Below are 115,343 nucleotides of genomic sequence, written 5' to 3'. Positions count from 1 at the left end.
GACCCGGCCTGCGGGTCGGGCCACATGCTCACTTACGCCTTCGACCTCCTGTACGCCATCTACGAGGAAGAGGGCTATGGCCTGGCCGAGATTCCCGGCCTGATCCTCACCCACAACCTGTTCGGCACCGAGATCGACCCTCGTGCTGGGGCACTCGCCGCATTCGCGCTGACGATGAAAGCGCGTGACAAGCAGCGGACCTTCTTTGCCAAGCAGGTCGAGCCGAACATCTGCGTGATTGACCCGATCTCGTTCAGTCCGGACGAGCTGGACTTCCTGGTGACCAAGGACGGCGACAAGCACGCCGAGGAAGCCTTCTGGAACCAGTTCTCCGAGGCAGACACTGTCGGGTCGCTCATCAAGCCTGACCCCAATCTGACCCGCCGACTCGCTGGTCACCTTGAATCGCTTGATGACGGCGGAGACATGCTTCGGTCCGACACCCTCGACTGGGCCGTCAAGGTCGTTCGCCAGGCAGAGTTCCTCAGCCGCAAGCACGCTGTTGCCGTCGCGAACCCTCCATACATGGGGACGAAGAACATGGCTGCTCTGCCGGCTGACTTTGCCCAGGTGCAGTATCCAGATTCCAAGGCAGACCTCTTCGCGATGTTCATAGAGAGGTGTCGAGGTCTGGTTGATTCGCGCGGTGGCTTGGTGGCAATGATCACCATGCACTCGTGGATGTTCCTGGCATCCTTCGAGCGGCTACGGTCCAAGCTTCTGAAGTCCGCGCCTCCAGTCACGATGGCGCACCTTGGTGAACGCGCCTTCGACACCATCGGCGGGTCAGTCGTCTCCACGACTGCGTTTGTCCTCGAGGAGGGTCGACCGGGGACACGGGCAGGCATATATATTCGGCTGCTCGACGGACGGAACGAGGCTGAGAAGGCGTCGTTGGCCCGCACTGCCGTTCAGACGCCAGGTGATCCTCGTGTCTACCGTGTTGAACCCGCATCGTTCGTTGCAGTACCTGCTTCTCCGTTGGCGTACTGGTTCCCTAGCACCCTCCTCGATGCGTTCAAGAGCTCTCCCTCGCTGGAGAAATCAGCGCGGGCGGCCAAGGGGTTGGTGACCGCTGACAACGCGAGCTTCGTTCGACAGTGGTGGGAGGTCTCACGGTCGAAGATTGGTTTCGGTTGCCCCGACAGGGTGAGCGCAAAGGCGTCCGGAGCTCGCTGGTTTCCGTACGCCAAGGGCGGGGACTTCCGCAGATGGGCCGGCAACCTGGAGGCAGTCGTGAACTGGGAGAACGACGGCCACCTGATCCAGACAACATTGACGGATGATGGCTCCCGGGTGCGGGCAACCAACTTCAATCTCGACAGAATCTTCAAGCCCGGAATCGCGTGGACGGTGGTTACCACCAACGAGCCGTCTTTCCGCAAGGTTGAGGCGGGCTACTTGTTCGATGCAGCGGCCGGACTCTGCCAATCCGCCGACGACGAGTACACTCTCGCGCTGCTGAACTCCACGTCAGTGAAGCAGGTCCTCGCTGGCCTCAACCCAACGATGAATCTGCATCCCGGCTACCTGGGTGCTGTCCCTGCTCCCGAAGACAGTGGGCGCGACTCTGCACGGATCTCGGCGGCCCGTGCAGTCGAGTTATCTCAGGCTGATTGGGACAGCCAAGAACGATCGTGGGACTTTCAGGGCAGCCCGCTGGTCAAGACGAGCAATTCTCTCGCGGCTGCTGTCCAAGGAGCGCAGGAGACGTGGGCGGCGTGGGTTGAGGAACTTCACGAGATTGAGCAACAGAACGACCTTCACTTTGCGAAGCTCTTCGGTTTCGATGGTGAGGCTGAAGAATCGTCGCTGGACCGCGTCTCACTGACTGTCAACCCTGCCTTCACCTACCGGGGGGCATCGGCTGACGACGCGTTCAAGGCGCAGCAAGGCGACGCCCTACGTGACCTCGTCTCCTACGCCGTTGGCTGCATGTTCGGTCGCTACAGCCTCGACGAGCCAGGGCTGATCCTCGCCGACCAGGGCGCGACGTTGAATGACTACCTCGCGAGGGTCCCGTCACCCACCTTCACGCCGGATGCCGACAACGTCATCCCGATTGTCGACGGCGACTGGTTCGAGGACGACATCGTTGAGAGGTTCCGCCAGTTCCTTCGCACAGCGTTCGGTGAACAGCACTTCGAGGAGAACCTACGCTTCGTCACCGAGTCGCTCGGCGTGAAGAACTTTCGCGACTACTTCGTGAAGTCCTTCTACAGGGACCATGTGCAGCGATACAAGAAGCGGCCGATCTACTGGCTCTTCTCCAGCTCCAAGGGGTCGTTCAACGCGCTCATCTATATGCATCGCTACGCGCCGTCGACCATCTCGACGGTGCTGAACGAGTACCTTCGCGAGTTCCAGGCCAAGCTCAAGGCGAGCCTTGACCATGCCGAACGTTCGAACAATGCGAGGGAAGCCGATCGGCTCCGCAAGGTCCTTCTGGAGCTCGACGAGTACGAGCACGACGTGCTCTACCCCCTGGCCTCGCAGAACATCGCCATCGACCTCGACGACGGTGTGAAGGTCAACTACCCGAAGTTCGGCGATGCCCTGAAGAAGATCGTGGGCTTGGAGGCGACTGTATGAGCGAAGTCTCCGCTGTCCGTCCGCACCTGGAGCGCCGATTCGCGGACCAGCGAGTCGTGTTCTGGCTCGACCCTCATGGTCAGTACGCCGACGCCCTCGAGGGCCTCGACTTGCCAGGGGTCACGACCCTGCGCGTCGCCAATGACGAGTACAGCATCAAGCACCGGTTGCTCCATCAGCAGCCTGACGACAAGTTCCTCGTTTACCACACCGGTCAGCCGCCCTCCGGCACACGCAACTGGCTCTTCGACCTCGAGCTGGCCTACGGCGTATTCACCGCCGACAGAAGCTCGCTTGTGTCGCAAGACCTCGGGCTAAGCGCAGACGGCATCGACGAAGTCGTGCAGGCTCACGAGAAGTTCTTCAACGCGAGCAAGCGCGTCCAGAGCCTCAAGGCACTGCTGACACCTGACGATGACGCGGCCCGGCTTCGAGCCAAGATGTCCGCCGTTGTGCTCGGTCAAAAGGAGCACAGTCTTCTTGAGATCACCCGGACACTGCTCATCGAAAACGCCAAGGGCGGGCGCACCAAGTACGACGCGCTCGTGGACTATGGCCTGGACGATTTCTACTGGCGAGGCGTCGCGTCGATCTACGGCTACGAGGCGACCTCGCCGAGCATTGACGACTTCATTCTCTGGATCTTCCGCAAGGCCATCGATGGCTTTAGGTCCGACCGCCCCGGCGGACTCCAGAACATCCAGTTGGACTTTGCGAGCTTCCGCAACGACCGACGCAGCCAGCAGGCACTCTCGACCCTGGCTAGGCGCGCGTCTGCCGACCTCGACTACAAGGCGAGTATCGAGGAAGTCGGATTCCGCGAGCTGGTGGCCGTTGACCTGTTCGAGGAGACCGATCGCAAAATCATCGCGGACCTCGCGCGCGCTGTAACAGAGCAGACGGTCACCGCCCGTGAGGTAGCCGAAGTGGTCCGTGCCCGCCAGAGCAGCGTGTGGATCGACGGCTATCGCCAGCTATACACAGCGATCGCGGCAGCAGCAGACCTCCTGTCGAAGCTGAGCGCGATTGACTTCACGTTCTCGACGTTCGACGAGGCATTGGAGCGCTACCGCAGCGAGTGGTTCCGCATCGACCAGCTCTATCGTCAGTTCACCTACGCCCGCCGAACCTTCGAGGGACCGCACCCACTCGACCCACTGCGAGAGCAGGTCGAGAAGCGCTACACCAACAAGTTCGTCTACGAGCTGGGCAACGCCTGGCAAAAGCAGGTAGACGAAGCCCAGTCATGGCGCTCCGCCACGGTCAGGTCTCAGAGATCCTTCTATGGCGACTACGTCGAGCAGCTCGTCCGCGAGGACAAGAAGGCGGTCGTCATCGTCTCCGACGCGCTCCGCTACGAGGCCGCCGAGGAGTTGGGCTCGCGCATCCGGCAGGAGGACCGGTTCGAGGCAGAACTCGAGGCTGTTCTCGGTGTCCTGCCCAGCTACACCCAGTTGGGGATGGCGGCCCTCTTGCCGCATCGGACGCTCAAGCACTCGCCGGACGGCAAGACTGTCCTCGCTGACGACCAGCCGACCAACGGGACCGCATTCCGCAAGAAGATCCTGGAGACGGTCGGCGGCACAGCGATCCAGGCCGAGGACTTCAAGGCGCTGAGCCCGGAGGAGCGGCGTGAGCTCTTCAGGAACAACCGCGTTTTGTACATCTACCACGACGTCATCGACGCCACCGGTGACAAGCAGGGCACCGAGCGTCGCGTGTTTGAGGCGGCCGAGCAGGCGCTCGGCGAGCTGGTCGACCTCGTGAAGAAGGCAGCGAACGCCAACGCCACCAACATCTTCGTCACCGCCGACCACGGGTTCCTGTTTCAAGACGAAGAGCTGCCCCAGCAGTTCTTCCTCTCGGAGGCGCCCCACGGGGACAAGATTCTGGCCAAGAACAAGCGCTACGTCCTTGGTCACGGACTCAAGGTCGACTTCGCGTTCACCACGTTCAGTGCAGTCCAGCTCGAACTCGACAGCGACATCGAGGTGCAGATCCCCAAGTCGATCCACCGGCTGCGCCTGCCGGGCGGGGGTACACGCTTCGTGCACGGGGGAGCGACCTTGCAGGAGGTCGTCGTCCCGGTGCTCGCGGTGAACAAGAAGCGCAAGAGCGACACCCGTCTGGTGAACGTCAAGGTTCTGCCCGACACCGACAAGATCACGACCGGTCAGCTCGTCGTGAAGCTGTTCCAGTCAGAGCCCGTGAGCGACAAGGTGCAGGCGCGGACCCTGCGGGCGGGCCTGTATGTCGGGGAGACGCTCATCTCCAATGACCCGCAGCCTGAGCTGACCTTCGACTCGACGTCGTCCGAGCAGAGGGATCGGTACCAGAGCATCCAGCTGCTGCTGAACAAGGACGCCAACGAGTACAACAACCGTGCGGTGGAGTTCCGCCTCGAGGAGTGCATCCCCAACACGAACCACTGGCGCGTTTTCGAGAAGGCGATGTACACGCTCAAGCGCTCGTTCACTTCGGACTTCGACTTCTAAGGCGGCTGAGATGACTGAAGACACCGATCTGCACGTGATCGACGACGACTTCCCCGAAGGAGTCGCCACCGAGGAGACAGCCGACCAGACGCCGGAGCAGAGCGCACTCGACAAGAAGATCAACCAGTACTTCGCGGGCCTGGTGGTTCGGAAGGACCTGGTCAAGGCCGTCAAGGGCAACGCGATCGTGCCGTCGTACGTTCTCGAGTACCTTCTCGGCCAGTACGCCGCCTCTGACGACGAGGCCACCATCCAGGCTGGCATCGGGTCAGTCCGGCAGATCCTCGCCGACCACTACGTCCAGCGGAACCAGTCCGAGCTCGTGAAGTCGATGATCCGCGAGCGCGGTCGCTACAAGATCATTGACAAGGTCGCCGTCTCTCTCAACGACAAGGAGGACCGGTACGAGGCTGAGTTCTCCAACCTCGGCATCAAGGGAGTGATCGTCGAGGCGCCCACGGTGAACGCCCACCCAAAGCTCCTTGTGGGCGGCGTGTGGTGCATCTGCGACATCGACTACTTCCACTTCGACGACGCGCGCGTCACCCCGTGGCAGCTTGGTTCGCTGAAGCCGATCCAGCTCTCCAACTTCGACTTCGACAGCTACACGACTTCTCGTCGGGAGTTTACCACCGATGAGTGGATCGACCTGTTGATCCAGTCGATCGGCTTCAACCCGGACCTGTTCGGGCGCCGGGCCAAACTCATTCAACTTGCGCGCCTGATCCCGTTCGTGGAGCGCAACTACAACCTTGTCGAGCTCGGCCCAAAGGGCACCGGAAAGTCGCACATCTTCTCGGAGTTCTCGCCCCACGGCATGCTCATCTCGGGCGGTGAGGTCACCGTTCCGAAGCTCTTCGTCAACAACTCCAACGGTCGCATTGGTTTGGTCGGCTTCTGGGACGTCGTCGCCTTCGATGAGTTTGCGGGCAAGAAGAAGCGCACCGACAAGGCGCTCGTCGACATCATGAAGAACTACATGGCGAACAAGTCGTTCTCCCGTGGTGTCGAGACACTGGGTGCCGAGGCGTCGATGGTCTTCGTCGGCAACACGTCCCACAACGTGGCATACATGCTCAAGCACTCCGACCTGTTCGACGAACTTCCGGAGAACTACCACGACCCCGCGTACCTCGACCGCCTCCACCACTACATCCCGGGCTGGGAAGTCGACACGATCCGCGGTGAGATGTTCTCCGACGGCTACGGGTTCGTCGTCGACTACATTGCCGAGGTTCTCAAGTCGATGCGCAACGCGGACTACTCCGACCGCTACCAGGAGCACTTTACGCTGGGCTCGGACATCTCTACCCGCGACCGCGACGGCATCCACAAGACCTTCTCCGGGCTGATGAAGATTCTTCATCCGCATGGGGAAGCGACCAAGGAGGAGATCGCCGAGATTCTCCGGTTCGCCATCGAGGGCCGTAAGCGCGTGAAGGACCAGATCCTGCGGATCGACTCGACGATGGCCGACGTGAAGTTCGGCTTTCTCGATAAGGCTGGCGAGTGGACTGCCGTCACGACCCTGGAGGAGGACGAGTACCCGACGTACTACCACCAGACACGCCACCACGAGGGTGAGGACGAAGACTTCCCTGCCGACCTGCCCGGCGCGGCTGAAGCTGGGCCGATGGCCCCCGAGATCGCTGCGCCCAAGGCGGCGCCGCTGTTCGAGGGACACCGCGAGTTCCAGGAGAACCAGCGGGGGGTCTCCTACGATGCGCTGCTTCTTCCGTATCTGCGCGGAGCCACCGAAATCGCGATCACCGACCCGTACATACGGCAGTTCCACCAGGCCCGGAACCTGATGGAACTGATCGAAGCGCTAGCCGTCGTTAAGGATCCGGCAGACGAGGTGAGGGTCTTCCTCGTCACGAGCGAGAACACTGACGGTCCCGAGAAGCTTCAGAAGCAGATGGAGTTCCTGCTCCGTGTCAAGCAAGCGGCAGCGGTGGCCGGCATCACCCTCGACGTGCAGTTCGATAACACCATCCACGACCGCTCGATCGTCGCTAACTCTGGCTGGCGCATCAATCTCGGCCGCGGGCTCGACATCTTCCAGTACGTCGCCAACGACGCCTTCGACCTCGCCGTGAAGCTCCAGCAGTACCGCCAGGTCAAGTCCTTCAGCGTCACCTACTTACGTGAAGGCGAAAGCATCTAATGACTGACGTCAGTATCAACGGCGTCCCACACAAACCCGTGATGGGCACCTCCGTCGATGGAATCAGTCCTGATCGCCTTCGCATTATCGTCCAGGACTCCCACCTGAACTTTCTCATCGGCGCGGGCACTCCTTCGGCGTTCTTCGGCCTTCTGGGCAACGTGGAGGACACCCTGACGGAGGTCGCTGAGTCGAACGCTGACGACGACGTGAAGGCCGTCGTCAGGGCGTCCATCCAGGCGTACTTCTTCGACTCGGTTCTTATGCCGAACGTGAAGGTGGTGAATCGCCACGCTGACGCCGAGGAGGTACTCACCTCTTACGCAAGGTTCCTCCGTACGATCAACCGCATCCTCCTGAAGCGTCACAGTTCGATCCTCGCCAAGCAGGCGAACGTCTTCACAACCAACGTCGACATGGTCTTCGAGGTCGCCTTCGAGCAGATGGCCATCGACTTCAGCGACGGTTTCAGCGGCAAGATCCGCCCGCGCTTCGACCTCGGCGACTTCAACACGATCCGCCTGCGGATGGCCAGCAGGTTTGAACAGCGCTCCGAGGTTCCCGTGTTCAACCTGGTCAAGATCCACGGGTCGGCAGGCTGGCTGCAAGAGAAGCGCTCGGCGGAGAAGACCGAGATTGTGTTCGACCACGGTCTCTCGCTGGTAGTTGAGACGCAGACCGCGCTGGATTCTGCGCGAGGCGACCTCATCGCCATCGACGATAGTAAGGAGGTCGACGCTGCTGCCCTGATCGCGAGGGCGTCATCTGGTGCGGTGCCACCGACCGTCACAGCCTTTACCGAGGCGTACGAGAAGTTGGGCATCGTCAATCCTGACAAGCAGAAGTTCGCCACCACGGTCCTCCACGAGACCTACTACGAGTTAATCCGCCGGTTCGCGAACGAACTGGAGAAGGAGAACAGCGTCCTCTTCGTCCACGGGTTCTCGTTCCGCGACGAGCACCTCCGGGACGTGGTCGTCAGGGCTGCAAGGTCCAATCCGACTCTGCAGGTGATCGTCTTCTCCTACTCGCGCGGCGACCTCGCGGACTACCAGAAGCTGATCCCGGAGACGGACGTCAAGAACAGCAACGTTCTCTTCCTCCTCCCGCCCGAGCCCGAGGACGGGGAGGACGAGCGAGTGGCAAAGCTGGATGTCGTGACCACCGACTACTTTGCGCCCATCGTCGCGGACAAGTTCCCCGTGCCAGATCAGCGCATCGAGTTGGACATCCGGCTCGCCAGCGAAGAGGGGACCCGTGTTTGAGCGCGAGGTCCTGGAGCAGGACACAGTCTTCCGGGTAGGCCGAGTCGTATCGGTCGAGGGCCGGCAAGTTCGTGTGGCCGTCGACAAGCTCAAGAACAGCTCACATTTGCTCTTCCAGGGCGGCATCGTCCGCAACGTCTCGGTCGGCGGCTATCTGAAGATCGTCAAGGGCTTCTCAGAGCTGATCGCCAAGGTGGACGGTGAAGTTGTCGAGGAAGACCGAGCGGCGTCGGCCATCTATCGGCGCGGCGTCGATCCGATGTCGCGCCAGCTCCAGGTGAGCCTCATTGGGTATGTCGAGGGCGGACGCTTCGAGCGCGGCGTCCGCGAGATGCCCTTGCTCGATAACGAGTGCTTCATCCTCACCGAAGGTGAGTTCGGCCTCATCCACACGTTCGTCGAGGACTCCGATACCCCAGTCCAGATCGGCGTGCTCGCGATGGAGCCGACTCAGGCCGTCTCGGTTGGGGTCAACGCCATCTTCGCAAGCCACGTCGGGATCTTCGGCAACACTGGCAGCGGCAAGTCGTACACGCTGGCCAAGCTGTATCACGAGTTGTTCGAACGCTACGGCGCAGTTGAGGGTTTCCGTCAGCGGTCACAGTTCGTGTTGGTCGACTTCAACGGCGAATACCTAGACCGCGACGGCTCCAAGGGGGACCTTCGATCTACCGAGGTCGTCACCGGCGTTACCAACAAGCGCGAGTACGCCCTCAGCACGCGCTCCGCGACCGGACCGCGTTTACCGCTTCCGTCGAGCGCCGTCAGCGACCTTGCTTTCTGGACCGTTCTCCTAGACGCCACCGAGAAGACCCAGGCGCCGTTCCTCGGACGCGTACTCAACAATGACTATTGGGACCGGCGACTTGCCGACCCCGATGACATCCTCTCGGTCCTTGCTGACATGGTTCTCCGCGCGACCAAGAGCAACGACAAGTCGCTAGACCGTCAAACGGTGCTCAACCTGCTCGCAGAGGTTCAGACCTGCTTGGGGTCGGCGGCGCCGCAAGAGTTGACCGATCTGATCGACGACTTCCAGCGGAACCTGCACTACAACGCCACGCAGGGGAAGTTCTATTGGGGCGAGTGGACGAACTACATCGACTCAGACCACCGCACTTGGGAGGCTCTGACGAAGGACAAGGTCGCTGCGCTTCCGATCGACTTCTCGACGATCGAGCCGGGCATCGACCTGATTCGCTTCAAGATCGTTCTTCAGTACTACAACGATATCATCAGCGGCTTCTCAAACCGGGAGCATCTCTCACCGCTGATTAAGCGCCTCGAAACCCGGGTCCCTGACATCAAGAAGCTCATCGTCGCTGATGACCGCGAGTCCTACAACGAACCGCTGATCGTCGTCTCGCTCCGCGACGTCAATCTGTCGATGCGCAAGGTCATCCCGATGCTGCTGTGCAAGCATCTGTATGACCAGAAGAAGGAGAAGGACCCTGCGAACGAGCGTTACCTGAACCTGATCATCGACGAGGCACACAACATTCTTTCGTTGGAGTCGTCACGCGAGAGTGAGGCGTGGCGGGACTACCGCCTGGAGACCTTCGAGGAGATCGTCAAGGAGGGGCGCAAATTCGGCGTCTTCCTTACCCTGGCAAGCCAGCGGCCCCACGACATCTCACCGACGATCATTTCTCAGCTACACAACTACTTCCTCCACCGGCTCGTGAACAACCTGGACGTGCAGGCCATCGAAAAGGCCGTCGCCTATCTCGATCGGGTCTCCTTCGAGCAACTGCCGATCCTGCCGACGGGTGTTTGCGTAGTGGCCGGCGTCTCTGCGCAGGTGCCGGTGATCGTAAAGATAAGCCCGCTCCCGGCTGAGTCAGAGCCGAACAGCCGGACGATGTCCGTGACCTCAGAGTGGCTCAAGCCGCTGCCGCCAGATCAGAAGGGCGAAGACCCATTCCCTGATGACGACGACGATCAGGGAACCGGACCCTCATCCCCGTGGGACGACGATGAACCGCCATTCTGATCAGGACGGGGCGCGTGCGGGCTCAGCAACTTGCAGGGCGCCCCGCGAGGAGAAGTGCTCGAAGAGGCACGATTAGAGTCCTGCCGCTCGGAACCAGTTCGTCGGTCCCGAAGGAGAAGCCGAAGACCTCCTGCCTGTGCACACGAAGGCGGTGGTGTCGTGCCGCGCAACCCTGACTGAAGCTTACCGACTGTCACTGAGCGCGGTCTCCCGAGACGAGACGGCTAGGGAGCTTCTCGACACCATCGTGGCTGCGGAGGTAGTCGAGGCGCCGCCGAGTGCTCGACCTATGCGAGTCGTTCTGAGGGGGCGCACGATCAAGAGCACGATTCTCGCGGCGCTCACCGGTGGCTCTCTTGAGCGGATCGAGGTCGGCGCTCAGCGGACTACGCGCGACGTCTTCGCTGCCCCTGCAGCGGACCTGCGCGACGTCGAGATCGTCGACACCCCGGCGTTGGTGCCAAGGACGGTGCGAAGGACGTTGCTCTAGCGATGGCCGAGGTCCCGGGTGCCGACCTCGTGCTGTGGGTTGCAAGCAACGACTCCTTCCAGGAGGAGACTGCACACCTGAAGATCTCGGATAGATGGCGAGGCGCCGCAAGGGTGCGGCCCGCACAACCGTGGGTGGTCGCCGTGCGGGAACTATTCGAGCGGCGGGCGCTCATTGTTCCGCCCGTGCCGAAATACGTAGATATCGAGAGCCGCCGAGCGTCGAGGAATGCGCGGCATGTCGGCTTTCACGGGCGGGTGGAGCGTGAGTCTCACATTAGCGGCAGTGGTCACAGTTATGTGTTTCGCCCACTGTCAACTTTGCGGCGCGCCTCACGAGGTGTTTCGATCCAATTTGTCAGGACTTGTGAAACTTCCTGCGCAATCGCGGATGTTTTCGGTCCTGGAATGCCGAACTCGGCACGATTGGCGATGTCGTCAATCCACCGGCCAACCGTCCTTCTATCCCGCCGTCGCATGGCTGCGTGCAGTCTAAGCCTCGACAGACTCAACTGAGCGCTTTCTTGCTCTATAGTCGAGGTAGCGCCAGTATTGCGCGCGACTGTGACGGCGACGATATCGTCCATGAATTGACTCGCGGCGCTTGTCCGCTGCGCATTCTTGCGACCACCTCGATCGCTAAATACTGCGTAGGCGACCGAAGCAAGTGCCGCTATTATCCCGAAATCGCCCAGTGTTTCTACCGCTCCGAGTAGTATGTCACCCACTATACGCTCGGACCTCGCTCAGGATCTCGCGGAGAGCGAGTGACCGCGCGACCGACTCCCAAATAAGGCGGTTGGTCACACTGCTGAAAAAGGTGGAAAGAGGATGGTCGATCCAGCGACTCAGCGTGGGGTTTTGTTCCCAGGTCTTGCGGGAATACCCTCTCCTGCCAGCGTCGAGGAGGACTTGCTGGAAGACAGTTCCGACTTCGAGGAGCAACAACGCTTTCTCGAATCGGTTACCATACGGCGATGTGGTGCCTCGCGTCTCGTAGTGGCTTACACCCTGCCTATTAAGGAGTAATAGCTGAGCCTCGTCTTTGATGTTGACGTTGTCAGAGTTCTCGAGAACGCGCGCCGCCAGTCTGGGGTCCGAGGGTGTGGCGGACTGGGAGCCGATGTGGAGCTCGACCAGAGCGTGACGATTGCTGCGGAGAAATCGTGCCATCGCGGTGGGATCAGTTGGGAACGTCGCGTGGATGCTCCGAAGCGATCGGCGAGAGAGAGTCTCGCCCACGAGTGTGTCACCTAGGGCAAGATCGGCGATTCGGTTCTCTAGGTGTTTGACGCTCGAATGGTCTTGAAAGGCACGGTGAGCAATCTCAAACTCTTCGAAATCAATGTCGGTAGATTGCTCATCTAACGCGTACTTCGTGCGAAGTAGGTAAGCGCCCCCACCGAAATGATCGAGCTTGGCGCTTTTTAGGATAAGATATCGCGAACCGACGGCGACGGCGATATTGCCCCCAATGTCGGCGCAGTCGAGCTCCCTCCTCAGCCGCTTCCAAGCCTGACTCCCGGCTGTGTACCGGCGGGTTGCAACAGTTGCTCGTACTGGGAGGGTGAACTCGCTCGATAGCGCATGGCTAACCCCCCGGTCACTGAAGAAACGGGGTATTCGCGCGCGCTCCTGCTGATCCTCATCGAGGGTGATGGAAATCGAACTCACCAGAGTTAGAGTCCTCGACATCCCAGGGTGTGAGGGAGGTAGCGCGTCGGGGAGTTGCACCCCGTCCAATGGCCGGCCTGTCTGCCGGACGCGCTCCGATCCCACGCCTGCACTCTAGCGGGTAGTCCATCGATGGTGGATCTGGACAGCGCCCGAAATTGTGCTGACGGGATCCTCGTCGCGGTGAGGCAAGTTGGACGCCGACTCTTCAAGCCCGTCCCTACTCTCGGCGGCTGGCCAACCCGGTCACCGATGTCAGGAGGCTGCCGCGCGGCCGAGGTAGAGATGAGCCGGAGAAGGTCGGCGGGATCATCCTGGTGCACGCGGAGACGCAGCAGAAGCACGCGGAGACCGCCACCACGTTCCTCGACGAGCTGCTCGACACCCCGCTGCGCAGCCCCGAGTTCCAGACCAAGCTCGCGCAGCTGACCCGCCTCGGCGCGGACACCATGAACCAGGCCGCCGACTCCTCCAACCGCATGCTCCAGCGCCCCGCCGCCGCCCTCGCCGCCACGGGTGAGGACCCCGCCTCCCGCACGGGCAGCAGCCTGGCGGAGCTGCGGCAGATCGTCTCCGAGCTCGACCCGAACCGTCACGACCTCACCGGCGGCAAGCGCCTGCTGAAGTTCCTGCCCCGCGGCAACGCGATCGAGCGGTACTTCCGCAAGTACGAGTCCGCCCAGGACCAGCTCGACACCATCACCAAGGCGACGCTCAAGGGCGGCCAGGACGAGCTGCTCATGGACAACGCCGCCATCCAGACCGAGCGTGACCACCTCTGGGCGACTCTCGGGCAGCTCGCGAACTACGCCGTCCTTGCCCGCTACCTCGGTGACGGGCTGGAGCAGCGAATCGCGGCCCTGCGCACCGAGGGCAAGGCCGACGACGCCACCGCCCTGGAGACCGACGCCCTCTTCTACGTCCGCCAGCGCCACCAGGACCTCATGACCCAGATGGCCGTCTCCGTCCAGGGCTACCGGGCACACGACGTCGTAAACCGGCAGTGGTCTCAGCGGCTCCGCGTCCGTGGAAGTCACTGATGGTGGGTGCGGTCGTGGCGGTGACGACGACGTGACGCGGCGTGGGTGAGCGAGACCGGCTCGTGCCGGCCGCTGACGGGCTGCGCCGCGTGCCGTTCCTTTCCGCGGCCGGTGCGGCCGCGCCAATGTGACTACCGAATGACGCCGGCCGACGTGCTTCGCGCAGCGTCGGCCGACCAGCGCGATCGCATGTCCTGGGCGATGCAACGGACTGGGCCGAAACGGCGGCGAGCGCGATCCCTTGCACAACCCTCACATCGGCCCGACCAGCACCTCACCCGGCCGCTTCTAGGCTCGCCTCATGACAACAGAACCGGGCACTGCGGGCGGGACGCTGCTCATCGTCGAGGACGACCGCGTCATCAACGACGGCCTCGCCGCACGCCTCCGTGCCGAGGGCTTCGCGGTCGCCCAGGCCTGCGACGGTCCCGGGGGAGTAGCGGTCTTCGAGCAAGAGCAGCCCGATCTCGTGGTCCTCGACGTGATGCTCCCGGGCTTCGACGGCAACGAGGTCTGCCGCCGCATCCAGGCGCTCCGGCCGGTGCCGGTCCTTATGCTCACCGCCCGCGACGACGAGTCCGACATCCTCGTCGGCCTCACCGCGGGCGCTGACGACTACGTGACCAAGCCCTTCCGCGTCCGTGAGGTCGTCGCCCGGATCCGTGCGTTGCTCCGTCGCGTCGAGCGCGCCCGGGAGCTGGCCCAGGAGGTCCCGGCTCGGATCGAGCTCGGCGCCCTCGCCGTCGACGCGTCGGCCCGCCGTGTCTGGGTCGAGGACGCCGAGGTGCACCTCTCGCCCCTCGAGTTTGACCTCCTCCTCACCCTCGCCGCCGCCCCCGGCAGTGTCCGCACCCGCGAGGACCTCATGCGCGAGGTGTGGGGCTGGGCCGACGCGCGCGGCACCCGCACGCTCGACACCCACGTCCGCACCCTGCGGGCGAAGATCGGCGCCTCCCGCGTCCGCACCGTGCACGGCGTCGGGTACGCGGTGGAGCTGGCATGACCGCGCCGCCGCCCAGCGCCCCGCTCGACGGCGTCGGCTCGATCAAGCTGAAGATCGGCCTGCTCGTCGGGCTGAGCGTCGTCACCGCCGCGCTCGTCTCCGAGGTCGGCAGCAGCGCCGGCGTCCCCGTCTGGCTCACCCTGCCCGTCACGCTCGGCATCGCGCTGGCCGTCACGCAGTGGCTCGCCCGCGGGATGACTGCCCCGCTGCGTGAGATGACCGCGGCCGCCACTCGGATGGCCACCGGCGACTACGCCCAGCGCGTCACCGCGACCTCCGCCGACGAGGTCGGCCGCCTCGCCCGCGCGTTCAACACCATGGCCGTCGACCTCGCCACTGCCGACCAGCAGCGCCGCCACCTCGTCGCCACCGTCTCCCACGAGCTGCGCACCCCGCTCGCCGGCCAGCGGCTGCTGCTCGAGAACCTCGTCGACGGTGTCGTCCACCCGGGCGACGACTCCCTCGCCACCGCCCTCGCCCAGGCCGAACGCCTCAGCGACCTCGTCGCCGACCTGCTCGACCTCGCCCGGATCGACGGCGGCGCCGCCCCGCTGAACCTCGTCCCCATCAACGTCGGCGATCTCGTCGAACGCGCGGTGGCCGAGGCCGAGCTCGGCGCCCGCCCCGTCAGCTACGACGTCGTGGTCACCCCCGCGGACCTCACCGTCATGGCCGACGGCGCCCGCCTCACCCAGGTGGTCGCCAACCTGCTCGACAACGCCGCCCGCCACTCACCGGCCGGCGGCACCGTCACCGTCCACGCCGCCGCCGACGACGGCGACCTGTGGACTCTCACGGTCACCGACGAGGGGCCGGGCATCCCCGCTGGCCAGGAGCAGCACGTCTTCACCCGCTTCGGCTCCGCAGGCCCCGACGACGGCGGGGGAGGGACCGGCCTCGGCCTCGCCATCGCGAGCTGGGTGTGCGAGATGCACGGCGGAGCCATCGCCGCCTTGCCCGCCGCACCGGGGACCACCGGCGCCCGGATCCGCGCCGTGCTCCCGCGCATCCCCGCCGTCCGGGCGGCGCAGCCCAGCCCGCCCCGGCCACCGCTCCAGGAGGAGAACGCCATGTCCACCACCCCAGCCCCGTCCCCGTCACCCGGTGCCACGCCGTCGTCGCGCTCCGCCGGCCCGGTGCCCACCGAAGCCGTCCCGGCACGCCCCGCCTCCGCCGTCGCCAACCTGATCGACGACGTGTGGCCGGAGCGCGGGCTCACCACGGCACCGGTCCCGCTGTTCGCATCGGCGGTTATCGGCGCCCTCGCGGCCACGGTGCTGCCATTCCGAAACATCGGCTCGGGAGCTCTGTTCGTGCTGCTCCTCGGCGGCGGGTTGGTGCTCAGCATGTCGAAGCGCCGCACCCGGCCGTGGACGGTGCTCTCCACCGTGCTGTGCCTCGGGCTCGGCTCGTTCCTCGTGCTGCGCGATGCCGGCTGGCTGACGGTCCTCGCGCTCGTCGTCGTCGGCGTGCTCGTGACGACGGCGCTCACCGATGCGCGGCGCATCGTCTCCATGGTCGCGGGCGCGGCGTCATGGGTGCTCTCTGCCGTGCGGGGGCTGCCCCTGCTCGGCCGGACGATCTCGGCGTTGAGCAGCCACCGGCTGCTGTGGCCGGTGCTGCGCACGGCGGCGATCTCGCTCGTGGCGCTCGTCGTCTTCGGTGGCCTGTTCGCCTCGGGCGACGCCGTCTTCGGGACGTGGGTGGGCCACCTCGTGCCGGACCTCGCGTGGGACAACCTCATCTTCCGCGCGTTCGTGCTCGTCGCCGTCGGCGGCTCGATTCTCGCGGCGTGCTACCTCGCCCTCAACCCGCCGCGGGTGGAGCGCATCGGCCTGCCGGAGGCGCGCCCGGTGGTGCGGACGTGGGAGTGGCTGGTACCGCTGGGCCTGGTGATCGCGGTGTTCGTCGGGTTTCTCGTCGCGCAGGCTTCGGCGATGTGGGGCGGGCACCTGTACCTGGCGGAGGTTGCCGGCCTCACGTACGCCGAGTACGTCCACCACGGCTTCGCCCAGCTCACCATCGTCACCGTCCTCACGCTCGCCACCATCGCGCTCACCGTGCGCAAGGCGCCGCAACGGACCGCGCGGGACCGGATGCTGCTCCGGGTGGTGCTTGGGATGTTGTGTCTGCTCACCCTCGCGGTCGTCGCCTCCGCGCTGTTCCGCATGTCCGTCTACCAGCAGGCGTACGGGTTCACGGTGCTGCGCGTGCTGGTGGACGCCTTCGAGCTGTGGCTCGGGATCGTCGTCGTGCTCGTCATCGTCGCCGGGATCCGCTGGTCTGCGTGGTGGCTGCCGCGCGCCGCGCTCGTCTCGGGCGCGGTGATGCTCCTGGTTCTCGGGTTCGCCAACACCGAGGCGTGGGTGGCGCAGCGCAACATCGAGCGGTACCACGAGACGGGGAAGATCGACACGTACTACCTGTCCAGCCTGAGCGCCGACGCCGTGCCGACGATCGTCGCCGGCCTGCCGGAGGACCTCGCTCGGTGCGCCACCTGGGACGGGGGGTACGAGAGCACTCCGGATGACCTGCTGTCGTGGAACCTTGGGCGGGCGCGGGCTGCCGAGGTGGAGGGTGCGGGCTTGGGGGACGTGCCGCCCGTCGGGTGTCCGTGAGTCGGTGTTGCGTGGGTGGCCACGTTCGCGGGGCAGCAGTTCACGGCGAAGAGCGAGGTACGGCCGAGCTGAGGCGGTGGCCGTTCAGGCCAACTCCTCAGGCCGCTCGTCCGAACCAGTCGAGCGCGAGATCCGCGACCGCCTCGGGTGCGTCGTCCGTGATGAAGTGCGAGGCGCCGTCCACGTAGGCGAAGTCGACACGCTCGGCGTACCTCTCCGGATGGCGGCAGACGAGCCCCATGACCTGCTCGTTCCAGTAGCGGTCCTGGCGGCCGAACACGAAGCGGGTCGGCACGGTGAGCCGCTGCCGGCGGTAGTGTCCCGCGGTCATCCGCATGGCCTCGGGCAGCAGGTGCTTGCGGGTGAGCGGGCGCACCGCGGCGTCGACCTCCGGCCGGTGCAGCTGCGCCAGATGGGCCGCGACGGTCTCCGGAGGCATGGGCCGGGCCAGGTAGCCCTCAGAGAAGACCCGGTGCAGCGAGGCGCCAGGGCGGTGCCAGATGAACTGCGGCAGGTGCCGGAAGCCAGGAGCGACCTTCGGGTGGAACGTCATGAACGCCGGTGGGACGGCGAGCTGCACGGCCGCCCGGACCCGTGCGGGATGGTCGTAGGACAGCTGCATCGCCGTTACCGACCCGAGGTCATGGGAGACCACGTGAACGCGGTCGAGGTGGAGGGCGTCGAGCAGGGTGAGCACGTCGTGGAGCCGGCTCTCCCGCTCGACCCGCGGGTTCGCCGCCGCCGTCCAGCCTTGACCGCGCAGGTCCGGGCACAGTGCCCGGTACCCGGCGGCCGCGATCGCGGGCGCGACGGTGCGCCACTGCCACCAGTGCTGGGGCATCCCGTGGAGGAAGAGGACGGGCTCGCCCTCGCCGACGGCGGCGAGGTGGGTCCGTAGCCCCGGCGTCTCGACGACGAGGTGCTCGAAGCCGGCCGCCTCGGGCAGCGGCGGGGACCACACCACCTCGTCCGCAGAACCGCTGATACCGAGCTCGGACGCGTTCATGGCGACCTTCTTCATCCGGAGGACTACTATGGGCATAGTAGACCCGATCCAGAGGGGAGTCCATGCCCCCAGCAACTCGTGACCGTGCGCTCGAGGCGGCCGTCCGGGTGCTCGGCACGCGAGGCGTCCGCGCCCTGAGCCACGCCCGGGTCGACGACGAGGCCGGCCTGCCGCCCGGGTCCACGTCCAACTGGTTCCGGACCCGCCGTGCGCTCCTCGGCGGCGTGGTCGACCACATGGCCGAGCTGGAGCGAGCCGACTTCGACCCCGCCGCGCTTCCGGCCGTCACCGACCCGGACGCCCTGGCGCAGGGCCTGACCGCGATGATGGAGCTGCTGACCGGGCCGCACGCCACGCGCACCCGCGCCCGCTATGCCCTGTTCCTCGAGGTCGCCGATGACCCGGAGCTGGCCGAGCCGCTGCGTCACCAGCGCCGCGAGTTCGAACGGTGGACCGAACGCCTCGTCGAGGCCGTCGGCATCGCGGATCCGAAGTCTGCCACCCGGGCTCTCATGGCCCTCGCCGACGGCCTGCTCCTTCACCGCCTCACCGTCGACCCGGAGCTCGACATCCGGCCTGCGATCAGCCGCGCCGTACGCGCGCTGGCGAGGTTCTGACCGGAGCTTCGGGCGAGTCGGGCAAGCGGGGAGTGGAGTGGCACCGACGTCGTGCCGCAGGTGACCTACGAACCGTGCCGACGGGAGACCGGCTCAGGCTCGGAGGACCTCGACCGCTACATCGGTGCCGCCCGCCCGCTCAAGGATGCCGCCGTCGAAGGTGACCAGCCCGCCACCATGGTCGGCGCACAGCGCGACGAGGTGTGCGTCGGTGACCTTCCGATGGCCGGACGGCATCGACGCGTCGACCGTCTCACCGACCACCAGGCGGGTCGTGTCCGGCCAGAAGTGGTGATCGGCGAGAGACGTCATCCTCCGGAGCAGCTCGATCGCCACGCCGGGTGTGGTGGCTGTAGGCAGCGCCCGCCGATTGCTCGATACACGCACGCCTCGGTGATCGGCGTCGTGGCCCAGCCGGTCTCCGCCGCGTGGGCGTGGAACTCCTCCCGTGCCGCGTGGTGCCCGACGTGGTTCGGCCAGGCGAGTGCGACCAGGACGTTGACGTCCAGCAGGGCGGCGCGTGCGGCCGGCTCCTTCACTCGTCGTCCAGGGCTCGCGCGACGTCCTCGGAGGTGAGGGTCGGGGCCCCGTCCGGGACGTCGAACACCGGGAACCCGGAGTCGTCCCCGGTGATCGGGATCGGTGCCAGCGCACGACGGGCGAGGGACGAGAGGACGGCACCGACCGAGCGCCCCTCGGCGGCCGCGATCTGCCTCGCGTGCTCGAGGACGTCGTCGTCGATGTTCACCGTGGTGCGTACAGCATCACTGTATCGACGCATCACGCCCCTCACGCCGTAGGCATCACGGTGTCCAGACCCGCCGCCGCCGCAGCGTTGGTGAGTCGGTGGTCGTAGACGACGAACGAGGTGAGGGCGGAACCGATCGAGGACGCACTGGCGAGGTGGATGGCATCGAGGCTGCGCAGCCCCGGGCCTCCGATGGCGCCCGCGGCATTGAGCAGTTCGGTCGTCATCGGGACGAGGTCGAGTGCGGCGAGGACGGCGACCGCCGTGGGAAGCGCTGCCTCGTTGATACGTCGGGTCGCGCGAATCACCTCCACTCTGGCCAGCTCGCTGCTCACCAAGGGAGCGCCCGGGCGGGCGTCGAGCCATGCCCGGAGGGCCAGCGTCTCTTGCTCGATGTGAACCAGCTTGAGGAGTGCGGAGGAGTCCAGGTAGATCACAAGCGCTCCGCGCGTAGGTCATCCAGGGCCTCGGCTGCGGACGGCGCCTCGGCGGGCAGGTCGACCGGTGGGGGGAGAGTGTGCCGGGACCGGGTGGCCGGGAGGAGTCGCCCCTCGGCGATGAGCTGGTCGCGGGCCGTCTCCGCCGGCTCCGGCGGAACGAGCTTGGCGATGAGTCGACCACGCTCGGTCACCTCCACCGTCTCACCCGCCTTGACCTGCGCGAGGTACCTGCTGGCGTGTTGACGGAGCTCACGGACGCCGATGCGGCTCATGGGGCCAACGGTAGCACTCGTGATGCTACTTTCGACTCAGTTGCCCCACAGTCCCACCGCCGGCCCAATCGTCCCCACCCTCAGACCCGACCAGGCACGGGAACTCGCGTGATGTGGAGGATGAACCCATGGGAATCCGCTACTACGCGTATCCGCTCGCCCCGGAGCACGTCGACCGGGCACGGATCGACCCGTACCCGTTCCTCTCGGACGACCCGCTCGCCGACGCCTGGGAACTCAACGGAAGACGGCGGCCGGACATGCTCTACCTCGACACGTGCTGGGGCGAGCTGCAGCGGCTCACCTGCCCGGACCCGGGCGGGCCGCGCCCCGCCTACGCACTCGTCCGAGGCGCGGTCACCCGTACCGGCATGGGCTGGATCCCGTGGGTCGACGTCCTGCCACCCTCCGATGTCGACGACGTCGCCCGCGACCTCGCGCTGATCGACGAGGACGACGTCGCGACGTGTGTCGGTCGTGACGGCGAACCGCTGTCCAGCAGTGAGAGGGGGTACGTCACCTACTACCTGCGTCACGCTCAGGACTTCACCGCTCGCCTGCAGCGTCGTGGCTGGGGCCTCGTCTACATGATCGGCTGACGGCCGCGGTTTGCCGTCGGTTTCCGCCGAAGCGTCCACTCGGCGCCGGAACGGCGTGACGCCCGAGCTCAGGTGCGGTCCGCCGCCGCCCACGACCGCCGCACCGAGCCCATCCGTCGCCGGCGGGCATGGCGCACCTGCACCACGACGCCGACGACGGCGAGCGCGAGCTGGCCCACGAACCACGCGGGCTGGTCGGCGATAGGGACACGGGCCGCGGTGACGTCGTCGAGGTCGACGGCGTCTAGCAGCACCATCAGGCCTGCCACGGCGACGCTCGCGCCGGCGAAGGCACTGACCACGATGAGCACGAGCTCGGGGAGGTTGGTGACGATCGCGAGCACACCGAGCAGGACGCCGCCGGCCACTCCGGCGGCGGTGAGCACCCAGGGCTCGGCGGCACCCAGGGCCGACGCGGCGGTCTGGCCGAGCACGAAGCCCATCGATGCGAACGCGAGTACGACGGCGAGGGCGAAGAAGAAGTAGGCGAGCGCGGCCAGCACCAGCGCCAGCACCACCGCGACCAGCCAGCCGGTCACCGACTCGAGGTACCCCTCGTCGGTGAGGGCGGCGACGAGCGCGGCGCCGAGGGTGAAGCCGACGAAGGCTCCCCACAGCGCGAGCAGCACCCGCATCGCGCCGCTGCCGCGGAAGCACAGCAGCAGGCCCACGAGCAGGGCCAGGACACCCAGGACGACGTCGGTCATCGGAAACCACCTCCGGTACGGCCGGCCTTTCCCATCATCGCGGATCCAGCTCGGGGGGCGCAGCGGCGCGCGTGACCCGCTCCACCCTTGGTCCGGGCACCGTGGCATACTGGTACAAGAACTCGTACGAGTCGAGAGCGAGGATGCCATGGCCACGACCGCTAGTGAGGCGCGCAAGAACCTCTTCGCCTTGATCGAGCAGGTCAACAACGACCGGGCGCCGGTGTCGATCACCTCGCGCCGCGGGGATGCTGTCCTGCTCTCGCGAGCCGAGTTCGACGCGCTCGAGGAGACCGCGCACCTGCTCAGGGTGCCGGCCAACGCACGTCACCTGCTCGAAAGTCTCGGGCAGGCCAGAGCGGGTGAACGCCTCGAGCACGATCTCGACCGGTGAGGCTCGTCTTCACGCCGAACGGGTGGGCGGACTACACGTTCTGGCAGCAGGCCGATCGTCGGGTCCTCACGCGCATCAACCGGCTCATCGATGACAGTGTGCGTGACCCGACTGCCGGCATCGGCAAACCCGAGCCGCTGAGGCACGTGCTGGCGGGGGCGTGGTCGCGTCGAATCACCGAGGAGCACCGGCTCGTCTACCTGGTCGACGGCGACGACCTCATCATCCTGCAAGCACGCTTCCACTACGACTAGGTCGGACGTTGTCCAGTCGGACTCCGGCAGTGGCGAGCGCGGGCTGATCTCAGTCGTTGCGCCGCTCGAAGGCGGCCAGCACGTCGGCGCGGATCCGGCCACGGTCGGGGACCTCGTAGCCGTTGGTGCGCGCCCACGCGCGGATCTCCGCCGCGGACGGCGCGGTGGCCGCAGGAAGGGCGGCGACCCGGCCGGCGGCTCCCGACTCCGCGGCCGCCTCCTGCAGCGCGGCGCCGAAGAACCGGTACGTCCACTCCTGCGCGAGCGCCCTGGTCTCGCAGAACAGGATGGGCACCTGGGGAAAGCGGGCGGCGCACTCGGCCACGGCGTCGGCCACCACCGCGGGCCGCACGCGGTCCAGGGCGAAGATCTGGGAGTACCTCTCCTCGACGACGACGGCTGCGCGGGGCAGCTCGGCGAGGTGCGCCAGGAGGTAACGCATCTTCCCGCTGGTCAGCGTCGCGACGAGGTCCGGGAGGCTCTTGCGCTCGACCGCCGCGACCACCCGACCGTCCAGCTCGACGGCGTAGTCACCGGCCGGCAGCGCCCGCCGCGTGGTGGTGGCCTGCTGGTGCCTGAACGTCCACGCGTAGCGCTCATGGCTGTCGACGACGATCCCCAGCTCCCGCACTCCCGCCGCGCGGGCGGTGGGCAGCTCGACGGCGGGCCGGGCCTGCTTGGCGGTGCGGGCGGTCTGCCAGAAGATCGCCTCCCGGCCGCCCCTGATGCGGGTGAGGACGAACTGCGACCGGTTCTCCCGGCCACGGTCCAGCACAAGGTCGATGGCCGCGCCGCGCCGGACGCAGGAGCGCACCGGGACCCGCTCGACAATGTCCGGCTCCCGTGGCCAGCCCACCGCCCGGTGGCAGTAGACCTTGCCCGTGCGCGGCCAGGTCTCCTTCGCCTTGAGCACGATGCCGTCCGGACCGAGCGGGACGCGCAGCAGGAATGGCAGCGTGCTGCCCTCCTCCGGGTTGCGCGCGATGAGGAACTCGGTCACGGCAGCACGGTAGCCCGCTCGTACCGGATGTGGAGGCGGTCTCCCCGCGGATCCTGCGGGCCCCCGACGTCGTCGGGGCGGTCACGGCGTTCGCGACGGCGTAGCGGGACAGGATCTCGGCACTTGCGGAGCGGACTCTGAGAGAATGAGGGCAGCCCCGACGCGTGGAGGAGTGCACGGCATGTCGAACCCGCTCGACCTTGGCCAGAACCAGACCCCGGCCGTGGAGAACCCGCTGCACCTGGAGCCGCCCGAGCCGGCGGCCGAGGTCGCGGTCCACGAGCCGGAGAAGGTCGGCGGCATCATCCTCGTGGACGCGGAGACTCAGCAGCAGCACGCGGAGACCGCCACGAAGTTCCTCGACGAGCTGCTGGACACCCCGCTGCGCAGCCCCGAGTTCCAGACCAAGCTCGCGCAGCTGACCCGCCTCGGCGCGGACACGATGAACCAGGCTGCCGACTCCTCCAACCGCATGCTCCAGCGGCCCGCCGCCGCCCTCGCGGCCACCGGTGAGGACCCCGCCTCCCGCACCGGCAGCAGCCTGGAGGAGCTGCGGCAGATCGTCTCCGAGCTCGACCCGAACCGTCACGACCTCACCGGCGGCAAGCGCCTGCTGAAGTTCCTGCCCCGCGGCAACGCGATCGAGCGGTACTTCCGCAAGTACGAGTCCGCGCAGGACCAGCTCGACGCCATCACCAAGGCGCTCAAGGGCGGCCAGGACGAGCTGCGCATGGACAACGCCGCCATCCAGACCGAGCGCGACCACCTCTGGGCGGCCCTCGGGCAGCTCGCGAACTACGCCGTCCTCGCCCGATCCCTGGGCGACGGCCTGGAGCAGCGAATCGCCGCCCTGCGCACCGACGGCAAGACCGACGACGCCACCGCTCTGGAGACCGACGCTCTCTTCTACGTCCGCCAGCGCCACCAGGATCTCATGACCCAGATGGCGGTCTCGGTCCAGGGCTACCTGGCGCTCGACGTCGTGAAGAAGAACAACACCGAGCTCATCAAGGGCGTGGACCGCGCCCTCGACACCACCCTCGCCGCGCTGCGGGTCGCGGTGATCGTGTCCCAGGCCCTCGCCCAGCAGCAGATCGTGCTGTCCCAGATCGACGCCCTGAACGCGACGACGTCGGACATGATCGTCTCGACGTCGGAGCTGCTCCGGTCCCAGGGCGCCGCCATCCAGCAGCACGCCTCTCAGGCCACGGTCGACCCGGCCAAGCTGCAGCAGGCCTTCGACAACGTCTTCCAGGCGATGGACGAGATCGACCGGTACAAGGTCGAGGCCACCCGCTCGATGAAGCAGACCGTCGAGGTGCTCGAGGGCCAGGTGGGCCGCGCCCGGCTCCAGCTCGAACGCAGCCACTCCACCGACGCCCCACCCACCGACGAACTCCCGAGGAGCTGACGATGTCACGACTGACACTGGGCAACGTCGTCAAGGTCGGCCTCGTTGTCATCTTCCTGCCGCTGCTGGCCTACCTCGTGCTGCTCATCGGCGGGGTAAAGGAGAGGGCACGGGTGATCCTTGAGGGTCTCCTCTACGCGGCCGGGTTCACGGTGGGGATCTTCGCGCTCGATGTCATTGGCGTCGGCGGTCTGCTCGCGCTGGCGTCGATGGGCGCCTCGGGTGTGCGCGCCTGGCACCTGCGCGACCTCTGGCTCCCGGCGCGCCGCCGGTGGTGGCATCGCTTCACCGGGGCCGAGTCGACCGAGCTCGTCCCGACGTCGCCGCCGCCGGAGGCCGCGCTCGAGGGCGCGGACGGGCGGGCTGCTGCGCTGGGCTGGGTCGGCGCCCTCGGCAAGCAGAGCCGGATGCGGATCCCCTCGAACGCCTACGTCACCTTCGAGCGGACGCACCGGATGCTGGGCGCCGTCGTCGAGGCGGAGCGTCGTGAGCCGTCCCGCGACGCTCGCTTCGAGTACGAGCTGGACGCCATGGTGCGTGAGTACCTGCCCGGGGTCCTGCGCGGCTACCTGGCGATTCCGCCGAACATGGTGGACACTCGCCAGCCCAACGGACGCACCCCGAACGAGGAGCTCACCGAGCAGCTCCAGCTCCTCGCCGGGCAGGCCGAGGCCCTGCACAGGAGCCGGCACAACCGGATCCCGGCGCAGCTGACCACCACGGGCAACTTCCTCCGGGAGAAGTACGGGGACCTCCACAAGGAAGCGTTCGACTTCGGGGTCAAGTAGCCCCGCCCCGCGCGGGACGGACGGTCAGGGGCGGTCGCGCCGTCGTCGTCCACGACGACGACGGCGCGTGGCCACCTTCCAGCGTGGGCGGGCTCGAGCCGTTGTGCCGTGCCGGACCCGGACCGGGTATTGACCGGTGTGCCACGCTGCTCGCACGGGAGTGATGTCCAACGAGGGGGATCCGAGATGACCATCGACGTCCAGCAACCGCGGCCGAACGACATCGTCGGCGACGAGGTGCAGATCGCCGGAATGGCCGGCGGCGGCTTCGAGGCCACGTACCTCTACCGCATCAGCGAGGGGCACGACGAGGTCACCGGGCACTTCATGGCCGGTGACGGCGTCGGTGGGCACGGGCAGTTCCAGGTGAGTGTGGACGTCTCGGGCGCCGCGTTCACCCGGGAGCGGCTGCAGGTGGAGGTCTTCCACGAGTCGCCCAAGGACGGCTCGGAGCAGGAGAAGGTGATCGTCCCCGTCATCCTCGGCTCGCAGATCGTGCCCGGCTACACCACGTACCTGGAGTACGAGGTGCAGGCGGGGGACACGCTGTGGGGGATTGCTCAGCAGCACTACGGCGACGGCAGCCTCTACCACCGGCTGGTCACCGCTAACCCGGACATCACCGACCCTGACGTCATCCACACCGGTGACATCGTGCGGGTGCCGCAGGGGTCGTAGCGTCCACGCGACGCTACATGGCAGTCTTGCCGTACCTGCGGGGTGAGGAGACGCGATGGCGCGTACGAAAGCCAACGTGAAGTACGTCGAGCTCGAGAGAGTCCAGATCTGGGCGGACGCCAACGGTGACATTCACCTGTCGAGCGATGACCCGGACGCGAAGGACTTCCTACACACCACTATCAACAACAAGCCGACGTCCAAGCGGTACCACCCGACGATGTACCGGCAGTTCGCCCGTTTGTTGACGATGCACGGAAAGGTGATTCCGGGTTGGGACGCAGGAGTTGACGGTGGAGGAGAGTAGTTCCTGTGCCACCAATGTCGCCGGTGTGAAGGTCCGACGTCGCCTGCGTTCGTGCTACGACCATCTCCGACGGTTGAACACAAGGTCTCGCTCGGATGGCGCATCACCATCGAAGTCGTTACCGACCTCAAGGGTCGCAGCGTTGACGACGATGCTCGCCAACGAGGGTTCGCCGCGGCGGAAGCAGTCCTCCGAGATGAGGTCGAGGAGCCTGCCCATACCCTGCGGGAGGTAGGGCAGGTCGAGCTCGTTTCGGAGCTCGCCATACGTCATGGTCTCGCGAGCAAGAGCCGCCTCGATCAGCCGATCGCGCACCCGGGGAAGGCACTCGAATGCCGTGTCCGTCACGGTGATCGTTCGACCCTTTATCGGCACCTTCTCGCCCTTGCGAAGCATCAAACTCATGCTGGTAATCATGCTGTGGTGCTCGGCGGATCAACAATTCGACCGGGCGCCCACACAGAGGCCGCACTGGCCAGCGCGGCCGTACCTCGCGGTGAAACGTGCCACGTCACGTCACCGGATCGCGTCTCCGCGGGCAGCGCCGCTGTCGCGGTCGTTCGTGACGGGCAGTTCGGTCGCAACAGGTTTGTCAGTGCTCGTCGAGCTGGAAGTGGTGGGCCAGTCGCTCGAGCGTGAACTCCTGGCGAAGCTTGCAGGCGCTGTTCTGGTTGGCGAACATGCCCTTCTCCCAGTACGCCTCCGACTTTGGGGTTGCGACCAGCCAGCGAACCGGGACGGCGTACTCTGCGTTGTCGTCGGTGACGGCCTCGTCCGCGTGGCCGTGCCGGTAGCGACCCGCCAGCTCCTGGTCCGCGAGCCGCACCCACTGGCCATCGACGAGGACATTCGTCGAGTCGAAACGCTCGGCCTCCGCCAGAGTCTCGCCGACTGCAACGTAGCCCAGCTTGGGGATGTGGACGTTGACGCGCGCCCCCACCGGGAGGCCACGAAGTGTGCGGGAGTACCACGGGTCACCGCCGGCAGAGACGAAGCCATAGCGGCGTCCGTCTTCCCAGGACCGACCGAGGTCGTCATCGCCGAATGAGACGAACCAGTCGAGGCCGTTCCAGTCGGCCCGCTTGCTCGTTCGGCCTCGCGCCGACGACGTGCCGCCTCCGTCGTCAGGGGGGATGAACCAGGAGCGAGCGAGGTAGCGACGCGACTCGTCCTCGAGATAGGCGAAGAAGACGGCATTGATGGGAACACCGAACGCGCGCAGGTAGGTGACGATACGTTCCGAACTGGCGTCCAGGTCGGTGGCCACGATGGTCAGCTCGAGCTCAGCATTGAGTTCATCCGGCGGGGACCCACCGAAAGTCTCGACGAACGCGGTCTCGAACGGAACACTCAGGTGGTCATTGGCGAGCTCGAGGACCGTCTCCCGGTCCAGCGCTGACACCCAGGATCCGTAGTCCAATAGCTGCGCCACGACATCACGGGGCGTGCGATCGCGCTTGAGCTCCAAGATGTGCAGGTTGCCTTCGCTGTCCATCGCGAGCAGATCGATGAACTTCCCATACGCCGTCGGCACCTGCCGGCCGATGATGAGTAGCCGCTCACCCAGCAGCGAGGGATCACGCTCCAGGTAGTCCTCGAGGCTCGCCTCCGACGGCAGTACCGACGTGCCGAGGCGGCGCGGAGCGGCACCGTCGATCCTCCAGAGCCCCATCTCGACCGGCATGACATGAGCATGCCTGAGAGGGCGGTGGTGAGGGGGTGTTTCGGTACCTGGATTGCGTGGCGCCGGACCACCTGCCATGCGTCACAGGACCTACGTTCCGACCCCAGACGGGCACGGGAGCTCATCGCCCGACGGCGGACACGCGCACCCTCCGTCGTCCTCGGCTCGGGCAGGCAGTCGGCTTGCCAGAGCAGCGGTAATCACTCACGCGTCACACTAGGCGCGCTCAGTCCTCCGCCGGCTCGGGTGGCGATGACGATCCCCGCCTCGCGGAGACCGTCTCGGACCTCGGCCAGGGTGAGGAGGCGGTGCGCGGCGTAGACCCCCGGTTCAGCACGCCGGAGAGGCTCGAGGGACAGCGCGGCGACAGCCGCGGTGGCGTGCACCTCCTCGATGCCGCTCGCCCACGCGAGCGTGCCGGTCTCGTCCGCGACCACGACCTGCCAACGCTGGTAGCGGCCCAGCCGCGCGGTCATCGGACCGCTGAGGCGGTCGAGGTAGGCCCCGACTCGCGGGGCAAGGCCGGCAAGCGCAAGGAGCGACGTCGCCCACGGCGGGTCGAGCCCCAGCCACGTCGACACCGGCCGGGCGAGGTCGGCGGCCAGCTGGTCCTGCTCGCCGAACGCGGCGCGGAGCAGGGTGCGGTGGCCCATCCTTGGCAGGTGGAACCGGCGCGCCGCCCGGTAGACGCGCTGCCGGGTGCCGCCGGACGTGACCACCTTTCCGGCCGTCTGCCAGACCCACCGGCGGCCGGCGTCGCCGTGCCGTTCACCGACGCCTCCCACGATGCCGATGTGCAGCGGCCCGGTGCCGGTCACGCCGGCGGCGAGCAGGTTCGTCAGGCCAGGGGCGAGCCCCACGCCCGCCACCACGGGCCGCGACGCGTGGGGGAGCCGGGCAAGCCGCTCCAGGTACGCGCCCTCGGCGCTGATGTCCATGAACGCGGCCCCGGCGGCCGTCGTCGTCAGCACGAGGGCCGGATCCTCCACCCCCGTGGCGTTGACGACGACGTCCTCGCTCTCCGCCACCCGCCGTAGCTCGTCGGCATCCCCGGCCGCGAGTGTCACATGGTGGTGGGCTCGGATACGGGAGAGTCGGTCCGGGTCGCGCCCCGCGGCGGTGACCTCGTGTCCCTGTGCAGCGGCCGTGGCAACGAGGCGGCTGCCGACGGCGCCGTAGGCACCCAGCACGGCGACTCTCATGGCTCCTCCTTCAGTTCTGGGCCGGTGGCCCCATCTCAGTGGACCGGGTGGAGCGGCGTCGTGCCGACGTCGGTGCGTCGCAGCAGCAGAGCGGCCACGCCAGCTCCGGCGAGTGCGATGAGGGCCGCCGCGAGGAACGCGTCGGCGATGCCGCGTGTCAGCGCATCCATGTCGACCTCCGCCCCGAGCGAGGCCCAGCCGCTCGACCGGGCAGCGACGGTCGCCAGTACGGGCAGGGTGAGCGCGATGGCGAGCTCGTGCGCGGTGTTGGCCAGGCCGGAGGCGATCCCGGCGTGCTCGTCGTCGACGCCGGACAGCGCGGCGATCATCACGCCCGCGGCGGCGGTGCCGCCGCCGATGCCGAGCAGGAGGAAGCCGGGCATGACGCCGACGAGGTAGCTGCTCTCCGTCGTGAGCTGGCTCAGCGTGACGGCGCCGACCGCACCGACCGTCAGCCCGGTCGCGATGACCGACCGCACGCCGAACCGGGACACCAGACGGCCACCGGCGTGCGTGGCGGCCACGATCGCGACGGCGATCGGCAGGAACTCCACCCCCGTGCGCAGCGCCGAGTGCCCGAGTACCTGCTGGAGGTACAGCGAGGATAAGAAGAAGCCGGAGAATACCGGCCCCATCCCCAGCACCATGAGCACCAGCGCGGCCACCAGCGACCGTCGCCGAAACACGGTCAACGGGACGAGTGGCTCACGCACCACCCGCTGCGTCACGACGAATGCGGCGAGCCCCACGGCGGCCACGCCCAGCAGGGTGCGGGTCTGCATGGAGCTCCACCCGGTTGCTCCGGCCGTGGTCAGCCCGTAGGTCAGCGCGACGAGGCTGCCGGTGGCGAGCAGTGCACCGACGACGTCGAACCGTCGCCTGGTCAGCGCGGACAGCGCCGGCACCGTCCGCAGCACGCCGACGGCGAGCGTCACCCCGACCGGCACGTTGATGACGAAGATCGCCCGCCAGCCGAACGCCGCCGTCAGGGCGCCACCGAGCAGCACGCCGACGGCGCCGCCTCCCGCCGCCACTGCCGCCCAGGCCGCGAGCGCGCGGTGCCGAGCTCCGCCGTCGGGCACGACCATCGTGACGAGGGCGAGCGCGGACGGGGCGATGAGCGCCGCCCCGACGCCCTGGCCGGCGCGTGCGGCGACGAGCACCCCGGCGCTCGAGGCGAGTGCCGCGGCCAGCGAGGCGGCGCTGAACAGCACGAGGCCGGCCAGGAGCGCCCGCCGTCGGCCGACCACGTCACCCACGCGCCCACCGAGGATGATGAGCCCGCCGAACGCCAGGGTGTAGGCCGTGACGACCCATTGCAGGTCGCCGACCGGCATTCCCAGGTCCTCCCCGATGGAGGGCAGCGCGACGTTCACCACCGTGATGTCGAGGATGAGCATCGCCTGCGCAGTGCACAGCAGCGCCACCACGGCCCAGGTGCGGCGAGCGGTGCGGATCGTCGTGTCCATGGATTCTCTCCCCGATCTGGCTTCACCGGACATCTGTTCGTTTCCGGATCTTGTGCGGTAAGTTTCGGGGGAGCCCCTGGGCTGTGGGCAAGGGGCAGATCGAGGGGCGCGTCCAGTACTGGACATCGACGGCGACCTGTCCCGAAAGGCGGTGGCGCAGCTGGCAACGGGGAAGGTGGACCGGCGGGTCCGACGCACGAGGGAGCTGCTACGCCGCGCACTGCTCGAGCTCATCCTCGAGAAGGGGTACGCGCGCGTCACCGTGCAAGACATCATCGACCGTGCGGACGTCGGGCGGTCGACCTTCTACGCGCACTTCCGCGACAAGGACGACCTCCTCGCCTACGGGCTCGAGGCGCTTCGCAGCGCGTTCGTCCCGGCCGGGTCTGAGGGCTCGCCGTCGCTCGCGGTCTTCGAGCACTTCCGGGAGTCTCAGGAGGTGTGGCAGGCGATGGCCGGCCGTCGCGGCGCCGACGCGTTCGCCCGCCAACTGCACGAGTTCCTCACCGAGCTGGTCGGCGAGCAGCTCCGCGCGCGGGCACCTCACGGCCCCACCCGGGTGCCGGTCGACGCGCTCGTGGAGTTTGCGGTGAGCACGATGATCGGGCTCGGCATGCGGTGGTGGCGCATGGGGGAGGAGCCCTACCCGGCGCAGGAGGTGGACCGCCTCTACCTCCAGCTCACCGAACCGGCCATCGAGGCGGGGCTGCGTCCGGCGGAGCGCTGAGTCGCAGCGCCATGAACGTGCTCAAAGGACCTGACGCATAGTCGCCGAAGTGGTCGGTCTCGACGAACCCGTGGCGGGCATAGAGCCGGCGGCGCGCGGGCGGCCTACCACCTCCACGACCCTGATCTCGCGGGCGCCTGAGCCCCGCCGCCCTGCTATCCCGGCACCGTGCCGCGCCGGTGTTCGACCACAGGCGCGAGAAACACGAGGGCGCCGGCGGCGAGCACGTGCCAGGCGGCGTGGCCTTGCCACAGGCTCTCGGGCCGGCACAGCGGCCCACCGGCCCGCGACAGCGTCCCGACGAGACCGCCGACGGCGAGCAGTGCCACCGCCCAGCCGATCGCCCGACGTGCCGCCGGCTGAGCGCGGGCGCGGAGCACGGTCGAGGCGACGGCCACCACCGCGACGGCCACCTGGGCAAGGTCCCCCGCACGTGGTGCCGCGACGATGAGTGGCACGGCGGCGATCGTCGGCACCGCCCACCACCGCCACACGCGACGGCGACGGGTGAGCCCGGCCAGGGAGTCGGCCGCGACGAAGGCCAGGGTGGCGAGCAGCGGGAGGTCGTGGACGAGGTCGGAGTACGCGGGCTTCGGTCCGTGCTGGACGAACGACCCGACGCCGATGCCGGCCACGAGGGTGGGGTAGCCGAGCGGTGCGATCCGGTCGCCGGCAGTGCGGAGAGGCGTCAGCCCTGGGTCACGGAGGTAGCGCACCGCGATGACCACCCCGGCGACGACGAAGGCCAGGCTGGTGACCGCCGCTACCGGCTCGTTCAGGAGGCCGACGGCCAGCGGCTCGCAGTGCGGTCCGGCGACCGACTCCCGCATGGTGCTGCCCACGAGTGGACCTTCTCACGCCGAGCGGTCCTCACTCGCGCGCGTCGACCACCCACTCGATGTCGAGGGCGAGAAGGAGCCGGTCAGAGGTGAGCAGGAGAAGGTGCTCACGTGCCGCCTGGGAGAGCAGCATCCGGTCGAACGGGTCATGCCTGGCGAGCGCGGAAAACTCGGTCAGACCCGACGCATGGCCGGCGCGGAACGGTAGCTCGACGAGCCCAGCGCGCTGAGCACCGGCGGACACGTCACCAGGGACCTCGAGGCGACCCAGCATCTCCTTGATCGTGATCTCGAGAACGGACACCGCCGAGAAGTGCACCGGTCCTGATGTCGCCAGTCGCTCCCGTGCCGTAGGTCCGAGGGCCTCATCGCCGGCCAGCACCCACAGCAGCGCGTTCGTGTCGAGCAGGATGCCGCTCACGGCGTGGGCTCGTCGTAGAACAGATCCGCCACCTCGTCGTCCGGGCCGTCGAAGACAGCGGGGTCGACCCGGAAGTGCCTCCAGCCGTCCACGCCGATGGTCACCTCAGGGCCGCGATGCGGGACGAGGTCGACGACCGGCCTGCCGGCTCGCGCGATCGTCACCGACTCCCCGGCAAGCACGGCTTCGATCAGGCGGGAGAGCTGGCTCTTCGCCTCGTGCACGTTCATCTGGACCATGGACCCAGCGTAGGTGGCTTGGCTAAGTCTGGCTAGGTGCGACGCCGCCCCCGGCTCGTCGGCCCGCTTCGGGGACCGAGCACCCGTGGGCCCCGGTCCCGTCGCGGCGCGACCGGGGCCCCGTCGCCGCGTCAGTCCGTGACCCGGCGCATCCGCACCGCTCCAGCGCCGGCTCCCAGCAGGAGCAGCACGACGACGGCGAGGAGACCCAGGTCCGCACCGGTGCTGGGAAGGTGACCGCCTCCGGGCCGGCTCGGGGGGCCGGACGGTGTGGGGCCGTCGGAGGGCTCGTCGGTGGGTCCCGCCGTTGGCTCCTCGGTCGGCGTCTCCGTCGGCTCCTCAGTGGGCTGCTCGACGACACCCTCGATCGTCACGCCCACTCCGACGGTCACCGGCCGGGCGCCGGGGTTGTCGGTGACGTGGGTGGCCTCGTTGGTGAGGACGTCGCCGTTGCTCAGGCCCTCGTCGTCGATCGTCACCTCGTACCGGATCGTGACGGGGTCGAACGAGGCACCCGTGTAGTCGAAGCAGACGACGTTCCCGTCCGCGACGATGCCCTCGCCGGAGTCGTGGTTGACGAGCGCCTGGCCGGACGTGCCGTCGACGTTCTCCGTGCCGACCGTCAACGGACCGTCGACCGGCCCGATGATGTTGTCGTACGCGACGTAGAACTCGTAGTTGCCCTCCGCGTCGTCCTGCCCGCGGAATGCGATGAGCTGCACGTCGTACGTGCTCCCCGGGACCTCGTACAGCTGGACGTCGTCGTACTCGATGACGAGCGCGCTGCCGGCCTCGGTGCCGCCCGCCTCGACGATGGTGACGCCCCTGTTCGTCGCCTCGTCGTGGACGATCTCCATGTCCTGCCACAGCATGGCCAGCACGTTGTTCGGTGGCTGCGGGTCGGGCAGGGTCTGGGGCGCCCAGGGTTCGCCGTCGTAGTTCGTCGCGGCGTCGAAGACGACGAACCCGTCGTCGGTCAGCCAGATCTCGTCGTAGTCCACGCCGTAGAAGCTGAACGGCGCCCCCGCGCCGACGCCGTAGGCCACCGTGTCCCCGACGATCTCGGGGTCGGTCATGAAGCCGAGGTCCGCGAGGTCGAGATACCCGGTCCCGCCCAGCGGGTTCGCGCAGAACGGGTCCGCGCCGCTGCGCGTGATGACGTACTCGCCCTGGACGCCGACGGACGTCGGCACGATGCCCTCCCACGACAGGACGCCGTCCGTGACGGTCGCTCCTTCCGTGGCGGAACCCTCGACGTACGTCATCCCCTCCGGGATGGCGTCGGTGATGGCGTAGGTCAGGTCCTCGTCGGTGACGTTGGGCTGCACGGTGATCTCGTAGCTCACGGTGTCGCCCGGTGCGGCCGTCCCGACGTCGGCGGTCTTGGCGACGTCGTCGGCGAACCGGTTGAGGGTCACCGGGACGATGCCGATGTCCCCAGGAGACTGCGCCGAGGAGCCAAGACTGAGCGCACCGAACCAGCGCTGACCGGCCTCCATCGCCGGCTCATCGTAGAACACGCGCAAGTCGAACGGCTCGTTGGTCGGCTGTGTCTGCGGGCCCTCGGCCCTGAGGTTCCCGGCATCACCGGCGACGACGGCGGTTCCCAGGGTGAGGGTGTCGGTCGCGTCCTCGCCCGAGGACTCCCAGTTCTGCACGAGCACCCACCACGTGCCCGCCTCGGGCGCGCCGATGTCGCAGCTCTCGCCGGACCCGGACGAGGCGCTCATGCAGACCTCGGTCTCGAGGCTCGGAGTGTCTCCCTGCCCGACGAAGAGGTCGACGTCCGGGGAGGTCGCGTCGGTGACCTCCACGACGAGGCGGCTCGCACCATCGGGAACCTCGACGTGGACGACTGCCGTGCCCTCCGGGGCGTCGTACGGGTCGGTGTTCGTCGGGTCCTGCACGAGGGCGAGCTCCCGGGTCTCTGCAGGCGTCAGGCCCGCGACGTCGATGGTCAGGTCGGTGATCTCGATGGCCCGCAGGCCCTCGACGAGCTCCGACCCGGCGTCGCGCCTGGTGTCGATGACGACCTCGGCCGGCAGCACACCGGTCGAGGGGCGTGCGGCGACCGGCAGGGTGGCCGTCGAGACGTCCTCGGCCGCCGGCGTGAGGGTCACCCGGCCGAACCGCCAGGTGCCGGTGCTCGCGCCGCGGACGTCGGCCGTGACGGTGATCTCCTGGGTCTCGCCGTCGGCGAGGGCGAAGGTCGCCGGCTCGACGGTGAGCGTGACGTCCTGCGACGACTCCACACTCGCCGTCCACTCGACGGTGCCGTCGGCGACGCCGGTGAGCGTGCGGGTCCACGTGCAGTGCTGGAGGCACTGGCTGTTGGCCATGCTCGCCAGGTTCAGCGCGGCGGGGTCGCCACCGAGCTGCGGGTCGGCGGCCTGATAGTTGGCGAGCGTCTCGTCGAGCACGAAGCCGGCGTTCGCCGCGGCCGCGAGGTCGATACGGCCGGATCCCATGTCGAAGGGGTCGGCCGGGGTGACGCCGTCCTCCTTCGTCACGGCCGTCGTCGCGGTCGTCATGAGCGCCGACTGCATCTCGGCCGGCGTCCATTCCGGCTCGAGGACCCGGAGCAGCGCGCCGGCTCCGGCCACGTGCGGGCTCGCCATCGAGGTCCCGGAGACGAAGGTCCACTCCGGGGAGACCTCGGCCTCGGTGGTCGAGGCGCCGTAGGCGGCGAGGATGTCGACTCCGGGTGCGGTGACGCTCGGGGAGATGATGTCCATCGCGCGGTTCGGGCCGCGGCTGGAGAAGTCCGCCGTGGCGTCCCCGTCCGCCGGGTCCTCGGACAGGGTGGCGCCGGTGATGGTGCCGGTGTGGCCGGTCCCGTCGGCGAGCCAGGCCTTCAGCGCCACGCCGTCGTCGTAGGTGATGTGGACGGCGGGCAGCACGTGGGCGTCCCCGGTGAGCGAGTCCCCGCTCGCCTCGTCGTTGGCGAGGACCATGCCCCCGGCGCCCGCGTCGGAGACGACCTGGCCCTTCTCGACCCGGCCGGTGATCCCGCGGTCGCAGACGACGATCTCGCCGTCGAAGGTGCCCTCCGGGAAGTTCTCCGCCTGGCACAGCGGGTCGCCGTAGTCCCCGCCGTAGACGATCGGAGCGGGGCCGTGTCCGGTGGTGAAGCCCAGGCCCTCGATGTCGGCGAGCCCGACGCCGTCCTCCCGGGTGAGGTCGGTGACCGTGTTCGGGAAGGTGCGGTCGTGCGTCGACGCCGCAGCGGTGGTGAGCCACGGGACGTCACCGACCGAGCCGAGCGTCTCCGACCCCGGGCCGTCGTTGCCGGCGGAGGTGGCGACGAAGATGCCGGCCGCGCGAGCGGCGAGGAAGCCGACGGCGTCCGGGTCCGCCCAGGCGGCGGAGGGTGCGGACGAGCCGATCGAGTAGTTGATGACGTCGACGCCGTCGGCGATCGCCTGGTCGATGGCCGCGGAGATGGCAGCGGTGGCGCAGCCGTCGACGTCGCAGACGTCGTAGGCGATGAGGTTCGCGTGCGGGGCGACGCCCGAGATCGTCCGGGTCTGGCTGATGCCCGACGGGCCGTTGACGACCGCGTCGACCTGGTTGCCCGCGACCGTGCTGGCGGTGTGGCTGCCGTGCCCGTCCGTGTCGAACGGGCCGTCCCCGGCGAAGTCCCAGGCGCCGATGAGCTTGTCGTTGCAGGCGAACCGCTCGTCGTACTGGTCGGTGCTGGCCGGGTCGCAGATGCCGAGGTGCACCCCGGTGCCCAGCGGGTTCGTGTGGTCGTACCCGTCGCCGCCGTCGGCCACGGGGACGGTGTCCGCGAAGGAGGGGTTGGACGGGTTGATGCCGGAGTCGATGATGCCCGCGAGGATCCCCTCGCCCCTCGTGCCCTCGACCCCGGTGGCGGTCCCGTCCCAGAGGGCCGGCGCACCGATCCACGTGGGGCCGTTGTCGGTGTGGAGCTCCCGCCGGGCGTCGACGACGACGGAGGTCACCTCGGGGAGCCGCGCGACGGCTGCGGCCTCGTCGGCCGTCAGACGGACCGCGATGCCGTTGAGCGCGTAGGCGTAGGTGAAGTCGACGGACGGCGCGTGGCCGACCTCGTCGGCGATCCGGTCGCGGAGGTCGTCCTGCTCGGCGTCGAGGTGGGCGACGTACTCGCGCACCGGCGCGGCGGTGGCGTCGAGTCGGTTCCCCGCCCCGGGCCGGGTAGCCCGCAGCCGCTCGATGCCACCGGAGTAGGCGGCGACCGCGGGGTCGGTGAGCTGGACGATGTACCGCTCGGCGGTCGGCGCCGAACCGAGGCGCATGACCGTGCCCTTGGGGGTTCCCCGCGGGACGGCCGTGGAGCCGGAGACCTCCGCGGCCTCGAGGCCGGCGCCGGGCTCACGGGCGCCCACGCCGTCGGAGGGAGTGGCGCTCGCCGCTGGGGTCAGGCCCAGCGCGAGCGCGCACGTGGAGACGAGTACAAGAAGCCGAGGTCGCAGTGCGGACACGGGCCCACCCACCCTTGGGAGACGTCACCCCGGTTTACCCGAGTGAGCCATGTGTAGTGGGTCGGCGTGGTCCGGTCAACGGCCACCGGCGGATTCGGCCGCGTCGTGATCCGATCGCGACCCGGGCCGCCCGCGCAGCGCGCGCGCAGTCTGGGGTACGAAGCCCTCGGTTCGGCGAGGTTTCACGCGGAGGGTCGGGCGGATCGTCACTCGAACCGCTGGGTACGAACGCGATGGTAGTGCGGGCGGTAGATTCGTGGCATGAGGACGGCCATCGACGCGGCCGGTCGGATCGTCGTCCCCAAGGCCGTACGTGACGCGATGGGGCTCGCCGCTGGGAGGGCAATCGACGTGGTCTGCACCGATGGGCGGATCGAGATCGAGCCGGCGCCGGCGGACGTCGTGACCGAGGTCGAGGACGGTCTGCCGCGCCTGCGTCCGCGGGACCGGCTGGAGCAGCTGACCGACGAGCGGGTGCGCGCCGTTCTCGAGGCCACCCGCAGGTGACCGGGGGACTCACCTGTGACACGAGTGTCCTGGTGCCCGTCCCGCTCTCCTGGCACGAGAACCACCTCGCCGCGCGGCATGCTGTCCTCGGCGAGGTACAGCATGTCCCGGCCCACGTCCTGCTCGAGTGCTACAGCGTCCTCACCCGTCTTCCAGCGCCCCTTCGGGTCTCAGCCGAGAGCGCCGCCGACGTCGTGGCCCGACTGCCGATGGCGGCCCTCGTCCTTCCCGCTGACGTCCATCGTGGGCTCGTGGCCGACCTCGGGCGAGCGCGCATCGGGGGCGGCGCGCTGTACGACGCGCTGGTGGCGGCCACCGCGCGCCACCACGGCCTTCGTCTCCTCACGCGCGACCGGCGAGCGCGGACGACCTACGACGTGGTGGGTATGGAGTACACGGTGCTGTAGAGCCGGGACGGGCGGCGCCGGTGGACGTCCGCCACGAGCCGAGGTCGGCTCGCAGCAGGGCACGCTGCGTCGCCCTCAGGCCGTGCGGCCGACCGGCACGTCGGGGAGCGGCTCGAAGCCCGGCACCTCGACCGTCAGCGCCTCCGGTTGCGCACCGTCACCGAGGGGGCCGAAGACGGCGCTGAGGAGCTGACCACCGGCGGGTACCTGGGACACGAGGTCGGTACACAGGCACCGGAAGCGTTCGGTGCCGTCGATCTGCTCCTCATCGCGCGGGGCGTAGACGGTCGGCAGCGTGAACCGTTCGGCCGCGTCGTCCACCAGGCGAATGCCGTCGACCATGGTGGCGTCGCCGTCGAGGGACAGCGAGCGGTGCTCCGCAGGGGAGAGGGACACGGGCTCGGCCCAGCCCAAGCGCACGCGCAGGAGGTATCCGCCACCGTCGGTGCGGTCGAGCTGCAGCACGTCGAGCGTCGCACCGTCGGGCAGTCCCTCGGTCTGGGCCGACGTGGAAGCGATCGGCTCGGCCTCGGCGGCGACCGCTGCGTCCAGGTCGGCCACCACCTCGTCCGGGATGATCGGGGTGGGGGCGGCCGGCTCGGTCGTCGGCTCGGGCGACGCCGACTCGGTGGCGGTCGGCGACGGAGCGGCGTCGGTCTCCTCGGTGCTGGTGCACGCGGAGACCGCCAGGAGCGCGACAACGGCCATGGCGGCGACTCGCGCGGCGGTGCGGGTGCCGGTCCTCATGAGCCCACCTCCGCGTCGGCGACGCCCTCGAGGGTGATCGTCACGCGCCGGTTGAGGGCCTTGCCCTCGTCGGTCTGGTTGGAGGCGATCGGCTCGTGCCAGCCCCGGCCCTCCACGCTGAACGCGACCTCGGGCAGCCGCTCGGCGAGCGCGCTCTCCACCGACCGCGCGCGGTTCTCCGACAGCGTCTCGTTGTGCTCCTCGGTGCCGTCCCCGTCGGTGTGGCCGACGATCGCCGCGCGCGTCACCTGAGCTCCCTCGATCTGCGCCGCGACGTCGTCGAGGACGGCGCCGGCGTCGTCGTCGATGGCGTACTCGTTGGGTGCGAACAGGACGTCGGCCGCCAGGTCGATCTCGCGCACGTCCCCGGACTCACGCTGCGCCCACGAGCCGTCGGCGGAACCGGAGCGCTCCGCGAGCACCCACACCGCCCCCAGCGTGCGGGCCTCGGCAGCGCGGGCGATCTCCTCGGCGGACGGCGGCGCCGGCCAGCCCTGACCGGAGGCGACCCAGTGGTCGGCCGAGACCTGCGGCGTCGGGAGCGGACCGTCCTGCACCGGGACGTCGGGCAGGATCGCGCCGAACCCGTCCACGTGCACGTCCACCGAGGTGACCTCGGCCGGCAGCTCCGGGAACACGGCGTACACGAGCTGCCAGCCGTCGGAGACCTCCTCGGCTACCCCGTCGTTGAGCCCCATCTCCGTGACGTTGGTGCACAGGCAGGTCTCGGTGGTCTCGTCGAGCAGGACCGGGTAGAGCTCGCCGGTCTCGCGCGCCGCGAGCGACGTCTCGGTGAAGCCCGGAGGTGTGGTGAGGTTCGCGGATCCGCCGCGCAGCTTGTGCGCCGTACTCGTCAGGCTGCTCTCGTCGCCCTCGCTCGGCCGGTGCCGCACCGACCAGTAGGCGATCGTGCCGCCGTCGGTCCGCCACACCCCGTGCAGCACCTCGTCGAACCGGCTCAGCTTCCCGCCCCACGCCGACTGCGCGGCCACGGCACCGACCACCGGAAGTGGCGTGTCCGTGAGCGGCTCGGTGTCGCTGGTGTCGGTCTGTGCGGCCGACGACGTCGACAGCAGGAGCGTCGCGACGACCGCCAGTGCGGCCCACACCTTTGCCATGGAAACTCCGCGTCTTGAGGGCAACGAAGCCGGCCTGGGCCGACGTGGCGAGGCTACCAGCGGGGTCCGGCGCGATGCTCCGACAGCCGCGCGCGCGGGCCTCCGTCCGGCCGCGGCGGGACGCCCTTGTCGAGGACGCCTCCCCGCACGTCACGGGGCGTTGAGTCGCAGCACCATGAAGGTGCTCAGGGCATCTGACGCGTAGTCGCCGAAGGGGCCGGTCTCGATGAAGCCGTGGCGGGCGTAGAGCCGACGGGCGGCGGCGAAGTAGTCCATCGAGCCGGTCTCGAGGTGCACGCTCGTGCAGCCGCGATCGCGTGCGACGCCGAGCACGTGCGCCAGCATCGCGGAACCGACGCCGCGCCCGCGCGCCGCCGCGACGGTGCGCATGGTCTTCAGCTCGGCGGCTCCGTCGCCGAGCTGCCTGATCGCGCCGCAGCCGAGCAGGGCGCCGTCGTCGGTGCGCGCCGTGAAGAAGGTGACGTCCGGGTGCCGGAGCCCCTCGTCGCTCAGCGCGTGGACACTCTCCGACGGCGAGGTGGCGTACATGTCGTCGAGGTGCTCGCGGAGCAGCGCCGCGACGTCCGTCGCGTCCAGGTCACCGGGTTCGATCAGCACCGGAGGACCGTACGACGCCCTCGTTTCGGGCAGGTTTCGCGCGGGCGTGCTGCGCTGCGGGCAGCCAGACCCCCCATCCGGGGGGTAGTGCCGCCCACGCCGGAGCGAGAACCTGGCAGCGCCGGCCTCCTCCGGGCCGGGAACTGACGGGAGGTCGTCATGACACACGCAGAGGTCGTCGTCGTCGGCAGCGGGCCGTCCGGGCTCGCGACGGCTGCCGCACTCACCGAGCTCGGAATTCCCACCACCGTCCTGGAACGCGGCCCACGCGTCGGGGCCGTGTGGGCGGGGCGCTACGACGGGCTGCGGTTCAACACGAGCCGCCGGGCCTCGGCACTGCGCGGCGCACCGTTCCCGCGCGAGTTCGGGATGTTCCCCACCCGTGACCAGTACGTGTCCTACCTCGAGGACTACGCCACCCGGCACCACGTGGCGGTGGAGCTCGGCGTCACGGTCACCCGACTCGACCAGGACGACGAGGGCTGGCTCGTGAGCACCACCGCCGGTGAGCGCGGCTGTCGCCACGTCGTCGTCGCCACCGGCATCTACCACTCCCCGAAGCTGCCCGGGTGGGCGACGGGCTCGCCGTTCGCCGGCCGGCTGCTCCACGCCGCCGACTACCGCAACGCCGCGCCGTTCGTGGGGCAGGACGTCCTCGTCGTCGGCGCGGGCTCGACCGGGATGGAGATCGCCCACCAGCTCAGCGTCGGTGGTGCCCGGCGCGTGCGGCTCGCGATCCGACGCCCGCCCGCGCTGCTGCTGCGCACCACCGGGGGACTCCCGGCGGACCTCCCGGTGCCGCTGTTCCTCCACCTGCCGACGCGGATGGTCGACACGATGCTGCGCGGAATGCAACGGGCCACGGTCGGGGACCTCAGCGCCCACGGTCTGCCCACCGCCACGGAGGGCGCCTTCAGCCGGCTGAAGGCCGACGGTACCGGTGCGGCGATCATCGACAAGGAGGTCCTGACGGCGATCCGCGGCGGCCGCATCGAGTGCGTCGCCGCGGTCAGCTCCCTGGACGCCGACGGCGCGATCCACGCCGACGGTTCCCGCACCACTGCCGACGCCGTCATCCTCGCCACGGGGTACACCACCGGGCTCACGGACCTCGTCGGACACCTCGGCGTCCTCGACGAGACCGGGATGCCACGGGACCGGACCGGCAGCGAGGCCACCCCCGGCCTGCGCTTCGTCGGCTACGTCTTCCGCCCCGGGATCACCGGGTACGTCTCGAGCATCGCCCGCCGGGTGTCCCGGGAGATCGCCGCCGACGTCGTGTCACCGGCCCGCGCGGGTTGACGCGGCGGGGTCGTCGACGGACGTCAGCACCACCGGCTCGCCGCTGAGCATGGCGGCGATCTCGGGCCGGCTGCTCACGCCGAGCTTGCCCATGATCGCCTTGACGTGGCCCCGCAGCGTCTCGGGCGTGATCCACAGCGTCGCTGCGATCTCGCGCGTGGGCAGCCCGCGGAGCAGCAGCTGGGTGACCTCCCGCTCGCGGCTGGTCAGCCCGTGCAGCCGCACGAGCAGCGGCGCTATCTCGGCCCGGTGGGCGGGCTCGAGCACGACGGCGGTGCGCCCGCCCGCGTCGTCGAGCCGGGCTCCCCGGACCGTGACCCACTCGCCGGTCAGTGCCCGCGTGCGAGCCACCGCGGGCGGCCCGGTGACCGAGCCGTCGGCGAGCGCGCGGGCACGACCGGCGACCTCGTGGACCACGATCGTCGTGGCGAGCGCCTCGTCCTCGAGGTCGCCGAGCCAGTGCTCGGCCTGGGGCGTGGCGGACTGCACGGCGCCGTCGTCGTCGAGCACGACGAGGGCGGGGGAGTGGTCGCCTTCGTGGTCCACCTCCCCGAGCAGCAGACAGGTGCGCAGGCCGTTGCCGATGTGCGGACAGAGCCGCGCGACGAGGTCCACCTCGGTGACGCTGAATGACGGGTCGTCCCGACGACGGCTGAGGCAGACGTACCCCCAGACCGTGTCTCCGCTGCGGAAGGCGGCACGGAGCTCGTCACCCAGGCCGAGCGGCTCGTAGAGGCGTGCCCACCGGATGCTGCGGCGGAGGTCGCCGTCGGTCGTGGCGCTCAGCGCGGCGGCGGGCACGGGGCGGCGGGCGAGCTCGTAGAACTTGTTGACGTCGTCCTCCGTCAGCTCCAGCGTGATGGCCTGGAGGTGCTGCTCGCGGGTGACGCCCTGGTTGTAGACGCCGCTGAGCAGCTGGGTGTCGGGGTCCACGAGCAGCCAGCCGGCCACCGCGTACGGGATCCGCAGACGGACGACGGCGGCGACCCGCTCGAACAGCCGCAACGGCTCCTGCGCCCGCGCGCACACGCCCACCACCCGCTCGACGAGCCGGCGGTCGGCCGAGCTGCGCGCTCCCGCCATGGTCCTCATCGTCCTCCGTGGCCGGAGCGGTGTCGAGCCGCCCTCGGTCGCCGGTGGCATCGCGCCCGATCGCCTCGTCCGACGTCGCCCCGGCCATTGACCCTGCTCATCAACGCGAGGAGTCTTCGTCCGTGGGCACGATCGAGGCCGACTACGTCGTCGTCGGTGCGGGTGCTGCAGGGATGGCCTTCGCCGACGCGCTCGTCGACCACGCCGACGTGCGGGTGGCCGTCGTCGACCGCCGTCACGCGCCCGGCGGGCACTGGCTCGAGGCCTACCCGTTCGTCCGCCTGCACCAGGCCTCGGCGTTCTACGGCGTCGCGTCCACGCTGCTCGGCGACGGCAGGGTCCAGGTGCGCGGCCCGGAGCGCGGACTGCACGAGCGGGCCACGGCGCCGGAGATCTGCGCCTACTTCGGTCGGGTGATGGCCGACCGGTTGCTCGCCTCCGGGAAGGTGTCCTTCTTCCCCGGCTGCGAGTGGCTGGGGGAGGGCCGGTTCGTGTCCCGGGTCTCGGGGGAGCGGTACGACGTGAGTGGCTCTCCGCGCGTCGTCGACGCCGCCTACCTGGCCCCCGAGATCCCGGCCGAGACCCCGCCACCCTTCGCCGTCGACGACCACGCCCGGGTCGTCCCGGTCAACGACCTGGCCAGGGTCGACGACGCACCCTCCCAGTACGTCGTCGTCGGCGCCGGCAAGACGGCCACCGACGCGTGCGTGTGGCTGCTGGGCCAGGGCGTGGACCCCGACGCGATCTGCTGGGTACGCCCCCGGGAGCCGTGGATGCTCAACCGCGCGGTCATCCAGCCGGACCCGGCGGTCTTCCTCGGGGCGGCGGCGGACATCATGGAGTCCGCGAGCACGGCCGGCTCCGCCGATGACCTGTTCCTCGACCTGGAGGAGCGCGGCGTCGTCCTGCGCATCGACCGGTCCCTGACACCGACCATGGCCAAGACCCCGACCCTCGCCCGGTGGGAGCTCGACCTCCTGCGCAGCATCGAGAACGTCGTGCGCCTCGGCCACGTGCGCGCCGTGGAGCGGGGACGGCTGCTCTTCGCGTCCGGTGCGGTGCGGATCGCCGACGACGCGCTCGTCGTCCACTGCGCCGCGCCGGGGCTCACGTACCCGCCGCTCGTCCCGATCTGGGGCCACGGGACGATCACCCTCCAGCCGATCCGCGCCGGGTTCCCGTGCTTCGGTGCCGCGCTCGCGGGGCTCGTCGAGGCAACTGTCGGGACGGACGAGGAGAAGAACCGGCTCTGCCCACCGAGCCCGCTCTCCGACACCCCGGCCGACTGGATGGTCATGCAGGTGCTCGGCTCCCGGGCCAGCGCCGCGTTCACGAGCGACCCCGACCTCCGGGCATGGGCGGACGCCACCGCCCTCAACCCCGTCCGCGCTCCCGACGACGCGACGGACCTCACCGCGTACGGCACCGCGCGTGACCGGTTGCGCACGTCCATCCGGCCGGGCCTCGACCGGATGGCCGAGCTGGCGGGCATGGCGCCGACGTCGCCCTCGTCGTCGACCAGGTCTCGCTCAAGTTCGGGCAGATCCGTATGAGGTACCGCCCGCATCGGGCCGACGGCACACCGGGGGACCCGGTGGAGACCGGCTGGGACGTCACGGAGAGCAAGCCGATCTAGCCGGGCCTGGCGCCACTCGCTGTGCGCACCCCGCTGGCCTGCGCGAGGTCAAGCGGCCTGCGCGGCCGGTGCCGTCCCGTCCTTGCCGACGGTGACCAGCGCCCGTAGACCGGTGATGGTGAGGTCCACCGCGAACGCCCAGGTGAAGGCCTGGAAGAGGTCGGCGTAGTGACCCTGCCAGTCGGGCAGGAACAGGGCGTACCCGGTGAGGAGCACGAGCACCAGCGCCAGCACCACGTGGGTCAGGCCCAGGAGCATCCCGGCGGCCCCGATGAGGGTGCGCCGTGGCAGGGTCCTGATGAGTGCCCCGAAGGTCACCGGCGCCTGCGCGAGCACTGGCGGTGTCTCCGCCGGCTCCTGCTCCGTCGGCACCGCGACGGTCCCGGCGGTGACCGGGCCGGTGGACGCTGCTGTCCCGAGCCGCGTCGTCGTCGGGGTGGCGAGGGCCTGCGCCCGGAGCAGTGCCGCGGTTACGACCTCCCCGCGGGAGACCGCGGCCGTGACCGGGTCGCGCCGGTCGGTGGGCAGGCCCCGGCCCAGCTCGTCCACCAGCACGTCACGCAGCGTGGAGAACCGTTCGGTGAGGTCGTCGAGGTGGCGGCGGAGGTCGCGTCCCACCGGGGGGAGCGAGTCGGAGAACCGGTCGGCCGCCGTCCGGAGGGTCGTCGCGACCGCGGGCTCCACCGACTCGAGGGTGTCCGCGGCGTCTCGGACGTCGTCGGCGAGCCGCGTCACCGCGACCGGGAGGTTGAGCGCCGCGTAGCCTCCGGCGCGGTCGAGCGCGGTGAGGACGGCGTCGAGCTGAGTCGCGACGGCGTCCGGCTCCGTCGGAGGGGAAGCCTCGGCGGACTCGGGCGGCAGCCGGCCGGCGAGCCCGTCCAGGCGGGCGCGCAGTGCGCCGGCGCCATCGGCGGTCGGCTGTCCGACGGCGGTGGTGGCGTCGGCGAGGGCGCTGCGGACGTCCGCGGTCCACGTGCTCGCGGCGTCGAGCAGGCGGCCGGCCTCCTCGGCGCTCGACCTCAGGTGCTCTCCGGCGGAGGTGGCGTCCCTGCGCTCGAGGCTCGTTCCCGCGACGTCCAGGGCCGCGCTGAGGCGGGCCAGCGGCTGCTCGAGCTCCGCGGGAAGAGCCGGACGGCGGCGGGCGGCGGATCGGAGTGCGGCCAGCGTGGCGCTGTGCCCGCGGAGCGCCTCGTCGAGGGCGGTGACCCTGAGCTGTGCGTCCCTCGCGGCGGCCGCGACTGCCGTGTCGATCCGGCTGCGTCCCCTCGCGGCCGCGAGAGCGACGCGGATCGCGGTGATGTCCTCGCGGAACGTGGTGTCCTCCGAGGCCGCCCGGAGCGCATCGAGCTGGAGCAGGAGGTCGGCGCGCGCACGCTGGGTGGCGAGCGCCGCCGTCCACCGCGGGAGCAGCACCCGCACCAGCGTCCCCAGGAGTGCCCCCAGCACGAGCGCGGCACCGAGGAACACCGGGTGCCGACGGGTGAGGACGGTGATCGTCACCGTCGTCGGGTCGGTGAGCTGCGGGGAGACGAGCTCCACCGTGCGGGTCACCTCGCCCACCTTGCCCGCGGCGGCGTCCACCGTCACGGACAGGTCGAGCTCGGTGCCGGGCCCCGCGGGCAGCACGTCCGGTCCCACCCCCAGCTGGACGACCGGGTCCCCGGCCTCCAGCTGCCGCGCGCGGAGCTCGGTCAGCCGCGTGTCGGCCCCGACCACCGCGGGCAGCCGCGTCGGTCCGTCGACCTTCTGCTCGAGGACCTGGGTGCCGAGGACACTCACGCCGCGTGTCACCGTCAGCTCCGTCGTCGTGGGGACGGCGAGCTCGCCGTCGGCACGGGTGAGGGTGAAGGTGAGCAGCTGGCGCCGGCCGTCGGTGTGCGTGAGGGCGACGACCACCTCGTACTCCGCCGCCCGGGCCAGCCCGTCGTCCGTGAGGTCGAGCGCGACCGCGGGCAGCGCCGGCACCCAGCGGACGGCGACCGCCCCGTCCGGGGCCACCTCGGTCGAACCCTGCCGCACCCGGACGACCGTCGCGCTCAGGTCCTCGGCAGCGACGTCGTCGGCGGTCACCACAGGGAAGCTCGTCGAGCCGTCCGAGCGGGGCGGGAGGGTCGCCGTCGTCGTCCCCTGGACCGCGACGAGCACGTCGCCGACGGCGGTTGCGCCCAGCAGGGCGACCAGGGCGACGACTATGGCGAGCAGCCACCTCGCCCGGCGCGCCCGCGCCGCTCGTGGCTCAGGCGAAGGTGAGCTCGGCCGGGCCGAACGCGTCGAAGACCAGTCCACTGACGTCCCCCCTCCGGGTGACGAGCTCGTTGCGGGCCCGCTGGACGGCGGCCGCGTAGGTGACCGGGCCGGTCGGTGAGCCGTCGCCGCGCAGCGCGCGGAGCAGTGCGGCGGTGAACTCGCGTGCCTGGTCGGTGTAGACGTCGCACTCCGTGCCCACGATGGCGGCGGCCGCGGCCCCGGTGAAGGCACCGAGGAAGCTCGTGAGCGTGCGGGCCTGCACCGCCGTCGAGCCGCAGGCCAGCAGCAGCACGAGTGGGCGAGGCGCCCGCCAGCCGCCCGCCCGGCGTGCCGACTGGGACAGCGGCTTGGGGCTGAGCAGACGCTCGGCGGTGCCCAGGGCGATGCTGTCCACGGCAGGTCCCGCCGCCGGGGTGGTGCGCTCGAAGTGCCCGAGCACGACGACGACCCCGGGGTGCTGCGGCGCGAACACCTCGGTGAGGAACCGGTCGGCGACCCCGAGCCGGCGGACCTTCCCGGGCAGCAGGAGCTGCTCGAGGTCGCTGGCGAGCCCCGTGGTGTTGTCGTCGTCCACGCCGAGCGCGAGGACGGCGCCCCCGGCGGTCACGTCGATCGGAGGCGGGTGGCTCCCCGCGGGGTCGGAGAGGAGTTCCTCGAGCTGGTGCCGCAGGCCCCAGAAGCCACGGACGCAGATGACGCCGCTGTCCGGGCCGTGGCCGCACCGACCGCCCTGAGCATCGGTGCCGAGGCATGTGTCGGGAGGCGAGCCGTCGGGCCAATCCTCGGGCAGGTCCCAGTCGTAGACCAGCGCCCAGGGAACGGCGGCGTTGAGATGGGCCCGGACCACCTGGACGGGTAGGTCGACCTCCCGCGAGACGCTGGTGAGCGCCGCCTTGGCCTCCTCGTCGAGCTGGTTGAACACCGCCCAGTACAGCTCGGACCCCCACGCGGCGAGCTCGCGCACCGACTGCCCGGGGTCCACCGTGCGGTCGACGACCCTGGTGAGGACGGCGCGGATCTCGCGCGCGGCGTCGTCGGCGGCCTGATCGCTCACCGGGGCCATTGCCGACACCTGGTCCCGCTTGAGGAAGATCCGGTGCCCGCTGCCGGTGTCGTTGATCGTCAGCGACGCCGCGCGCGGCCCGTGTTCGGTGACGTCCTGCCACGCTCGGGTGCCGCTGTGCTCCAGCGTCGCGGCGAGCAGCGGCAGCTCCGTCCTGCCCTCCTCCTGCGCGACCCGCGCTCGCAGACGGAAGGTCTGCAGCAGGTTGTCCCGGTGGTAGACGCTCAGCCGCAGCCACGCGTCTCCCGTCCCGGTGGCCCGGAGCGGGAACGAGACGAGCGGCGACGCGCCGGTGGCCGGCAGCGGCAGGGGCTGCGTCCGCGGCCCGTCGACGACGACGGTGTCGGAGAAGACGGAGACGCTCAGCTCGTTAACGGCGCGAGGGTCCGGCAGGAGGTGGTCGACCGGCTCGGTCGGCCCGGTCACCAGGGTCTGCGGCCACGGGGCGCCGATCTGCACGTCCAGGGTGTACCGGCGCCCGACGGCGAGCACCGTCCCGCTGTCCGCGTAGACGAACGAGCCCGCGGCCGAGACCCCCGTGCTGCTGCGGCGCAGCCCCAGGTTGACCACCCGTGGCACCGCCACCACCTGCTCCGGGTCCGGCGGCGCCGTGGCGGCGAGGTCGTGGACGAGGTCACGCGCCAGCTCCAGGTGGGCCTGGGCGTCGCTGAGCGGGAGGAGACCCTCGCGTTCGTAGGTGAAGGCGAGGCCGACGCTGCCCAGGTCGGGCAGCAGACGGCCCGTGGCGGCGGCCTCGGTGGTCCAGGAGTGCAGGGCCGTTCGCGCCGACCACCTGTGGACGGCCTCCGGCGCGACTGCCTCGAAGGATCGGATCGTGGCGGACCCCAGCGTCCCGCGCAGCCGGGCGGTCTCGCGCTCGATCTCCTCCCACACCGCGATGAGGCGAAGGTCGTGCAGGGACGTCGCGGATCCCGAGAGCCGTCCCTGCTCCGGGGGGCGGTCCGTGGCCATCAGTGCCTCGCGTACCGCGTCGTGGAGGGGGAGGTCGTGGCTGAGCGCCACGAGGAGCTCGTCGACGACGGCGTACGGGGGGCCGGGGTAGGCCTGGGTGAGGTGCAGGACGTTGCGCGACCACGGCAGGTGGAGGCCCAGGCCCTCGGTGGGGCCGCCGTACCCGGTCCCCAGGACGACCGTGAGGAGGACCGCGGTGGGCGGTCGCGCCCGGCGTAGCCTGGTGGCGGTGCGCGCGTCGACGATGAGCAGGTCGGTGCGGGTGGTGGCCAGGTGCTCGACGGTCTCCCTGACCGAGTCGCACCACGTCGCTGCGGCCGCGAGCTCGTCCTCGTTCCTCAACCAGCTGTTGTGCCCCTGCCGCAAATGCGCGAGGGCCTCGGACCCGGTGTCGCCCACGGTGAGGATCCGGAGCGGAAGGGTGAAGGGGGCCGGCTCCGGCTGTTCCGCCCGCTCGAGGACGACCACCACGCGAGCGGCGACGGCGGGCGGCGCGGCGCGCAGGAACCAGCGGACGACGCGCTCCCACGGCAGCAGCGCCAGCTCGGGCGGTGCGTCCACGAGCACGGGGACGGCGGCGGGGAGTTGCGCCCCGGCGCGCTGCCCCTCGAGCCGGTCGACGACGGCGGCCAGCGCAGCACCCGTCCCCTCGGGGACGAGGAACGTCACCGGATCGGCGCCCCCTGGGCTCGGGAACGCGTCGACCTGCCAGCCACTGGGGTGCTCGCTCAGCAGCGGTGGTCGGGCACGGTTCCCGACGTCGTCCTGCCAGCCGACCGCGACGATGCCGTCATGCCGGATCCGGAAGCGGAGGCGGAACCACGCCCGGGGAAGGTCGAGCTCCATCTCGGCCTCCCCACATCCGCAGGTGCCGGCGCCAGCGCTGGCTCTGTGGGGTGACAATAGCGAGGCGGTGCCCTCGCGAGCCAGGGTTTGCGGGCGACGTCAGCTCTCGACGGCGTACCGCAGGTACAGCGACCCGTCTCCGAAGCGCCGCTCGTCCAGCAGGTCAAGCCGCAGCGCAGTGGGCGGGAACGCCTGGAGCCCACCGCCGAGGGTGAGGGGCTTGACGAACAGGTGCACCTCGTCGACCAGACCCACCTCGAAGGCGCTGGCGGCCAGCGTGGGGCCGAAGACGCTGAGCGGGCCCGGCGACTCCTCCTTGACGCGGCGCACCGCTTCAGGGTCAAAGCTGCGCTCGAGCCGCGTCCGCTCGGTGACGACGTCCGTCAACGTGGTCGAGTAGACGACCTTCTCGGTCTCCTGCCACCACCTCGCGAAGTCCCCCTCATGCCCGCTGGCGTCGGCGAACTCCGGGTCGGTCTCCCACACCGTCATGAGCTCGTACGTGCGCCGGCCGTAGAGCTGGGTGGTCACGCGGCCCTCGACGTCGTTGAGGAAGGCGAACACCTCGGGAGTGGGCGCTCCCCAGTCGTGGTTGCCGTCCGGGTCGTTGACGTAGCCGTCGAGCGAGCAGTTGACGACGTACAGCAGTGAGCTCATGGGTGTCCTCTCGCGGGTGGCCGTTGTCTCTTTCGACCGGGGCCGATGCCGGAACTCATCGGCCGACCCCGGCGGCTTGCTCGGCGGCAGTCCCATGACGCAATTCGATGACCGCACGCACCCGCGTCGGACTACCGTCACCACCATGGACCCGGCCGTGACCTGGCTGCTCGACTCCGACCCCGCCATCCGCTGGCAGGTGATGCGCGACCTGCTCGACGCGCCCGAGGAGGAGTGGCGGGCCGAACGGTCACGCGTCGAGACCGAGGGCTGGGGTACGCGGCTGCTCGCCCTCGAGGACCCCGACGGGCAGTGGGCGGGCGGCTCGTTCGTCCCCAAGGACTTCGACTGGAGCACGTGGGAGACCGCCGGCCAGCCCTGGACCGCCACGACCTACGCGCTCACCCAGCTCCGTGAGCTCGGCCTCGACCCGACGACGGAACGGGCGCGCCGCGCCGTCGAGCTCGTCGGCGCGAGCTCACGCTGGGACGAGGGCGACCAGCCCTTCTGGAAGGGCGAGGTCGAGGAGTGCATCAACGGCCGGACCGTGGCCGACGGCGCCTACTTCGGGGTGGACGTCGCCCCGGTCGTCGAGCGGCTGGTCGCGGACCGGCTCCCCGACGGCGGCTGGAACTGCGAGCGCGCGAGGGGGTCGGTGCGGTCCTCGTTCGACAGCACCATCAACGTCCTCGAGGGGCTGCTCGAGTTCGAGCGCGCCACCGGCGGCACCGCTGCGTCCCGCGAGGCACGCGCCTCCGGCGAGGAGTTCCTCCTCGAGCGCGGCCTGTTCCGCCGGCTCAGCACGGGCGAGCCGGCCGACCCCGACTACCTCCGGTTCCTGTACCCGAGCCGCTGGGCGTACGACGTGCTGCGCGGCCTCGACCACGTCCGCGCCGTGAGCGTCCGCACCGGGACCGCACCCGACCCGCGGCTGGCCGACGCCGTCGAGCACGTCCGCTCCCGCCGCCTTCCTGACGGCACCTGGGCGCTGGACCGGGAGCTCCGTGGGCAGGTCTGGTTCACCCTCGACGACGGTGTGGGCCGGCCGTCCCGGTGGGTCACCCTGCGGGCACTGCGGGTGCTGCGCTGGTGGGACCGGGAGACCTCATGACGAGCCAGCCCACGACGACGGGCGGGCGGTCGCTCAGCCCCGCCCGCCGCGCGCAGCTCACGGGGGTGCGCACGGCGTTCGGCGCCCTGGACCGCGTCGCGCCCACCGTCTCCGCCCGCTGGGCGCTGCGGATCTGGTGCACCATCCCGCGGAACAAGGGTCTGCGGCGCGACGAGCGACCGGGAGCGGGGGAGTGCTCCACGGTCGCGCTCCCGCCGGGCCGCGAGCTCGTCGTCGAGACCTGGGGCGCGGGGGAGCCGGTCTACCTGGTCCACGGCTGGGGCGGGTGGCGCGGCCAGCTCGGCACCTTCGTCGCGCCGCTCGTCGCCGCCGGACGGCGGGTCGTCGCCTTCGACACGCCCAGCCACGGCGAGTCCGGCACAGGGTTCCTCGGCCCGCGACGGTCGACCGCCGTCGAGATGATCGACGCTCTCCGGGCGGTCGCCGCCACCCACGGCCCGCCGTCCGCCGTCGTCGCCCACTCCCTGGGCGCGACTGTCGCGACCATGGCCGCCGCCGACGGGCTCGACGTCGGGAGGCTCGCGCTCGTCGCCCCCAGCGCCGAGGTGCTCACCATGACCGACGCCATGGCTCAGCGGCTCGGGTACGGCCCGCGGACCAAGCGCCGCTTCGACGGGCAGCTCGCGGCGCTCGCCGGACGGCCGCTGCGCGACTTCGACCTCACCGGCCACGACATCACCGTCCCGGTCCTCGTCGTGCACGACCGCCGCGACAAGGAGGTGCCCTACGCCGAGGGTGTGCGCATCGCCGACGCGTGGCCCACCGCCGAGCTGCTCAGCACCGACGGGCTCGGGCACCAGCGGATCCTGCGGGACGCCGACGTCGTGGAGGCGGTCACCCGGTTCGTGACGGCGTAGGGCGGCGAGCCCGCAGCGGCTCCACGCGCTCGCCGCACCGTCGTCGCCGTTGTTCGACGAGGGCCAGCCGCCGCGTCCAGGCACCACTGGGCGCCCGAAGGCGCCGGGAATGGCCTTGTTTCGCCGTCAACGACGGCCCTAGACTGGCCAGGTCGGACGCGAGGGGGCTTGAGCCGTGTCCAAGGTGATCGACGTGGACGCCGTCCATACCGGCGCTGAGCAGCCCGGTGGCGATCCCGCTCGGCCAGTCGGCGCCCTCGAGCACCTGCGGGTCTTCCTCCTCGGACCCTTCGCCGCCCGGCTCGGCGCATCGCACCCGCTGCCCGTCCTACACAAGGCGCAGGACCTGCTCGCGCTGCTCCTCCTCGCGCCCGGCCAGGCCATGCTGCGCGAGGCGGTCACCGACACGCTGTGGCCCGAGGCCCGCGCGGACGCCTCGCGCAAGCTCATGCGCCAGGCACTGTGGCACGTCCACCGCGCCGCGGACGTCGTGACGGACGAACGCCTCGTCCTCGCCGACGGTGACGCGCTGCGCATCAACGCCGACCGGAAGGTCTGGCTCGACGTCACCACCTTCACCGACGCCGTCCACCTCGCGCACGGCGACCACCTCGACGACGACCAGCTCGCCGCGCTCGCCCGCGCCGCCGACCTGTACCGCGGCCCCCTCCACGTCGGCTGCCTCGACGAGTGGTGCATGGTGCCCCGCGCCCGCCTCGAGGACCAGTGCCTCACCCTCCTGGACCGCCTGAGCCACGAGCACGAGCGGCGCCGGAACCTCGACGCCGCCATCGCCTGGGCGCAGCGCGTGCTCGACATCGAACCCGCCCACGAGCGCAGCCACCGCCGGCTCATGCGCCTGTACTACGAGACCGGGGACCGGACCCGCGCGATCCGCCAGCTCCAGCAGTGCCGCGCCGTCCTGGAGCACGAGCTGGGCGTGCGGCCCGACGGCAGCACCGAGTCCCTCGGTGCCAGCATCCTCCACGGCGAGGACGCCCCCGTGGACGCCCCGGCACCCGGCTGGGACGGTCCGCTCGCCGCGCTCCAGGACCAGCTCAGCGCCCTGCGGCGCAGCGTCGAGTCGCTCGACTCCCTGCTGCGCCACTCCGAGCCCCGGTAGACGCCTGAACGACGCCGCGGAGACACCCGGCAGACGCCGGTGCCCAAGCATGCAGGCACCGCACCCTCGCCAGGGAGTAGACGTGGCATGTCGGACCAGCTTCTCGACGACGACGGCCAGGCGCCCGTCGTCGCGCGGTCCTTCCTGGTCCGGGCGCTCCTGGACGGGGGCCAGGCGGGGTGGCGCGGGCTCGTCACCGACGTGCAGACCGGTGTGCGGCGCGAGTGGCGCCGCCCGGGCGACGTCGCCCGGTTCATCGACCACCAGCTCGGCAGCGCGGACCCACCCGGCGCGAGGAGGGCGATGATGCCCGCGCCCACGCTGACCGACGTCGTCACCGACATGCTCCTCGAGCTGTCCGCCCGCCTCCCGGCCGACCCCCCGGCGGTCCCCAGCGGCAACGTCACGCTCGAGGAGGTCGCCGAGCGGCGAGCCGGGCTCGGCGACCACATCGGCACCCAGCGCACCGAGGCGCTCGGGGAGCTCACCCTGCGCGGTGGGCGGCTGGCCGCCCACGTCCGCTTCCAGCTCTGGGCGGCCTCACCCGACGCCGTCGACGCCGCGATGCTCACCCTGCACGAGACGCTCCTCGACGACTCCCAGGACCTCTACGGCGCCGGCTTCCTCAAGCTCACCGCCGCCGGCACCACCCTCGCCGAGCACGTCGGGAGCATCCCGGCCTGGCGCAAGACCAGCAGCTACTCCGTCCTGTACGAGTACCGCTACACCGCCGACGACGACGCCGCGAGCCTCATCGCCCGCATCCCGGTGACCACCGCCGTCGGGGACGAGGAACCCCCGGTCACCGAGACCGAGACCCTCACCGACGAGATGGTGCGCTGGGACGAGGAGGGGACGGGGGTGCTGCACATCCGCGGCCCCGGTGCCGTCGCCCGGATCAGCGCGCTCTCATGGGTCCCCGGCCCGCCGCTCGGCGGGACCGTGACCTTCCGCCGGCTCAGCGGCGCGGCGCCGCCCACCGTGCTGCCCGACCTCGACGCGTTTCTCGCCGCCACCACCGGCGCGGACCCGACGCACCCGGACGCCGAGGTCGCCCTCGCGCCCGCCGACGCCCTCACGGCGCTCGGCCCCCCGGTCCCCGGCCCGACCCTGGGCGACTGGGACACGGACGGCACGCTCGACGCCTACACCGGCGCCGACCGCCGCCTCGCCCCGCCGATCGTGCTCGCCTCGGCGACCGACCGGTTCGAGATCCGCTACACCCGGCCGGGCCCCGGCCTGGGACTCGACCAGACCGCCGTCGTCTACCTGAGGGCCGGGCAGCTGCCATGACCACTCGGCGCGGCACGGAGTCGGAGGAGAGGAAGTCATGACCGAACTAGTCCTGCCGGGCGTCTTCATCGAAGTGCGCCCCGAGGGCCTCATCGTCCCCGGCGCCATCAGCGTCGGGACCCTCGGTGTGGTCGGAACCGCGGCCAAGGGCCCCGTCGGAGAGCCCCAGCTGCTGGGCGGCTACAGCGACGCGCTCGCGACCTTCGGGCCGTACGACACGTGGGTGGACGGCGCGTCCGGCGAGCTCACGCTCACCCGCGCCCTGGAACAGGCCTACCGCGCCGGAGCCACCACCGTGTGGGCCGTCCGGGTGGCTGCCGGGTCCGCCCAGCGCGCCGGCCTCGACCTGGCCGCGGCCGGCGGCCCGAACGTCCGCGTGGAGGCGCGGTCGGAGGGAACCTGGGGCAACGCCGTCACCGTCGAGGTCTCCACGGCCGACGCCAACGCCCTCGTGCGCGGTGAGGAGGTCGGCGGTGCCCCACCGGCCCTCGCCCACTCCCCGGTGATCCAGAGCGCCGTGAACCGGATCGTCGTGCGACCCGGCGGCGGGGGCGCCGAGACCGTGCTGCCCATCGTCTACGACACCGCCCCGAGCCCCACCCAGGTGGCGATCACGACGGCGGACGGCGCGCTGACCTTCGGTGGCACCGCACCCGGCGGCGGGGACACGATCGTGGCCACGTACATGGTCGACCGCTCCGCCGCCGTCAAGGTGACGGTCAAGCACGGGCTGGCCGTGGAGGAGGAGTACAACGTCGTCTCCGGTGACGACCTCATCGACGACCTCGAGGCCGACTCCGCCCTCGTCACCGCCACCGCGGGGACGAGCGCGGGCGAGGTGCCCAGCACGCTGGACGCCACCCCGCTCACCGGCGGCGCCAACGGCGCGGACGACCCCACCGGCACGCTGCACGCCACCGGGCTGGACGCGCTGCTCGGGGTCGACGCGCACATCATCGTCGTCGCCGGCCAGGACGCCGGCACGATCGGGGACGACCTCGCCGCCCACTGCACCGTCGCCTCGAGCAACGACAACAAGCGCGAGCGCATCGCCGTCGTCGGCACGGCGCTGGAGGACGACCGCAGCGACTTCGTCCAGGACGCCTCGTCGCACAACCTCAACAGCGACCGGGTGGTGCTCGTCGGCCCCGGATTCGTCGCCGACGACCGCTCGGCCAGCCCGCCCGTCAAGGTGACCCTGCCCGGTGCCTACACGGCCGCCGTCGTCGCCGGGATGATGTCCTCCCTGGCGCCGCACGTGTCGCTGACCAACAAGGTGGTGCCGGTCGAGGGGCTGGAGCACGAGCTGTCCAGCGCCGAGCTCAAGCAGCTGCTGCTCAGCCGGGTGGTCCCCGTCGAGCGACGGCAGGGCTTCCGGATCGTCCGGGGCATCACGACTTCGACCAACACGGCGTGGCAGCAGATCACCACCCGGCGGATCGTCGACTACGCCAAGTACGGGGTCCGCAGCTCCGCGACGCCGTACATCGGGCTGCTCAACAACGTGCGTGTCCGCGGCGCGCTGCACACGACGCTCAACAACTTCTTCAACGGGATGGTCCTCGCGGAGATGCTCGCGCCGGAGAACGGCTACCAGGTCCTCGTCACCGCCACCCGGGACGACGAGATCCGCGGCATCGTGCGCGTGGAGGTCCGCCTGCGGCCCACCTTCAGCATCGACTTCATCGTCGTCACGATGTTCCTCGAGTAAGGACTTCTCATGGCACTGACAGAGGTATTCACCGGAAAGCACGCCACCCTGACGCTCGCCACCGAGGACTCACCCGAGGGCGCGGACGCCGCTTCGATCGTCGACACCTTCGCGATCCAGACGGTGGGCCGGCTCACGGACGTCACCGTCTCGGTCGACACCGCGCTCAAGGAGTTCCACGAGGTCGGCCGGCGCCACCCCGTCTCGCTGAGCCCGGGGGACATCCACATCTCCGGGACGGTCGGCCGGGCCTACGTCAACGGCGCGCTGCTCATGCTCCTCCAGGGCCGGGGGTCCGGCCCGACGGCGGTGGCCGAGCCGTACGTCCAGCCCGCCTTCGCCATCACGCTCGTGCTGGCGGACCCCGCCCGGCCGGGGAACTCGCTGACGCTGGAGATCGGCGGGGTGAAGTTCGAGAACTGGCACTACACGCTGCCGGAGGACGACTTCGTCCTGGAGAAGCTGTGCTTCCGCGCGCTGACGATCCGCGTCCTCGACCGCGAGGGCACCGGCGACGGCGGCGGCGGCGAGACGAACCCGACCGACGTCGCGTTCGCCTGAGCGGGGGACGACGATGGCGCTCACCGCGGAGGACCTGCTGGCCGGCAGCGCGCTCACCCACGAGGTGGCGCTGCCGCCGGGCGGGCCTGCCGGGACCGTGACGATCCGCCCGCTGACGGTGCGCGACGTCCAGCTCGTCGCGCACGCGGCGAAGGACGACCGCGAGCTGGCGGCCGGGCTGATGATCGCGCGCGCCGTCGTCGAGCCCGCGCTGAGTCCGGAACAGGCGGGGCGCCTGCCGGCGGGGCTCGCCCGCTTCCTCGTCGACACGATCAACGAGCTGAGCGGCATCGACACGCCCCGCGACCGGCTCGGTGAGCTCGTCCAGGCGCCGCTGGCCAAGGCGTGCTTCGTGCTGGCCGACGAGTTCGGCTGGACCGCGGAGGACGTCGCCGGGATGACGATCGGGCAGATCCTCATGTACCTGGAGATGTCCGGACGGGCGACGGAGGTCGCATGAGCACCGGCCGGCCTCCCGACTCCCTGCTGGCCCCCGCCGGTGCGCCGGCCCACTGGTGCCGGTCGGTGGTCCGCGCCACCCACCCGGTCCATGAGGTGGCCGAGGCACTGCGCTGCGCCCCGCCCGTCCCGCCCCCGACCGTCCTGCGCGGCCCCCTGCACGGCCGCACCCTCGAGGAGTGCACCGAGGGCGCGGAGAGGGTGGACGAGCCACCCCCACCCCCACCCCCACCCCCAACTCACGCCGACAGCGGAGTTGTTGCGCCCCGAGGTGCCCACAAGCCACACCCCAGCCGCCCCCCCCCCCCCCCCCCCCCCCCCCTCGCCACCACCCCCTTCGCCGACAGCGGAGTTGTTGCCGCCAAGGCCGAGCACCCCCGTGCCGCTGGCAGTCAGGTCCCGGGCGGCGGCAAGGACGGCGCAGGGCCCGGGGAGCGAACGGCCGACACCCCGACCCGACGGCCGCTTCCCCCTGCCGACGCCTGCCCGCCGGCCGACCGACTTCGCGAGCTCGCAGGAGAGGGCGCGCCGCGGACCCGGCGTCCGCGGAAGCCCCGGCCGCAGCGCCCGCGTCGCGACACGAGCCAGGCGGTGGTGCCCGACGTGGCCGCCGACGATCTGCTCCGGCGGGTGGCGGAGCGTGTCGTCGGGCGACTGCCCGGCTCCCGGGAGGACGCGCACGGGAGCGAGGCGAGCTCCCGCCAGTGGCACACCGGTCCGGTGCGGGTCGACCCGCCCGACGGCGTCGGCGAGGTCCTGCGGCGTTCGAGCCACGGCCCTGGCCCCAGCGGGGCAGGCCGGCTCCGCTCTCGGTCGCGGGCGGGTGACGCGAAGGACGGTGACGGACCGGTGCGCGACGAAGGCGGCGACCGCGGCGCGGGGGGCACGTCCGCCCACCGGCGGCAGGACGGTGGCTCTCGGCCGGAAGGGGAGGGTCGACGACGAGGGCAGGGCGACCCTCGGCGGCAGGGCGGCGCGGAGCGACGCGCGAGGCAGCGTGAGCAGGGCGCACCGGAGCGGGACCTGCGCCCGGTGGGTCGCCTCTCTCGCTTCGCCGAGCAGCCACCACTCCCACCGCGACTGGTGGACAACAACTCCGCTCTCGGCGCGGGTGGGGTGGGCGCGGGCGCGGGTGGGGTGGACGGCGCCGGCAACAACTCCGCTCTCGGCCCGGGGTGGGTGGGTGCTGGCGGCAACAACTCCGCTCTCGGCGCGGGGTGGGTGGGGGTTGGGGGCAACAACTCCGCTGTCGGCGTGAGTGGGGTGGAGCTTGAGCGGGCGCTCGATCGCGTTCTCACTGACGCGGCCCGGCGGCACGGGATCGAGGTGTGACGTGCGACCGATGCTCGCGGGGGAGGAGCTCCCGCAGGTGCAGGACCTGGAGACCAGCGACCTGCGCGCCGTCGCCGAGCACAAGGCGCCTGGCAAGGACGGCTCCATGCTGCAGAACCTCGGGCGGGCGCCCACCGGCGTGACCGTCCGCGGCGTCGCCACCGACCCGACGGCCCTCGAGCTCGTCGAGCGGCTCAAGACCCAGCTCCGCACCGGGAAGCCGCTCGCCTTCGTCGCCGACATCACCGACAGCACGAGCGTCGAGGAGGTCCTCCTCGACGACGTCCAGGTCCGCCAGCTCGCCGGCCGGCCGGACGCCTACGCCTACGTCCTCACCCTGCGCGAGTACATCGAGCCCGTCGAGCCGGCCGACACCTCGGCCCTGGAGGCCGACATCCTCGGCGACGCGGGCGACCTCCTCGACGGCGTCCTCGACGGCCTCGACCTCGCCGTCCCGTTCGCCACCGGACTGGACGCCTTCGTCACCCCGCTCACCGAGCTCCTCGGACGCCTCCAGGCGTTCCGGGAGGCCATCGACCGCTGACATCCCGACGCCGCAGCGGCGCCGGCCGGACAAAGGAAGTGCATCATGGCCGATACCAACCTCTTCGAGGAGCTCAAGGCCGTCCTCGCGGACTTCAAGTCCTTCCTGGACGACAACGTCGCGACCATCAAGCCCGCCGTCCAGGCGATCGCCGCGCTCGTCCCGCAGATCAACGAGCTCATCGACCTGCTCGTCGACCTGCTCGCCAAGCTCAAGACCGAGCTGGAGAACCTCGACGTCGGCGCGATCCCCGGCCTCGGGGAGGTCGCCGAGTTCACCGGCAAGATCCCGGCCTTCCTCGAGGCCGCGAAGAAGCTGCTGCCCAGCGAGACCAGCAGCATCGACGCCATCGGCGACGTCGTCGACGTCGTCACCAGCCTGCCGTCGGTGGACGCCGTCAAGGCCGAGCTGGTCGGTCTCATCGACGCGATCGTCGCGCACCTCAACTCGCTCAAGGCCTGATCCGCAGATCCGCAGCACCGACGCACGCGGGAGGAGGTGGCACGGTGGTCCGTCCGATGCTCGGCGACCTGGAGCTCGAGCAGGTCCAGGTCGTCACGGCCGACGAGGACCAGGCCGTCGTGCGTCACCGCGTGCCGGCGCTCGAGGGCGACTTCCTGCAGGACCTCGGCCGGCGTGGCGCGCACCTGGCCCTCACCGGCGTGCTCACCGCACCGGAGGTCAAGGACCACCTCGCCGACCTCCGCGAGCGGTTCCATGCCGGCGACCCGGTCCCGTTCGTCTCGGACATCACCTCGGCCACCGCCGTCGACCAGGTGCTCATCGAGCGGATGGACGTCCGCGAGCTCGCCGGCCGGCCGAGCGCCTTCGAGTACCACCTCACGCTGCGCGAGCTCACCGAGGCCGAGCCGGTCGAGGTCACCGAGATCGAGATCCCCCCGCCGCCGGTGCCACCGGTCACCGAGGCGCGCCTCTCGGTCACCGTCGTCGTCGAGGGGGACCCGAACTTCGACATGGACCGCGTCCAGGTGACCGTCCGCGGCACCGAGGAGACGAGTGGCGCCCCGGTCAACCGGGTGCTCACCGAGCGCATCCGCCCCGACACCTGGTTCGCCGACCCCTTCCCGGCCGGCCAGTACACCGCCGAGGCGCTCGTCGACGACACCCGCACCCCCACCGGCCAGCGTGAGACCCTCACCGGCTCGGCCGAGGTGCGGGTGGTCCCGGGAGAGACGGCGTCGGTCACCATCGTGCTGCGCCGCGGGGCGAAGATCGGCACCGTCTTCGTCATCACCTTCCACTTCGACAAGTCCTTCGTCGAGCCGTGCGAGAGGCACGTCCTCAGGCAGGTGATCGACCACGCCGCCGCGCACCCCGACGAACGGCTGCTCGTCGTCGGCCATACCGACCTCACCGGCGGCGACGACTACAACCAGGCGCTGTCCGAGCGCCGCGGCCGCGCGACCTACGCGATGATGACCTTCGGCTCGGACCCCGACGCCTCCGTCGCCGAGTGGGACGAGCTGCGCCGCACCCGCCCGTTCGGCACCATCACCACGGTCAAGGACACCTGGGGTACCCGCGAGTACCAGCACATGCTCCAGGCGCTGGGCCGCTTCACCGGCAACGTCGGCGCCGACCCCGCGCTCACCGACGCCGCCGTCCGCCAGTACCAGACGGACAAGGGCCTGGTCCCGGACGGGATCGTCGGGGACGCCACCTGGCCGGTCCTCATCCGCGAGTACCTCGCCCTCGACCCGCTCGACCTGCCCACCGACCGGCTCATGCCGAACGCCGCCGACGGCTGCGACTCCGGGCCGCTGCGCTGGCTCGGCTGCGGGGAGCAGGACCCGGTCTGCAGTACTCCGCTCGCCTGGCGGCCCAACCGCCGCACCGAGCTGATGTTCGTCAAGGAGCAGGCGATGCCCGCTCAGGTGCCCGAGCCGATCACGCTCGACCAGGTGCCCGACGGCGCGGGCGGCGGCACCTGGTGCCTCGACGACGGCACCGCCACCGCCGTGGACGACTTCGTCGTCCCGTGGCACGAGACCTGCCCGAGCACGCCGCAGCCGCGCTGGTGCCGCACCCCGGCCGAGCCCGGCACCCACGAGGTCGTCGGCCGCATCGTCTTCTCCGACGGCAGCCCGTTCGCCGAGCGCCCCTACGTCCTCATGGCCGCCGACGGCGAGTACCTCGGCGGGGAGGTGCCCACGACCAGCGGCGCCACCCGGGCCGGCACCCCCGTGCCGTCCCGCACCGCCCCCGACGGCGCCTTCACCTTCCCCGGCCCGACGGCGCCGCACAAGGGCCCGGGAACCTACGTCGCCTCCGTCGACGGACCCTTCCTCCTCCGCACCCGCGAGCAGACCCTCGCCGACGTCCGTGGCAACGCCACCTGCTTCCGCTACGACGGCGCCCCGGTCGAGCTGGTCGTCGTGAGCGCCGCCGTCGCCGCGGTCGTCCCGGCCATCAGCGGCCCGGACGTCGTCGTCGTGCGCAAGCCCCACACCAACCCGGCCCGTCGGCCGGTGGAGCTGCGCACCCCCGCGTTCACCGGCTCGGGGTTGCTCGAGCGGTCGAGCGACGCCGTGGCCATCTTCGACGCCGTCACCGGGGGCACCGAGCTGACCTTCGACGGCGTCGACAACGTCTTCACCTCCGACCAGCTGGAGGCGGGCGTCACGCTGTTCGCCGAGGGCCGCACGGCCAGTGCCGCCGTCGGGGACGTCGAGCTCACGCTCACCCTCACCGTCGGGGGCACCCCCGGCCTGGTCGCCACGCACCGGATGACCGCCGTCGAGCTGCTCCTCGAGCTGCACGCCAGCCGCACCGCCGCCGGCACCGACCCGGCCGCGCTCACCGAGGCGGAGAAGATCGACCCCGGGCGCTTCGTCCAGGTCCAGGACACCGGCAACCACGCCGGCCGCGCCATGCTCACCGTGCGCCAGGCGACGCCCACCGACTTCACCGGCACGCTCGTGCTCAACCCGCTGGACGCGCGCACCCGCCTGTTCGCCGCCGCCGACGAAGTCGCCGCCGCGGGCCAGGCGCCGGTCCCCACGCCCGTCCAGCTGCCGAACGCCGCCGTCCCGACCGACGGCACCCGGTTCTGGGTGGAGGGCCGTGCGGTGAGCGGAGCGCTGCGGGACACCGCGCTGCAGCTGGGCATCGACGCCGTCGAGCCGGACGGCGACCAGGTGCGCCTCACCGTCGTCGAGCTGAGCAACCTCACGACGACGATCCCGGCGACGCCCGCGCAGACCGCCCGGCTGGGCAACTCGCCGGTGGCCGCGCACGTCCTGCCCGGGCGGGCCGTTCCGACGCCGGCCGACTTCGACGAGAACCCCACGACCAACCCGCCGGTCCCGCTGCTGGAGAGCTCGGTGGAGGCCACCGGCCCGATCGCGCTCACGGTCGCCGTGCGGCCCGCCGGCACCCCGGTGCTGTGGAGCGTCCAGCGCGCCACCGGCATCCCGGCCGCCGACGGCGGCGACGACGCCCAGGACATCATCGACCTCCACGGCGCCGGCACCCTGCCCACCCTCACGCCGGACGCCGGCAACCCCCTCGCGGCCACCCTCCTCACCGACAACGTCGGGACCTTCCACGTCCGTCCGTTCGTCGACGGCAACGCCAACGGCACCTACGAGCACACGATCGACCGCGAGCCCTCGATCATCCGCAACCTCGTCCTCGGCCGGGCCACGCTGTTCCTCGACTCGACGATCGCGCGGAGCACCACCTTCGCCGTCACGCCCGCCGGCGGCGGGATCCGGGTGAGCTCCGGGGTCTTCGACATCGCCAACCCGGGGACCGCCGCGATCCACCTCAACGCCCAGGTCGACGTCGTCACCGGAGGCACGGACGGTCGGCGGCTCATCGACCGGTTCTTCGCCGGCTGGGTCAACAACGAGAGCGCGGTCGAGGCGATCAGCGGCACGTTCATCGACGACACGGGCGGCGCGCCCGTCGTCCACCGCGACCCGACCGTCTTCGCCTCCAACCCCACCGACGCGTCCGGCGGCACGCTCGGCAGCCCGATCTTCCTGCCGGGGGACCCCGCGCCCGCCCTCATCGCGCCCCCGCTGCTCGACTCCGGCCGCGGCGCCGGCGTCGTCGGCCGCGGGGGCGACTCGGCCACCCTCACCCGCAGCCGGATCCGGCCCCCGCGAGCGGCCCGCCCGCTCGGCCAGCGCTGGATCGTCGAGGCGGTGGACAGCCCCGGCGACGGCGAGCCGGCCACCCACGCCGGCTTCCCCGCCGCCACCCTGCGCCGCTTCGACTTCGGGCTCACCTTCCGCGCCACCCTCGCCGCCTGGACGACCCTCACCGCCGTCCCGGGCGACCCCGGACCGGTCGGCGACCGTCCCGTCGACCGCGCCTACGTCGTCGTGCTCGAGAAGGCGTGGAGCCAGCTCGGGGCGTGGACCATCGACCCGGCGACCGGAGCGGTCACCGTCGTCACCCCGCCGGCGACGACCGACGACGCCACCACCACCCACTCACCGGCAGTCGCCGCGGCCACCACGCCCGTCGAGGTCCGCTTCCCGGCCTCGACGGACCAGCTCGCGAGGGACGCCCGCGCATGAGCACCTACGCCGTGACCTCCGAGGTCCTCGACACCGCCACCGTCCTCCAGGTGGTGGTCGAGGACGCGGCGCTGACCGAGTGGGAGCTCCACGCCCCCACCGGCCTCCTCCAGCGCACCGGCACGGTCACCCTCCGGCTCGCCGACGTGCTCGCCGGGGACGTCACCGACCCCGTCGGGACCGTCGTCACCGTCCCCGTCCTCCTGCTCAGCCCCCAGGGCGCCCGCCCCAGCGACGTCCACGGGCTGTGGGCCCACCTGCCCGCCGACGCCGGCGCACGCCTCGTCGCGTTCAGCGACCCGACCCCCGACCTCACCGCCGCCCTCACCGAGCCGCTGTGCCACCGGCTCACCCCCTCCGGCCCGGTGCTCGCCGACCTCCGCCTCGCGCTGCGCCTCAAGGCGGCCCACCCCACCGCCGACCGCCTGCTCGCCGCCGCCGAGCAGCACCGCGCCGACGCCGGTGGCGTGTTCGCCCGGTACGTCTGGGTGGCGGCCCGGGAGGCGCTGCGGACCGACGCCGGGCGCTTCGACCGGCTCATGTCGGTGGCGGACGACCCGGCCACCCGGGCGGAGGCCCAGCTGGCCTACCTCGTCTCCGCCTACGAGGACGTGACGTTCAGCGAGGCCTTCCCCGACGGGCACCGCGCCCGCCTCGCCCGCGCCATGCTGCGCAGCGCGCTCGACGAGCGGCTCGCCACCCGCCGCCACGACCTGCTCGCCGTGTATCTCCCCAACCTGCTCAGCGTCCCCGAGCCGCTGCCCGCCGACGACGTGCTCGGCCCCGACCCCGGGCTGCGGGACGCCGTCCGCGCCGAGCTCGCCGACCCCCGTGACCCGACGACGACGAGCCCGGCGCTGCGCGCCTGGCTGGGGGAGGGCTGAACCGTGCTGCGTCCCGCCTACCGCCTGCGCATCGGGGACCGCGTGGTCGACACGACCACCGAGCCGCGCGCGAGCACCGCCGTGGAGATCGTCGTCCGCCTCGACCTCGACACCCCCGCCGACGAGGTCACCGTCCTCCAGGGCCAGGTCGGCGGCCTGCGCGCGACGCCGGGGGACGAGCTGTCGGTCGACCTCGGCTACGCCGACGACGAGACCGGCCCGGTGCGGGTGCTCACCGGCACGGTCGTCGCCGTCGAGCCGGAGCTGCGCACCCTGCGCATCGTGGGCCACTCCACCGCCGAGGCGCTGCTGCGCACCCGGGTGGACCGCACCTTCGAGGACACCACGTCCGGCGACGTCGTGCGGGCGCTCGCCGCCGAGGCGAAGGTGACCGTCGCGCGCGCCGAGGACGGCCCCGCGCTCGAGGCCTACGTCGTCGACGGCCGCCGCGACGCCGCCCGCCACGTGCGCGACCTCGCCGCCCTCGCCGGCTTCTCCTGCTACGTCACGCCCGACGGCGAGCTCGTCTTCGAGTCCCTCAGCGGCAACCGCACGGTCCACGAGCTGCGCTACGGCGAGCACGTGCTCGACGCCGAGCTCACCGCCGCCCGTCCCGCGGCCGGCACCGTCCGGCTCTTCGGGGAGAGCCCCGGCGCCTCGAAGGGGGAGGAGTCCTGGGCGTGGCTGACCAAAAAGTTCAGCGCCGCCGAGGCCGGCACCACGGCGCCCACCCTCGTCCTCGAGCGCGGGGGCGTGCGCACCAGCGCCGCTGCCGCGACCGCCGCCACCGCGGTCGCCGACGCGCTCGCCGCGGCCGCCCGTACCGGCCGGGTGCTCATCCAGGGCCGCCCGCAGGTCCGCCTCGGGGACCTCGTCCGCCTCGAGGCCTTCCCCGAGCTCACCGACCTCGACGGGAACTACCAGGTCACCGGCGTCACGCACCGCCTGGACAAGACCACCGGCTTCACCACCGACGTCGCCTTCCGCAGCCTCGTCGGGGCCGCCGCCACCGCCGTCGGGAGCACGCCGTGAGCACCATCGTCGACACCATCGCCGCGATCGTCCGGCACGAGCTCGCCGCCGTCCGGATGACCGAGCTCGGCATCGTCGAGGCCGTCCACCCGCACAGCGCCGCCGACGACGACGAGAACTACGGCGTCGACGTCGTGCTGAAGAACTCCGGGCTCGCCCTGCGACGCGTGCCGGTCGGCACCGGCCACGTCGGCAGCGTCGCGATCCCGAACGTCGGGGACCAGGTGCTCGTCGCCTTCGAGGGTGGGGACGTCAACGCCCCGGTGGTCATCGCCCGGGTCTACGACGACGTCGACCGGCCCCCGACCTCGACCACCGACGAGATGGTGCTGCGCCTGCCACTGGCCGCCGCCGACGAGGCCAGCGTGCTCGCCGCGCTGCGCAACCACCAGGACGAGGACCCGGCCCGCGAGCTCGTCATCGAGATGCCCCCGAAGATCACCGTGCGGATCGTCGACGGCACCGTCACCGCCACCGCCGGGCAGACCGAGCTGCGCCTCGACCAGTCCGGCACCAGCGGCGGCACCGTCCACGTCAAGGCCGGCCGCACGACGGTGACGATGAACCAGGACGGCGACGTCACCCTCACCTCGGCCGGCTCGGTCAGCCTCGAGGCCGCCGGCGACCTCTCGCTCACCGCGGGCTCGTCCATCACCCTCGACGCCGGCACGAGCATCACCGCCCAGGCCGGCACCACCGCCACCGTCCGGGGCCTCCAGGCGAAGCTCGAGGGCGGCGCCGCCGCCACCGTCCAGGGCGCGTCCGTCAGCGTCAAGGGCCTCACCCAGTTCAGCCCGTGAGCACCAGCCGGGCGGCCACCGCCCACGAGAGGAGGAGCGATGCCGGGACCACCGGTGAGCATCGGCGCGAGCGTCATCGTGACGCCCGGCGCCACGGGCGCGCCCGACTCCGGGACGATCGTCGCCGTGCTGCCCCCGGTCGTCACGGCCGGTGGCATGCCGCTGGCCACCTCCGGGTCGATCTGCATGATGGTCAACTCCGTCACCGGCGTGCCCTACCCGCTGGTCATCGGGCCGGTCGGCTCCAGCTCCGGGGTCACCGTCACCGGCCGTGGGCTCGTCCGGCTGGGGGACCGCATCCCCTCCCCGCCCGGCGTGCTGCTCGTCCTCGGCCCACCCGCGGCCGGCTTCGTCAGCGACGGGTGGCCGCCATGACCACGAGGAGGAGAACGCGATGAGCACCCCCGCACCGGAACGCGAGGCACTGTTCGGCACCGACCTGCGCCTGCTCGGCAACCTGCTCACCGCCGAGCAGCGCGAGCGCGGCGCCGACCTGCTCACCGGCCCCCGCCCCCAGCTCGTCGCGCCCGGCGCCCCGGACCCCGGGCACGACCTCGCGACCGTGGAGCGCACCGAGAACCTCCAGCAGGCGCTGCTCATCCGGATGCTCACCGAGGTGGGGGAGCTCGCCCACCTGGGCCACCCCGAGTACGGCAGCCGGCTGCACGAGCTCATCGGGGAGCCGAACACCCCCGCGACCCGCGACCGTGCCAAGCTCTACGCCCTCCAGGCGCTCACCGCCGAGCCGCGCGTGGCCACGGTCCGCTCGGTCACGGTGACCACCCACCCCGCCGACCGCACCCGCATCGACGTGCGGGCCGCCGTCGTCGCCATCGACCAGGTGACCGAGGTCAACCTCGTCGTCCCGGTCCCGCTCGCCGGAGGTCAGCCATGAACCCGGACACCGCCTCCCTCGTCCACCGCCCCTACGGCGACCTGGTCGGGGACATCCTCACCTCCATCGTCGGCGGTGTGGTCAACGAGCCGATCCGCTTCGACGTCAAGACGCTGAGCTACCCGCTGGCCGAGCCGGCCTCCGCGGTGCGGTCGATCACCGGCACGGTGCAGGGCGCGCCGCACACCTTCCTGCTCGCGGTCGACTTCGTCTTCACCGGCACCGCCACCAACACCGTCGCCTGGCTCGACGACGGCACCTGGCCCGACGACGACACCACCTTCCACGTCGACTACTTCCGTACCGAGTCCCGCTCGCCGCTGTCCGACATCAACGTCGGCAGCGTCACCCGCACGCTCACCGAGGCCGTCGGCCGGGAGATCGCCACCGTCTACGAGCAGATCAACCTCGCCTACCTCTCCGGGTTCGTCGACACGGCCACCGGCAGCTCACTGGACCACGTCGTCGCGATCCTCGGGGTCACCCGCAAGACGGCCGAGTTCGCCGAGGGGCTGGTGACCTTCTTCCGGGCCGCGGGCGTGGCCGGCAACATCACCATCCCGGCGGGGACGCGGCTGACGACGACGGCGGGCGACGTCGTGTTCGCCACCAGCCAGCCGCGCACCCTGCAGGACGGGCAGGTCCGCATCGACGTCCCGGTGCGCGCCGACCTCGGCTTCGCGGGGGAGGCCGGCCTCGTCGCGGCCGGGGCGATCACCCAGATGAGCCAGCCGGTCGGCGGGATCGCGAGCGTGAGCAACCTCGACCCGACGATCCGCGCCGCGGCGGACGAGACCGACGAGGAGCTGCGCGCGCGGGCCAAGGCCGCGCTGCGGGCACTCGGCAAGGCGACCCTCGCCGCCCTGGACCGGGTCATCCGCGAGGGCCGCGGCACCCCTGTGGAGTTCTTCGACCCGAGCTCCCCACTGGCGAGCCGGACCGAGCCGGGCACGGTGAGCGTCGTCGTCGACGCCGAGCCGGAACGGATGCCCGGCATCGTCCAGTCCGTCCACGAGACCCGCGCCGCCGGGGTGCTCGCCACGGTCGTGGCCCGCTACGTCTTCATCACGCCGCGCGTGCGCGCGGTCATCAGCCCGGGGCTCTCCGCGCCGGGGCAGGAGCAGGTGCGCGCCGACGTCGTCGCCGCCCTGCAGCGCTACGTCGACGGCCTCGGCCGCGGCGACCCCGCCGACGGTGCCGCGATGCTCGCCGAGGTGCGCACCGTCGCGGACGTGACGGAGGCGACGATCGTGGACGTCGTCGTCGCCCGTGCCGACCTCGCCGGCCCCGAGGGGGACGGCGGCCTGCTCGACGCCATCGTCCAGGCCGTCACCCTCGCCCCGGGCCAGGACGCGGACGCGCTGCGCGCCGCCGTCTCCGGGGCGCTGGAGGCCGTCGGCAGCGCCGCGCCGTCGGGCGGGCGCGTCCCCGACCGGTCGCTGCTGCAGTCGCTCGCGGGTGGCCCGGCCACCGACGAGGAGATCGAGGCGGGGACCTTCCGCGTGGCCGCGACCGTGGCCGGCGAGGACTGGTGGGTGGCGCTGGACATGACACCCGGTGACGTGGCGACGGAGGACGGCAGTGCCCAAGGCTGACCGCATCCTGGCGAACCTGCCACCGACGTTCCGGCTGCGGGGCGACCCGTCCGCGCTCCGCGCCGTTGCCGACGCCTACGGCGGTGAGCTGCAGACCGCGGAGAACGCGCTCGTCGCCGTCATGCGCGCGCACTGGGTCGAGTTCGCCGACGCCGGCGAGCCGCGCGTCACCGACCTCGCCCTCATCGGTGCGCTGTACGGGCTCGCGCCGCGCGAGGACGAGAGCGTCGAGGAGTTCCGCGACCACCTGCTGCGCTTCGTGCGCACCCACCTCGAGGGCACCGTCACCGTCCGCGGCATCCTCCGCATCACCGCCGAGGCCCTGGGCCTGCACATCGAGGACGACGCGCTGGAGACCTGGTGGGACCGGCCCGAGCCGGTGCTCGTCAGCCACCTGCCGCGGGGTGCCGACGCCGCCACGCTCGTCCTCGGCACCCCCTCCGCGACGGTCGCCGGGCGGGACGCCGCCCCCGCCGCGCTGCGCGGGAGGGTGGTGCTCGGTGAGACGGTCAACCTCACCGGCCCGCACACGCTGTGGGTGGCCCGCGACGACGGCGGCGCGCTGCCCGTCGACCTCACCACCGGCGTCGCGGACCCGGCCGCCGTCACCCCGGAGGAGCTGGTGGCCGCCGTCGTCGCCGAGCTCGGGGAGGGGACCGGCCGGCTGGAGGACGGGCACCTCGTGCTCGTCTCACCCACCGCCGGGCCGGGCTCGGCCGTCGTCGCCGAGGACGGGCCCGGCGACGCCGCCGAGCTGGTCCTCGGCCTGCGCCCGCGTACCTACACCGGGCAGGACGCCACCCGCGCGCGGATCGCCGGCACCGTGGACCTGTCGACGCCGCTCGACCTGCGTGCCGAGCGTTACCTCCGGCTGCTCGTCGACGGTGACCTCCTCGCCGAGGTCGACTGCGCGGCGGGCGCCGCCGACCCGGCCGCCGTCGACGTCGCCGAGGTGAGCGCCGCGATCAACACCGCCCTCGGCACCGAGGTCGCCACCGACGACGGCCGGTTCCTCACCCTGATCTCCCCGACCCTCGGGGCAGCCGGGTCCCTCGTCCTGCAGGAGCCCGCCGCCCAGCCCGCCACCCGCCGGCTGCTCGGGGACGCTCCCACCGTCGCGGTCGGGTCCCCACCGCGTCCCGCCCGCGTGGTCTCCGACCGGCCGATCGGGCGCGGGGTGGACCTCACCGAGCACTCGGTGCTGCGCCTCGCGCTGGACGACGAGACCCCGGTGAGCGTCGACGTCGCCGGCCTCGACCCGGCCGCGACCACCCCGGGTGAGATCGTCGCCGCGGTCAACGAGGGCCTGGGGGCCGAGTGCGCCACCCACGACGGTGACCGGATCACCCTCGCCTCCCCGACGGACGGCGCCGCCGGCTCGCTGCACGTCGCCGAGGACCCCGACGACGCCGCCCCGGCCGTGCTCGGCCTCGACCCGCGCTCCGCCCGCGGCACGCCCCCGGTGACGGCGAGCCTCACCGGGACGGCGGACCTCTCCGGCGGGGTCAGCCTCGCCTCCCGCCACCTGCTGCGGCTCGGCGTGGACGGCGGCCCGCCGGTCGACGTCGACCTGCGGGCCGGGGTGGCGGACCGCACCGCAGCCCAGGTCGGGGAGATCGCCGCCGCCGTGAACACCGCGCTGGGCGCGGCCCCGGCCGACCCGGTCGCCACCGACGACGGCGCCCACCTCATCCTCGTCTCCAGCCGCGCCGGGGCGGCCGGGTCGCTCGCCGTCGAGCCGCTCGTCACCACGTCGCGCCGCCGCTTCGTCACCCGCGCCCGCGTCACCGACGACGCCGCGACGACGGTGCTCGGCTTCACCGCGCGGCGGGCGGTCGGCGCGCCGGCCACGACGGCCCGGCTCGCCGGGACGAGCAACCTCTCCGGCGGCGTGGACCTCACCACGGACCGGTACGTCCGGGTCCGGGTCGGGGACCGCGCGGGCGTCGACGTCGACTGCGCCGGCCCACGAGCGCGCGCCACCACCGCCGCGGAGGTGGCCGAGCGGCTGGGCCTCGTCCCCGGGCTGGAGGCGCACACCGACGGCCGGACGATCACCCTCGTCGACCCGATGCCCGGCGCCGCCTCCCGGGTGGTGCTGGAGCCGCCGCGTGTCACCGACGCGCTGGACGCGGTGCTCGGCCGCCCGCCCGGCCTCGTCCGGGGCGAGGGCGCGGCCGGCGTGCGGCTCACCGGCACGGTCGACCTGTCCGCCGGCGTCGAGCTGCCCGCCGACGCGGCGCTGCGGCTGGGCGTCGACGGCGCCCCGGCGGTGGACGTCGCTTTCGGGGACGGCGCGACGACGGCGGTGCTGTCGCTCAGCGCGCTCGTCGCCCGGGTCAACGGCGTCCTCGTCGCGCAGGTCGCCGCGCACGACGGCACCCACCTCGTCCTCACGTCCCCGACCACCGGGGCGGGCAGCGCCCTGGAGGTCGCGGTGCCGACGGCCGGGACCGACGTGACGGCGGCCGTCCTCGGCTTCCCGGCCCCGCGCGGCTACGCCGGCCGGGCCGCGACCGCAGCCCGCGTCGTCGGCACCGTCGACCTCACCGGCGGGGCGGACCTGCGCGCCGCCGTGCTGCCCCCCCGCCCCGCGCACGACCCCGCGCTGGCCCGTCACCTGCGTATCGCCGTCGACGGCGCCCCGCCGGTCACCGTCGACCTCCTCGCTGCCGGCGCCCCGCCGGACCCGGCCGCGGTGGACGCGGCCACGGTCACCGCCGCGATCAGGGCGGCCACCGCCGCCGACGCCGTCACCGAGCCGATCCCCGGGGGCCTGGCCGTCGCGCTGTCCTCACCCACCACCGGGTCCGGCAGCCGGCTCGAGCTGCTGCCCGCCTCCGCGGGGGACGCCGCGCCGCTCCTGCTCGGCACCGCCGGCGCGTCCGCCGCCGGGACCGACGCCGCCCCGGCCCGGGTCACCGGCGAGGTCGACCTGCTCGGCACGGTGGACCTGTCCGAGCGCTCCGTGCTCCGGCTGGCGGTCGACGGCGGCGAGCCGGTCGACGTCGACGTCGCGGGCGTCACGCCCGCCGCGACCCTCGCCCCCGAGATCGTCGCCGCCGTCGAGGAGGTGCTGCCCGGCGTCGCGAGCATCGGCGCCGGCGACCGGCTGCTCCTCACCTCCCCGGAGCCCGGTGGGACGAGCGCCGTCGAGGTGCTGCCCGTGCGGTACCTCGAGGTCGTCGAGTACCCGCCGGCCTCCGGCAGCGTCACCGCCGCCGTCGCCCACGGCGCGGCCGTGCGCCTCACCTCCGCCGGTGTCGCCGACGTCCCCGGCCGGGTGGTGGTGGGGACAGGCGGCGGGGTCAGCGGGCCGACGCTCAGCGACCCTGCCGCCGGCTGGTCTGTCCACGTCGACGTCGCGGTCGGCGCCGGTGGCCGGCTCGTCCTCGAGCCCGACGGCGCGGGCGGGGTCCGTGCCCGGGTGCGGGAGCTGGGGGAGTGGCACGACGTGGCAGGCGTCGCCGTCGTCGCGGGGTCGGTCCCGCCGCTCACCGTGCGGCGCGGCACCAACCGGTGGAGCTGGACCGAGTGCGACGCCGCCCGCTTCGACCACGCCACCTTCGACACCGACACCTTCGCCGGCGGCCCGTGCCGCACCGAGGCCGTGTTCGACGTCGCTCGCTTCGCGCCCACCGACCCGCCGTCCTTCTTCGCCGCCGGCGGGCCGCGGCCGGCCACGGCGGAGGTGACGGTCGGCTGGGACACCCACGCCGCCGGCGCCTTCACGGTGCACCTGCCTACCGACCTCGACCCACGCTTCGGACGGCCCTTCGGCGAGGCGCGGTTCGGCTCGGCGGCGCCGGAGGTGGTCGCTGGCGTGGTCACCGACCCGGTGGACGACGACGACTTCGTCGTCACCCGCGTGAACACTCGCTCCCGGCTGGTCGAGGCGCGGATCGCCGCCCGGGTCCCGATCGGGTGGACCGCCGTGCCGCTGCCCTTCCGCGACCCCGTCCACCTCACCCACGGCGGCCCGGCCGCGGAGGCCAAGGTCTACGTCTCAGGCGCCGGGCTGGCCCCGCAGTTCCTCGAGATCCGCGCCGCGGAGCCGGGCGCCTACGGCAACGACATCACCGTCTCCGCCCGCGCCGTCGGGCCGGAGATCTACGACCTCGAGGTGCACCTGGCCGGGGCGCGCTTCGAGAACGCCCGCGCCGTGGTCGCCGGGCCCCAGCCGCCGACGCTCGCCGAGCAGCTGCTGCGGCCGTCGCCCGTCGGGGTCGCCACCGCGAAGGCCGCCGGCATCCGGGCCGTCGTCACCAGGGACAGAGTCAGCCAGCCAGCCGGGCCAGGCCCGCAGGAGGAAGGATCATCATGACCGAGACAGCGCCCTACGTGCCCCAGGAGCCCGGCGACCTCGTCACCGCCGACGCGTGGAACACGATGCAGGAGCGGATCTACGAGGACATCCGGTCCACCGCCCAGGACGAGGCCGGCAAGGTCACCCACGTGGCCAGCGCCGACGACGCCGCTCGCCTCGAGGGCCTCGACCTCGCCGGGCTCACCGCGGAGATCGCCCGCCGGGTGCTCGACGACGTCCGCGGCAACAGCGGCTACCAACAGCTGTTCAAGGTGCTCAAGGGCGGGGAGGTCACCGTCCTCGAGCACGGGCTGGGCACCGCCCCGCTCGTCGACCTCTACCAGCTCGAGTACTTCGAGGTCGCCACCCGGGAGGACGACGAGACCCGTGCGTCGTTCGCGACCTTCTACCTGTGCCAGTCCGAGGAGCGGCGGGTGCGGGTCCCGACGGCGGACGGCAGCGGCCGCCGCGCCGTCGACATCCAGCCGGCGGACGGCCCCGACCTCGGCATCCCGTGGGTGGAGCTGCTCACCCGGTACGAGGTGCCCTACACCGACACGACGACGCTCGACGACCTCGAGACCGAGTTCTGGCGGGCCTTCTTCGCCGACCCGAACGACCGCTTCAACGACGACCAGTACTCCCACTCCCCGTGGTTCGAGCGGTGCTGCCGCGACAAGCAGACGGTGAAGAGGCTCAAGGAGAACGGGGACTGGAACGACATCCTGTTCATCATGCACCCGCGCAAGACGGTGAACTTCGGGGGCACCGGCTTCAGCACCGAGGACGAGGTGCGGCTGCCGCGCCCGGCGAACGTCGGTGTGCAGCACCTGGACAACAACCGCACCGCGCTGTGGTTCGAGCCGCCGCACCGGCCGGACAGCGGGACCGAGTCCCGGGCCCGGCAGTACATCAACGACCCGCACTCACCGGTCCCCGACCCGGACCAGGACCTCACCGGTCAGACCGGGCGCTTCGAGCGTGAGCTCAAGCTCATGGTGCTGCTCAAGGTCTGAGCCCACCGACCGGCTCCGGCACGCACGAGGAAGGGGAGGTCATGGAGATCCGTGCCCGCCACGACGGCGCCGCGCTGCCCTTCGAGCGCGACCGCCGGCTCGTGCTGCGCCGGCTGCCCGTCGGGGCCGTGGTCACCCGCGCCGTGTTCACCCTGACGCCGGTGAGCACGGACCCCGCGCGGCGGTTCCTCGAGACGATCACGCTGCCGGCCGGCACCGGCCCGGGCACGTGGGGCGCGGGGAAGGTGGTGACCACCGGCGCCGTGGAGATCGACCTCCACGCCCGCCGCCGGCTCGCCTCGCTGGCCGGCTCGGGGGTCGGGCTGGCGACCGCGCCGCTGCTCGTCGACGTCGGCGGCGGCTTCATGGCGGTCGACGAGGACGGCGGGTTCTCCGACGGCTCGCCGTACCTCGTCGGGGGAGGGGACCTGCCGGGGCTCACCGTGACGGGGCTGCGCCTGCCCGCCGCGAACGCGGACGTCTCGGTGCTGCGGGTGTCCTCCCCGCCGAGCAACCTCACCCTCGCCGTCGAGGGCGGGCCGGTGTTCTTCTCCCACGTCGGCGACCTCGTCGAGCCGGTGACCACCCCGGACGTCGGCGAGCTGCTCCAGGCGCTGCTGCCCGGGCTCGACGTCGAGCACGGCAGCGTCGTCGTGCCCTTCGTGCTCCACTCCACGACGATCGCCCGGCTCGACGTCACCCTCGACCTCGAGCTGGCCGTCACGCTGCCCGCCACCCCGGACGGCGTCCGGGCCGTCACCGCGGACTACCGCTACGACGGCGCCCCCGTCGCCGGGCACCTCGCGGTGGCGGTGCCCCCGGGCATGGTCGCCGTGCCGGGGGGCACCACCGGCCGGGTGCAGGGCGCCTTCGCCGCGACCCGCATCGTCCACGGGCCGCTCACCGACGCGGCCGCCGACGCCCTCGTCACGGCGGAGGCGGGGCGTGGCCTGGCGCAGTCGCTCGTCACCGCGACGACGGAGGTCGTCACCTCGGTGGACCTGCAGCTCACCGCCGTCACCGCCGAGGCCCGCCTGGCGGTGGACCTCGTCGAGGACCTCGACGGCAAGCCCGGGCGGACGTCCTTCCTCACCCGGCCGGCCGAGCTCACCCTCACCCGCGACGCGGCCGGATCGCCGACCTGGCTCAACGTCACCCTGCCCGGGGAGGTCGAGGTGCCGGCGGGCCGGCGGACCTGGCTGGTGGTGCAGACCCTCGCCGGCACGGCGGCGTGGAGCGCCGCGGCGGCGGCCGCGGACACCCCGGTGCTGCAGCACACCCGGGACGGCGGGCTGTCCTGGCGGGCGGCCGCCGCCGAGGGCACGGTCCCCGGTGCCGGGCTGGGTGGGGCGCTGCGGTTGCGGCACACCACCACCGGGTTCCGGATGCCGCTCGAGCTGCGGGTGGCCGGTGGCGGTGAGGAGGTCGCGGTCCCGCTCCAGCGCTTCGCGCCCTCCGGGCAGGTGGACTTCGACCTCGACTTCCCGGAGGTCGCGGCGGCCGTCAACGCGGCCGTCCGGGCGGCGGGGGCGGGCGCGCCACCGGGCGAGCAGGTCGCCAACGGTCACTTCGCCGACTGGTTCCGCGTCGGCACGACACCGCGGCGGGGCCGCGACGTGCGCACCGAGCCCGACGGCGCCACGCGCGAGCTCACCGTCTTCGCGCCCGACGGCGCCCGGGCCTTCGTCGCCGGGCGCCGCTTCGTCCAGGACCGGGCGCGGGTGGGGGTCGTGGAGGTGGACGTCTTCGCCGGTGCGGCGCTGCGCGAGACGGTCCTGGCCGACGGCGAGCCGCTCGCCCTCGTGCGCGACGGGGCGGGTCGCCGGCTCGCCGTCGTCGTCGCGGGCGCCGACGGGCAGGGGAGCGACGGGCTCCTGCTCGTCGACCCGACGACGCTGCGGGCGGTCGGCGGCACCGTCGAGCTGCCGCCGGGGACTGTCACGGCGGCCGCCGACGGGCGGGGGGTCTACCTCGCGCACCTGCGCCAGGACGAGTCCGGCCCGGGCACGGTGCTGCGGCAGGTGGACTGGGCGGACCTCGAGGCGGCCGCCGGTGGGTCGGCGGTGGACTGGGACGGCGTCCCGCGCGACGACCTGCCCGGCGCGCCCGCCCACCTGTCCACCGGCCCCGACGGGCGGCTCGCGGTCCTCACCGTGGCGTTCGGGCCCGCCAGCGTGATCGTGCGCCGGCTGTTCAGCTACCGCGACCTGGCCGCCGTCCGGTCGGGCGATGCGCACGAGGCGGGCCCCGCGGCCGTCGACGAGGCCCGGGCGACGGCCTGGGCGGGTGCGGACCTGCTGCTCGTCGCCGCCCGGGACTCGGTGCGCTACGTGCGCACGCGTGACCTGGCGGTCGTCGACGAGGTGCCGCTCGAGCCGGGCTCCGCGACGTCGGTCGCGGTCGACGCGACGGGCACCCTCGCCGTCGTCGCCGTCGACGACGAGGTCGCCGTCCTGGACGTCGCCACGCGGCGGGTCATCACGGTCGACGCCGTGGTCCCGGGCGAGGGCGACGCCGTCGTCGCCGTGAGCCCGCCCGGCGCGCACGCGCTGCTCACCCGGCCCCACGCCGAACGTGCCCACCTCGTGCCCATCGGTGACGCGCTGCCCGCGGAGTGGGAGCTGACCGCGGGCACGGTGCGGCCGGTCAGCCTGCCGACCACCGGGGAGGTGATGGCCATGCTCGGACGCGTCCCGGTGGAGGTGCGGTCCGTGGCGGACGCCGCCCGCCCGGTTCTCGCCCGCGAGCCCGCCGGCCCCTCGGCCGTCTCGCAGGTCGTGCCCGCCGTGGGCGGGGCCCGGTACCGCTTCGCCTTCGACGGCGTCGCGCTCGTCGAGGGGGCCGTCGCCGAGGTGCGGTGGTCCGGGGAGGGCTGTGCGCCCGAGCGCGTGGACCGGGTGCCGGTGACCGTCGCGGACGTCGGGGCGACGCTGGACACGGTGCCGCACCACGAGACGGTCGTCGTGGCGCCTGCCGGGGCACGCAGCGCCGAGGTCCGCTTCGTCGCGACCGAGTCGGTGCTGCTCGTCGACCGGGTGACGCTCAGCGGCTCGGCGAGCGTCACCGGCTCCCAGTGGTCGCCGGGCGCCGGCACCGTGGCGACGCCGCAGCCGCCGGACGCCGCGGGGCGGGCGGGGGTCGTGCTGAGCAACGGCGGGGCCGTCGAGGCGGCCGTCACGCAGCAGGCGGTGGTCCCGCCCGGGGTCGCGTGGCAGCTCGCCGTGACGGCGACGGCGAGCGGGACGCCGGGGGCTCGGCTGGAGGTGGTGTTCGTCGACGACGCCGGCGTGGGCGTGGGGGAGGCGGTCACGGTCCCGCTCGACCCGCTGGACCTCGACGCCCGCGCCGCGTCCGGCACGGTGCCCGCCGAGGCCAGCGAGGCGGTGCTCGTGGTCGTGCTGCCCGCGGGGGCGGAGGTGCGTGTCGACGAGCTGAGGCTGACCGCGGCCGACCCCACCGCCGTCGACCTCTACTTCGCGTCCGAGGCCCCCGGCGAGCTGAGCATGACCGACGTCGCGGTCACCGTGGACGCCGAGGAGCCGCTCCCCACCCCGGTGCCGCCGGAGGGCCTGTGCCCGCCCGCGCCCCCACCGACCGAGGACGGGGAGGCGTGCTACTGCCAGGCGTGCGGCTCCACCGGCCCGGTGAGCCGGACCCGGGCGGCGCGCACCGACGCCGGGCGGCCGGCGGTGGTCACGCCGTGCCAGACGTGCGGGACCGACCGGGTCCACACCGGGGGACAGCTGCGGCGCACCGCCGGCGGTGTGCCGCTGCCGCGGTTCCGGACGGTGGACCGGCCGGCCGTGGTGCGGACGGGGGACGAGCGACTGCCGACGTGGGTCGGCGGCCCCGCCCTCACCAGCGAGCTCCGGGTGGAGGCCGACGTCACCGAGGTCGAGTTCGTCGGTCCGTCCCGCGCCGCGGCCCTCGCCGCGGCCGGCGTGCACGACGTCGTCGCCCTCTCCCGGGCGGACCGCGACCTCGTCGCCGAGCTGCCCGGCGTCTCCGACGCGCTCGCCGCGCGGATCATCGCCTCGGCCGCCGAGCTCGTCCGGCGGCGCGGCCGGCGGGTGCCGATGGGGCTGTGACCCGCGGCCGTCCACCACGGGCCCGCGCCGTCCAGTCCTATGCCAACTCGACCTCGACCGTGTGCCACCCGCTGGAGCCGTCCGGCGCCGGCGGCGCGAGCTGCTCGGTCTGCGTCTCGCCGGTCCCGTCGGTCGCCCGCACCGTGAGCCGGTGCTCCCCGGGCTGGGCGTCCCACTCGAGCATCCACATCCGCCACGCGTCGACCGTGGGCTCGGCCGCCAGCGTCGCCTCCTGCCACTCGCCGTCGTCGACGCGGACCTCGACCCGGCTGATCCCGCGGTGCTGGGCCCAGGCGACGCCGGCCACGACGGTCGGGCCGGCGTCGACCCGCCCGTTACCGGGGACGTCGATGCGCGACGCCGTCTTGACCGGGCCCCGCGCCGACCAGCCGCGCGGGGTCCAGTAGCCCTCGTCGTCGGCGAAGCGGGTGACCTTGAGGTCGACCAGCCACTTGGTCGCCGAGACGTAGCCGTAGAGCCCGGGGACCACCATCCGCACCGGGAAGCCGTGCTGCGGCGGCAGCGGCTCACCGTTCATCCCGACGGCGAGCAGCGAGTTCCGCCCGTCGGTGAGGACGTCCAGCGGGGTGCCGGCGGTCCACCCGTCCACGCTGGTCGAGAGCACCATGTCGGCCTCGGGCAGCGGGCGGGCGCGGGCGAGGAGCTCGCGCACCGGCCAGCCCGTCCACACCGCGTTGCCCGCCAGGTTCCCGCCCACGTAGTTCGACACGCAGGTGAGCGTGACCAGGGCCTCGACCATGGGCTGGTCGAGCAGCTCGGCCATGTCGATCTCGACCTCGTGCTCGACCAGGCCGTGCACCCGCAGCCGCCAGGTGGCGGGGTCCACCTGCGGCGCGACCACCGCGGTGTCGATCCGGTAGAAGCTGTCGTTCGGCGTCCGGTAGCTGGTCTGCCCGGGGACGCCCTGGTCGGCGGCGGCCGGGATCGTCACCGGTGCGGGGACCCGGGGCACGACGAACGCCGCCCGCGCCGCGCGCACCGCGTCACCCGCGCCGCTGAGGACGCGGCCCGCGAGGATGCCGAGCAGCCCGACCGCGGCCAGCGCCCCACCGCCGACGAGCACCGAGCGGCGGGTGAGGTCACTCGGCATCTCGACCTCCGGCGTCGTCGTGACGTCGCGGAGCAGCCTGCGCAGGACGAGGAGGCCGACGACGACGCCCACCACCGTCGGCAGCGCGTCCGGCACTGCCGCGCCGGGCCGGGTCAGCACGGCGGTGGTCCCGACGACCCCGACGAGCGCGAACACCGCCAGCGCGGCCCCGAGGCGCCGGCGGGCGAGCAGGCCGATCCCCGCGCACACGGCGGCGAGCACCAGGCCCATCCCGACGACGAGCGCCACCTTGTCCGCCGTCCCGAACGTCGCGACCGCGAGGTCCTTGAGCCACGGCGGGGTGAGGTCGATGAAGGAGTCCGCGACCGCGAGCAGCGGCGAGGGCGTGCCCTCGACCGTCGACGCCCGGCTCCACAGCCCGGCGAGCACCTCGGCCGCGCCGAGCGTCATCGCCCCCGCGGCCAGCCCGGCCAGCGCGGCCTCACCTCTCGAGGCACGGCTCATCCCCCCATGGTCGCACCGCGGGAGCCGTGACACGCGGGCGGCGCCGTCGCGCCCCGAGGCGAGCTACTCCTCGGGCAGCCCCGGGACCTCCTCGACGGGCGCGACCGTCGGACGGGTCCCGAGCCCGAGCACCTCGAGGTACACCGGCTCCCACTCGTCCACCGCGCCCAGCGTCCGCGCGGTCAGCGGCGCGGGAACGTCCTTGTGCCGGTGGGAGTGCTCCACCAGCGCCCGCAGCACCGTGGGCATCCGCCGCAGGTAGTCCTCGCCCGCGGTGACCATCCGCGGGTACCAGTCGCGCAGCAGGATCTCGACGTTGACGTGGCTCCACCGCAGTGGGTCACCGCCGCTGAAGTCGGTGGTGAAGCGCAGCAGGTCGAGGACGATCTTCCCGTCGTCCGGGCCGGTGAGGTCGGCGGCCTGCGGCGCCCGCATGAAGTCCGCGGCGAGCAGACAGCGCTGCGCCTCGGTCCAGTCCGGCCACAGGTAGCCGATGCCCGAGGCCGGCAGCCCGCCGACCATCCACTCGACGATGGGCCGGCACCCGGGCCACGTGTCGGTCGTGAAGCGCTGACCCAGCGCGGTGCCCACCTCGACCGCCTGGACGATGCGCGCCCCGGCCTCGGCCGGCTCGATGTCGCCGATCGCCAGGCCGACGGGGTCCGGCGCGAGGGCGAGGAAGCGTTCGCGGTACTGCTCCGGCTCCTCGGCCACGACGTAGGCGTCCTTGACCACCGTCCCCACGTTGTGGTCGACGTACACGACCGCCGTCACCGGCCGCCCGCCCGGCAGGTGGACGGACACGACGACGTTCTCCCCGTCGCCGAGCACGTCGGTGGACGCCAGGGCCGTGCCCGGTTCCACCTCCTCCAACCGGGCGAGCCACTCCGGCACCGGGTGCTCGCGCCGGCGGGCTGCGGCGCGCGCCCGCTGCGCGAGGTAGTTGTCCGGGAGCAGCACGGCCATGGCGAGGAGCAACGCAGTCGTCTCCGGGCTCGAGTGGTCGACCAGCGTGTCGACGAACGCCGCGGCGTCCGGCTCGTCGTCGGTGGGGTCGCCGAGCGGGTCCGCCGTCCGCGGGTCGAGTGCCGAGACGAGCGAGCTCGCGAGCAGGAGCAGGGCCAGCGGCTCGGGGTCGGCCAGGGCGCGCGCGGCGTCGGTGACGACCTCGCTCGCCGCCCCCCGCAGCGGCGGCTCGCCGACCGCCCTCAGGTGGCGGTCGCGACGCGGTGTCGGCCGCCGTCGGCCGGGTCGTCCCATGCTCACGGGGGCACGTTACCGGGGGCTGCGGCACCGGTCCGCGAGATCGACGAATAATGGGACGGCAATGTGCCAGGGCATCACGCCGCGAGGGTGACGGCGACGTACCCGGCCGCGGAGGCGAGCGTCGCCAGGGCGGGCACCATCGCGGGCAGCGGGTCCCCGGCACGCGTGTGGACGACGACGGCGCCGACGAGCAGCAGCACCGTCCCGGTCCCCGCCGCGACGCCGATCCACGCCCACCACAGCCCGAGGACGATGCCGACGACGGCGAGCAGCTCGAGGTAGCCGATCGCGCGGTACCGCGGCCACGGGATCGCGACGTGCGCGGCCATGTCACGCATGGACTGCTGCTCGGTGACCTTGCTCAACGCCGCTACCAGCAGCAGGAGACAGCTGATCCCGGCCAGCGCGATCTGTGCTACGCCCATGGTGGGCGAGCCTGGCAGCCCGGTCCGCTCCGTGTCACGCGAAAACTAGCCGGCCCGCGCGTCCGCCTCCACCGCCCACTCGGCGGCGCCGCCGGGCGCGACGAAGACGAGCACCCCGCGGACCTCCGCACCGGTGGCCCCGGCCAGCATCCGGCAGTACGCCTGCAGCTGGGGCCGGTAGTACTCGGCCCGGGCGGGCAGCGCCTCGGCGGGGACGGCGTCTGTCTTGTAGTCGACGACGACGAGGGCGGCGTCGTCGTCGCGGAAGACGAGGTCGACGAAGCCCTCGAGGACGGTGCCGTCCTCCTCGACGGTCGCCGTGTAGCTCTCCCGCCAGAAGCGGCGCTCCGCCGCCCTCCGCACGGTGTCCGAGGCCAGGGCGGAGCGGACGAGGTCGGCGACCAGCTCCTCGTGGCCGGTGATGCCCTCCGCGACGCACTGGGCGCCGACGGCGTCCTCCAGCCCGGCGCCGGTGGTGAGGTCGACGGCCTGGAGCACGGCGTGCACCGCGCGCCCGATCGCGGTGCCGTAGCGCCCCTTGGACCAGGCCGGCAGGTCGAGGTCCCGCCCACCCTTCGCGCGTCCCGGGGCCGGGGCCTCCTCGTCGAGGGCGATCTCCGGCTCGGTGCCCTCGAGCCCGGACGCACTGCGCGACGGCACCCGCCGGGTCGCCGCCTGCGCCGTCTCCAGCCACTGCCTCCAGGCCGCGGCGTCGGGAGGGGGAGGGGCCGAGCGGCCGCCCGGCCCGCTCCACCCGGCCGGGGTGCCGCCGTCGTCGTGGAACTCGACGGCGCCCGCCTCGCCGGCCCCGGCCCCCGCGAGGAGCCGGGCGTTGCTCTCGACGGTGCCCTGCGCGCGGTGCAACGAGACGACGAGGTGGTCGCGGGCCCGGGTCGCGGCGACGTAGAGCAGGCGGCGGCGCTCGAGGTCGTCCATCTGCTCGTCGAGCGGCTGGACGTCGCTGAAGTCGTTGGTCTGGACGGTGCGCGTGAGCCTGACCGCGTAGCCGCCGTCGCGCCACAGCAGCCGTACCCCTCGCTGCGTGCGTGGCTGGGAGGTGAGGCCGGAGAGCACGACCATCGGGAACTCAAGGCCCTTCGCCGCGTGGACCGTCATCACCCGGACGGCGTCGACGTCGGTCTCCGGGAGCACCGCCTCCGCGACCCGGGTGGACTCCTCGCCCTGCTTCGCCGCCCACGCGAGGTAGGCGCGCAGCCCACCGTGCTCGACCTCCGACCACGCCCTCGCCTGGTCGACGACGAAGCGCAGCCGCCGCCACTGGTCCCGCGTCCGGGGCCGCTCGGCCGCGACCTCGAGCATCCGCCGGTCCACGACGAGCGCGCCGAGCACCTCGCTCGGGGTCATCCACCGCGCCCGGTGGTGCAACGAGCGCAGGTAGTCCAGGGCGCGGCCCACGGGGTGGTCGACGGCGTCGTGCGGCGCGAGGAGGTTGAAGGAGCCGCCGGCGCGCTTCCAGCTCCACAGGTCGTCGTCCCCGCAGCCGAGGAGCGGGGAGCGCAGGGCGGTGACGCAGGAGAGGAGGTCGCTCGGGTCGGCGACGGCACGGGCGGCGGCGAGAAGGTCACGCACCTCCTGCGCCTGGTAGACGAGGGAGCTCGACTCCGCCCGGTAAGGCACGCCAGCCTCGTCCAGCGCCGTCTCCAGCGCGGGCAGGGAGGTTCGGGCCGGGACGAGGACGGCGATGTCCTCCAGCCGCACCGGCCGCTCCTCGCGGGTGCGCGGGTCGACGACGGTCCAGCCCTCGTCCAGGGCACGGCCGATCACGGCCGCGACGTCGGTCGCCTCGAGCTCGCGGAGCCGGTCGGCGTTGCCGCGGGCGGGCAGGTCGTGCTCCCGGGCGCCGAGCACCGTGACCGCCGGCCCGGTGGCGACGGCGGGCCGGTGCGCGGCGAGCGGCACGTAGTCCGGCTGGCTGCCTGCCGACGGGACGACGAGCCGGGCGAAGACGGCGTTCACCCAGTCCAGGATCGGCTCGGTGGTGCGGAAGTTGGTCGTCAGCCGGACGGTGCGCCCGGTGCCGAACCACTCCTGCGCCCGCAGGTACAGCCCGATGTCCGCGCGGCGGAACCGGTAGATCGACTGCTTCGGGTCGCCGACGACGAACAGCGAGCCAGGCGGGACGTCGACGTCGCGCCAGTCCTCCGCGCGCGCGTCCCGGCCACCCGCGATCCGCACGGCGAGCTCGATCTGGATGGGGTCGGTGTCCTGGAACTCGTCGAGCAGCAGCCGCGGGAACGCCGCCTGGAGCGAGGCGCGCACGTCGGGGTCCGTGCGCAGCAGCTGGCGGGCGAGGACGAGGAGGTCGTGGAACTCCAGGCGGCCCTCGGCCGCGCGCTCCCGTGCCATGCCGAGCACCTGCTCGGCGAGCCAGTGGGTGAGGGGCCGCAGGAGCGCCTCGAGGACGTCCGACAGTGCCGCGGCGGCCTCCTGCTGCAGGTCGGTGCAGCCGGTGCGGATCTCGTCGAGGGCGCCGCCCCACGAGGCCTTGCGGCCGTGGCCGAAGCGCAGACCCTCCGCGGCGACGAGCGCGGCGAGCCGCTCCCGGTCGTCCCGCGCGCCGGTCAGCTGCTCGCCCCACTCGCGCAGGGCGGCGAGCCGCGGCAGGAACTTGTCCTCCGGGTCGGTGCACTCCGCCGCGCGCTCGGCGAGCCGGGCAGCCCGCGTGGCCAGCGCGGCGACGTCGGGGAACCCGAGCCGAGGGGGACCGGAGGTGAGGACGTGGTCCTCGATGAGGTCCCAGTCGCTGCCGAGGGCCTTGGTGAGGGAGCGCAGGTGGTCGAGCTTGACGCCGGCGGTCATCGCGAGGAGGAGCGGCTGGGACAGCGACTCCTCGTCGAGCAGCCGCTGCCGCAGCTCGGCCCACCGCTGCTCGAAGGCCACCGAGGACGCGACCTCGTCGAGCACCTCGACGAGCGGCGGCAGCCCGGCCTCGATGGGGTGCCTGGTGAGGATCCGCTGGGCGAAGGAGTGCAGGGTGCCGATGGCCGCGGAGTCGAGGTCGTCCAGCGCCACGGCGGCGCGCTCACCGGCGAGCCGGCTCGCGTCGGTGCCGTCCGTCCGCGCGGCCCGCCAGCACCGCTCGAAGGCCTCCCGCAGCCGGTCGCGCAGCTCGGCTCCGGCCTTCTCGGTGAACGTGACGGCCGCGACCTCACCGAGCCGGACGCCGTCGTCCAACACCAGCGTGACGACCCGCTCGACGAGCGAGCGCGTCTTGCCCGACCCGGCGCCCGCCTCGACCAAGAGCCCGGTGCCGGTGTCCCCGGTGATCCGGTCGCGTGCGGTGGCGTCGACGAGCGCGCTCATGCCTCGTCCTCCAGCGCCTCGGGGTCGATGAGCCCGACCAGCTCGGCCAGCCGCGGGTCGTGCCGCTTGACCTCGTAGCGGCCGCGCAGCTCCCCGTGGCCGTGTCCGTCCGGGTCGCAGTAGCGGCAGTCGACGTAGCCGTAGGACGGTGTGGCGGCGGGCCTGGCGGGGAACAGCCCGCGGGCGATCGAGCGGACGAGCACCTGCAGCGTGGTCGCGAACCGCTCCTCGAGCGCGGCGTCCAGCGGCAGGTCGATGCGGCGCTCCCGGCCCGGGGTGCGGACGAACCAGTAGCCCGCCTCGGCGCTGTCCCCGCCGAGGAGCTGGCGGGCGGCATGGGCGTAGACGGGCAGCTGGAGCTTGGTCCCCGCGGCCACGGGGTCGGCCCTGAGCGCGCGGAAGCGGTCGATCTTCCCGGTCTTGATGTCGGTGACCACGAGCGTGCCGTCCCGCAGCTGGTCCACCTTGTCGGCCGAGCCGGTGAGCTCCACCGCCCCGCCGTCGGGCAGCGGGATCGTCACCGGGGCGACGCCGTCGCGGCCGAAGGCGAGCTCGCTGCGCAGCACCCGCGCGTCGCGCTCTGCGCGCCAGGCGTCGTCCTGGTCGAGCAGGGCGGCGAGGTCGGCGAGCAGCCGGGGCCGCTCCTGCTCCCACAGCCGCGGGTGGCCGGTGACCCCACGGGCGGCGAAGTCCTCCGCGACGGCGGCGCCGATCTCCTGCAGCCGGGCGCGGTGGCGCGCGCTCCACGGCTCCCCGAACCCGGGCAGCGTGCCCTCCTCCGCGGCCTCGCTGACGAGCTCGTCGATGCTGCGGTGGATGAGGTTCCCGATCTCCATCGGGGAGATCGTGACGACCTCCTCCGGCTCCTCCAGCGGCTCGACACGCAGCAGCCGCTGGACGAAGTACGCGTGCGGGCAGCTCGCGTAGCTCTCCAGCGCGGTGGGGGAGACGCGCCGCTCCCCGGCGGCGAGGTCGGGCAGGCCGTCGACGCCCGCGAGGTCGCCGTCGTACCGAGTGAGGTCCCGGCCGGCCCGCCCGGCGAGCATGGCGTGGGCGGCGGCGGCGACGTCGTCGTGGGTGGGGGTGCCGGCCGCCGCGGCCCGGACCCGCCACTCGTGGGTGCCGGCCGGGTGGTCGGTGGTGGCGACGCTGTGGGCGAAGGACGGTGAGCCGACGACGGCGTCCCCTCCGGCCGCATCGGCCCACTCGGTGGCCGCGAGCTCCCGGTTACCCGTGAGCTCACGCAGGGTCGGCAGCAGCCAGCGGCTCGGCAGGCGCTCGGTGCTGCGGCGCAGGTCCCCGCGGGGGAAGCTGGCCACCACCGTGGGCGCCGCGGCCAGGGCGGCCAGGAGGTGGCGGTGCTTGGCGTCGACGTCGTCACGGGTGGCGCGCAGCTCCCTGCTGGCCTCGCGGACCGGCCGGCCGAGCAGGGCGTCCTCGTGCGCGCGCCCGGGGTAGGCGTCCTCCGCGAGCCCGACGACGTGGACGGCGTCGAGGTCCATCCCCACCGCCGCGGACAGCGGGCCGACGAACACACCCTCGCCGTACCGCCCGACGCGCGGCAGCGCGGACTCCAGCGCGAGGTCGAGGACCTCGACGAGCCGCGTGAGCGACGCGGTGCGCTCCACGCTGCCCAGCACGGCCAGGCCAGAGAGCGAGGACTCGACGACGGTCGCGGCGTACTGCTCCTCCGGGGGCAGCCGGGTGAGCCCGTCCGGCTCGCCGTAGAGCGTGTGGAACAGGCCCAGCGCCCAGCTGCTGAGCTCCGGCCAGGTGGTGAGCTCCGCGCCGAGTTCGAGGGTGCCGCGCAGGCGCGCGACGAAGTCGCGGAGCTCGCGGGCGGAGGTCGCCGCGCGGCGGGCGCGTTCGACCCGGCCGGGACGCGGGTCCTCCGCGGCCTCCTCGGCGGCCGCCGTCCGGTCCTGGAGTCGGGCGTAGGCGGTCAGGCGCTCGTCCCAGTCGGTGCCCTTGCCGACTCCGGCGAGCCGCGAGACCCGTTCCCACCGGGCGACGGGCACGCGCTCGCCGTCGTGGGTGCGGACCGGCGCCTCGGCCAGGGCGCGGAAGGTCTCGGCCCGGGAGAAGTCGTGGCCGGCGAGGGAGAGCACGCCGACGACGCCCCGGGAGATCGCGCGCTCGTGGACCGCGCGGGTGGCCGGGCCGTTGACGCGGACCTCGGCCTGGGCGAGGTGCTCGTGCAGCAGGCGGGCGTAGGGCTGGGCTGCGGTGTAGAGCACCGCGACCCGGTGGGCCGGGGTGGTGGTGAGGGTGTCGAGGAGCTCGCGGACGACGCAACGGACCTCGTCGTCGGCGTCCGAGGCGTGCAGGACGCGGGTCGCGGTGGGCGGTGGTGGGGGGTCCTCGTCCGCGGCGAGGCCGAGGAGGTCGAGCGACTCGATGACGGGACGGTCCGCGCGGCGGACCCCGGTGAGCCCGGCGACCACGGTGAGCTCCGCATGCTCCGCCAGCGCGCGGCCGAGGTGTGCCTCCGCTCGGGTGAGCTGCTGCGGCAGGTAGAGGATCGCGGCGCCGAGCTCGGTGGCCCGGGCCGGGGTCTCGGCGAGGAGGCGCGCGGCCGCGTGGAGGAGGTCGGTGGCGTCGTACCAGGCGTCGGCGAGCATGGCGACGACGCGCCGGTGCAGCGCGACGACGTCACCCGCCAGCGGGGTGGCGGCGCCGACGTGCCCGAGGGCGACGTCACTGAGGTCGCGCAGCTCGTGGTGGGCGGTGACGAGCGCCCGGACGGTGGCGGGGTGGTCGACGACGTCGCGGAAGGCGCGCGGGTCCTGCGCGAGCGCGGTGCGCCAGGCGGCGGCGAGCAGGGCGCTGGTGGCCGGGCGGCGCGGGTGGAGGGTGTGGGAGGCGAGCTGCTCGGCGAGGCGGGGCAGGGTGGTGACGGTGAGGGCCGCGACGCCTCGATGGCCGGTGCCGAGGTCGGCGGTGCCCTGGGGCCGGCCGGGGCCGGGGTCGGCGGTGCTCTGGGGCCGGCCGGTGCCGGGGTCGGCGGTGCCCTGGGGCCGGACGGTGCCGGGGTTCTCGGTGCCCGAGGGCCGGCCGCTGCCGGGGCCCGCGGTGCCCTGCGGCCGGCCGGTGCCGGGGCCGGCGGGGCCTGACCCGAGGCCGCCGGCCAGGAAGCGGCGGGCGACGATCCCGGCGACGTTGCTCGGCGCGAGCACGGTGACCGGCGCCATCGGGTCCTGCGCCTTCGCCGCGGCGACCTCCTCGCGCAGCGCCTCGAGGGCCGCCCGTCCGTAGGCGGTGACGCGCACCCGTGAAGTCACGGACCCGACGCTAGTCGACGAACGGCAGCGCCGGGCGCCTATCGCCTGGGTCGCCCCTTCGGCTCGCTCTGGCGTCGTGGAAAGGGACGACCCAGGACCGGAAGGGGCGACCCAGGCGAGGAGCGGGACAGGTGCAGCACGAGATGGTGTCCCTGCCTCTGTTCCGCCGGGACGCACGGTCCTACGATGACGATCGTCAGCGCCGACGTCACCACGGCGCCGGCCCCAGCACGTGGAGGTCTCCCATGAGTGGTCGCGTGGTTCACTTCGAGATCCCGTTCGACGACAAGGAACGGGTCAGGCGCTTCTACGACACCGTCTTCAACTGGCGCCTCGACGACATGCCCGGGTTCGACTACGTCGGCGTCTCCACCGGCCCCGCCGGCGACGACGGGATGCCCGCGGAGCCCGGCTACATCGGCGGTGGGATGACACCCCGCGAGGGGCCCAACACAGCGACGGTCATCACGCTGGACAGCGCGGACATCGACGCCGACCTCGCCCGCGTGACCGCGCACGGCGGGGAGGTCGTCGCGGGCAGGACCGCCGTCGGGGACATGGGCTTCGCCGCGTACTTCAAGGACTCCGAGGGAAACGTCGTCGGGCTCTGGCAGAACGCGTGAGGCCGTGGGCCCCGCGCCCCGGCGTCGTCGTCAGGCCGGCGGCTCGAGATCGACCAGTGTCAGCTCGATCGGCACCGTGTCTCCGACGTCGAGGCGCTCGGCCTGGCGGACGGCCTTCTTGACCGGCAGCACGTAGGTCCCGGCCTCCTTGGACGGGAAGAGCGACGTGCGCCACGTCGTGCGGCCGACCGTGACCTCGACGCGCACGGAGCCGAAGCCGCGCGTGAACGGCGCGGAGAGGTCGAGGATCTCGTCCGCGACGCCGGTGGGGAGCGAGACGAACGTCCAGCTGTCGGCGCGGGCGTCCCACAGCCACAGCTCGGCGTCGAACGCGAAGGCCATCTCAGCCCACCCAGCGCCGCACGAACGGGTTGGTGAACGTGCGGTCCGGGTCGTGGGTGCGCACGAGGTCGAGGAAGTCCTCGCGGCGCGGGTACCGGCCGCGGACCCGGTCGGGGTCGGCGGCGGAGACCTTGCCCCAGTGCGGCCGGCCGCCGAGCACCCCGAAGGCCTCCTCGATGAGTGGCAGGACCGCACCGACCCGGGCCGGGTCGCGGACGAGGGTGAAGTGGATCCCGACGCACGGCTGGCCGTACATCGGGCTCATCCACGCGAGGTCCGCGGCGACCGAGCGCACCTCGCACACCTGGACCAGCCCGGCAAGGGGCTCGGCGAGGTTCGCCAGGGCGTGCAGCGCGAGGCGGGCGCTGTGCCGCGGCACGAGGTACTCGCACTGGATCTCCTCGCCGGCACTGGGCAGCTGGTCGGCGCGGAAGTGCGGCAGCCGGTCCGCCGCCGGCCCCGGAGCTCCGAGCTGCGGGGTGCAGTTGGCCGGGTCGATCCCGGGGATCGGGTGCGTCTCGGCGGTGAGGGCGGGGACACCGAGCACCGACTCGGGGGCAGCGTGCGGGGAGTCGGGGTCGTGCACCTGCTTGACCCACACGGTGTCGAAGGCGTTCGAGCTCAGCGTGGTGAAGCAGCTCACCGAGTAGCCGAGGGCGCTCACGTCGTCGAAGGCGTCGGCGAGGGCCGCGAACGGGACCGGTCCGTACACGGTCTGCGCGACGTCGAACGCCGGCACCGTCTCGAGGGTGAGCGTGTGAACCAGTCCCAGCGCCCCGAGCGAGACGGTCGCGCCGTTGAGGGTGTCGCCGTCGACGTCGCGGTCGATGGTCCGCTCGGTGCCGTCCGCGGAGATGAGCTCGAGCCGCACGACGGACGACGCGAGGGCCGCGTTGTCGGTCCCCGACCCGTGGGTGGCGGTGGCGACGGCGCCCGCGATCCCGATGTGCGGGAGGGAGGCGAAGTTGGGCAGCGTGCGGCCGTGGTCCTCGAGGAAGCGGGCGAGATCGGCGTAGCGGGTGGCCGCCGACACGCGGACCCGGCCGGTCAGCGCGTCGAGCTCCGGCTCGGTTCCTCCGGGCTGCCCGCCGCCGTCGTCGTCCCTGAGCCCGCCCGACCGCTCGAGGTCCTCGTCGTCCGGGTGGAGGCTCGGGTGGCGGTAGGCGAGCCGCTCGAGACTGACGAGCGTCGCCTCGGAGTCGACGATGTCGTTGAAGCTGTGCCGCGAGCCGACCGCCCGGACGTGCTCGGCCCCGGCGACGACATCGGCCGCCTCGTCGAGCGACCCCGGTCGCACGAGCGTGCCCGTGTAGGTGTGGTTGCCTGCCCAGTTCCTCGTCACGCCCGAAAGCCTCCCACGGACCACCGACGAGCGGGTCGGCCGTTGCGTGACGGCGGGGCCGACCGGGCTGCACGGGGGCGATCGGCAGGGCGTCCCGCACGCGTTGCGGTTGCGTAACCGTCCTTGTCGGCGGCGACCGACCGGAGGAGACTCGTCGTCACCGGCAGGCCACCGACGGCGCTGACGGGAGTCGTTCGTGCAGGGCGTGAGCCGGGCGAGTGCTCACCACGGTCGCGGCTACGCGCACCCGGGTGGCTCAGTGCGCCTCAGGCGCAGGAACACCATCCCGATGTTGTCTCTAGGAGGAGACGATGCGTCACCGGACGGCGCTCACCGCAACATCGACCGCCCTTGCCATCCTTGCCCCTGCCGCGCTGCTGGGGACCGCGAGCGGGGCGCCGGGCGAGAGCCCGAACGGGTTCTTCCTCACCAACAGCTGGTCCAGCGGCGCCGCGGACCACGCCTTCCACTTCGGGCGCTTCACCGATGAGGTGTACGTCGGTGACTGGGACGGCGACGGCACCGACTCGGTGGCCGTCCGCCGAGGCGCCCGGTTCTACGTCACGAACAACGCGGCCGGCGGGCCGGCGGAGTTGGAGTTGAGCTACGGCCGGGCCACCGACGAGGTCCTCGTCGGTGACTGGGACGGCGACGGCGACGACACCTTCGCTGTGCGCCGCGGTACCGCGATCCACCTGAAGAACTCCCTCGGCGGCGGACCCGCAGACCAGGTCGCCTCACACAGCCGCACCGACGACGAGCTCTTCATCGGGGACTGGGACGGCGACGGGACGGACACGGTCATGTGGCGGATCGGCGGGATACCGACCTTCTACCCCAAGGACCACTGGGACGTCGGCCACGCGCTCTACTACTTCCGCTACGGCCACCAGGACGACCGGGTGATCGTGGGCGACTGGGACGGGGACGGCTGCGACACCATCGGCGTCCGCCGCGGGAACGTCTACCTCGCGAGCAACGTCCTGAACAGCGGGAGCGCGCAGGTCACCGTGGCCTACGGTCGGGCGACCGACGAGGCCTACATCGGCGACTGGGACGGGGACGGTCGCGACACCCTGGGCGTGCGGCGCACCCCGTAGCGCCGCTCGGTGACCGGCGCCGTGGTGCGCCGAGCGGCGCCGGTCACCGGAGCAGTCAGCGGTCAGCGCGCGACGAGGTGGAGCAGGACGAGCTGCTCGGGGTTGAGTACGGGGGCCTGCACGCCGACCGCGCCGAGCACCCGGCCGGTGAGGTGTGCGGGCCGCGACCACCACGGCGGTGGCGCGTGCCCTGCCCGGTCGCCGACCGTGTCGCCGGGCGGCAGGGGCGCGACCCGGTACGTCGTGTCCGGGTCGAGCCCCGGCAGGCGGACGCGGCCCACCGGGGAGGCGACGGGCGTGCGCAGCTGGACGAGGGTGAAGACCGCCTCCCGGCGGTCCTCGGCGACGACGCCGTGCACCCAGAGCGACTCGTCCCGGTCGTCGGTGTGGACCACCGTGCCGCTGTGCAGCAGGTCCCGGTGGAGCTTGTGGGCGGTGACCCACCCGGCGAGGCGGTCGAGGTCCGCGGGCTCTGCCGCGGTGAGGTCCCACTCGATCCCGAGGTGGGAGAAGAACGCCGTCCCGGCGCGGAAGTCGAGGGTGTGCGCGCGTCCGGTCGTGTGGCTCACCGGGGAGGCGATGTGGGAGCCGATGAGCTCCGGCGGCAGGAGCAGCCGCGTGCCGGCCTCGATGAGCTGCCGCTCGAGGGGGTCGATGCAGTCCGAGGCCCACACCCGGTCGGTGCGCTCGAGGATGCCCAGGTCGACGCGTCCGCCGCCGCCGGCGCAGGACTCGATCTCCAGGCCGGGGTGCGCCGCGCGGACCTCGTCGAGGAGCCGGTAGACCGCGAGCGTCTGCTCGTGGACGCCGGCCCGGCCGGTGGCCTGCTGACCGGGCTCGACGAGGTCACGGTTGTAGTCCCACTTGACGTAGTCGATCGCGTACTCGTCGAGGACGGCGAGCAGGCGCTCGCGGATGTAGGCGTACGCGTCGGGGTTGCCGAGGTCGAGGACCTGCTGGCTGCGCGCCGCCACGGGCAGCCGCCCGCCGGCGGACAGGATCCAGTCCGGGTGGGCGCGGTACAGGTCGGAGTCGGGGTTGACCATCTCGGGCTCGAACCACAGCCCGAACTGCATCCCGAGCCCGTGCACGTGGTCGATGATCGGCCCGAGCCCCGAGGGCCACACGTCGGGCGAGACGTACCAGTCGCCCAGTCCGGAGGTGTCGTCGCGGCGGGAGCCGAACCACCCGTCGTCGAGCACGTACCGCTCGACCCCGACGGCGGCGGCCCGGTCGGCGAGCTCGGTGAGGCGGTCGAGGTCGTGGCCGAAGTACACGGCCTCCCACACGTTGAGGGTGACCGGCCGCGGTGACCGGGGGTGCGTGGGCCGGACGCGGAGGAAGCGGTGGAAGCGTCCCGCCATGTCGTCCAGTCCCGAGCCGTGGGAGGCGTAGACCCACGGGCCGGTGTAGGCCTCGCCCGGCTGCAGCCGCACCTCGCCGGCGAGCAGGAGCTCGCCCGCGGCGAGCATGGCGTCGCCGAGGTTGGTCCGCTCGGCGTAGCAGCGGGTGTTGCCCGACCAGGCGACGTGCAGCGCGTGGACCTCCCCGTGCCGCCACCCGAACCCGCGGCTCCCCGCGGCGAGCACCAGGCTCGCGTCGTGCCCGCGGGCACGGCGTGACTCGCGCAGGTGGGTGCCGAGCGTGAACTCGTGGCGTTGCAGCGCGCGCTCGCGCAGGTGCCGGCCGGTGAGGTCGAGGACCTCGCGCGCAGTGGGGGGCACGGGCAGCGCGAGGTCGAGCGTGCCGACGTCGAAGACGCCGTCGGCCTCGTTGGTCAACGCGGCGCGCATCCGGAGCAGACCGGACGCGAGGAGCTCGAGGACGATCTCGAGGCCGAGCCCGGCGACCGCGTCGGCGGCGGTCACCCGGACCCGCGCCGCGACGAGCGGGTCGTCGGCGTCGTCGACGTCGAACGAGGTCACCGCGAACGCCGTGCTGAAGTCCGTGCCGCCGCGGTGCCCGGTGAGGCCGGGAGTGCCCATCCACCCGCTGGAGTGCTCGGGCAGCAGGGCGAGCGGGACGACGACGTCGGGCTGGCCGGACACGAGCGGGGGCTCGCTCACGCGCGCGAGCCCACCGAGGGCGTCGTCGTCGAGCTCCCCGAGGTCCGCGCCCCAGTGCAGCACCCGGGGCAGCGCGGTGCCGGTCCTGGCGAGGACGACGGAGGTTCCCCCGGCGCGGAGGTGGACGACGCCGTCGGGCGTCTCGGCGGGGCGGTGCGTTCTCACCCTGCCGTTGTATGCCCGGTGCCCGGGTGCGGCAAGCCGGCCGCCGTCGTCGTCCCGCCTGTGCCGGCCGTCAGGCGGGCGAGAACGGCCACCGTCGACGGGGCGTCGTGAGGGCGCCCCGCGCGTCCGACCACACCCGGGAGGCGTCCCGGTGGCGCATGTCAGTGGCATCCGTCACACTGAGCGCGTCCTGCAGTACCACTGGCGTTTCGTGGGGGGTCGCCATGAACCGACGGAAGTCGGCACGTACCGCAGGCGCCTGCGCCGTCGTCGCGCTGAGTGCGGCTCTGACCGCCTGTTCCGCGGCGGGCGGGGACGAGCCGACGGAGATCGTCTTCTTCCAGTTCAAGCCCGAGGCCGTGGACTACTTCAACGAGCTGGCCGCGCAGTTCGAGGACGAGAACCCCGACATCCGGGTCACCGTGGACAACGTGCCCAGCGCGGAGACGGCGATGCGCATCCGGCTGGTCAAGGAGGACCCGCCGGACGTCCTGACCTTCAACGCCAACGGCACCTTCGGGGAGTTCGCCTCGGCCGGTGTCTTCCACGACTTCTCCGGCAGCCCGCTCCTCGAGGACATCAAGCCCGCGTACGTCGAGGTCGTCGAGGAGCTGGGAGCCAGCGAGCCCGGTGCCGTCAACGGCATCCCGTTCGCCGCCAACGCCTCCGGCGTCCTGTACAACGTCGAGATGTTCGAGGAGCACGGACGCGAGGTCCCCATGACCTGGTCCGAGCTCATCGAGACCGCGGAGTACTTCCAGTCCGAGGGCATCACCCCCTTCTACGGCATGCTCGCCGACGCCTGGACGGCGCAGTCACCCCTCGCGCCGCTGACGGCGCAGATCCAGCCGGAGAACTTTTTTGAGCAGCGGTTCGCCGGGGAGACGACGTTCCGCGAGGGGTGGCTCGAGGCCATCGAGAAGGAGGGCACGCTCTTCGAGTACACCCAGCCGGACCCGGCCGCGTTCGGCTACCAGGAGGGGACCCGCGCCTTCGCCGACGGGCAGTCCGCGATGCTGCTGCTGGGCAGCTACGCCGTCCCGCAGATCCGCTCCTTCGGGCCCGAGTTCACGGTCGGTTCCTTCGCGCTGCCGGCCACCGACGACCCCGCGCAGACCACGCTCGTCTCCGGCGTCGACGTCGTCCTGTCCGCCAGTGCGACGACGCCGCACTGGGAGGAGGTCGAGCGGTTCCTCACCTTCCTGCTCCAGCCGGAGGTGGTCGAGGAGTACGCCGAGCAGCAGGTGGCCATCCCTGCGCTCGAGGGTCTGGTGAACGAGGACCCGGCCCTGGCCGGCGTGCGGGAGTACATCGAGGAGGGACGCATCGTGGGCTTCACCGACCACCAGTTCATCCAGGCGATCCCGCTGGGGCCGCTGCTCCAGCAGTACCTCTTCGACAGGGACGCCGAGGCCTTCGTCGACGGCCTGGACGCCAACTGGGACCGGGTGTCCCAGCGCCGGACCTGGGGCGTGGGGGCGGTGCAGGACTCATGAGCACCGCCGTCGACCCGAGCGCCACGGACACGGACGCGCGCTCGGGCCCCCACCGCCACGGGAGAGGGCTGGACCGCGCGTACTACTGGATGGTCCTGCCGGCGTTCGTCCTGTTCTTCGTGCTGCACACCATCCCGGTGCTCCAGGGCATCTTCTACAGCTTCACGGACTCGCCCGGCTACGGGGCGTGGAACTTCGTCGGGCTCTCCAACTACACGTCGCTGTTCTCCGACCCACGCGTCGTGGACGCCTACATCTTCACCTTCAAGTTCGCGCTCATCACGACGGTCCTCGTCAACGTCATCGGCCTGGCGATCGCGATCGGCCTCAACTCGCGGATCAAGCTGAAGAACACGCTGCGCGGGGTGTACTTCATCCCCTACGTCCTGGCGCTGCTCGTCATCGGCTACGTCTTCTCCTACATGTTCAACCAGTCGCTGCCGACCATCGGCCAGGCGCTGGGGATCGAGGCGCTGAGCTCGTCGCTCCTGGCGGACCCCGAGCTCGCGTGGATCGGCATCGTCATCATGACGGTCTGGCAGGGGGCGGCGTTCACGATCATCATCTACCTCGCCGGGCTGCAGACGGTGCCCGGCGAGCTGTACGAGGCGGCCGCCATCGACGGGGCCACCCCGTGGCGGCAGTTCTGGAGCATCACGATGCCGATGATCTGGGGCTTCTTCACGATCAACGTCGTCCTCGCCCTGAAGAACTTCCTCCAGGTGTTCGACCAGATCATCGCCATGACCGGCGGTGGCCCCGGCACGTCGACCGAGTCGATCGGTGTGCTCATCTACCGCGGCGGCTTCGAGGGCGGGGAGTACGGCTACCAGCTCGCCAACGCGGTGCTCTTCATGATCGTCATCATCGCCTTCGCCTTCTTCCAGCTCCGTGTGCTCCGTCGTGAGGAGGTGAGCGCCTGATGTCCGCCGACGCCGTGACGATGCCGCCGCCGCGCAGAGGCCGCCGCGCCCGACGCCGCGGGCCGCGGACGGAGAGGGTCAACTGGTGGCTCACCGCGCTCCTGTGCGTGCTGTCGCTCACCGTCCTCGTCCCGCTCTACTTCACGGTGGTGACGGCGCTCAAGACCCCGGACCAGCTCGGCGGCACCGGCTTCGCACCGCCCACCGAGTGGGCGTGGGGGAACTTCGCCGAGGCGTGGCGCACCATCGACTTCCCGGCGCGCGCGCTCAACACGGCGGTCATCACGGTGGGGGCCGTCACGCTCACGCTGCTGACCAACTCGATGGTCGCGTACGCGATCGCCCGCCAGTTCCACCGCCGGCTGTTCAAGGCGCTGTTCTACTACTTCATCGCCGCGCTGTTCATCCCGTTCCCGGTGCTCATGCTCCCGGCGGCGAAGCAGGCCGCGATCCTCGGGCTGGACAACCAGGCGGGTCTCATCCTGCTCTACACGGTGTACGGGCTCTCGTTCAACGTCTTCCTCTACACCGCGTACATCCGCTCGATCCCGGCCGAGCTCGAGGAGGCGGCGCGGATCGACGGCGCGAGCACGTGGGGCGTGTTCTGGAAGGTGATCTTCCCGCTGCTGGCCCCGATCAACGCGACGGTCGGCATCCTCGCCTGCGTGTGGGCGTGGAACGACTTCCTGCTACCGCTCGTCATCATCTCCGACCCCGACGGCGCCACGATCCAGCTCGCCCAGTACGTCTTCCAGGGGCAGTTCAGCGCCGACTACACCCTCGCCTTCGCCTCCTACCTCATGGCGATGGCGCCGCTGCTCATCGTCTACATCGTCGCCCAGCGGTGGGTGATCTCCGGCGTCACCCGGGGCGCGATCAAGTAGCGCGCTGCCTGGCCACCATCTCGCGGATCCAGACCGGCGCGTAGGGGGACGTGCAGTTCGGGGGCGTGGGGTAGTCCTTGAGGACCTCCAGCCGCTCGCCGATGGCGAGGGCGCGCTCCCGGTGCTCGGGGTGCTCGATGCCGATGTGGCTCAGCGTCTCGTTCATCGCCCACTGGAGGCGGTCCGGGGCGTCCTTCATCTCGGCCTCGACGACGTCGAGCAGGCCGGGGAGGTCGAGCCCGTCGGGGCTCTTGCGGACCCGCTCGCTGGTCAGCGCCCAGCCCGCGCTCGCGACGACCGGGTCCGGGTCGGCGGTCCAGGTCACCCGGAGCGCCTCGGCGTGCGGGCTCTTCTTCACGACGTAGTTGACCAGCCAGTCGTGCACCTTCGGCGCACGCGTCTGGCGGATCATCGCGTCCAGCTCCTCGCGCGGGAAGGCCTTCGGGCGGCAGATGAGCAGTGCGACCAGCCTCGCTGGGGTCTGGTCGGTGGCCCAGAGCTCCTGGGCGAGCTCGTGCTGGGTCCTCAGCCGCTTGGCGACGGCGCGGAGCTTGCTGAGGTTGACCCCGTGGTCGTCACCGTGGCGCTCGTTGACGGCGCGGACCTTCGGGTCCTCGAGGGCCGCGAGCTCGCTGAGCACCTCGTCCACCGTCACCTGCGGTGTCTGTGTCGTGGCCACGTCGGCCTCCTGTCGGTCGGGATGGTGCCAGCCTACGAGGAGTGTGCGGGGAGCCCGGTGCCCGTCACGGCCCGAGCGGGTGTGTCCGGACGAACGCGCTGACGGCCGCGGCGACGTCGGGGGCGTGGGTGAGGGCGAGGGTGTGCCCGGCGCCGCGCACGACGACGTCCTCGGCTCCCGGCACGAGGTCGAGCACCCGCTCGCGCACCTGGGCGAACCACGGCCCGCTGTCCGTGCCGCCGACGTGGAGCACGGAGGCGCGGACGGCGCGGGCGTCCTCGTCGGTGTGGTGCCAGCCGAGCAGAGCCGGGATGTCGGTGGCGAAGAAGGTCTCGTTGTCCCGTTCGACGGCGGCGGCCGTGCCGGGGAGGAAGGCGTCCAGCTCGGTGCGCCAGCCGGTGCCGACGAGCCGCTCCATGAACGACGCCAGCGCCGCGGCGGGTCCCTCGTGCTCGTACGTCCGCAGCAGGTCGGTGCACACCGCCCGGAACTCCGGCTCGGCGGGGACCCCGAGCGGTGGTGGCTCGACGAGCGACAGCGTGTGGACCCGATCGGGCCACCGCAACGCGAGCTCGAGGGCCACCGCTCCGCTGTAGGAGAGCCCGACGACGTGGGCCCGGCCGATCCCGAGCGCGTCGAGAAGCACGACGCAGTCGGCCGCGTCCCTGCGGACCGAGCCGGCTCCCGCCGTCGGGCTGCTCCCCGCGTAGCCGCGGCGATGGGTGAGCACCACGCGGTGCTCGCGCGCGAGGAGACGGCCGACCAGCAGCAGCTCGTCCGCGACCTGCGCCGTCTGGACGAGCAGCAGGGGCTCACCGGTGCCGATGTCGAGGACCTCGAGCTCGCCGTCGGGAAGCGCGACGCGGGTCCAGTCCTCGTCCATCGCGACCTCCTCGTGCGGCTGGGACCAGCGTAGGCGGCGGCGCGGGGCGGTGGTCGCCGTCGATGCCGTGGGGTCGGGGGACGGCGGTGCTGCGCGCGTCTTAGCGGTGGCGGGTCAGGCGGCGGCGGAGCCGGCCGACGAAACCCCGCCGCCTGTCGGGGTGCACCCGGGCGAGGGGGCGCTGGTGCGCCGTCCCGGCGGGCGGCACGTCGAGGGCGAGGTCCGCGACGATGTCGAGGTCGGGTCTGTCGTCCGGGCCGCCGACCAGCCGGCCGCCGAGCCAGACCGTGCGCAGGTCCTCGCCGTCGATCTCGAGCACGGCGAGGTTGTTGTCGAACCAGGGTCCGGCGATGCCGTGCCAGCGCCACGGGGGCTCGGGGATCTTCGCCCAGCGCAGGAACAGGGCCCCGACCGGCCGCGCCGCGTGCGACCCGAACGCGGCGAAGGCCCGCAGCGCGCGGGGAAGGGGGTTGCGGACGGGGGAGCAGACGAGCTGGAGCATCCGTGACCCGGACTCGCGGTCCACCTCGGTGACGTAGGAGAAGTGCACGTCACCGGAGAGGAAGAGCACGGACGCCGGTGGGGCCCCGCGCTGCCCGTCGGCCACCTCGGTGACCATGTGGGCCACCGTGGTGAAGGCGTCGGTGAAGGCGGCCCAGTGCTCGAGGTCCAGCTCCTGTCGCACCCGCTCGGCGACCCCGGTGAGACGGGGCGCCACCCGGCCCTCCGCCATGGCCTCGTTGAGGGCCTCGATGCGGTGCAGCCCCATCGGCAGGAGGAACGGCAGGGAGATCGCCACGAGGAGGTGCTCGACGTCGCCGGTGAGCTGCTCGTCGAGCCAGGCCATCTCCGCGTCGTCGAGCATCGAGCGGTTGCCGCGCTCGAGGGTGCGGGCAGCGCGGGAGTCGACGACGACGAGCCGGGAGTCACCCAGCCGGTGCGTGTAGCTCCACCGGTAGGTCCCCGGTTCCTGGTCTGCGCGGTCGGCGAACGCGTCGACGTCGTCGGTGAGGTCCACCTCGACGTCCGGCTCCGCCTCCTGGCGACGCTGCAGCTCACGCCACAGCGGGTCCTCCGCGCGCTCGGCGGCGGAGAGGTTCCCGAGGTGCTGGTAGACCCAGTACGAGCCGAGGCCGGCGACGATCCGCCCGTGCCACCAGCTCGTGGCCTCCATCTGCCGGCGCCACTCGGCGGACGTGTTCCAGTCGTCCCGGACGTCGTGGTCGTCGAAGATCATGAGCGACGGCAGCCACGAGAAGAGCCAGCGCAGCGCGGGCTCGCCCCAGGCCAGGCCGTAGAGGTGGGCGTACTCCTCGTAGTCGGCCAGCTCGTCGCCGGGCTCCTCGGTGATGTCGCGTCGCGCGGCGATGAACTCCTGCATCTCCGCCGACGTGGCGTCGGCGTAGACCTGGTCGCCGAGGAGGAGCAGCAGGTCCGGTGGGGTCCCGAGAGGACCCGGGTCGCCGTCGGCGACGGCGAGCGCGAAGGTCCGCAGCGCGTCGACGCCGTGGCTCACGTGATGGGTGACGTCGTGCGGGACGCTCGTCCGGCACGAGCCGAACGCGAGACGTACCGGTCCCGCGTGGGCGGGCGCGCCGATCGTGCTCGCCGGGAAGGGGGAGCCGGGTTCCGGCCAGCGGACGACGTCGTCGACGAGGACCTCGTAGGGCACGCGCTCGCCGGGGCTGAGTCCCGTCACCTCGAGCAGGGCGTAGTGGTGCCCGTGGACGGCGAAGGTGGGGGCGGACCAGGAGCGCGCGCCGTCGTCGTGGTCGTCGGGGAGGAGGCGGAGGGTGACCGTCGCGGTTGAGGTGGTCTCCACCCACACCGTCGCCATGTCGCCGTCGACGCGCCGGAGCATCGGTCCCAGGAGGAGGTCGGAGGCCATGGACCCAGTGTGCTCGTGGATGGGTGTGCGCGAGTGCGGATCGCGGCAAAGAGCGAGCACGACGGCGATGTCAGTGCTCGCCGATAGCCTGGCAGCAGACACCGAGGGAGGTGGAGAGTGTGGGACCGGACGACGAGGCGAGGGTGACACGGGGCGGCTCGACGCCCGGGCTCACCGCGGAACGTCGGGCCGCCGTCGACGTCGCCGAGTGGCCCGAGCTCCCGCCGCTGCCGCCCGACCCACTGGAGTCCGAACCGGTCGCCGAGGAACCGCCATGGCTCGAGTACTGGCTCGCGGGCCTGGACGCCGGACCGGAGCTCGACGGGGACGCAGCGCCGGAGCACGTGCCCAGCGAGCTGCTGGCCACCATCGAACCCGGACTGCTCCTCGCCGCCGAGCTCGAGAGCATCGATCCGCGCGAGCTCGACGAGTACCACCTGGTCGAGGCCATCGCCGGCTACCAGCGCCTCGCCGCCTGGGCGCACCACCGGATGACCGAGCTCACCGGTCACCTCGCCCGTCGGCCGTTGCTCAACCCGCGCGGGGTCCGGCCGAGCGGTGAGTACGTCGTCAACGTGGCGGCACACGAGCTCGCACCGCGGCTGGGTATCTCCAAGTTCGCGGCACAGCGGATGGTCGACAACGCCCACCTGTTCGCCACCACGCTGGAGGACACCGGCGCAGCACTGCAGGAGGGGCGGATCGACAACGCCAAGGCGAGCGCCATCGCGCGGCTGCTGAAGGACCAGCCACCCGACGTCGCCTGGGAGGTGCAGCAGGTCGTCCTGCCCGACGCCGGCCACCAGACGGTCACCCAGGTGGAGCAGGCCGTCAGCAGGGCGATCATCTCGATCGACCCGCACAGGGCAACCGCTCGGCACAGGCAGGCCCGCGAGAAGCGGCGGGTGAACCATCCCCGGCCCCTCCCGGACGGCATGTCGGCGATCTCCGCCGTCCTGCCGGCCACCGACGCCGCCGGGCTCGACCTCGCGCTCGAGGCCGCCGCACGGACCGCAAGGGCCGCGGGCGACACCCGCACGATCGACCAGCTCCGCGCCGACGCCCTCGCCCTCCTGGGCCACGGCGCCCTCGACCACGGCTTCATCGGGGCGCCGCCGGAGCGCCACAGCATTCCGGACCATGAGGTCACCGGTGCTGTCGAGGCCGAGGGCAGTGCGGACGGCGGAGGCCTCGCGAGCAGCGCGGACGGCGTGGACGGCGTGGACGGCGCGGACGGCGCGGACGGCGCGGACGCCGAGACGAGCGCGGACGGCGTGGAGGGCGCGGATGCCGAGACGAGCGCGGACGGTGTGCACGTCGAGGGCAGCGCGGACCGCGGAGGCAGTGCGGATGGCGAGGGCCGCACGGACAGTGCGTCCGTTCAGCCAGGAGACAGCGCTGAACCGACGTCCACTGGGGGCGGAGCGAGCGCAGACCCGCCGCCCACCGGCGCCGCGCCGGCTCCCTCCGACAACCCCGTCATGCACACCGGGAACTCCTTCCTGCGCACCCCGCACATGCCGATCGGAGGGATCGGGGGCCGTCGGGCGCAGATCAAGGTCGTCGTACCGCTCTCGGTGCTCGTCCAGCCCCTGCGAGACTCCGGACAGGCCACGGGGGAGGGCTCTGCCCGGAACGGGGCCACGGGGGAGAGCTCTGCCCGGAACGGCGCCGCGGGGTCGCTGCCGGGGAGTGGCGGCGGCTCACCACCGACCGGTGGCGAACCACCGGCGCCGGACGACCCGCCCGACGACTACGGCTTCCCCGAGGACTGGCACCACGGCCCACCCGTCGAGGTGGCGGAGCTCGACGGCTACGGGCCGATCACGCCCGATGTGGCCCAAGCGCTCGCCTACAGCGGTGGCACGTGGCAGCGGCTGGTCACCGACCCGCTGTCCGGGGAGCTGCTCGACGTCGGCCGCACCCGCTACCGACCGCCGGCTGCGATCGCCGACTTCGTGCGCAACCGCGACCGCACGTGTGTGTGCCCCGGGTGCTCGGTGCCGGCACAGTCCTGCCAGCTCGACCACATCGACGCCTGGGAGTTCGGCGGAGTCACGAGCGCCGACAACCTGGGGTCCATGTGCACCGGCGAGCACCTCGTCAAGACCGTCGGTGCCTTCCGGCTCCGCCACCTCGGCGGTGGCAGCTTCCAGTGGACCACCCCCACGGGGCACCACTACCTGCGTGACCGCACCGGGCGCGTCACGCCGCTCGGCCGCGGAACGCTCCCCGGGGACGCACGAGCCCGGGACGCCTTCGCGGACCGACCGCCGTTCTGAGCCGCTGTCGGCCGTGCACGAGCGCGGAAGCGGCACGTCGTCGCACCGGCCGCGGGTCGTGCGAGGTGCGACCTGACGCGCGCCTCGCGCACCGCCCCGGCGATGCGGGGAGGTGCCTACTCCCGGCCCAGCGTCGAGGCCCGGGCGACCAGCTCGGGTGCGAACACGACGTGCTGGTGTTCGTGCTGCTGACCGTCGCCGGTCGGCGGCCGCACCTCCTCGAGCAGCAGCTCCGCGGCGCGGCGGCCCAGGTCCGCGCGCGGCTGCCGCACCGAGCTGAGGGGGATCGTCGCTGCCGCAGCGAACGCGATGTCGTCGTAGCCGACGATGGCGACGTCCTCCGGCACGCGCAGCCCCGCGAGGGTGATGCTTTGGAGCAGCCCGAGCGCGAGGAGGTCGTTGAGCGCGAACAGGCCGGTCGGGCGCTCGTCGGCCGTGCGCGCGGCCAGCTCGGTGCCGACGCGTCGTCCCTCGGCGATGGTGAGCGCCGTCGTCGGGAGGAGCTCGAGCCGTGCCCAGCGCCCGTCGCCGTCGGCGTACCCGGCGACCGCCTCCTGGGCGCCGGCCCGTCGCTCGGTCACCTGGCGCAGCGACTCCGGCCCACCGATGACGGCGATGCGCTGGTGCCCCTGCTCCAGCAGGTGGCTCGTCGCGAGCCGGCCGCCGGCGATGTCGTCCACGGCGACCGAGCACTCGTGGGTGAGCTCGGTGCCCCTGTCGACGAGCACGACGGGCACGCCCCGCTCACGCAGCCGGGTGAGGGCGGCGCCGCCCGCGTCGACGGGGGAGACAAGTACACCCTCCGCGCGGATGCGCTCGAACAGGCCGAGGTGGCGCGCCTCCCGGCCCGGGTCCTCACCGCTGTTCGCGAGCATGAGGGAGTAGCCGGCGTCGGTGATGACCTCCTCGGCACCGAATGCGACGTCGGTGAAGAACGGGTTCCCGGCGTCGAGGACGACCAGCCCGATCATCCCGCTCGTACCGGCCCGCAGCTGACGCGCCGACTCGTTGCGGACGAAGCCGAGCTTCTCCACGGCCGACGTCACCCTGTCGCGGGTGCCGGGGGAGACGCGGTCGGGGTGGTTGAGCACGTTGGACACCGTGCCGACCGACACCCCGGCCAGGGACGCGACGTCCCGGATGCTCGCCCGCGTGCCAGCCATCGCCGTCCCTTCGTCGTTGTCGACGCAACGCTACAACCCGCCGGAGTCGACCGGTTCACCGCGTGACCCGAGCGCGATGGCTCGGCATCGACGCGCCACGCGCGCTGACCACGGCGGCGCTCAGTGCCTGCTGGGTACGACCGCGCCCGACACCATCCCTGCGTCGACCTCTTGTAACGATTCAGTCTCGTCGCTAGACTCGTTTGTACCGATTCACCTACGGTGTTGAGAACCCGCACGGCACCGCCGTCAGTCCGGGTGCCCGAGAGCAGAGAGGCTCACCGATGAAGCGCAGAGCAATGACGATCCCGGCGGCACTGGCCGCCTCCGCACTCCTGCTCGCCGCCTGTGGCGGTGGCGACAGCGAGGGGCAGGACGCCCCGCCCGCCGACGAGTTCGACACCGAGGAGCCCGTCACCCTGTCGATGACCATCTGGGGCAACGACGACCGGGCCGAGCGCTACCAGCAGTCGATCGAGCTCTTCAACGAGGAGTACCCCAACATCGACGTGCAGCTGAACTTCGCCGCGTGGGGCGACTACTGGCCGGCACGCGCGACCGAGGCGGCCAGCTCGAGCCTCCCCGACATCATCCAGATGGACCTGTCCTACCTGCGGCAGTTCGGTCAGCGGAACCAGCTCCTCGACCTCGAGCCCTACCTCGAGGAGTACATCGACGTCTCGACCATCGACGAGACCGTCCTCGCCTCGGGCGAGCTCGCCGAGGGCACCTACGCGATCCCCACCGGGACGAACGTGCTCTCCCTGCACTACAACCAGACCGTCCTCGACAGCCTCGGTGTGGAGCTCCCCTCGGAGGACTACACGTGGTCCGAGTACAACGAGTGGATCACCACCGCCTCCGAGGCCGGCGCCACCGCCGACCCCCAGCTCTACGGCGGCATGGACTACACCGGCGTGTTCTGGATGTTCGCCCTGTACATGACCCAGCAGGGCAACGAGGTGTTCAACGACGAGGGCATCGCGTTCACCAAGGAGGACATGGCCGAGTGGCTGAACTCCACCGCCGACCTCCGCGAGGGCGCGCTCACCTTCCCCACGGACCGCACGATCCAGCTCGCGCCGAAGACCGGGTTCACCAACAACCAGGTGGCCACCGAGTTCAACTGGGACAACATGATCTCCCTCGCCATCGCCGACAGCGGCACCGAGGACATGGGCCTGCTCGTCCCGCCGTCGAGCGAGGACGGTGAGAAGGCGCTGTTCAGCAAGCCCGCGATGTTCCTCTCGGTCGCCGCGAACACCGAGGCGCCGGAGGCGGCTGCGCTCCTCGTCGACTTCCTCACCAACGACCCCGAGGTCGGTGGCATCTTCGGCACCAGCCGCGGCCTGCCGGCCTCCGAGGAGCAGCGCGAGGGCGTGACGCTCGAGGGCGCCGACGCCCTGGTCGCCGACTACGAGGAGTCGGTGGCGGACGACATCACCGCCACGGTCCCGCAGCCCGTCGAGGGCTTCGGTGCGCTGGAGGCGACCTACCTGCGTCTCTCCGAGGAGCTCGGGCTCGGCACGATCACCGTGGACGAGTTCGTCGACCAGTGGTTCGCCGAGGCCGAGCAGCTGCTCAGCTGACCAACTCACCGCAACGAGGGGAATGACTCGTGGCACAGCCCACCGAGGCGCTTCCTCCCCAGGTCACCGTCCCGCGGCCGCCCGCGCGCACGCGCAGGCGGCCGCTGGTCCGGGAGACCAGGGCGGGGTACGCGTTCCTCAGTCCATGGCTGATCGGCTTCTTCGCGCTGACGGCCGTCCCGATGCTGGCCTCGCTGTACCTGGCCTTCACCGACTACGACCTCTTCTCCCCGCCGCAGTGGATCGGTCTGGAGAACTTCGAGCGGATGTTCTCCGACCCGCGCTACCTCACCTCGGCGAAGGTGACCGCCATCTACGTGTTCCTCGGGACACCCATCAAGCTGGCGGCCGCCCTGGCCGTGGCGATGCTCCTCAACACCAAGCTCGGGGGCAGCGGCTTCTACCGCTCGGTGTTCTACGCGCCCTCGCTCATCGGGGCGAGCGTCTCCGTGGCCATCGTGTGGAAGGCGATGTTCATCGACGAGGGCATCGTCGACCGGATGGGCCGCTCGGTGGGTCTCGACTGGGGCGGCTGGGTCGGTGACCCGAGCAAGACGATGCCGATGTTCATCCTGCTGACGGTCTGGCAGTTCGGTGCGCCGATGGTCATCTTCCTCGCCGGCCTCAAGCAGATCCCGTCCGAGCTCTACGAGGCGGCCTCGGTCGACGGCGCGGGGTCGGTGCGCAAGTTCCTCCAGATCACCATCCCCATGCTCTCGCCGGTGCTCTTCTTCAACCTCCTGCTCGAGACCGTCAACGCGTTCCAGATCTTCGCCTCGGCGTTCATCATCTCCAACGGCACCGGAAGTCCCGCGGACTCGACGCTGTTCTACACGCTCTACCTCTACATCAAGGGCTTCGCGCAGTTCGACATGGGCTACGCGTCGGCCATGGCGTGGGTGCTCGTCGTCGTCGTCGGCCTCATCACGGCCGGCCTGTTCCGCAGCTCGCGGGTCTGGGTGCACTACAGCGGGGAGTCCAAGTGAGTACGGCAACGACCATCGCGGCCCCCGTGCCCGCGCCCGGGGGCGAGCGGGCTGAGCGCCGCCGGCCCCGCCGGACGGGCAAGCGGATCCTGTTCAACCTCATGATGCTGGCGCTCACCGCCGTCGTCCTCTACCCGGGCCTGTGGATGCTCATGTCGTCCTTCAAGCCCTCGAACGACATCGTCGGCAACGTCAGCCTCATCCCGGCCGACGGCTCGACGCAGAACTACCTCACCGCGCTCCAGGGCATCGGCGGGGTGTCGTTCTGGACCTTCGTCCAGAACTCCGTGGTGCTCGCCGTCCTCACCGTCGTGGGAGTGCTGTTCTCCTCGTCCGTCTCGGCCTACGCCTTCGCCCGGCTGAGCTTCCCCGGCCGCAACCTGTGGTTCGCGCTGATGATCGGCACGCTGCTGCTGCCGTTCCACGTCGTGATCATCCCGCAGTACATCGTGTTCAACGAGCTCGGCCTGGTGAACACCTTCGTCCCGCTGGTGCTCGGCAAGTTCCTCGCGACGGACGCGTTCTTCGTCTTCCTCATGGTCCAGTTCATGCGCAACCTGCCCCGCGAGCTCGACGAGGCGGCGCGCATCGACGGGGCCGGGCACGTGCGGATCTTCACCTCGATCATGCTGCCCCTGATGAAGCCGGCGCTGGTGACCGCGTCGATCTTCTCCTTCATCTGGAGCTGGAACGACTTCTTCGGTCCGCTGCTCTACCTCAAGGACCCGAGCCTGGCGACGCTGCCGATCGCGCTGCGCCTGTTCGTCGACCAGACCAGCGTCTCGGACTACGGTGCGCAGATGGCCATGGCGGTCCTCGCGCTCGTGCCGGTGCTGCTGTTCTTCATCCTGTTCCAGCGCCACATCGTCGAGGGCGTCGCCACCCAGGGCCTCAAGGGCTGAGCATGGGAGCGACAGCGGTGAACCAGCGCAGGCTGCTGCACGGGGGCTTCGCGTTCTTCAGCGAGGTGCTGCTCACCGGCATGGTGCTGTGCCTGCTCAGCGTGCCGCTCGTGACTCTGGTGCCCGCCCTTGCCGCCGGTGCGGCACACCTGCGCCGCCACCTCGAGGGACGGCCGGACACGCTGGCCGACCTGTGGGCCGACGTCCGTGGGGCGCTGCGGTCCGGCGGGTGGCTCGTCTCCCTGGCGATCGTCGGGCTGCTCGTCGTGCTCGACCTCAACAGCGCGATCGCGGCGTCCGGGGTGCTGCCGGGTGGCACGCTTGTCCAGGTGGTGAGCGCCGTGGTGGCCGGGAGCGCCGTCGTCGTCGTGCTGCGGGCGACGGGGTCCTGGTCCCGGCAGCGGAGCTGGCGCGAGACCCTGCGGTCCGCCGCCCTCGCCTCGGCCACGGACCCGGCCGGGTCCGCGCTGCTCCTCACCGCCGTCGCCCTGTGCGGCGTCATGGTGTGGATGCTGACCCCGCTGGTGTTCATCGTCCCCGGGCTGCTCTGCCTGGCGGTCGTCGCCGTCGAGTACCGCGCGGAGAGGCGGGCATGACGGCGCCGCGGCTGGCCGTCGTCGGAGCGGGCTGGTGGTCGGCGAACCACCACGTCCCCTCCCTTGCCGCGTACGACGGCGCCCGGCTGGTGGCGCTGTGCGACGCGCAGCGGGACCGGGCGCGCGAGCTCGCCGACACGCACGGCGTCCCCGAGGTCGTCAGCGACGTAGCGGACCTGAGCGCGCTGGACGTCGACGGCGTCCTCGTCGCCACACCCCACGCGACGCACCGGGACGTCGCCGCGCGGGCGCTGGACCTGGGCTGGCACGTCTTCGTGGAGAAGCCGTTGACGACGACGGCGCAGGACGCCATCGACCTCGTCACCCGGGCCGAGGGGGCGGGCCTGCACCTCGCGGTGGGGTACACCGACCAGTACACGCCGGCGGCCGCGCTGGTCCGCGAAGCCGTGCAGTCCGACATCGGCGAGCTCGTCCAGGTGATGGCGGAGTTCAGCTCGGGGACCGGCTCGCTCTTCGTGTGCGCGGAGGAGGCCGACCCCGACGCGGACGACGCCCCCGAGGACCAGCACCCGGAGAGCTACGGCGCCGCGGCCGGCGGGGGACAGGCGCACACGCAGCTCACCCACGTCATGGGCATGGTCTGCTGGGTCACCGACCGGCAGGTCGCCGAGGTCGCGGCACTGGTCGACAACCGGGGGCAGGAGGTCGACGTCGACGACGTCGCCGCCTTCCGCTTCACCGGCGGCGGTACGGGGGTGGTCAGCTCGAGCGGGATGGCCGGTCCCGCCAGGGGAGAGCGCCACGTCGTGCGGTACCTGGGCACCCGCGGCGTCCTCGACCAGGACATGATGTCCGGACGGTCGGTGCTCCGCCGCTCCGACGGCGTCGACGTGACCATCGCGGCCGCCCACGAGGAGCCGCAGCGGACGTGGCAGCCGGCCCGGACCTTCGCCGACGTCATCGCCGGTCGCGCGGTGAACCCGGCGCCCGGTCGGCAGGCGGCCGCGGCCGCCGCGTTCATCGACGCGGCGCTGACCTCGGCGCGGACGCGGAGCTTCGCCTCGGTTGCCCAGGTGCCGTAACCTGCGGCGTTCCCATCGCCCTTGTCCGCAGCTGCCGCAGTGCGGTGAGGTCATCGGCGACGGCCCGCGAGGAGGGCGACATGCGAGCAGCTGGCCGTGTACTCGCAGCCGGGAGGCGTCACTCGATCGGTTGCCGTTGGGACGGCACCGTCGTTGCCGCCGGTCACGAAGCGGCGGGGAGTGCCGGGTCGAGCGGTGGACGGACGTCATCGCCGTTGCTGCGTGCAACGTGCACGCGGCACCTGGACAACCCCAAGCGTCCCGACACACTCGCGGATGAGGCGCGGGACGACCTGCGCGAGCAGGCCACGGTGATCCTCGCCCTCATCAGGTAGCCCGACGCGCCGACGGCGCTGCTCCCGCCCCTCGGGGCAGGGCAGCGCCGTCGGTGTGTGCTCAGCCCTCCCGGACGACGACGGCGCCCCACGCGGGCACGGGCACCTCGCCCTGGTGGGTGGTCCCGGTGAGCAGGTCGGTGCCGTCGGCCGGCACGCGGTGCTCGGCGTCGGTGTGGTTGAGGACGAACAGGTAGGAGTGCTGCTCCCCGTGGCGGCGCACGACCTCGACGCCGGGCGGGGCGGCCGCGGCCGGCTGCACCCTCGTCTCGCCGAGAAGCGCGTCCACGAGGCGGCTGAGCGCCACGTCGTCGAGACGCGCGGCCTCGTACCACGCGGCGCCGGACCCGACGGTGCGGCGGGTGAGGGCGGGAGTGCCGGCGAGCGGACCGGAGGCCAGCGTGCGGACCGCCGTCGCGCCGGCGAGGTGCACCTTCTCGGTCCACACGCTGACCGACGTCCCGTCGTCGAGGGCGACCTGCTCCCCGGCGAGCAGCGGTGCGAACTCCTCGGTGCGCACGCCGAGCAGCTCACGGAACGCACCCGGGTAGCCGCCCGGCCGGACGTGGTCGTGCTCGTCCACGATCCCCGAGAAGTAGGTGACGACGACCGTGGCGCCGTCCTCGGCCGCCCGCGTGATTGCCGCGGCGTGCTCGTCGCGGACGAGGTAGAGCGTGGGGACGAGGACCAGGCGGTAGCCGGTGAGGTCGGCCCCCGGCTCGACGACGTCCACCGTGACCCCGCGCCGCCAGAGCTCGCGGTGGTACGCCCTCATCCGGTCGACGTAGGTGACGTCGACGCTGGGGTGGGAGTCGAGCTCCACCGCCCACCACGCCTCGTAGTCGAAGACCAGCGCGACGTCGGCGCGCACCCGCGAGCCGCGCACCTCGGCGAGCGCCTCGAGCGCCCGGCCGAGACCGAGGGTGCCTCGCCAGACCTCGGAGTCCGTCCCGGCGTGGGGCACCATCGCCGAGTGGTACTTCTCGGCCCCGGCGACGGACTGGCGCCACTGGAAGAACATCACCGAGTCCGCGCCGCGGGCGACGTGCGCGAGGGAGTTGCGCAGCATCTCACCCGGGGCCTTGGGCCGGTTGCGCGGCTGCCAGTTGACGGCGGAGGTCGAGTGCTCCATCAGGATCCACGGCCTTCCGCGGGCGACCCCGCGGGTGAGGTCGGCGGACAGCGCGAGCTCGACCTCGCGCTCCTCGTCGGCGGCAACCGTGTAGTGGTCGGTGGCGACGACGTCGACCTCGCGCGCCCAGCCGAAGTAGTCCATCCCCTTCGTCGACGTCGACGTCATGAAGTTCGTCGTCACCGGCACGTGCGGGGTGTGCTGCCGCACCGCGTCCCGAAGGTCCCGGTAGTAGTCGAGCATCGCGTCGGAGGAGAACCGGTCGAAGTCCAGCTGCTGAGTCGGGTTGGGATAGGTCGGCGCCGTGAAGGGCGGCAGGACGTCGGCGACGTCGCCGTAGCGCTGGGACCAGAACGCGGTGCCCCACGCGTCGTTGAGGGCGTCGACGGTGCCGTACCGCGCACGCAGCCAGTCGCGGAAGGCCGCAGCGGCGGCGTCGGAGTAGTCCCGCGGGACGTGGCAGCCGATCTCGTTGTCGATGTGCCACAGCGCCAGCGCCGGGTGGTCGGCGTACCGCTCGGCGATCCGCGCCGCCATCGCCGTCGCGTACCGGCGGAAGACGGGGTGGGTGACGGAGTAGGCCTGCCGTCCGCCCTGCCAGAGCACGGTGCCGTCCGCGAGCCGGGGGAGGATCTCGGGGTGGCGGGCGGTGAGCCACGGCGGCGGTGAGGCCGTCGCCGTCGCCAGTGCCACCCGGATGCCGGCGGCGTGGAGCCGGTCCAGGACGTCGTCGAGCCAGTCGAAGTGGTACTCGCCCTCGCGCGGCTCGATCGTCGCCCACGCGAAGATCGCCACGGACACGAGGTTGACCCCGGCCTGCTGCATGAGCTCGACGTCCTCGAGCTGGGTTTCGAGCGGCCACTGCTCGGGGTTGTAGTCGCCGCCGTACCCGAGGCCGACGACGCCGGTGGGCCAGCGGTGGTCGGCCGGAGCGCCGGGTGGGGTGTCGGTGCGGGGGTCGGTCGCTGGATCGGTCACGGTCACCTCTCGGGTCGGGAGCTGGGGCACGGACGGCCGACGTGGCCGGCTGCCGGGGTGGTCAGGGCGTCACGCTCGAGGCCCGCACGACGAGCTCGGGCTGGAAGAGCAGCTGCTCGGGCGGCTGGTCGCCGAGCAGGAGGTCGGCTGCGCGCCAGCCGAGCTCGTGGGTGGGCTGCCGCACGGACGTGAGCGGCGTGAGCAGCTCGGAGGCGAAGACGACGTCGTCGTACCCGACCATGGCCATGTCCTCGGGGACCTGCAGCCCGCGCTGGCGCAGGCAGCGCAGCGCCCCCAGGGCGGTGAAGTCGTTGACGCAGAAGGTCGCGGTGACCGGTGGGCCCGGCAGGTCGAGCAGACGTGCCATGCCCTGCGCGCCGTTGCTCGCGTTGAGTGCGTCGAGGGTGATCTCGACGAGTGAGTCCGCGGGGTCGCGCCCCGCCTCGACGAGGGCCGTCCGCACTCCGTCGTGCCGGTCGACGCACTGCCGGATGCGTGCCGGCCCGTTGAGGAAGGCGATCCGCTCGTGGCCCTGGCCGAGGAGGTGACGGGTGGCCAGCGCGGCGCCCTGGACGTCGTCCACGGCCACCGACGGCAGCGTCGGTTCGGGGCTCCGGTGGTCGAGCAGCACGACCTGGACGCCCCGGTCCCGCAGGCGGAGGAGAGCGTCCAGGGTGCTGCCGCGAGTCGGCGTGACGAGCATGCCGTGGACGCCGTGCTCCTCGAACAGGCGGAGGAACCGCTTCTCCCGGTCCGGGTCCTCGTCCGAGCTGCCGAGCATGAGGGCGTAGTCGTCGTCGGTCAGGCGGTCCTCGACGCCGCGGGCCATCTCGGTGAAGAAGGGGTTGGCGACGTCCAGGAGGACCGCTCCCACGGTGCGGACGGAGCCCTCGCGCAGCTGCCGGGCGGAAGCGTTGCGGACGAAGGAGAGCTCCTCGATGGCCTGCTCGACCCTCGTCCGGGTGCGCTCGGCGACGTGCTCCGGCCGGTTGAGCACGTTGGACACCGTGCCGACCGACACGCCGGCCAGCCGGGCGACGTCCGAGATGCTCGCCCTCCGCCTGCGGGGGAGCTGGGTAGCGGTCATGGTCGGCCCTTCGGTGTGCGTGCGCGACTCCGATGCTACGTGCGAAAGGCGGTGTCGTGAAACGATTCACGCGCGAGTGTCGGACGCCCACCTTTTCGCGGTCCCGGATTCCGCTCCGTTGACAGTCGCTGACGCCGACCGTAGAGTTTTCTATGAAACGATTCATAGCGGGTCCGGCCCGCGCGACACCGGAGGCGCGAGGATGCGTGTCTGCCTGATATCCAGAGTGCGGCCCGACCGCCTGGAGGAGTACAAGCGGCGCCACGCCGCCGTGTGGCCGGAGATGCTCGAGGCGCTGCGCGACAGCGGGTGGCGGAACTACTCGCTCTACCTCTCCCCGGACGGCCTCCTCGTCGGGCACCTGCAGACCGAGGACTACGACGCCGCCCGGGCCGCCATGGCCGCCACCGAGGTCAACGCGCGCTGGCAGGCCGAGATGGAGCAGTTCTTCGTCTCCGAGGGCAGCCCCGACCGCGGGTTCACCGTCCTCGAGGAGGTCTTCTCCCTCGAGGACCAGCTCCGCACCAACGGGCTTCCGGTGCGTCCCCAGCCCATGACCACCGAAGGAGCACAGTCGTGACCACCTCGGCTCGCCCGCGTCCCGCTCTCACCGACGCCCTCGCCACCCTCACGCAGCTGGAGATCGAGCTGCCGTCGTGGGCCTTCGCGAACTCCGGCACCCGCTTCAAGGTCTTCCCCCAGCCGGGGGTGCCCCGCGACCCGTACGAGAAGATCGCGGACGCCGCCCAGGTGCACCGTCACACCGGCGGCTCACCGACCGTCGCGCTGCACATCCCGTGGGACACCGTCGAGGACTACGGGCACCTGCGGCGCCACGCCGAGGACCTCGGGATGCGGCTGGGCACCGTCAACTCCAACACCTTCCAGAGCGAGGACTTCAAGTTCGGGTCGCTCGCCTCCCGCGACCGGGCGACCCGGCGCACGGCGATCGACCACCACCTCCAGTGCCTGGAGGTCATGGCCGCCACCGGCTCCCGCGACCTGAAGATCTGGCTCGCCGACGGCACGAACTACCCCGGGCAGGACGACCTCCGTGCCCGCCAGGACGCGCTCGCCGAGTCGCTCGCGGAGGTCTACTCCCAGCTGGGTGCGGAGCAACGGCTCGTCCTGGAGTACAAGTTCTTCGAGCCGGCGTTCTACCACACCGACGTGCCGGACTGGGGGACGGCCTACGCCCAGGTCGTCGGGCTGGGGGAGCGCGCCGTCGTCTGCCTCGACACCGGTCACCACGCTCCCGGCACGAACATCGAGTTCATCGTCATGCAGCTGCTCCGCCTCGGACGGCTGGGTGCCTTCGACTTCAACTCCCGCTTCTACGCCGACGACGACCTCATGGTCGGTGCCGCCGACCCGTTCCAGCTCTTCCGGATCATGGTCGAGGTGGCGCGCGGCGGCGGGCTTGGTCCACGGTCCACGGTCGCCTTCATGCTCGACCAGTGCCACAACATCGAGGCGAAGATCCCCGGGCAGATCCGCTCGGTCCTCAACGTCCAGGAGGCCGTGCTCAAGGCGCTCCAGGTGGACCACGCCGCCCTCGCCGAGGCGCAGACCGGCGACGACGTGCTGGCCGCCAACGGCATCCTCATGGACGCCTTCTGGACCGACGTCCGCCCCCAGCTCGCGCAGTGGCGCACCGAGCGCGACCTGCCCGAGGACCCCATGGCCGCCTTCGCCGCCAGCGGCTACCTCGAGCAGATCGCCGACGACCGCGTCGGCGGCACCCAGGCCGGCTGGGGCGCCTGACCTGTCCTCCCGTACCCGACGTCCCTGGAGAGCTCCGTGACCACCCCGTCCGACCTCATCGCCCGCTCCAACCGCCTCGGCGCCGACGCGCGCAACACGAACTACGCCGGCGGCAACACCTCCGCGAAGGGCACCGCCACGGACCCCGTGACCAACGCACCGGTCGAGCTGTGCTGGGTCAAGGGCTCCGGGGGCGACCTCGGCACCCTCACCGAGAAGGGCCTCGCCG

At 71.9% G+C, this 115,343-nt stretch carries 93 protein-coding genes (2 of these 93 only partly in view); 56 read left to right on the top strand and 37 right to left on the bottom strand.

The features are described from left to right. From pglX to VR894_RS11385, 6 genes are all read left to right on the top strand, one after another. Window positions 1-2,592 carry the 3' portion of a BREX-1 system adenine-specific DNA-methyltransferase PglX gene (gene pglX / locus VR894_RS11410; protein ID WP_324651661.1) on the top strand. 891 nt of this gene lie to the left of the window's left edge, so the window shows 2,592 of its 3,483 coding nt (coding positions 892-3,483); its start codon lies off the left edge, out of view; its stop codon occupies window positions 2,590-2,592. Continuing rightward, window positions 2,589-5,087: a BREX-1 system phosphatase PglZ type A gene (gene pglZ / locus VR894_RS11405; protein ID WP_324651660.1), complete on the top strand. Its 2,499-nt coding sequence runs from the start codon at window positions 2,589-2,591 to the stop codon at window positions 5,085-5,087. The genes pglX and pglZ overlap by 4 nt, the downstream gene beginning before the upstream one ends. Before the next feature lie 10 nt (window positions 5,088-5,097). Further along, a complete protein-coding gene (gene brxL / locus VR894_RS11400) occupies window positions 5,098-7,254 on the top strand; it encodes a BREX system Lon protease-like protein BrxL (protein WP_324651658.1) in 2,157 nt (718 codons plus the stop codon). A 41-nt stretch (window positions 7,255-7,295) separates the two neighbouring features. Next, window positions 7,296-8,519 (top strand): hypothetical protein, encoded by a 1,224-nt coding sequence (locus VR894_RS11395; RefSeq protein ID WP_324651656.1) that lies wholly within the window; start codon window positions 7,296-7,298, stop codon window positions 8,517-8,519. Further along, window positions 8,512-10,512: an ATP-binding protein gene (locus tag VR894_RS11390; protein ID WP_324651654.1), complete on the top strand. Its 2,001-nt coding sequence runs from the start codon at window positions 8,512-8,514 to the stop codon at window positions 10,510-10,512. Before VR894_RS11395 ends, VR894_RS11390 begins: the two co-directional genes overlap by 8 nt. Window positions 10,513-10,801: 289 nt before the next feature. After that, the gene (locus tag VR894_RS11385; RefSeq protein WP_324651652.1) at window positions 10,802-11,002 is read left to right on the top strand and encodes a hypothetical protein; all 201 of its coding nucleotides are present in this window, start codon (window positions 10,802-10,804) and stop codon (window positions 11,000-11,002) included. Between the two features lie 719 nt (window positions 11,003-11,721). On the opposite strand, the gene VR894_RS11380 is transcribed toward VR894_RS11385, so the two are convergent. Then, window positions 11,722-12,675, bottom strand: coding sequence for a hypothetical protein (locus VR894_RS11380; protein WP_324651650.1), 954 nt, complete (start codon window positions 12,673-12,675; stop codon window positions 11,722-11,724). A gap of 317 nt (window positions 12,676-12,992) precedes the next feature. Between VR894_RS11380 and VR894_RS11375 the strand changes: the two genes are divergently transcribed. From VR894_RS11375 to VR894_RS11365, 3 genes are all read left to right on the top strand, one after another. Continuing rightward, on the top strand, window positions 12,993-13,715 hold the full coding sequence (locus VR894_RS11375) for a toxic anion resistance protein (RefSeq protein ID WP_324651648.1): 723 nt from the start codon (window positions 12,993-12,995) through the stop codon (window positions 13,713-13,715). Window positions 13,716-14,016: 301 nt separating this feature from the next. Continuing rightward, on the top strand, window positions 14,017-14,718 hold the full coding sequence (locus VR894_RS11370) for a response regulator transcription factor (protein WP_324651647.1): 702 nt from the start codon (window positions 14,017-14,019) through the stop codon (window positions 14,716-14,718). After that, window positions 14,715-17,336, top strand: coding sequence for a DUF4153 domain-containing protein (locus tag VR894_RS11365; protein WP_324651646.1), 2,622 nt, complete (start codon window positions 14,715-14,717; stop codon window positions 17,334-17,336). The genes VR894_RS11370 and VR894_RS11365 overlap by 4 nt, the downstream gene beginning before the upstream one ends. 97 nt (window positions 17,337-17,433) lie before the next feature. Here the strand turns inward: VR894_RS11365 and VR894_RS11360 are convergent, their stop codons facing one another. Beyond that, a complete protein-coding gene (locus VR894_RS11360; protein WP_324651645.1) occupies window positions 17,434-18,342 on the bottom strand; it encodes an alpha/beta hydrolase in 909 nt (302 codons plus the stop codon). Window positions 18,343-18,404: 62 nt separating this feature from the next. Between VR894_RS11360 and VR894_RS11355 the strand changes: the two genes are divergently transcribed. Then, the gene (locus VR894_RS11355) at window positions 18,405-18,959 is read left to right on the top strand and encodes a TetR/AcrR family transcriptional regulator (RefSeq protein WP_324651643.1); all 555 of its coding nucleotides are present in this window, start codon (window positions 18,405-18,407) and stop codon (window positions 18,957-18,959) included. Between the two features lie 93 nt (window positions 18,960-19,052). Here VR894_RS11355 and VR894_RS11350 read toward each other — a convergent pair whose 3' ends face one another. The 4 genes from VR894_RS11350 to VR894_RS11335 form a co-directional block, all read right to left on the bottom strand. Next, window positions 19,053-19,295 (bottom strand): hypothetical protein, encoded by a 243-nt coding sequence (locus tag VR894_RS11350; protein ID WP_324651641.1) that lies wholly within the window; start codon window positions 19,293-19,295, stop codon window positions 19,053-19,055. 199 nt (window positions 19,296-19,494) lie between these two features. Next, window positions 19,495-19,740 carry an antitoxin gene (locus VR894_RS11345; RefSeq protein WP_324651639.1) on the bottom strand — a complete coding sequence of 82 codons (246 nt, stop codon included), beginning with the start codon at window positions 19,738-19,740 and terminating at the stop codon, window positions 19,495-19,497. Between the two features lie 8 nt (window positions 19,741-19,748). Further along, entirely contained in the window at window positions 19,749-20,144 is a 396-nt protein-coding gene (locus VR894_RS11340) for a type II toxin-antitoxin system VapC family toxin (RefSeq protein WP_324651638.1), read from the bottom strand. Then, the gene (locus VR894_RS11335; RefSeq protein ID WP_324651637.1) at window positions 20,141-20,419 is read right to left on the bottom strand and encodes a type II toxin-antitoxin system prevent-host-death family antitoxin; all 279 of its coding nucleotides are present in this window, start codon (window positions 20,417-20,419) and stop codon (window positions 20,141-20,143) included. Before VR894_RS11335 ends, VR894_RS11340 begins: the two co-directional genes overlap by 4 nt. 128 nt (window positions 20,420-20,547) lie before the next feature. Between VR894_RS11335 and VR894_RS11330 the strand changes: the two genes are divergently transcribed. Then, on the top strand, window positions 20,548-21,018 hold the full coding sequence (locus tag VR894_RS11330; RefSeq protein WP_324651635.1) for a hypothetical protein: 471 nt from the start codon (window positions 20,548-20,550) through the stop codon (window positions 21,016-21,018). A gap of 68 nt (window positions 21,019-21,086) precedes the next feature. Here the strand turns inward: VR894_RS11330 and VR894_RS11325 are convergent, their stop codons facing one another. Continuing rightward, the gene (locus VR894_RS11325; RefSeq protein ID WP_324651633.1) at window positions 21,087-21,725 is read right to left on the bottom strand and encodes a DUF4203 domain-containing protein; all 639 of its coding nucleotides are present in this window, start codon (window positions 21,723-21,725) and stop codon (window positions 21,087-21,089) included. 148 nt (window positions 21,726-21,873) lie between these two features. Between VR894_RS11325 and VR894_RS11320 the strand changes: the two genes are divergently transcribed. Further along, window positions 21,874-22,119 (top strand): type II toxin-antitoxin system prevent-host-death family antitoxin, encoded by a 246-nt coding sequence (locus tag VR894_RS11320; protein ID WP_324651631.1) that lies wholly within the window; start codon window positions 21,874-21,876, stop codon window positions 22,117-22,119. Beyond that, entirely contained in the window at window positions 22,116-22,373 is a 258-nt protein-coding gene (locus VR894_RS11315; protein WP_324651629.1) for a Txe/YoeB family addiction module toxin, read from the top strand. Before VR894_RS11320 ends, VR894_RS11315 begins: the two co-directional genes overlap by 4 nt. Window positions 22,374-22,422: 49 nt before the next feature. Here the strand turns inward: VR894_RS11315 and VR894_RS11310 are convergent, their stop codons facing one another. After that, window positions 22,423-23,373, bottom strand: coding sequence for an ERCC4 domain-containing protein (locus tag VR894_RS11310; protein WP_324651627.1), 951 nt, complete (start codon window positions 23,371-23,373; stop codon window positions 22,423-22,425). Between the two features lie 181 nt (window positions 23,374-23,554). Between VR894_RS11310 and VR894_RS11305 the strand changes: the two genes are divergently transcribed. The 4 genes from VR894_RS11305 (at window position 23,555) to VR894_RS11290 (ending at window position 26,557) form a co-directional block, all read left to right on the top strand. After that, window positions 23,555-24,784 (top strand): toxic anion resistance protein, encoded by a 1,230-nt coding sequence (locus VR894_RS11305; protein WP_324651625.1) that lies wholly within the window; start codon window positions 23,555-23,557, stop codon window positions 24,782-24,784. Window positions 24,785-24,786: 2 nt separating this feature from the next. Further along, window positions 24,787-25,572 carry a hypothetical protein gene (locus tag VR894_RS11300; RefSeq protein WP_324651623.1) on the top strand — a complete coding sequence of 262 codons (786 nt, stop codon included), beginning with the start codon at window positions 24,787-24,789 and terminating at the stop codon, window positions 25,570-25,572. A 186-nt stretch (window positions 25,573-25,758) separates the two neighbouring features. After that, the gene (locus VR894_RS11295) at window positions 25,759-26,250 is read left to right on the top strand and encodes a Gmad2 immunoglobulin-like domain-containing protein (protein ID WP_324651621.1); all 492 of its coding nucleotides are present in this window, start codon (window positions 25,759-25,761) and stop codon (window positions 26,248-26,250) included. Between the two features lie 76 nt (window positions 26,251-26,326). Then, window positions 26,327-26,557, top strand: coding sequence for a hypothetical protein (locus VR894_RS11290; protein WP_324651619.1), 231 nt, complete (start codon window positions 26,327-26,329; stop codon window positions 26,555-26,557). 54 nt (window positions 26,558-26,611) lie between these two features. Here VR894_RS11290 and VR894_RS11285 read toward each other — a convergent pair whose 3' ends face one another. The 4 genes from VR894_RS11285 to VR894_RS11270 form a co-directional block, all read right to left on the bottom strand. Beyond that, window positions 26,612-26,974: a hypothetical protein gene (locus tag VR894_RS11285; RefSeq protein ID WP_324651617.1), complete on the bottom strand. Its 363-nt coding sequence runs from the start codon at window positions 26,972-26,974 to the stop codon at window positions 26,612-26,614. Window positions 26,975-27,149: 175 nt separating this feature from the next. Continuing rightward, the gene (locus tag VR894_RS11280) at window positions 27,150-28,241 is read right to left on the bottom strand and encodes an endonuclease NucS domain-containing protein (RefSeq protein ID WP_324651615.1); all 1,092 of its coding nucleotides are present in this window, start codon (window positions 28,239-28,241) and stop codon (window positions 27,150-27,152) included. A 200-nt stretch (window positions 28,242-28,441) separates the two neighbouring features. Then, window positions 28,442-29,443 (bottom strand): NAD(P)H-binding protein, encoded by a 1,002-nt coding sequence (locus VR894_RS11275; protein WP_324651613.1) that lies wholly within the window; start codon window positions 29,441-29,443, stop codon window positions 28,442-28,444. Window positions 29,444-29,478: 35 nt separating this feature from the next. Then, entirely contained in the window at window positions 29,479-30,912 is a 1,434-nt protein-coding gene (locus VR894_RS11270; protein ID WP_324651611.1) for an MFS transporter, read from the bottom strand. Window positions 30,913-31,063: 151 nt separating this feature from the next. Here VR894_RS11270 and VR894_RS11265 point away from each other — a divergent pair, with 151 nt between their 5' ends. Beyond that, a complete protein-coding gene (locus tag VR894_RS11265) occupies window positions 31,064-31,639 on the top strand; it encodes a helix-turn-helix domain-containing protein (RefSeq protein WP_324651609.1) in 576 nt (191 codons plus the stop codon). 155 nt (window positions 31,640-31,794) lie between these two features. Here VR894_RS11265 and VR894_RS11260 read toward each other — a convergent pair whose 3' ends face one another. The 4 genes from VR894_RS11260 to VR894_RS11245 all read right to left on the bottom strand — a co-directional run bounded on the left by VR894_RS11260 (window position 31,795) and on the right by VR894_RS11245 (window position 37,604). Further along, the gene (locus VR894_RS11260) at window positions 31,795-32,481 is read right to left on the bottom strand and encodes a hypothetical protein (protein WP_324651608.1); all 687 of its coding nucleotides are present in this window, start codon (window positions 32,479-32,481) and stop codon (window positions 31,795-31,797) included. 28 nt (window positions 32,482-32,509) lie between these two features. Beyond that, entirely contained in the window at window positions 32,510-32,899 is a 390-nt protein-coding gene (locus VR894_RS11255; protein WP_324651606.1) for a type II toxin-antitoxin system VapC family toxin, read from the bottom strand. After that, entirely contained in the window at window positions 32,896-33,138 is a 243-nt protein-coding gene (locus VR894_RS11250; RefSeq protein WP_324651604.1) for a type II toxin-antitoxin system prevent-host-death family antitoxin, read from the bottom strand. Before VR894_RS11250 ends, VR894_RS11255 begins: the two co-directional genes overlap by 4 nt. A 131-nt stretch (window positions 33,139-33,269) precedes the next feature. After that, the gene (locus VR894_RS11245) at window positions 33,270-37,604 is read right to left on the bottom strand and encodes a S8 family serine peptidase (protein ID WP_324651602.1); all 4,335 of its coding nucleotides are present in this window, start codon (window positions 37,602-37,604) and stop codon (window positions 33,270-33,272) included. 261 nt (window positions 37,605-37,865) lie between these two features. Here VR894_RS11245 and VR894_RS11240 point away from each other — a divergent pair, with 261 nt between their 5' ends. Together VR894_RS11240 and VR894_RS11235 are read left to right on the top strand one after the other, a co-directional pair. After that, window positions 37,866-38,111 carry an AbrB/MazE/SpoVT family DNA-binding domain-containing protein gene (locus VR894_RS11240; RefSeq protein WP_324651601.1) on the top strand — a complete coding sequence of 82 codons (246 nt, stop codon included), beginning with the start codon at window positions 37,866-37,868 and terminating at the stop codon, window positions 38,109-38,111. Then, complete coding sequence (locus VR894_RS11235) at window positions 38,108-38,518, top strand: type II toxin-antitoxin system VapC family toxin (RefSeq protein WP_324651599.1); 411 nt, start codon at window positions 38,108-38,110, stop codon at window positions 38,516-38,518. The genes VR894_RS11240 and VR894_RS11235 overlap by 4 nt, the downstream gene beginning before the upstream one ends. Window positions 38,519-38,593: 75 nt before the next feature. On the opposite strand, the gene VR894_RS11230 is transcribed toward VR894_RS11235, so the two are convergent. From VR894_RS11230 to VR894_RS11220, 3 genes are all read right to left on the bottom strand, one after another. Next, on the bottom strand, window positions 38,594-39,265 hold the full coding sequence (locus VR894_RS11230) for a hypothetical protein (RefSeq protein ID WP_324651597.1): 672 nt from the start codon (window positions 39,263-39,265) through the stop codon (window positions 38,594-38,596). Beyond that, window positions 39,262-40,383, bottom strand: a complete 1,122-nt coding sequence (locus tag VR894_RS11225; RefSeq protein ID WP_324651595.1) for an OmpA family protein — start codon at window positions 40,381-40,383, stop codon at window positions 39,262-39,264. Before VR894_RS11225 ends, VR894_RS11230 begins: the two co-directional genes overlap by 4 nt. Before the next feature lie 150 nt (window positions 40,384-40,533). Further along, window positions 40,534-41,001, bottom strand: a complete 468-nt coding sequence (locus tag VR894_RS11220) for a GNAT family N-acetyltransferase (RefSeq protein WP_324651594.1) — start codon at window positions 40,999-41,001, stop codon at window positions 40,534-40,536. 159 nt (window positions 41,002-41,160) lie between these two features. Here VR894_RS11220 and VR894_RS11215 point away from each other — a divergent pair, with 159 nt between their 5' ends. After that, a complete protein-coding gene (locus tag VR894_RS11215) occupies window positions 41,161-42,303 on the top strand; it encodes an NAD(P)/FAD-dependent oxidoreductase (RefSeq protein ID WP_324651593.1) in 1,143 nt (380 codons plus the stop codon). On the opposite strand, the gene VR894_RS11210 is transcribed toward VR894_RS11215, so the two are convergent. After that, on the bottom strand, window positions 42,283-43,395 hold the full coding sequence (locus tag VR894_RS11210) for a helix-turn-helix transcriptional regulator (RefSeq protein ID WP_324651592.1): 1,113 nt from the start codon (window positions 43,393-43,395) through the stop codon (window positions 42,283-42,285). The two genes, VR894_RS11215 and VR894_RS11210, sit on opposite strands and share 21 nt — an antisense overlap. 122 nt (window positions 43,396-43,517) lie before the next feature. Here VR894_RS11210 and VR894_RS11205 point away from each other — a divergent pair, with 122 nt between their 5' ends. Beyond that, a complete protein-coding gene (locus tag VR894_RS11205; protein ID WP_324651590.1) occupies window positions 43,518-44,948 on the top strand; it encodes an NAD(P)-binding protein in 1,431 nt (476 codons plus the stop codon). Between the two features lie 131 nt (window positions 44,949-45,079). On the opposite strand, the gene VR894_RS11200 is transcribed toward VR894_RS11205, so the two are convergent. From VR894_RS11200 to VR894_RS11190, 3 genes are all read right to left on the bottom strand, one after another. Next, complete coding sequence (locus VR894_RS11200) at window positions 45,080-47,176, bottom strand: hypothetical protein (protein WP_324651588.1); 2,097 nt, start codon at window positions 47,174-47,176, stop codon at window positions 45,080-45,082. A 91-nt stretch (window positions 47,177-47,267) separates the two neighbouring features. Beyond that, window positions 47,268-50,159, bottom strand: a complete 2,892-nt coding sequence (locus VR894_RS11195; RefSeq protein ID WP_324651586.1) for a hypothetical protein — start codon at window positions 50,157-50,159, stop codon at window positions 47,268-47,270. A 99-nt stretch (window positions 50,160-50,258) separates the two neighbouring features. After that, complete coding sequence (locus VR894_RS11190; protein ID WP_324651585.1) at window positions 50,259-50,816, bottom strand: dihydrofolate reductase family protein; 558 nt, start codon at window positions 50,814-50,816, stop codon at window positions 50,259-50,261. A gap of 145 nt (window positions 50,817-50,961) precedes the next feature. Here VR894_RS11190 and VR894_RS11185 point away from each other — a divergent pair, with 145 nt between their 5' ends. The 20 genes from VR894_RS11185 (at window position 50,962) to VR894_RS11090 (ending at window position 78,994) form a co-directional block, all read left to right on the top strand. Then, on the top strand, window positions 50,962-51,927 hold the full coding sequence (locus VR894_RS11185) for a hypothetical protein (RefSeq protein ID WP_324651583.1): 966 nt from the start codon (window positions 50,962-50,964) through the stop codon (window positions 51,925-51,927). Next, complete coding sequence (locus VR894_RS11180; RefSeq protein ID WP_324651582.1) at window positions 51,924-52,805, top strand: alpha/beta fold hydrolase; 882 nt, start codon at window positions 51,924-51,926, stop codon at window positions 52,803-52,805. Before VR894_RS11185 ends, VR894_RS11180 begins: the two co-directional genes overlap by 4 nt. A gap of 193 nt (window positions 52,806-52,998) precedes the next feature. Then, a complete protein-coding gene (locus tag VR894_RS11175; RefSeq protein WP_324651581.1) occupies window positions 52,999-53,928 on the top strand; it encodes a bacterial transcriptional activator domain-containing protein in 930 nt (309 codons plus the stop codon). An 87-nt stretch (window positions 53,929-54,015) separates the two neighbouring features. Continuing rightward, on the top strand, window positions 54,016-55,221 hold the full coding sequence (locus VR894_RS11170) for a hypothetical protein (protein WP_324651580.1): 1,206 nt from the start codon (window positions 54,016-54,018) through the stop codon (window positions 55,219-55,221). A 37-nt stretch (window positions 55,222-55,258) separates the two neighbouring features. Then, window positions 55,259-56,932: a phage tail sheath C-terminal domain-containing protein gene (locus tag VR894_RS11165; RefSeq protein ID WP_324651578.1), complete on the top strand. Its 1,674-nt coding sequence runs from the start codon at window positions 55,259-55,261 to the stop codon at window positions 56,930-56,932. A 9-nt stretch (window positions 56,933-56,941) separates the two neighbouring features. Further along, on the top strand, window positions 56,942-57,493 hold the full coding sequence (locus VR894_RS11160) for a hypothetical protein (RefSeq protein WP_324651576.1): 552 nt from the start codon (window positions 56,942-56,944) through the stop codon (window positions 57,491-57,493). 13 nt (window positions 57,494-57,506) lie between these two features. After that, on the top strand, window positions 57,507-57,953 hold the full coding sequence (locus tag VR894_RS11155) for a hypothetical protein (RefSeq protein WP_324651574.1): 447 nt from the start codon (window positions 57,507-57,509) through the stop codon (window positions 57,951-57,953). Between the two features lie 602 nt (window positions 57,954-58,555). Continuing rightward, on the top strand, window positions 58,556-59,284 hold the full coding sequence (locus VR894_RS11150; RefSeq protein ID WP_324651572.1) for a hypothetical protein: 729 nt from the start codon (window positions 58,556-58,558) through the stop codon (window positions 59,282-59,284). A 10-nt stretch (window positions 59,285-59,294) separates the two neighbouring features. Further along, on the top strand, window positions 59,295-59,828 hold the full coding sequence (locus VR894_RS11145) for a hypothetical protein (RefSeq protein ID WP_324651964.1): 534 nt from the start codon (window positions 59,295-59,297) through the stop codon (window positions 59,826-59,828). A gap of 45 nt (window positions 59,829-59,873) precedes the next feature. Further along, on the top strand, window positions 59,874-60,290 hold the full coding sequence (locus VR894_RS11140; protein WP_324651570.1) for a hypothetical protein: 417 nt from the start codon (window positions 59,874-59,876) through the stop codon (window positions 60,288-60,290). Window positions 60,291-60,334: 44 nt separating this feature from the next. Further along, window positions 60,335-64,378: a peptidoglycan-binding protein gene (locus VR894_RS11135; protein ID WP_324651568.1), complete on the top strand. Its 4,044-nt coding sequence runs from the start codon at window positions 60,335-60,337 to the stop codon at window positions 64,376-64,378. After that, the gene (locus VR894_RS11130; protein WP_324651566.1) at window positions 64,375-65,262 is read left to right on the top strand and encodes a hypothetical protein; all 888 of its coding nucleotides are present in this window, start codon (window positions 64,375-64,377) and stop codon (window positions 65,260-65,262) included. Before VR894_RS11135 ends, VR894_RS11130 begins: the two co-directional genes overlap by 4 nt. Window positions 65,263-65,265: 3 nt before the next feature. Then, complete coding sequence (locus tag VR894_RS11125) at window positions 65,266-66,294, top strand: hypothetical protein (RefSeq protein WP_324651564.1); 1,029 nt, start codon at window positions 65,266-65,268, stop codon at window positions 66,292-66,294. Then, on the top strand, window positions 66,291-67,094 hold the full coding sequence (locus VR894_RS11120; protein WP_324651562.1) for a phage baseplate assembly protein V: 804 nt from the start codon (window positions 66,291-66,293) through the stop codon (window positions 67,092-67,094). The genes VR894_RS11125 and VR894_RS11120 overlap by 4 nt, the downstream gene beginning before the upstream one ends. A 39-nt stretch (window positions 67,095-67,133) precedes the next feature. Further along, the gene (locus VR894_RS11115; RefSeq protein ID WP_324651561.1) at window positions 67,134-67,469 is read left to right on the top strand and encodes a hypothetical protein; all 336 of its coding nucleotides are present in this window, start codon (window positions 67,134-67,136) and stop codon (window positions 67,467-67,469) included. A 19-nt stretch (window positions 67,470-67,488) separates the two neighbouring features. After that, the gene (locus tag VR894_RS11110) at window positions 67,489-67,989 is read left to right on the top strand and encodes a GPW/gp25 family protein (RefSeq protein ID WP_324651559.1); all 501 of its coding nucleotides are present in this window, start codon (window positions 67,489-67,491) and stop codon (window positions 67,987-67,989) included. Beyond that, on the top strand, window positions 67,986-69,584 hold the full coding sequence (locus VR894_RS11105) for a baseplate J/gp47 family protein (RefSeq protein ID WP_324651557.1): 1,599 nt from the start codon (window positions 67,986-67,988) through the stop codon (window positions 69,582-69,584). Before VR894_RS11110 ends, VR894_RS11105 begins: the two co-directional genes overlap by 4 nt. Then, on the top strand, window positions 69,571-73,908 hold the full coding sequence (locus VR894_RS11100) for a hypothetical protein (RefSeq protein ID WP_324651555.1): 4,338 nt from the start codon (window positions 69,571-69,573) through the stop codon (window positions 73,906-73,908). Before VR894_RS11105 ends, VR894_RS11100 begins: the two co-directional genes overlap by 14 nt. After that, entirely contained in the window at window positions 73,905-74,906 is a 1,002-nt protein-coding gene (locus tag VR894_RS11095) for a hypothetical protein (RefSeq protein WP_324651553.1), read from the top strand. The genes VR894_RS11100 and VR894_RS11095 overlap by 4 nt, the downstream gene beginning before the upstream one ends. 41 nt (window positions 74,907-74,947) lie before the next feature. Beyond that, complete coding sequence (locus VR894_RS11090) at window positions 74,948-78,994, top strand: helix-hairpin-helix domain-containing protein (RefSeq protein WP_324651552.1); 4,047 nt, start codon at window positions 74,948-74,950, stop codon at window positions 78,992-78,994. Window positions 78,995-79,031: 37 nt separating this feature from the next. Here the strand turns inward: VR894_RS11090 and VR894_RS11085 are convergent, their stop codons facing one another. The 5 genes from VR894_RS11085 to VR894_RS11065 form a co-directional block, all read right to left on the bottom strand. Further along, window positions 79,032-80,570, bottom strand: coding sequence for a molybdopterin-dependent oxidoreductase (locus VR894_RS11085; RefSeq protein ID WP_324651551.1), 1,539 nt, complete (start codon window positions 80,568-80,570; stop codon window positions 79,032-79,034). A 63-nt stretch (window positions 80,571-80,633) separates the two neighbouring features. After that, entirely contained in the window at window positions 80,634-81,836 is a 1,203-nt protein-coding gene (locus VR894_RS11080; protein ID WP_324651549.1) for a hypothetical protein, read from the bottom strand. Window positions 81,837-81,910: 74 nt separating this feature from the next. Beyond that, complete coding sequence (locus tag VR894_RS11075) at window positions 81,911-82,261, bottom strand: DoxX family protein (protein WP_324651548.1); 351 nt, start codon at window positions 82,259-82,261, stop codon at window positions 81,911-81,913. Window positions 82,262-82,306: 45 nt separating this feature from the next. Further along, entirely contained in the window at window positions 82,307-85,585 is a 3,279-nt protein-coding gene (locus VR894_RS11070) for a UvrD-helicase domain-containing protein (RefSeq protein ID WP_324651547.1), read from the bottom strand. Then, entirely contained in the window at window positions 85,582-88,866 is a 3,285-nt protein-coding gene (locus tag VR894_RS11065; protein ID WP_324651546.1) for a PD-(D/E)XK nuclease family protein, read from the bottom strand. The genes VR894_RS11070 and VR894_RS11065 overlap by 4 nt, the downstream gene beginning before the upstream one ends. 245 nt (window positions 88,867-89,111) lie before the next feature. On the opposite strand from VR894_RS11065, the gene VR894_RS11060 reads away from it, so the two are divergent. Beyond that, window positions 89,112-89,489 (top strand): VOC family protein, encoded by a 378-nt coding sequence (locus VR894_RS11060; protein WP_324651545.1) that lies wholly within the window; start codon window positions 89,112-89,114, stop codon window positions 89,487-89,489. A gap of 30 nt (window positions 89,490-89,519) precedes the next feature. On the opposite strand, the gene VR894_RS11055 is transcribed toward VR894_RS11060, so the two are convergent. Together VR894_RS11055 and VR894_RS11050 are read right to left on the bottom strand one after the other, a co-directional pair. Next, window positions 89,520-89,831, bottom strand: a complete 312-nt coding sequence (locus VR894_RS11055; protein ID WP_324651544.1) for a DUF1905 domain-containing protein — start codon at window positions 89,829-89,831, stop codon at window positions 89,520-89,522. A 1-nt stretch (window position 89,832) separates the two neighbouring features. Continuing rightward, on the bottom strand, window positions 89,833-91,173 hold the full coding sequence (locus VR894_RS11050; protein ID WP_324651543.1) for a D-arabinono-1,4-lactone oxidase: 1,341 nt from the start codon (window positions 91,171-91,173) through the stop codon (window positions 89,833-89,835). A gap of 311 nt (window positions 91,174-91,484) precedes the next feature. Between VR894_RS11050 and VR894_RS11045 the strand changes: the two genes are divergently transcribed. Then, window positions 91,485-92,273: a hypothetical protein gene (locus tag VR894_RS11045; protein ID WP_324651542.1), complete on the top strand. Its 789-nt coding sequence runs from the start codon at window positions 91,485-91,487 to the stop codon at window positions 92,271-92,273. A gap of 62 nt (window positions 92,274-92,335) precedes the next feature. On the opposite strand, the gene VR894_RS11040 is transcribed toward VR894_RS11045, so the two are convergent. Continuing rightward, window positions 92,336-94,504 carry an alpha-galactosidase gene (locus tag VR894_RS11040; protein ID WP_324651541.1) on the bottom strand — a complete coding sequence of 723 codons (2,169 nt, stop codon included), beginning with the start codon at window positions 94,502-94,504 and terminating at the stop codon, window positions 92,336-92,338. Window positions 94,505-94,728: 224 nt separating this feature from the next. Here VR894_RS11040 and VR894_RS11035 point away from each other — a divergent pair, with 224 nt between their 5' ends. From VR894_RS11035 to VR894_RS11025, 3 genes are read left to right on the top strand one after another with little or no spacing between them, the layout of a single operon-like run. Then, complete coding sequence (locus VR894_RS11035; RefSeq protein WP_324651539.1) at window positions 94,729-96,000, top strand: ABC transporter substrate-binding protein; 1,272 nt, start codon at window positions 94,729-94,731, stop codon at window positions 95,998-96,000. Further along, the gene (locus tag VR894_RS11030; protein WP_324651537.1) at window positions 95,997-96,923 is read left to right on the top strand and encodes a sugar ABC transporter permease; all 927 of its coding nucleotides are present in this window, start codon (window positions 95,997-95,999) and stop codon (window positions 96,921-96,923) included. The genes VR894_RS11035 and VR894_RS11030 overlap by 4 nt, the downstream gene beginning before the upstream one ends. Further along, the gene (locus VR894_RS11025) at window positions 96,923-97,807 is read left to right on the top strand and encodes a carbohydrate ABC transporter permease (protein WP_324651536.1); all 885 of its coding nucleotides are present in this window, start codon (window positions 96,923-96,925) and stop codon (window positions 97,805-97,807) included. The genes VR894_RS11030 and VR894_RS11025 overlap by 1 nt, the downstream gene beginning before the upstream one ends. On the opposite strand, the gene VR894_RS11020 is transcribed toward VR894_RS11025, so the two are convergent. From VR894_RS11020 to VR894_RS11010, 3 genes are all read right to left on the bottom strand, one after another. Next, window positions 97,800-98,486, bottom strand: coding sequence for a DNA alkylation repair protein (locus tag VR894_RS11020; protein ID WP_324651534.1), 687 nt, complete (start codon window positions 98,484-98,486; stop codon window positions 97,800-97,802). The two genes, VR894_RS11025 and VR894_RS11020, sit on opposite strands and share 8 nt — an antisense overlap. 64 nt (window positions 98,487-98,550) lie before the next feature. Beyond that, window positions 98,551-99,369, bottom strand: a complete 819-nt coding sequence (locus tag VR894_RS11015) for an alpha/beta fold hydrolase (protein ID WP_324651533.1) — start codon at window positions 99,367-99,369, stop codon at window positions 98,551-98,553. Between the two features lie 100 nt (window positions 99,370-99,469). Further along, complete coding sequence (locus tag VR894_RS11010) at window positions 99,470-101,257, bottom strand: alkaline phosphatase D family protein (RefSeq protein WP_324651531.1); 1,788 nt, start codon at window positions 101,255-101,257, stop codon at window positions 99,470-99,472. A 119-nt stretch (window positions 101,258-101,376) separates the two neighbouring features. On the opposite strand from VR894_RS11010, the gene VR894_RS11005 reads away from it, so the two are divergent. Then, window positions 101,377-103,539, top strand: coding sequence for an HNH endonuclease signature motif containing protein (locus VR894_RS11005; protein WP_324651530.1), 2,163 nt, complete (start codon window positions 101,377-101,379; stop codon window positions 103,537-103,539). Between the two features lie 116 nt (window positions 103,540-103,655). Here VR894_RS11005 and VR894_RS11000 read toward each other — a convergent pair whose 3' ends face one another. Further along, window positions 103,656-104,702 carry a LacI family DNA-binding transcriptional regulator gene (locus VR894_RS11000; protein WP_324651529.1) on the bottom strand — a complete coding sequence of 349 codons (1,047 nt, stop codon included), beginning with the start codon at window positions 104,700-104,702 and terminating at the stop codon, window positions 103,656-103,658. A gap of 284 nt (window positions 104,703-104,986) precedes the next feature. Here VR894_RS11000 and VR894_RS10995 point away from each other — a divergent pair, with 284 nt between their 5' ends. The 5 genes from VR894_RS10995 (at window position 104,987) to VR894_RS10975 (ending at window position 109,818) form a co-directional block, all read left to right on the top strand. Further along, entirely contained in the window at window positions 104,987-106,291 is a 1,305-nt protein-coding gene (locus VR894_RS10995; protein WP_324651528.1) for an ABC transporter substrate-binding protein, read from the top strand. 104 nt (window positions 106,292-106,395) lie between these two features. Then, complete coding sequence (locus tag VR894_RS10990; protein ID WP_324651962.1) at window positions 106,396-107,277, top strand: sugar ABC transporter permease; 882 nt, start codon at window positions 106,396-106,398, stop codon at window positions 107,275-107,277. Next, on the top strand, window positions 107,274-108,179 hold the full coding sequence (locus tag VR894_RS10985) for a carbohydrate ABC transporter permease (RefSeq protein WP_324651526.1): 906 nt from the start codon (window positions 107,274-107,276) through the stop codon (window positions 108,177-108,179). Before VR894_RS10990 ends, VR894_RS10985 begins: the two co-directional genes overlap by 4 nt. A gap of 2 nt (window positions 108,180-108,181) precedes the next feature. Next, on the top strand, window positions 108,182-108,775 hold the full coding sequence (locus VR894_RS10980) for a hypothetical protein (protein ID WP_324651525.1): 594 nt from the start codon (window positions 108,182-108,184) through the stop codon (window positions 108,773-108,775). Further along, the gene (locus VR894_RS10975) at window positions 108,772-109,818 is read left to right on the top strand and encodes a Gfo/Idh/MocA family oxidoreductase (RefSeq protein ID WP_324651524.1); all 1,047 of its coding nucleotides are present in this window, start codon (window positions 108,772-108,774) and stop codon (window positions 109,816-109,818) included. Before VR894_RS10980 ends, VR894_RS10975 begins: the two co-directional genes overlap by 4 nt. Before the next feature lie 396 nt (window positions 109,819-110,214). On the opposite strand, the gene VR894_RS10970 is transcribed toward VR894_RS10975, so the two are convergent. Beyond that, complete coding sequence (locus tag VR894_RS10970) at window positions 110,215-112,263, bottom strand: beta-galactosidase (protein WP_324651522.1); 2,049 nt, start codon at window positions 112,261-112,263, stop codon at window positions 110,215-110,217. Window positions 112,264-112,324: 61 nt separating this feature from the next. Continuing rightward, the gene (locus VR894_RS10965) at window positions 112,325-113,350 is read right to left on the bottom strand and encodes a LacI family DNA-binding transcriptional regulator (protein ID WP_324651520.1); all 1,026 of its coding nucleotides are present in this window, start codon (window positions 113,348-113,350) and stop codon (window positions 112,325-112,327) included. Between the two features lie 202 nt (window positions 113,351-113,552). Between VR894_RS10965 and VR894_RS10960 the strand changes: the two genes are divergently transcribed. The 3 genes in view from VR894_RS10960 to VR894_RS10950 are tightly spaced (at most 36 nt apart) and all read left to right on the top strand, a layout consistent with a single transcriptional unit that may run on beyond the window. After that, window positions 113,553-113,930 carry an L-rhamnose mutarotase gene (locus tag VR894_RS10960; protein WP_324651519.1) on the top strand — a complete coding sequence of 126 codons (378 nt, stop codon included), beginning with the start codon at window positions 113,553-113,555 and terminating at the stop codon, window positions 113,928-113,930. Then, window positions 113,927-115,114, top strand: coding sequence for an L-rhamnose isomerase (rhaI, locus tag VR894_RS10955; protein ID WP_324651518.1), 1,188 nt, complete (start codon window positions 113,927-113,929; stop codon window positions 115,112-115,114). Before VR894_RS10960 ends, rhaI begins: the two co-directional genes overlap by 4 nt. 36 nt (window positions 115,115-115,150) lie before the next feature. Further along, window positions 115,151-115,343 carry the start of a bifunctional aldolase/short-chain dehydrogenase gene (locus VR894_RS10950; RefSeq protein WP_324651516.1) on the top strand. Its footprint extends 1,856 nt past the window's final position, so the window shows 193 of its 2,049 coding nt (coding positions 1-193); the start codon lies at window positions 115,151-115,153; its stop codon lies off the right edge, out of view.

It is taken from the genome of Georgenia sp. H159 (assembly GCF_035607575.1).
Classification (GTDB): domain Bacteria; phylum Actinomycetota; class Actinomycetes; order Actinomycetales; family Actinomycetaceae; genus Oceanitalea.
Note: the sequence above shows the minus strand (reverse complement) of the source record. Positions and strands in the feature narration are given on the sequence as shown.

Bases quoted from the DNA above. Each gene is read 5' to 3' on its own strand.
- pglZ (WP_324651660.1), top strand. From the start codon at position 2,589: ATGAGCGAAGTCTCCGCTGTCCGTCCGCACCTGGAGCGCCGATTCGCG.
- brxL (WP_324651658.1), top strand. From the start codon at position 5,098: ATGACTGAAGACACCGATCTGCACGTGATCGACGACGACTTCCCCGAA.
- VR894_RS11395 (WP_324651656.1), top strand. From the start codon at position 7,296: ATGGGCACCTCCGTCGATGGAATCAGTCCTGATCGCCTTCGCATTATC.
- VR894_RS11385 (WP_324651652.1), top strand. From the start codon at position 10,802: ATGCGAGTCGTTCTGAGGGGGCGCACGATCAAGAGCACGATTCTCGCG.
- VR894_RS11370 (WP_324651647.1), top strand. From the start codon at position 14,017: ATGACAACAGAACCGGGCACTGCGGGCGGGACGCTGCTCATCGTCGAG.
- VR894_RS11365 (WP_324651646.1), top strand. From the start codon at position 14,715: ATGACCGCGCCGCCGCCCAGCGCCCCGCTCGACGGCGTCGGCTCGATC.
- VR894_RS11360 (WP_324651645.1), bottom strand. From the start codon at position 18,342: ATGAACGCGTCCGAGCTCGGTATCAGCGGTTCTGCGGACGAGGTGGTG.
- VR894_RS11355 (WP_324651643.1), top strand. From the start codon at position 18,405: ATGCCCCCAGCAACTCGTGACCGTGCGCTCGAGGCGGCCGTCCGGGTG.
- VR894_RS11345 (WP_324651639.1), bottom strand. From the start codon at position 19,740: ATGCGTCGATACAGTGATGCTGTACGCACCACGGTGAACATCGACGAC.
- VR894_RS11335 (WP_324651637.1), bottom strand. From the start codon at position 20,419: ATGAGCCGCATCGGCGTCCGTGAGCTCCGTCAACACGCCAGCAGGTAC.
- VR894_RS11330 (WP_324651635.1), top strand. From the start codon at position 20,548: ATGGGAATCCGCTACTACGCGTATCCGCTCGCCCCGGAGCACGTCGAC.
- VR894_RS11325 (WP_324651633.1), bottom strand. From the start codon at position 21,725: ATGACCGACGTCGTCCTGGGTGTCCTGGCCCTGCTCGTGGGCCTGCTG.
- VR894_RS11320 (WP_324651631.1), top strand. From the start codon at position 21,874: ATGGCCACGACCGCTAGTGAGGCGCGCAAGAACCTCTTCGCCTTGATC.
- VR894_RS11305 (WP_324651625.1), top strand. From the start codon at position 23,555: ATGTCGAACCCGCTCGACCTTGGCCAGAACCAGACCCCGGCCGTGGAG.
- VR894_RS11300 (WP_324651623.1), top strand. From the start codon at position 24,787: ATGTCACGACTGACACTGGGCAACGTCGTCAAGGTCGGCCTCGTTGTC.
- VR894_RS11295 (WP_324651621.1), top strand. From the start codon at position 25,759: ATGACCATCGACGTCCAGCAACCGCGGCCGAACGACATCGTCGGCGAC.
- VR894_RS11285 (WP_324651617.1), bottom strand. From the start codon at position 26,974: ATGATTACCAGCATGAGTTTGATGCTTCGCAAGGGCGAGAAGGTGCCG.
- VR894_RS11280 (WP_324651615.1), bottom strand. From the start codon at position 28,241: ATGCCGGTCGAGATGGGGCTCTGGAGGATCGACGGTGCCGCTCCGCGC.
- VR894_RS11275 (WP_324651613.1), bottom strand. From the start codon at position 29,443: ATGAGAGTCGCCGTGCTGGGTGCCTACGGCGCCGTCGGCAGCCGCCTC.
- VR894_RS11270 (WP_324651611.1), bottom strand. From the start codon at position 30,912: ATGGACACGACGATCCGCACCGCTCGCCGCACCTGGGCCGTGGTGGCG.
- VR894_RS11250 (WP_324651604.1), bottom strand. From the start codon at position 33,138: ATGGTCCAGATGAACGTGCACGAGGCGAAGAGCCAGCTCTCCCGCCTG.
- VR894_RS11240 (WP_324651601.1), top strand. From the start codon at position 37,866: ATGAGGACGGCCATCGACGCGGCCGGTCGGATCGTCGTCCCCAAGGCC.
- VR894_RS11230 (WP_324651597.1), bottom strand. From the start codon at position 39,265: ATGAGGACCGGCACCCGCACCGCCGCGCGAGTCGCCGCCATGGCCGTT.
- VR894_RS11225 (WP_324651595.1), bottom strand. From the start codon at position 40,383: ATGGCAAAGGTGTGGGCCGCACTGGCGGTCGTCGCGACGCTCCTGCTG.
- VR894_RS11215 (WP_324651593.1), top strand. From the start codon at position 41,161: ATGACACACGCAGAGGTCGTCGTCGTCGGCAGCGGGCCGTCCGGGCTC.
- VR894_RS11210 (WP_324651592.1), bottom strand. From the start codon at position 43,395: ATGAGGACCATGGCGGGAGCGCGCAGCTCGGCCGACCGCCGGCTCGTC.
- VR894_RS11195 (WP_324651586.1), bottom strand. From the start codon at position 50,159: ATGGAGCTCGACCTTCCCCGGGCGTGGTTCCGCCTCCGCTTCCGGATC.
- VR894_RS11190 (WP_324651585.1), bottom strand. From the start codon at position 50,816: ATGAGCTCACTGCTGTACGTCGTCAACTGCTCGCTCGACGGCTACGTC.
- VR894_RS11185 (WP_324651583.1), top strand. From the start codon at position 50,962: ATGGACCCGGCCGTGACCTGGCTGCTCGACTCCGACCCCGCCATCCGC.
- VR894_RS11180 (WP_324651582.1), top strand. From the start codon at position 51,924: ATGACGAGCCAGCCCACGACGACGGGCGGGCGGTCGCTCAGCCCCGCC.
- VR894_RS11170 (WP_324651580.1), top strand. From the start codon at position 54,016: ATGTCGGACCAGCTTCTCGACGACGACGGCCAGGCGCCCGTCGTCGCG.
- VR894_RS11165 (WP_324651578.1), top strand. From the start codon at position 55,259: ATGACCGAACTAGTCCTGCCGGGCGTCTTCATCGAAGTGCGCCCCGAG.
- VR894_RS11160 (WP_324651576.1), top strand. From the start codon at position 56,942: ATGGCACTGACAGAGGTATTCACCGGAAAGCACGCCACCCTGACGCTC.
- VR894_RS11155 (WP_324651574.1), top strand. From the start codon at position 57,507: ATGGCGCTCACCGCGGAGGACCTGCTGGCCGGCAGCGCGCTCACCCAC.
- VR894_RS11145 (WP_324651964.1), top strand. From the start codon at position 59,295: ATGCTCGCGGGGGAGGAGCTCCCGCAGGTGCAGGACCTGGAGACCAGC.
- VR894_RS11140 (WP_324651570.1), top strand. From the start codon at position 59,874: ATGGCCGATACCAACCTCTTCGAGGAGCTCAAGGCCGTCCTCGCGGAC.
- VR894_RS11130 (WP_324651566.1), top strand. From the start codon at position 64,375: ATGAGCACCTACGCCGTGACCTCCGAGGTCCTCGACACCGCCACCGTC.
- VR894_RS11115 (WP_324651561.1), top strand. From the start codon at position 67,134: ATGCCGGGACCACCGGTGAGCATCGGCGCGAGCGTCATCGTGACGCCC.
- VR894_RS11110 (WP_324651559.1), top strand. From the start codon at position 67,489: ATGAGCACCCCCGCACCGGAACGCGAGGCACTGTTCGGCACCGACCTG.
- VR894_RS11105 (WP_324651557.1), top strand. From the start codon at position 67,986: ATGAACCCGGACACCGCCTCCCTCGTCCACCGCCCCTACGGCGACCTG.
- VR894_RS11095 (WP_324651553.1), top strand. From the start codon at position 73,905: ATGACCGAGACAGCGCCCTACGTGCCCCAGGAGCCCGGCGACCTCGTC.
- VR894_RS11090 (WP_324651552.1), top strand. From the start codon at position 74,948: ATGGAGATCCGTGCCCGCCACGACGGCGCCGCGCTGCCCTTCGAGCGC.
- VR894_RS11085 (WP_324651551.1), bottom strand. From the start codon at position 80,570: ATGAGCCGTGCCTCGAGAGGTGAGGCCGCGCTGGCCGGGCTGGCCGCG.
- VR894_RS11075 (WP_324651548.1), bottom strand. From the start codon at position 82,261: ATGGGCGTAGCACAGATCGCGCTGGCCGGGATCAGCTGTCTCCTGCTG.
- VR894_RS11070 (WP_324651547.1), bottom strand. From the start codon at position 85,585: ATGAGCGCGCTCGTCGACGCCACCGCACGCGACCGGATCACCGGGGAC.
- VR894_RS11060 (WP_324651545.1), top strand. From the start codon at position 89,112: ATGAGTGGTCGCGTGGTTCACTTCGAGATCCCGTTCGACGACAAGGAA.
- VR894_RS11055 (WP_324651544.1), bottom strand. From the start codon at position 89,831: ATGGCCTTCGCGTTCGACGCCGAGCTGTGGCTGTGGGACGCCCGCGCC.
- VR894_RS11045 (WP_324651542.1), top strand. From the start codon at position 91,485: ATGCGTCACCGGACGGCGCTCACCGCAACATCGACCGCCCTTGCCATC.
- VR894_RS11035 (WP_324651539.1), top strand. From the start codon at position 94,729: ATGAACCGACGGAAGTCGGCACGTACCGCAGGCGCCTGCGCCGTCGTC.
- VR894_RS11030 (WP_324651537.1), top strand. From the start codon at position 95,997: ATGAGCACCGCCGTCGACCCGAGCGCCACGGACACGGACGCGCGCTCG.
- VR894_RS11025 (WP_324651536.1), top strand. From the start codon at position 96,923: ATGTCCGCCGACGCCGTGACGATGCCGCCGCCGCGCAGAGGCCGCCGC.
- VR894_RS11015 (WP_324651533.1), bottom strand. From the start codon at position 99,369: ATGGACGAGGACTGGACCCGCGTCGCGCTTCCCGACGGCGAGCTCGAG.
- VR894_RS11010 (WP_324651531.1), bottom strand. From the start codon at position 101,257: ATGGCCTCCGACCTCCTCCTGGGACCGATGCTCCGGCGCGTCGACGGC.
- VR894_RS11000 (WP_324651529.1), bottom strand. From the start codon at position 104,702: ATGGCTGGCACGCGGGCGAGCATCCGGGACGTCGCGTCCCTGGCCGGG.
- VR894_RS10995 (WP_324651528.1), top strand. From the start codon at position 104,987: ATGAAGCGCAGAGCAATGACGATCCCGGCGGCACTGGCCGCCTCCGCA.
- VR894_RS10980 (WP_324651525.1), top strand. From the start codon at position 108,182: ATGGGAGCGACAGCGGTGAACCAGCGCAGGCTGCTGCACGGGGGCTTC.
- VR894_RS10975 (WP_324651524.1), top strand. From the start codon at position 108,772: ATGACGGCGCCGCGGCTGGCCGTCGTCGGAGCGGGCTGGTGGTCGGCG.
- VR894_RS10965 (WP_324651520.1), bottom strand. From the start codon at position 113,350: ATGACCGCTACCCAGCTCCCCCGCAGGCGGAGGGCGAGCATCTCGGAC.
- VR894_RS10960 (WP_324651519.1), top strand. From the start codon at position 113,553: ATGCGTGTCTGCCTGATATCCAGAGTGCGGCCCGACCGCCTGGAGGAG.